Genomic DNA, 115343 nt, shown 5'->3' on the forward strand with positions numbered 1-115343 from the left:
TGTGGCGTTAGCTTCTGTGTTGTACTCAGGTTGGCAGTTAAGCCAAATGACATACTCATAAATATTTTAATGTCCTAAATGTCATAAAAAACCGACAAAAAATTATTATTTAGATGTTTTCCATTTTTACCAAAGAAGTCGCTCCAGCAATTTATTTATAAAAAGGAAACAAAATGAGCCATAGTAATCAACAAGTCGGACAGCATATCGTTGCAGACAACTTACCCGAAACCCTACCCGCTTTTAGCAAAAAAACCAATGTTGCCGATAGCCGTCTGGGTGCCAAAGCCCTGTTTGCCACCGATGACTTTTTTGCCCCCAAAGAGCGTATTTTAAGCCCTGATATTCCAACATTTATCGTTGGTAAATTTGATGATAACGGCAAATGGATGGACGGTTGGGAAACTCGCCGTAAACGTCATTTGGGTTATGATTATCTGGTCATCGAATTGGCACGCCCGACCCACATTGCAGGGCTAGATATTGATACCAGCCACTTTACGGGTAACTACCCTTCTTCTGCCAGTGTTGACGCCCTCTCTGCTCCAGAACTTCGTGGCAATAGCAAAGTGGACAGCTTTAATAAAGACGACTGGGACAGTCAGGATTGGCAAACGCTACTTGATATGACTGCCCTACAAGGCAATAGCCATCACTTTTTGCCTTGCCAATCTGAACAAATCATCACTCATCTACGCCTAAATATCTATCCTGATGGTGGTATCGCTCGCTTACGTGTTTATGGTGATATTGTCTTTGCTCAAGATGATGCCAATAACAATGGAGCTAATGACAAAGGTCAAATCGACCTAGTCGGTGCGTTAAATGGTGGACGAGCCATCGCTTGTAATGACGCTCACTTTGGGGCGGTAGAAAACCTATTGCTACCCAACAAAGCGCCAAACATGGGCGAAGGTTGGGAAACTCGCCGTCGTCGTGAACCCGGTAACGACTGGTGTATCATTGCTTTAGGTCAAGCAGGCATTGTCGAAAATATCGAAATTGATACCGCTTATTTTAAAGGCAATTTCCCTGATAAAGTATCTATCCAAGCGGTCTATGCTCCAAATACACCTGATGCCACCTTGGTCACTCAAAGTATGTTTTGGCAAACACTGCTAGAGCCACAATCACTATCAGCCGATAATGTTCATGAATTTGACCAAATCGCTGATTGGGCAAAAGACACCGCCATTACCCATATTCGAGTAAATATTTTCCCAGATGGTGGTATCAGCCGAGTGCGTTTATTTGGTAAAGTGGTTGGTGAAGCTAAGTGATAAAGTAAGCGGATAGCTTTCACTGTTACCGTGTTTTCACTTTCAACATTTTATATTATTAGTATTTTCTCTATCCTAACCCCCTCCTTATGTGAGGGGGAAAGTATATTTTTAACAACCCCAAATTTAAAAAATCAGCAAAACAAATCAGCAAGGTAATCTATGACCATAACACTAACTGCCCAGCCATTAACCAAACAAGCCTTTGCCCCTTATGGCACAGTGATTGAGCCTTATGATGACCACCAGCAAACAGATAAAAACACCTTTGTCATTAACAATGGCTATGCCACTCGTCATCATCGTATTGCCGAAGTGTTTACCGATGGTGGCAATGCAGGATTAAGTATTTTTGTTGCCAAACCTCGCACTGTACCGATTGCCTTATCAGTAATGGAGTATCACCCATTAGGCTCACAGGCGTTTTTTTCGATGAATGGCTTAGATTATGTGGTGGTGGTTGCCAAAGCAGGTGACGCTCCCAAATCTGCCGATGATTTGGCGGTATTTTATGCCAAGTCTTATCAAGGGGTACAATATGACGCAGGCGTCTGGCACCACCCATTATTAGCCCTAGAAAAAGAATGTGCGTTTTTGGTGGTTGACCGTGTTGGTGGTGAGGGTAATAATTGTATTGAGGTCAATATTAGCGACTGGAATGTGGTAATTGAAATATAACAGTCTGCCTACTATAAATAAAAAGGAAATTTGGTGAATAATTCAGGATTTGTTGCAGGAACGCTAGTACATACAGATAAGGGTTTAGTACCAATACAGGATATTAAAGTTGGTGACCTTGTGTTATCAAAGTCTGAGAACGGTAGTGGTCAGGTAGAATATAAGCCTGTACTTAGCACCTTTAAGTCCACTCACAAAGAAGAGATATATAAGGTTGAGTACCATAACGAGACTGCCGAAGAAGACAACGCATTTCACTTTTTGCTATGTAATCAAAATCATCCATTTTGGGTGACCAGAATGCCAAACGCCAATGAGGGCGAATGGTTACCTGCTTTTGCCCTGCCCGCAGGCTATTTGCAAGCTGTCAACGGTGATGTCTTGGCATTAAGTGACTACTCGTTTTTGCCCGTGCGTACCTTAGCCCACTTCCCGCAGGGGTGTGCTTATACCCAGTCGATTGAAGAGCACGACAGTTGGCAATACGAAGACTCAACTTACGATGTGATGTATCTGCAACTGACCGATACAGACTATCATTTTATCAGCCTAAGTGAAGATGCCAATGAGCGAAAGTCAATAAGAGAAGCTTTTTGTGAGTTGAGAGCCATAGACCCAGTGACACGGTTAAGTCAATACGAACCCATCAAAACAGCGCCTGAGCGCTTTCAAAAACTTGATGTGTTATTAGAGCAAGATATCAGTCCGTATTATCGCTCAAAAGAAATCTACCTCAACAAGATGTATTCGCCTTTTGTTATTGACGGCAAGGTTGTTAAAGACACGCACATTTTTGATGAAGCGGGCTTTAAAAAGGTAGTAAATAGGATGGAGAAGTATGGCATTGATTTGGGTGCCGATTATGGCGATAGTGTGCATTTGAGTATGCAACGCTATACTGATGACTGCCCCAACCCTTACGAGGATTATGTCTACAACATCGAGGTTGCTGACCATCATACCTACTTTGTCGGGCATGATGGGGTGTGGGTGCATGAGTAAAATCAATCAAGGAAAGAATATGAGTTTTGCTACAGGCACGCTAGTACATACGGATAAAGGCTTAATGCCCATTCAAGATATCAAAGTGGGCGATATGGTGCTGTCTAAGTCCGAGACAGGAGAGGGTGAGCTGGTTTATAGCCGTGTTATTCGCACCATGAAATCAGCAGACAAAAAACCCATTATGACACCAGTACAAGGCATCTACTGTACCCAAGACCATCCGTTTTGGACACACATTCATAGAGAGGGCAAACCTCGTTGGCTGGCAGCCCGACATATTACTTTTAATGACCATGTCGAATGCTTGTATCCTTTTATAGATGGTATAGGACATCCATGTAAAATACGTGGTAGATACGAAGAAAGAGTATTTGGCAAAGATCCATATGGGGTGGGTGGCGCTTATTTGATTGCAACCAGTGATCCCAATGTCGCCTTATATATGATAGATTCAGATGGCGACGAAGGTGGTCCAAACTATATACCAATGGGCGTTGTGGATTTTAGTAGTGAAGAGCCAGTAGAAATTTATAGCAATGATAAAAAGCATTACATTGGTTGGGATGGCTTTTTATCCAAAGCGCCTGATAAGCCGTGGGCTGCCTATAAATTTTTGGACAAAGACAATCCCGAACATCATGCAGACATTGTTAGGTACTCCAAGCTGTGGGACGACTACCTAACCCCAGATTGGGATACGGATATCACTGCAACGTCTACTGCCTTTACAGATTATGTCTATAACATCGAAGTTGAAGACACGCACACCTATTTTGTTGGATATAATGGAGTATGGGTGCATGAGTAAACCATAAAACTAGGAAAACCGATGACAAATAAAAACTTAAATAATCACGCTAAAAATATCCCACAAAAAAAACTACCCATCGGTATTCAAACCTTTGCCGATATTCGTAACGAAAATTTTTATTATGTTGATAAAACCAAACATATTCTACAACTAGTCGAATATCGCTATATCTTTTTATCTCGCCCCAGACGTTTTGGTAAAAGTCTAACCTTAGATACTATTGCTGAATTATTTACAGGTAATAAAGAGCTGTTCACAGGGCTTTATGCCGAAGCCAACTGGGATTGGGATACCACTTACCCTGTCATACGCCTCGGTTTTGCTGAAGGTATTATGGGCGATAAACAAGCGCTTTATAGCGAAATTCATAGCCAGCTATCCATTAATGAACAAAAATATGCTATTGCTAATACAGTTACTAATACAGTTACTAATACAACAGAAAAAGACTTATCCATATCTAACCGATTTCGTCAGCTTATTCGCACACTTTATGAAAAATACCACCAAAAAGTGGTCATCTTAATAGACGAGTATGACAAACCCATCTTAGACAATCTAACCAAGCCAGACATTGCTTTAATCATGCGAGATGGCTTACGAGATTTGTATTCAGTGATTAAAGGACAAGACGCTCATATCCGCTTTGCGATGCTCACTGGGGTGTCTAAATTTAGCAAAGTGAATTTGTTTTCGGGGCTTAATAACTTATTAGACATTACCATTGATGAAAAGTTTTCGGCATTATGTGGTTATACCCAACAAGAGCTAGAAACCGTCTTTGCACCCGAGTTGCAAGGGGTAGATTTGGCACAATTAAAAACATGGTATAACGGCTATAACTGGACAGGCGAATCGGTCTACAATCCGTTTGATATCCTGCTGTATCTGAATGCCAAAGTATTTCGCCCCTATTGGTTTGAAACTGGTACACCCACATTTTTGATTGATAAAATGGTCGATGATGGGGTAGCAAGTTATGAAATAAATCAACAAATTGCTAGTGAAAGTATTTTATCTAGCTTTGATGTCGGTGATATCTCACCGATTGCATTGATGTTTCAAACAGGCTATTTAACCATTAAGCAAATGCTACCCACCATGGCATTGCCCCGTTATCAGCTTGGCTATCCAAACTTAGAGGTTCAATATAGTTTAAATCAAGTATTACTACACCGTTATATTGGTCAGGCAGGACTGGCAGAAAAATACAGTCAAAAGTTAATTGATTTGTTATTTGTAAACGATTTTGATGGCATACATGAACTGATTAATGCCTTTTTTAGCTCTATTCCACATGATTGGCATAGAAATAATAATATCGCCCATTTTGAAGGCTATTGGGCAAGTGTGTTTTATGCTTATTTCGCCAGTCTTGGTTTGCAAGTAGTAGTGGAAGACAGTACCAATCGTGGGCGTATGGACATGACGGTGGACTTTAATGAGTGTATTTATATTTTTGAATTTAAAGTGATTGAACAAAGCAAAAAGCCTAATTCTGCCCTTGAGCAAATCAAAGATAAAGGCTATGCCGATAAATATCGTATGCAGGGCAAGGCTATTTATTTAATTGGCGTAGAGTTTAGCGAAACTAGCCGAGAAGTAGCGGATTTTGTAGTGGAAGAAGTGGTTTAATTAAATTGGATTATTTGAATAAGGATATGATATGAGCTTTGTCGCAGGAACATTAGTACATACAGAACAAGGCTTAGTGCCGATTCAGGATATTAAAGTCGGTGATATGGTGTTGTCAAAGTCTGTGCTGTCTCAGCCCAAAGACGGTAGTGGCGTAGCTGAATTCAAGACAGTGCTAAGTACCTTTAAATCACCCCACAAAGAAAAAATCTATAAAGTCCAATATTTTAATGACACTATTGGCGAACATAATGAAAAAGGGGTTAATTACATTTTCTGTAATGCATTGCACCCATTTTGGGTAAGTAAAAAGCCTATCACCAGCATTAACGCCAACTTACAAGGGGAGTGGTTGACAGCCAAAGACCTACCACCTGCTTACCTAGCTTCAGCACAGGGGAACTTACTATGGATGGATGACTATCAATTCATGCCAGTGCGTACCCTACCCAACTTCCCTCAGGGATGTGCCTATATACAAACCATTGACCATCATGACGAGGGTTGGAATGGTAGCAGTAATATCGAGTTTATTAAGTTTAGTGACGCAGGTTATCAGTTTGTTAGTCTTGCAACAGACCAAGCAGGGTTTGAAAGCGGAATTAAAACGCTAAACATCAAGACCAGCGATGCAATGTTCGAAGTTAATAGCAAAGAATCCTTTGTGGTAGACCCAGAACTATATAAAACCTTGAATGTAAGGCTACAACAGGATTTAGATCCCGATTCTCATAATATTGAGCGATTGAAGGCAGTTATGAATGAGCCATTAGTTGTTAATGGTAGAGTGGTAATGGCGTCCTGTATAGCTGATAATGATTTATATGAAAAAGCACTCCATAACATAGCGACATACGGCAATAGTAGTGGTTTGACCGAGGTCAGCCTGCACGCTAGTATGAAACAATATGACGATGACTGCCCCAACCCTTACGAAGACTACGTCTATAACATCGAAGTCGCCGACCATCACACCTATTTTGTCGGACATGATGGGGTTTGGGTGCATGAGTAAAACTTTAGTACCATCAATGATGAACAATCATAATTTAACTTACTAATATAAACTATCCCCAGCTTTAGGGGGCAGACGCAGAAAATATAACCCTGATAAGATGGTTACTACCCCCAATAATAAAAACGTATCATGAAACGCCACCAATGTTTCAACTTGCCAACGCCCACGTAGCATATTTAACACCGTTGCTCCAAAGGCAATACCAAAACCAATGGCTAATTGCTGATTGACTGCCATTAGACTATTACCACTGCTGATTTGCTGACCTTGTAAATCACTGATGGTAATGGTATTCATCGCACTAAATTGAATCGAATTACAAGCACCCAGCACCACCATTAATGGTGAAAATATCACCCATTGTGAACCGTCTTTAAACAAAGACAATGCCATAATCAATAGCCCCAATAATATGGTATTGACAATCAAAACGACTCGAAAGCTAAAACGGCGTATCGCAGGCGTTACCAAAGGTTTAACACCCATCGCACCAATGGCAATCGGGGCTAAAAACCAGCCTGCCTGAGAGGGACTAAAATCAAACACCACCTGTAGCAATAATGGCAACAAAAAAGGCACTGCACTGATACCAAGACGGGTAAACAAATTGCCTGCGATACCAATACGAAAAGTATCAACCTTAAATAGCGATAATGAAAACAACGGAGAAGCATGACGTTTGGCATGCCAAAAATAACCAACCAGTAAGACGATGGCAGTGATAGCCAACACAATAGCAAGATTAAGCTGTCCCACATGCGAGCCAAACTCAAGTGCCAACGTTAAGCCACTGACCGCAGTAGCAAATAGAAAAAATCCCAGCCAGTCTAAACGATTAATCTGCTCACGCAAATCAGGAATTAAGGAGCGTCCCAGAATTAATCCTATCAGCCCCATAGGAATATTAATCAAAAATATCCAATGCCAACTGGCGTATTCAACCAAATAACCACCCAATAAAGGCCCAAGTAGCGGTGCAATCAAAGCAGGAATCACCGCAAAATTCATCACACTTAGCAATTGATTGCGTGGAAATGACTTTACCAAAATGAGTCTGGCAACAGGGGTCATCATCGCCCCGCCAATGCCTTGAATGATACGTGAAGCAATTAATGCAGGCAAAGAGCCTGATAAAGCACACAGCAACGAGCCAACACAAAATATACTTACCGCTATCAAAAATACGTTACGACTGCCATACTTATCTGCCAAAAATCCACTGATGGGGATAAAAATAGCCAAGGTCAACGCATAGCTAATCACCGCCCACTGCATATTTAATGGCGACTCACCCAACGCTGTCGCCATTTTTGGCAGTGCCGTATTTAAAATGGTGGCATCGAGTATCTGCATAAATAAGGCAATCGCCATGACATAGGGCAGATATTTAGTTTGCGTTTTGCTTAATTGAATTTGCAATGTTTTACCCCTTATGTCATCGCCAATTTTATATAAACTGCTATAATCAATACCAAATAAGCTCTATTTTACAGACTCTAATAAGAGAGTTATATAGTCAATAGCTAATAGTCGCCATCTCATTTCACCACCTGCTCATTCTTTTAAAACCATATTTGGATAAATCATGAACGAATATCTTTCTAAAGAGCTAAAACTAGATGTTCACAAAAACCTAACTCCAGCAAAGCAGTTTAAGCAAAACTTTGCTAAGCCAGCATTGATAGAAAAAATGGAAAACATGGATTTTAACCAGTTTTTGGATTTTTTAATAGAAAAAGAGTTGATGATGGCGGTTGATTGGTCAGGGGAAGATAATGAAGGTGACCTTGCTTGTTATATTAACCAACAACTGAATTTTTTTGGCATTAACTTTGCCATTGATAACGAGCAAGTACAAAAACAGATTGCTTCTAAAATCAAAAAGAAGAAGCTACAGCGAGGTGATTATATTATTTTGCTGATTAAACAGTACCAAAAATTACTATCACCGCATAAAATGGTCATTGCAGAATTTGCTACTTATTCTGACACTTATCTATTGAGTATCACCAAAAAAACCTACTTGAGCAAGCTCAAACAAATGCAGTTTCCTCATGACTGTTATTTTCGCAAATTTGGTGAGCGTAAAAAACGCGAAATACTTTATTGTCTGCATTGTCCAGACCCAGACTGCCAATCTAATATGGCAGGTATTTGGGTATTAGATGTCAATGAACCCCCGCCGTCAGAAGGGCTTTGTGATAGCTGTGGCACCATGTTATTTGATGAAGCTGGCAAGCCCTATGCCACAATGGAGCAGGGTTTTGTTTAGTTATTGATATGTTATTAGGGACTCTTGAATGTTTATCTTAGTAGGAAAATCTATGCGCATCACCATGTTATTACTGGGTTATTAGTAGTATAATTTTAGTTTGCCATCACATAGATGGTTTAATAAATATACTGAAAAATAATCCTAAAACCTAAATAAGTAGAGGAAATCTTTAATATAGGATTTCCTCTACTCAATAACAACTAACCAGTAATTGCTTGCAACTCAAGCTCAACTGCACGTTGTACCGCAGGTCGCTCAGCGATTTGTTTTGCCCAACGTTGTAGATGCTGATAACTTGCTACATCCAAAAACTCACTGGCATTATACAGCTTACCCAAAGCCAACTGTCCATACCATGCCCAGATAATCATATCCGCAATCGTATAATACTCTTCACCTTGCTTATGCTCTGGCGAACACATATATTCATGTGTTGCCAAGTGTTTATCTAACACATCAAGCTGGCGTTTGGTCTCCATAGTAAAGCGATTAATCGGATATTCCATGGGATAAGGGGCATAAGCATAAAAATGCCCAAAGCCACCACCTACATAAGGTGCACTGCCCATTTGCCACATTACCCATGATAAGCAAGTTGCCCTTGCCTGCCCCTGATCCATCGGCACAAACTTAGCAAATTTTTCTGCTAGATATAGCAAAATCGCTCCAGATTCAAAGAGCGTCACAGGTGGATTTACAGAATAGTCGACCAATGCCGGAATTTTAGAGTTAGGATTGATATCTACAAAGTCTGAGCCAAATTGATCACCTGCCATAATATCAATTTTATAAGCATCATATTCTGCCTCCTGCACACCACATTCAGCCAATTCCTCTAATAAAATATTGACCTTAATACCATTCGGTGTATTTAGTGAATACAGTTGTAATGGCTTATCACCCACTGGCAAAGTTTGCTCATGCCTTGCCCCTGCGGTAGGTCGGTTTGTTCCTGCAAATTTACCACCATTTTTTTCATCAGTGGCATCTGTATTCATTTGCCATACTTTGGGTGGTGTATAGGTTTGTTTATCCATTATTTTTTCCTTATCTTAGTGTTTGTTTGGTTCATATCAAGCAAAGCCTACTAACTTACATAGCCTTGCTGTTGTAAAAACTTATGTAAATTTTCTGCAAATTGTCGATAGCCTGCCTCATTTGCATGGATTTGGTCAGATTTTAGGCTGTCATCTGACAATATCGCAGACCAGCCACCATCACTACTTGTCAATAATGGCACATCTTCACTATCCGCAACTTCTTGATAAACGGGATTATCGCTGGCTTTACCAAATAAAGCACTGGCACTAAAGTGTGGCTGTGCAATTAGTACCACAGGGATATTTGCCGACTTTAATCGTTGCACAATCTGGGTGATATTGGCTTTGGTGGTGGCTGGCTGTACTCGCCGTAGCACATCGTTACCACCAATCCCTAATAACACCAAATCAGGCTTTTGAGCAATGATACCATCAAGACGTGCCAATACATCAGCAGAGGTATTGCCATTCACCCCTTCGTTTTTGATTTGCCAACCTGTCAACCCTGCCAGCACCGTAGGATATGCTGTCTCTGTACTTGCCCCATAGCCGTAAGTTAAGGAATCACCCAATGCCACCACATTACTGCCTTTGGCGATATGTTGCCCCTGTGGTTTTGAGCCACAGCCACTGATACCAATCGCTAAACTACTGGCAACTGTCGCAATAATGGCAGTATTTCCCAAGTAAGCTAAAAACTGACGGCGAGTGGTCATACTATCCTCATGATTCATTTATAAATTTAAATGATAATTTTAATTTTTACAGTCATCATCAAACTGTCATCAGCTAGTCATTTCTCTGTCATTTTACAACCACACACTAGGGCGTATTAATGACAGCACTATAGTTCATTATTAATAACTGCAAATGTATCAGCTAGTTAGCTGATAGTCAAAATACTTAACCTACTAACTGTAATAGATAAACAATCATAGGATATTTTATGAAAATTTTTGCCAGTAGCCACTCAAACAAAAAACTATTAATGACCGCCATTGCTTGCGTGTTAGCCAGCACATTAACCGCTTGTAAAAACGACAATAAGAAAAACCAAACAACCACACCATCTCAGCCTAGCACGCCAACCTTTCAGCCAGTAAATCTATCCATTGCTCATATCAATGACCACCATTCACATCTTGAGCCTGATGGTGAGCAAACTTTTGTATTAAATGGCACAACCTATCGCTCGGCTCGGGGTGGTTTTTCTCGTGTCAAAACTGTTTTTGATGAATTGCAAAGTTTGTACGGCTCGGGCAACTTCTTAAAGCTACATGCAGGGGACGCCATCACAGGTACTAGCTACTTTAGCTTTTATAAAGGTGAGGCTGATGCTGATATGATGAATACCATCTGCTTTGATGCCTTTAGCTTGGGTAATCATGAGTTTGACGAAAGCGATGATGGGCTAAAACACTTTTTGGACAGATTAAAAACAACCAATTGTCAAACCCCTGTTCTAGGGGCAAACGTCAAACCTAAAGTCGGCACGCCCCTTGCCCCCGAAAAGGTTGATGATTACATCAACCCATATGTCATCAAAACCACAAAAGAGGGCGTGAAAGTCGGTATCATTGGGCTAGACATCGTCGGTAAAACCATGAATTCCTCACGTCCACTACCTAGCACTGAATTTTTAGATGAAACCACCACTGCCCAAAACTATATCAATGAGCTAAAAAATAAAGGCATTGAACACATCATCTTATTAACCCATTACACTTATGAAAATGACAAAAAATTAGCCAGTCAATTAACAGGTGTTGATGTGATTATCGGGGGTGATTCACATACATTACTTGGTGACTTTACTCGCTATGGTAAAGGCGGTCAGGGTGGTGAAGATAACTTTGGCTCACAAGGGGCATACCCCACCATTGTTAAAAATAAAGACGGAAACACCGTCTGTATTGGGCAGTCTTGGGAATATACCAAAGCAGTGGGTATTATGAATATAAACTTTGATGATAAGGGTAATGTCAAAGATTGTGGCGGTTCACAAATTATCCCTGTGGCGACCAACTTTACAAAATACAATGAGACCACCACTAAGTTTGAACCACTCAATAGCAACGACAATCAACAACTGGTTGACCAATTAAATAATGAGAAAAACAATCTGCTAAAACAAGATTTGATATTGCCATTTGTTGAAAATGTCAGTGCAAACGAAGTGTTAAAAGTCTATCGTGACAAACTGAGCGAAAATATGGCAAAAGGTATTGGGCAAAGTAGTGAAACCTTATGCCTAGTGCGTGTACCTGGGACGACTCGTTCAGGCGATAAAGCAGGCTGTGAGGACAGTGGCAGTTCAGCTCGTGGTAGTGATGGTGCTCAAGTGGTTGCCAAAGCCTTTTTAGATGGTGCATTGCGAGCCGACTTTGCCATCCAAAACGCAGGTGGCGTACGAGAAACCCTAGAAAAAGGCGACATCACTTACCAAACTGCCTACACTATCTTGCCGTTTAGCAATACTTTAGTCAATCTGGACATCACTGGTCAGCAGGTCATTGACACCTTAGAAGACGCTATTGACAACCATTTAACCAAAGGTGGCTCATCAGGCTCACACCCTTATGCTGATGGTCTGCGTTGGGATTTGGACTTAAGCCAGGCCAAAGGTAAACGAGTAAAAGCAGTCGAAGTACGTGACCGCAAAACTGGTCAATGGTCTGCCATTGATGTCAATAAAACTTATGTGGTGGTCACCAATGACTTTATCGCCGAAGGACGTGATGGTTACGATACCTTTGGCAAAATCTTTGCTGATAAATCTAAGGTTGAAGACACCAAATTGCTATATACACAATCATTTATCGACTATATCAGCAAAGTTAAAACCATCAGCCGACCCAATCGTGACGACTATTCACACAAAACTATGATTACTCAAGAAGGTAAGTTGTTAAATCCTTAATTCTCATGCTTAATCTAATATTTGATACAGTCTAAAAAAACATGCAATGATGAAAGAACTTGATTCTTTCACCATATTGCAGGTTATCATGATGCAGTTATACAATTATGTAATGGTGTATTATCATACTGTCATTTAGAACCAAAGATACTGAATACTTATGAAACCTGCCTCTTCCTTACCTACTTTTGATACCAGCCATGATAAAGATAACTTAGCTGAGCTATTGACTATTGTTGATGATATTATCAAACAATTCACCATCAAAAAACCTGCTATCAAAGACTCTACAAAAACAACCCAGCTTATCATGGATTTTTACTCATCACCATTAGGCACAATGTGTTTGATTGCTGATGAGCAGTTTTTATTTTTATTAGAATTTGTTGATAGAAAAAATGCAGGAAAACAATTACAAGATTTATTAAAACGCCTCAATGCCACATTAAAAACTGGTGAAAACTCAATTACCATTAAGACAAAAAAGCAATTACAACAATATTTTGCTGGCACATTACAACATTTTGATATCCCAATAAAACTATTAGGGACAGATTTTCAAATCAGCGTTTGGCAAACTTTACTCACCATCCCTTACGGTACAACCATCAGCTATGCCGAGCAAGCCAGTCAGATGAATAATCCCAAAGCTGTGCGAGCCGTTGCCAATGCCAACAGTCGCAATCGCTTATCTATTATTGTGCCATGCCATCGAGTGATTGGCAGTGATGGCTCATTAACTGGCTATGCAGGCAAAGTAGAAAGAAAGGCTTGGTTGCTTGGGTTTGAGGGAAATAACTTACCCTAAACCAAATCCAAAAAGTCCGCCACAAACTCACTAACTGGTTCATTAACCAACTGCTCTGGTGTGCCGATTTGTTCGATTTTACCATGATTCATTACCACAATCTCATCAGATACTTCCCTTGCCTCTTCTTGGTCATGAGTTACCATGATACTGGTCACGCCCAATTCATGATGGATATTTTTTAGCCATGTGCGTAATTCTTTACGCACCTTAGCGTCCAATGCCCCAAATGGCTCATCTAATAATAGCAATTTTGGTTTGACCGCCAATGCCCGAGCCAAAGCGATACGTTGTCGTTGACCACCTGAGAGTTGGTGCGGATAAGCATTGGCTACATGAGGCAGTTGCACCAATTCGAGCAGTTCATCAACACGTTTTTTAATATCTGCTTTGCTAGGACGCTGTGCTTTAGGCAATAAATTTAAGCCAAAAGCGACATTATCAAAGATGGTTTTATGGCGAAACAAAGCATAGTGCTGAAACATAAAGCCAATATGACGTTTTTGTACAGGGGTATGGGTGACATCAACACCATCAAACAATATCTGCCCACTATCACCATATTCTAGCCCTGCAATGATACGCAATAAGGTGGTTTTACCACAGCCAGAAGGCCCTAGCAATGTGACCAGTTTGCCAGTTGGAACAGTTAAGGTGATATCATCTAAAGCAGTAAAATCACCAAACTTTTTATAAACGTGTTGAATATCAATGCTCATATTATGCTCTTTATCAAATACAATTTATCTGGTTGCTAGATGGTGATGGTGGATTTATGCTGTTGGGTTATCTGCCACTTTGTCTAAACTGCCATTGTCTGTGCCATCTGTGGTGTTTTTTTCTGCCAATATGGTGGTGCTGACTGAAGTTGTGGCAGTTGTCACAATAGGGTCAACAAAGGCATCACGATTTTTGCTTTTTGCCATTTTACGGCTTTGAATTTTGGTCATTACTTGTTGTACCAATAAGGTCAACAGTGCCAACGCTGCCAGCAAACTTGAGATGGCAAAGGCAGCGGTAAAGTTATATTCGTTATACGCAATCTCCACCAATAACGGCATGGTGTTGGTTTCACCGCGGATATGCCCTGATACCACACTAACCGCCCCAAACTCACCCATTGCTCGAGCATTGGTCAAAATCAAGCCGTATAATAATGCCCATTTAATATTTGGTAAGGTGACGTGCCAAAATACTTGCCAGCCTGACGCACCCAACGTCAACGCTGCCTGCTCCTCACTATCGCCTTGCGTTTGCATCACAGGGATTAGCTCTCGGGCAATAAAGGGAAAGGTGACAAACAAAGTCGCCAATACAATCCCCGGTACAGCAAAAATCACTTGAAAGCCTATGGACTCAAGCCAGCCACCAAGCGTACTATTTAAGCCAAATAACAACACAAACATCAGACCTGCGACCACAGGTGACACCGAAAATGGCAAGTCTAATAAAGTGGTCACTAACTGCTTACCCTTAAAGTTGTAACGAGTGACCAACCACGCAATGGCAATCCCCATCACCGTATTAATCGGCAACACAATAGCAGCCGTTAATAAGGTCAACTTAATCGCCGCTACTGCCTCTGGCTCAACCAAAGCAGCAAGATACAAGTCCCAACCACTTTTAAACGCCTCATAAAACACTGCCAGTAGAGGAATCACCAACATCACCACCATAAACACAACGGCAATGACAATAAACAAACGGCGTACCCACGGGCTATCTTTGGTAGCAGCATTGCTTTGGTAATCGTAGCTATTGGCTATTTGCATGGCTTGGAATTCCTAACAGTTTTATCTTTATAAGTGAATACACTTTTAAATTTGTGTGGTGTTTCAAAAAGTATATTTTGGCTACTTTTAGTAAATCATCATAACTTCAGACCTCCCCCTAGCCCCCTCTTTTTAGGAATTTCTATTTAAAGAAATTCCCTTGCGAGGCTAAAATTGCAATGCAATTTTTTAACACCTCTCAGGGAGGAGGAATAGTTCCCTCCACCTTTGGGGGAGGGTTAGGGAGGGGGCTTTTTATAACAATACCTAAATGTAAATAAAGTGGTTAAATTTAAATAAACTACTTCGCACCCACTCGGCGAGACAGTCGCCATTGCAGCAGATTAATCGCCAATAAAATCACAAATGAGATAACGAGCATAAACAATGCCACCGCCGATGCCCCTTGAATATCAAATTGTTCTAATTTACTGATGATAATCAATGGCAAAATTTCTGACTGCATGGGAATATTACCCGCAATAAAAATCACCGAGCCATATTCCCCAGTGGCACGAGCGAACATCATACCCGCTCCCATCAGCAGTGCGGGTAATAACTCTGGCAAAATAACAGTGCGAAAAGTAGTCAATCGTCTTGCACCTAAGACGGCGGCAGCCTCTTCGTATTCAACCGATAATTCAGCCAATACAGGTTGCACCGCCCGCACAATAAAAGGAAAGCTAACCACCACCAATGCCAACCAAATACCGATTGGGGTAAATGCCACTTGTACACCAATTTTGGCAAACCATTGTCCGATTAAGCCATTGGGGGCATAGAGAGTTGCCAAAGAAATACCTGTCACCGCCGTTGGCAAGGCAAAAGGTAAATCCACCAAAGCATTAATCAATGACTTACCCCAAAATTCATAACGCACCAATACCCACGCCACCAATGTGCCAAACACCATATTGGTAAGCATGGCGTAAAAGGACATCTTTAATGACAAAATAATGGCAGCAGTGACTTGAGGTTGGGTAATGGTCTGCCAAAACCCTTGCCAACCCATTTGAGTACTGGTATAAGCCATCATGGCAAACGGCAAAACCACCAGCAATGATAGACTTAATACGGTAATACCCATTGATAAGCCAAACCCCGGCAAGACATTACGCTGACGCAATCGGGTCAGCCAATTTGCGGTTTTGACAGGGGGTCTTTGTGGGACTGATGAAGTTGATTGCGTCATAGATTCACTCAGATTTGGCTACTTTTGGCTGACTGATAAAAGAATATCAAAAACTATTATGGCAACAATTACTGTGGTGCATTGGTGGCTAATTGGTCAAACACGCCATTATCACCAAAATATTTGGGCATAATCTCATCCCAAGTACCAAACACATCATTGGGGCGGAAGGTATCTACTGGGGGCAGTTTATCGCTGTTTTTCTCAAGCACACTCTGCACACTTGGACGCAGATATAAGTCAGCGGCAAGTTGCTGGGCAGGCTCACTCCATAGATAGTCTAAATATTCTTTGGCAGGCTCAGTTGTGCCTTTTTTATCCGTTACCGCATTGACCACTGCCACTGGGCTTTCTGATTTAATAGAGTATTTTGGATAAACGATGTCAACTTGTCCTTGTCCAAATTTGCTAGCAGCAAGGTTTGCCTCATTTTCAAAGGTCACCAGCACATCACCAATGCCACGCTGGACATAAGTTGTGGTCGCTGCCCGCCCACCATTTTCATAGACTTTGACATTTTTTAGCATGTCTTTAACGTAGCCTTTGGCTTTGTCTTCATCATTATTAAATTCATGCAAGCCATAACCGTATGCTCCCAAAAAGGCATAGCGTCCATTACCTGTCACCTTTGGATTTGCCATCACAATTTCCACACCCGGTTTGGTCAAATCTTGCCAATCATGAATACCTTTGGGATTATCTTTGCGTACCAAAAACACAATGGTACTGGTAAACGGTACGGCATGGTCAGGGAACTGCTCGCTCCAATTATCAGCAACCAAACCTTTTTTCTGTAAAAGCTCAATATCAGAGCCTTGGTTCATGGTAGCAACATCTGCCTGCAAGCCATTAGCAACAGACAACGCCTGTTTACTGGAGCCACCATGTGACTGCTTAATATTGATATTGGTATCTGGATGTTCAGACTTGTAATGCTCAATAAACATGGGGTTATAGTCTTTATAAAAATCACGTGCCACATCATACGAGACATTTAATAGTTCAATATTTTGTCCGTTGCTTACACTGCTATTGTCTGCATTATTTGCAGTATCTGCCGTATCATTGGCAGATTGACTGCACGCCATTAAGCTAAGAGAGGCTGTAGCAATCACTGCACTGGCAAGCCACTTATAAGAAAAAGAAGTTTTAGAATAGTTAATGTTACGCATGATGTTCACCTTAAATTGGAACAAACTAAAAAGATTCTGGCGACCATGCTAACAGTGGTTTGTTATTATGTATAATGATGAATAAGCGTATCTTAATGAGCAAAAGGAATAAAGAAACAAAAAAACATTGCAAAATAAAAGAATCTTAAAGTCAATCTGGTATTTTTAAATAAAACTCATTACACTACAATAAATAATAATTAATGAGACAGAAAATGGACTTAAAGAAACCTAACACACCATCATATCAAAACCTCTACTCTGCCCCACAAGCAGACATTATTCCACCCCATCTACCATCACAAACCCAGCAGTTTTATGTAGTATCTCAGCGCAAGTTTTTAATTTTATTATTTAGCACTTTTAGTCTGTACTCCTTATATTGGTTTTGGAAAAATTGGAGCTTGTGGCGAGACCATACAGGTGAAAAAATTTGGCCAATTCCAAGGGCGTGGTTTGCTATATTTTTTATCCACAGTTTATTTAACAAAATTGAAGACAATGCCAATAAATTAGATGGCTACCAAGCCCCTAGTTTAGGCACTGCTGCCACAGTTTGTGTTATAGCAGAAATTGGACTTAATATAAGTGCTCGCCTACCTTTAGGCACAATTGCGTATATGATCTTAGCCATTGCTTTAATTGTTGCTTTAGCATGGAGTATATGGCAGGCACAAATACAAGTAAATCTAGCAGCAAATGACAACCAAGGACAACAAAATAGTAAGTTAACAGCACTCAACTATTTATGGATAGCACTTGGGAGTACGATTTGGATATTAAATATATGGATAACTATGGAAGTATATGGCTTTTAATTTGATATGCTATAAGAAATGAATAATATGATAAAACAAACCACGACGCTTTCTTGTGTGCTATTTGGATTGATAAGCTTAACTGCCTGTCAATCTACTGACTCTGCTATCGTCTCTTCATCTGACACGGTTAGGGTGAACACTCCCTCTCAAACAACTTATCCTCATCAACGTATCATCACCTCACCAGCATCAATACCAACGAGTCAAGCGCATACACATCTACATAAGCCCTATACCATGCCAAATCCAGCTATTAAAATGGTTGTCGGAGAATATATAAACTCAAGATATGATTGGATACAATTAACGATAACCGCCATTGATAATCAACATATCAATATTGCCATACAATCTCATGATGAGATAAAGCACACTGTCTGTAATTATCAAGGGCAAGCTCATTTTATTGGTCAAGATAGTGTACATGGTGCATTATTTGAAACGATTACAAATGAATCACCAACCTTTTTTCAGTTTAAAAACCATGTATTAACAATAGATACCCAAGATAGAAGTTCATTGCACCTTTTTTGCTCTGATGGGACAACATTGATAGGTAACTATACCAAAATTGCTTAGGCTCTGTTGTATAAGCTCTCAAATAAACCATAAAACTTATCTTTAACGAGCCTAACACCATACTATAAATACAGGCTCTAGTTTACTGGTTGCACTGTTGCCAATTTATCAAACTCTCCCCCTTCCACAAAAAAGCGTTGCATAATCTGTTGCCATGAACCAAATACTGCTGTTGGCTCAAAGGTATCAATGGCAGGCAAGGTATCGCTATGCTGTGCCAATATGTCAGGGTCACTGGGTCGCAGATAATATTGTGCCATCAGTTGTTGGGCTGGTTTGTCCCACAACTTTAGCAGATAATCATGAGCCACCGCCCCTGTGCCTTTTTTATCAGTGACACTTTTTACTTGGGCGACTGGGTTATTAATCTGAATAGAATAACTTGGATAGACAATATCCACTTGACCTTTGGCAAAGCCATTGACCGCTTGATGAGCCTCGTTTTCAGTGGTAATTAGTACATCACCAATACCACGTTGGCTAAAGGTGGTGGTGGCCGCCCGAGAACCATTATCATAAGTGGCGACATTTGCCAATAAGCGTTTCATATAGTCCCTAGTATTATCAGTGGCATTGCTAGCATTAGTCGCTTGGTTTGCGTCAGCGTTTGAGGCAGTGCTACCCTCACTATGACCATTATTATTTGCCTTAAAATGGTGCAACCCATAACCATATGCCCCCAAAAACGCATAACGAGCAGTGCCACTGGTTTTGGGATTGGGCATCACCACTTGTATGCCCTGTTTTGCCAAGTCGTCCCAATCTTGGATATGCTTGGGGTTACCAGTGCGTACCAAAAATACGATGGTGCTGGTATAAGGGATAGCGTTATTAGGCAGTTGTTGTTGCCAGTCGTCATCAACCAAGCCTTTATCCACCAACACATCAATGTCAGTTTGCTGATTCATGGTCACCACATCAGCTTGCAAGCCATTGGCAACCGATAACGCCTGTTTACTTGAGCCACCATGTGATTGACCAATTTGAACGCTACTGTTTGGGTGTTCACTTTGATATTGCTGAATAAATAGTGGGTTGTACTCTTTATAAAAATCTCGGGAGACATCATAAGAGACGTTTAACAGTTTGATATTCTGTCCACCACTGCCATTGTTATTGGCATTGTTATTAGCGTTGCTGTCAGCATTACTATTAGTACTACTGCCCGAGCTACAGGCAGTTATCATCATAGTCAACATAGTTAACATAGGCACTATAGATAATAGTGCCACAGTCAAGGTAGTAGATAGCCTGTTTGAAACAATCACGTTATCATCAGACGTTGTCATCATTATCTTATATCCTACTGATTTTATGATACTAAAGGCTATTTTATTGTGCTGACGCACCAGTAAGCTTGACCTCTGCTCTATCCTCTTTGGCAATGCCTGCATAATAGTTGCGTAAGATGGCAAGCACTTCTGGACGGCTAAAGTTATCAGGCACAGGCTCGTCCTCTGATAAGGCTTTACGTAATTTGGTACCAGATACTTTGACATGATTACTCGCATCGTGCGGGCAGGTTTTGCTTGACGCCATCGCTTGACAGGCATTGCACCAAAACGTCCAATCAATTTTTAATGGTTTGGTAATTAAGGCATCATCGGCAATCTCATCAAAAATCGCTTGGGCATCAAACGCCCCATAATAATCGCCCACCCCTGCATGGTCACGTCCGACAATCAAATGACTACAGCCATAATTTTGACGGAATAAGGCATGCAGTAATGCCTCTCTAGGTCCTGCATAACGCATATCTAATGGATAGCCTGCCTGAATAACGGTGTCCTTTTTAAAGTAATTATCAATCAAGGTTTTAATTGCCTCTTGACGCACTTCGGCAGGAATGTCACCAGGTTTTAATGCCCCAAGTAATGAATGCACCATCACACCATCACAGATTTCAATGGCAATTTTGGCTAAATATTCGTGTGAGCGGTGCATGGGGTTACGGGTTTGAAAGGCCGCTACGGTTTGCCAATTTTTTTGCTCAAATAAGGCTCGAGTTTCGGCAGGGGTTTTGTAAATCTCAGGATACAGCTTAGGAAATTCGCCTTCGCTTAAGACTTGCACTTTACCTGCAATATTGACTTCGCCTTGCTCCATGACTTGTTTTACACCTGGGTGGGCAGGGTCGGTGGTGGTAAAGACTTGTTGGCATTCGTGATTTTTGTCAATTTCGTAAGTTTCTTCAACGGTTAAAATCCCCATGATTTCACCATCTTGAGCAACCAGTGCCACTTTATCATCTTTGCTTAGGCTATTTGCAGTGGCTTTATCGGTAGATAGGGTGATGGGAATGGGCCAAAACAAGCCTGCATTGTCACCTGTTTGCAATGTCATTTCATCAACCACGCCTTGCCAATCTGCTTTATTCATAAAGCCATCAAGTGGAGTAAAGCCACCAATGCCAAGCATGATTAAGTCACCACGCTCACGTGAGCTTAGCTGGATTTGTGGTAGGGATTTGGCAAGCTCTAGGGCTTGTGTACGCTCATCACCTTGTAATAATAAAGGCTTAAGTTTGTCACTGCCATGCGGTGGCACTAATTTGCGAATACCTAATCGCTCAACGATTTTGTTATTTGGCTGTTGTGCGTTGCTGTCCTGTGAATGGCTAGATTGAGTTTTGGCTACCGACATAGTGGCTCCTTTTAATTTAATAATTGATAGTTAATAGTTAACAGTTATAAAAATTGGTTGTGCATAGGCTACCGAATTTAGCTTATTCAGTTCTATGCTGTGTTCGGATATGCATATGACTTAATTGAATTTATCAAGAGGGGCAACAGTGGGTACTATGCACTAAATTGTTTTAGTCACTTTTATTTTTCATTTTCTACTTTTTATTTTATAAGCCAGCAAAACGAGCCAATTATGTATCAATATACTTATGCCGACCAAGCGATGGTTGATGAACGGGTGGCACAGTTTCGTGACCAAACCCGTCGCTTTTTGGCAGGTGAGTTGCCAGAGGAGCAGTTTTTGCCACTGCGGTTGCAAAATGGGCTGTATATTCAGCGTCATGCTCCGATGTTACGCATTGCCATTCCGTATGGTTTGCTTGCCAGCCAACAGTTAAGAAAAATTGCCGATATTACCCGTCAATATGATAAGGGTTATGGGCATTTTACTACTCGTACCAATATTCAGCTGAATTGGGTACAGCTAGAGGACGTGCCAGATATTTTGGCAGAGCTTGCCTCGGTACAAATGCATGCCATTCAAACTTCAGGCAACTGTATCCGTAACACCACCACCGACCCTTATGCAGGTATTCACCGAGAGGAGGTCGAGGACCCTCGCCCCTATTGTGAAATCATTCGTCAATGGTCAACTTTTCACCCAGAATTTGCCTTCTTGCCACGTAAATTTAAGATTGCGGTGATTGGTACGGAGCAGGACAGGGCCGCCACACAGGTGCATGATATTGGTCTGCACGTTCGCAAAAATGAGGCAGGCGAGGTTGGCTTTGAGGTCATCGTTGGTGGTGGTTTGGGACGCACGCCTATTATCGGTAAGGTCATTTGTGAGTTTTTACCGCGTACGCATTTATTAAGTTATCTGGACGCTGTGTTGCGGGTGTATAACTTGCATGGCAGACGGGATAATAAATATAAAGCTCGCATTAAGATTTTGGTTGATAGCATGGGAGCTGAGCAATTTACCAAATTGGTTGAGGAGGAATGGCACGCTCACAGCAAAGATGGTGAACTGACCTTAACTGATGAGCATTTTGCCAAAGCTCAAAGTTATTTTACTGCTCCCAATTATCAGAGTTTTGATGAATTGGCGGTACAAGGTGAACTGCAAGCCAAACTGCAACAAGATAAAAACTTTGCCAACTGGTACGCTCATAATACGGTGGCTCACAAAGTCGCAGGCTATCGGGCGGTTATTATTTCGCTAAAAGCTGGGCTGGTCGATGGCAAATATGTGCCAGCAGGTGACGTTACCGCCGAGCAAATGGACGCTTTGGCAGATTTAGCTGATAAATATAGCTTTGGGGAAATTCGCTCCACCCACCAACAAAACTTGGTGTTTGCAGACATTGCCTTAACCGATATTTATGAGGTATGGCAACAGTTACAGCAATTAAACCTTGCCCGAGCCAATATCGGCACATTGACCGATATGATTGTCTGCCCCGGGTTTGATTATTGCTCATTGGCAAATGCCACCACCCATAACATCGCTGAACAAATCGAAAAACAATTTGATGATTTGGATTATCTGTATGATTTGGGTGAAATTCGCTTAAATATGTCAGGTTGTATGAATGCGTGTGCCCATCATCACGTTGGCGATATTGGCATTTTGGGCGTGGATAAAAAGGGCGAGCATTGGTATCAAATCAGCTTGGGCGGTAGCTCTGGTAATGACGCAAAACTGGGCAAAATCTTGGGTAAAGCCGTGCCTGCCGATGAAGTCGCCCAAACCCTACAAAGCATTTTGGACGTGTATGTCGATACCCGCCAGCAAAGTGGCGATGAGGTAGAAGGCTTTGGTGAATTAGTCGAACGGGTGGGCATTGACCCATTTAAGGAACGTGTCTATGGCTAATCATCATATCTTAGACCAGCAAGGGCAAGATATCAGTGCCAATGATACATGGCATGCTTTGGCTCACGAGCAACTGCCTGATGGCGTTGCCCTTGCCGAACTCAATCTTGGCGAAATACTGCACAAACAAGAAAAGCTGGATATTATCCTGCCCATTCAAGACTTACTAACTGCATTAAACGTCAACAGCCCCTTGCTACAAGAGGTATTGGCTTTGGTCAATCAACACAGTAGCCGACTGGCGACATGGCTAAGTACCGACACCACGCTAGAACAACTTGATGAGTTAGCCGAAGTGCTGGATATTGATGACAGCCTTGCTGAGGAAGTGGACGCTGATGGCGATAAAAGCAAAGCAAAAGCGAAACCTAAAAAACGCAAAAAAGACGCACCGCCGACCATCGACCCAGAAAGCCTACATAAAATCGAATTGGTGGTGATTTATGTGCCAGCCTTTGCTGATGGACGTGGCTTTAGCCTTGCCAAACACTTACGCCAAATCGGCTATCAAGGTGAAATCCGTATGGCAGGGGCATTTGGACGTGACCAAATCGCTTACTTACGCCGTTCGGGGGTGGATAGTTTTGTGATTGCCGAGCAGGATATGAGCGATGATATTGCCCAGTCTTTTAATGATTTAGCGTCCGCTTATGCAGGCACGCAAGTCAGCAAATTACCGATGTTTCGCTAAATTTAACCTTTCCCCTGACTCGCTTTAAAGGGGAAAGAAAACTATTTTAACAAGATTTTTCAACCTAACTTTTCAACCTAACTTTTCAACCTAACTTTTCAACCTAACTTTTCAACCTAACTTTTTAACCTAAAAGGAATAATTATGAGTAACACAAGCCACGCTATTAACGCAGATAATCTTGAGCAAGCCAACGCTGAATTACAAGGCAAAACGCCTGAGCAAATCGTCGAATGGGCATTGGCAAAAGCCGAAAATCCCATTATCACCACCAACTTTCGCCCTTATGAATCTGCCATCTTGCATTTGGTCGCCAAACAACGCCCTGATATCAAAGTATTATGGGTGGACTCTGGCTATAACACTGACGCCACCTATCAATTTGCGGTTAAACTTATCAAAGACTTAAACCTCAATGTGGTCACTTATATCCCACAGCAAACCCGAGCTTATCGTGATTCAGTGATGAACGGTATTCCTAGTATTGATAACCCACAGCATGATGAATTTACCGAACAAGTCAAACTTGAACCATTCCGCCGTGCATTGGCTGAGCTAAAACCTGATGTGTGGTTTAACGCCATTCGTAAAGAGCAAACCGAATTCCGTCAAAACCTAGATGTACTTAGCCTATCCAAAGATGGTGTGCTAAAAGTTGCCCCATTATTTTATAAAACGGATAAAGACTTAGACGCTTATCTGGAAGAAAACAGCCTTCCTAATGAATTTGACTACTTTGACCCCACCAAAGTAGAAGAAAATCGGGAATGTGGCTTACATACACAAATATAAACAAGCCATCATCAGCTACTAAAATCAATGTTATCATTAAGCCAAGTCATCGCACTTGGCTTTTTTGGTTTTATGATAAGAATTGATAAATTAAAAACCAATCTTGATTTATATCCTGATAACACAGAACAACAAACTTATATTGAATTGTGCCAACAAGCTAAAAATTTATGGAGTTAGGATAAACAAAAACAGCTCTTGACCTATAACCTGTAAGCTGTAAGCTGTAAGCTGTAAGCTGTAAGCTGTAAGCTGTAAGCTGTAAGCTGTAAGCTGTAAGCTGTAAGCTGTAAGCTGTAAGCTGTCTATTATCTACTTTTTTTGGCAACCTTTATGTCATTTGAGCAATTCACCCTATTTTTTTTAAGTACCTTTGTTATCTCCGCCACGCCCGGCCCTAATATGCTACTCGCCTTTCAACATGGGTTAAATCATGGAGTCAAACGTACCTTATGGACACTCGCAGGGTTAAGTTTTGGGCTATTTTTATTATTACTATCCGCACTACTTGGGCTGGATATTATCAGTCGCCAATTTCCGTGGCTGTTAACGCTCATTAAAGTTGTTGGGGCATTATATCTGCTATATTTAGGAGTGAAATCATGGCAAACGGATAAAAAAGATACCAAACTGCTTAATGCCACTGATACTACTAAAAATGAAAACACTAGCAATAATATAAATAAAATAAACCCCAAATTTTCACATACCCCGTTGTCACTATTTCGCACGGGAGTTTGGGTATCATTATCCAACCCCAAAGCGATATTATTTTTTGCGGCCTTTTTTCCTAAATTTATTAACTTTTCATCACCACTGTTGCCACAATATATATGGCTAACGGTTGGATTTTTTGTCAGTGAAACATTTTGGCAGTTAATTTACACCTTTGGTGGTAAAAAACTGGCAAGATGGCTGGCAACAGGACAACGACTGTTATGGCTTAATCGTATTTGTGGTCTGATTTTTGTAGGGATTGCATTGGCTTTACTTTGGGAAGTGGCACGTGGAATGGTTTAATAGCTTAAATACGTAAGTCTGCTTAGGCTATTTTTTAAATAACAAAATAACACCGCTCTTAACCTTTTTAATATCCAACTATTAAACCAATCATTTCTAAAGCTATTCCCTCATCTTAAAAAACCCAACCCCTTAATACCCAAAACGAATATAGTAATAACGTTTTGCTAAGTGAGAGTGTGCTTAAAATACCCGATAATAGCCCGACATAACATATAGCCAAAAAATGACTATCATTGTAGTTGTATTAATTGACAGGGTAATCATATGAACACATTCCCACTATTTTTTAAGCTTGAAAATCAACCTATTGCCATTATTGGTGGTGGTGAAGTAGCGTTGCGAAAAGCAGATTTGCTACGCCGAGCGGGGGCGTGTTTGACCATTGTCGCCCCTATAATTAGTGAGGATTTGCAAGCCCTGTTAAGCAATGACATCAATACCATCAATGACAAAGCGACAAACAATCAACCAAATCATCAGCTTATTTATGCCGATTATGATAAACAGTATTTAGTTGGCAAACGTATCATCATTGCAGCGACGGACGATAAGGCATTAAATCGACAAATTCATGCCGACGCACAAGCATTAAACATTCCAATTAATGTGGTCGACACCCCTGAGTTATGCGATTTTATTTTTCCTGCGATTGTTGATAGAAACCCCATCGTTATTGGTATCTCGTCCAATGGTAAAGCCCCTGTATTGGCACGTCTGCTAAGAGCTAGACTTGAATCATTAATACCACAAGGTTACGGTAAGCTGGCAAGTTTGGCAGGGGATTTTCGTCAGCAAGTCAAAGCTAAAATCCCAACTTTAACCGCTCGCCGACAGTTTTGGGAGCGAGCATTTGAGGGCAAGGTCAGTGAGCTGATTTTTGCAGGTAAAGAGAGCCAAGCCAAAGCTCAGCTTGAGGCTGATTTAGAGCATGCCAGCACTGCTTATGCCCAATCACATCAAGCCAAATCTGGACAAAAGCCCAAGCAAAAACCTAAACAACAAGATAAGCAACAATTCAAACAGCAAACTGTCGGTGAAGTTTATTTGGTTGGGGCTGGTGTTGGTGACCCTGAGCTACTCACCTTTAAGGCGTTGCGACTTATGCAACAAGCGGATATTGTATTTTATGATGCACTGGTATCGCCACAAGTGTTGGACTTGTGTCGCCGAGATGCTGATAAGGTATATGTCGGCAAAAAACGCAGTAATCATGCAGTAGCACAGCAAGGCATTAATGAGCTATTGATACAGCATGCCAAAGCAGGAAAACGAGTGGTGCGTCTAAAAGGTGGTGACCCGTTTATTTTTGGGCGAGGCGGTGAGGAAATTCAGGCATTGCGTCAGGCAAATGTTGCGTATCAGGTCGTTCCGGGGATTACTGCCGCCAATGCTGCCGCCAGTTATGCAGGGATTCCGTTGACCCATCGTGACCATGCTCAATCGGTGCGGTTTGTCACTGGGTTTTTAAAGGCAGGTAAAGAAAATAATGGCTTTGATAATCTGCTTGCCCCCAATGAAACGGTGGTGTTTTATATGGGATTAAATGCCCTTGAACGCTTGACCCAAGGGCTAATCAAAGCAGGCAAGCCAGCTGATACCCCGATTGCGATTATCTCGAATGCTAGCCTGCCCAATCAGCAAGTATTGACAGGCACACTAGAAAACATTGTACAAAAACAAACAGTTGCTAATCTGCCCACCCCTGCCCTATTGATTATGGGTGAGGTAGCATGTTTGCATGATGAGTTGGCATGGTTTGGTGAGTCGCCTGCCTCTCAAGATAACTTAGTTGATGAGCAAGATATGCTAATAGCTTATCCTAACGCCACGCCACAAGTTGCCCATGCGTTAAATATGGTGACAGTTATGGAGGAGTTGGCGGAGGGGTAACTCAAAAAATTGTTTAATTTTAACTGCTGATACTTCATAATTAAGTATGGTTAAAGCTAATCTAGTGCTATTATTGATGCAAACTTATATTGATATTATTGCTCATAACTTTATTTATAAAGTTATCATTATTGGTTAGCATAATGACATACTGGATAAAAAATAAAACTTCTACAAACAACCCACTTAAGCTTATTAAGAAGTTATCACGTATATTGATTGTCACAATCATGATACCTGCCTATGCCCACCAGCAAAACAATGACTATCAAAATCAAACCACACAAAGAGTACAACAATTTATTAATTACAAATATAATCATGACGAAAAAAAATCTGAAATGATATTTAATGAATGCCTTATACAGCCAAGTGATATGGATTTATATTATCAACTATCCAGTCAACGATATAATGAAAACAATGAACAGATGCTTAAAGACACCTTGGAGAAAACAACAAAAATTTTAAGAAATCAAGAATATTATCAGAGATTAACGCCTGCTCAGATTAAGCTAGCAATAGAGATGCATAATTATGCAAAAACATCACTATTGCGTTTAAAAGCGATTGCTCTTTTAAAATCAGGACCCAATAATAGCTCCCTTCCAAATTTTGAAGATAACAATCAGGAATCCGATTTTTACGAAAAATTAGAAGCTTTTCTAGCCAGCACAGAAAACACTCCAGAAAATAAACAGCCACCAACTAATACAGCTACTTCAAATTATCCCTATTTTCTCGAAGCAATGATTGAACCTAGTAATTTAACATATATAACTAAAAATCTTATTCATACTAAAAAACTTACCTATAATTTTGCCACTCAAGCAAACAGGGAGCTTAAAGACTGGCAACCCTTTAACTTACAGCAACAACAAGATATAAAACTGGCACTCGATAAGTATACTGATATCACAGGTATCAAGTTTGTTGAGGATAAAAACAATCCTAATTTAACTTTTTATTTGGATGATTTATCTATTCGAAATAATCCAAGTGTTGACGCATACGCTAATATTAGACCACCTGAAGTCCATTTCAAAACAAGTATGTATCATCAAGCCAATTCTTTTAATATAGGTACAAGAGGCTTTCATGTTGCATTACATGAAATTGGACATATTTTAGGTTTAAAGCACCCTGATGAAGAGCCTGCTCTACCCTTTCTCGAGCAAGAAGGCTCTGTCATGTTTCATACAAGCAATGACAATGACAAGGGCGAAAATCTAAAACTATTTGACATCATTGCTTTACACTACTTACATGGTATTAATCCAAATCTAAGAACAGATAATAACAGCTACAGCTTTGATGATACTTATATTTGGGATAGTTCAGGTATTGATACCTTTGATGCAAGCAACTCACCTGTCTTTAGTACCATTGACTTAAATCAGGGAGGTTGGTCATATCAAATGACCAAAGCCGATAATATAACCTCTGACGGTCAAAGCCTAATCGGTTATCATAGTCATATAGAAAATGCTAAAGGAGGGCGATGTAACGATACCTTAATTGCTAATGAGTTGCCTAATGCACTCATGGGTGGAGAGGGACAAGATACCTACATCATACATGATTATGATAATGGAAAAAGTAGGATATTTAAAACACCAGAGCCATCAGGTATTGATACCATCATTGATGATGATAGCGATAGTATTGTCGTCATTAATGGTATTATCCCAGACCATCTCACTTCAGTAAATGATACTTTATTTTTTAATGACAATGGAGCAGGTGTAAAGGTAAATTTTGATAAAGTTCAAACTTGGGAAATTAATAGCCAAAAATATTCCAGTAACGAATTAATCACTATGCTAAAAAATAAGCATAAATAATAAATGAACCAATAAAAATCAACAAAATCTATTGCTAAGTAATAAGAAAAATTAAAATAATTATTTTTTATATTCAACTATATATTGAACAATTACAAAATCATGACTGTTTTTATATATTAATAATTACTATACCTCTGTTTATATACTTTCCTTCATTAAATACCTTATCAAAAAACCCAACCAAACATTTATATTCACACGACAACTGTTGTCACTTAATTTAACTTTAAAGATGATTGATGTTTAGTTTTAGTTTATGATGGGCTTAATAAGCAACAGTAAACCCTATTATTAAATTAGGACAACATTAAATTAGGACGACATCAGCATGACTAATAATTTACATGACAATGAAACGAGCACACTATCTTATGCCACTCCTGACAACCAGTTTCATTGGTCAAAAAAACAGCAAAAGATTTTAGATGACTACCGAGCCAATCGCTTTGCTCAGGCATTGGCGTATCAACCTAAAGTGGATAATACACCCATTCAAGCCAGTGATATAAAAGCCACAACTTTACAACAAGAACAATGGCTTGCCCTTGCTAATGAGTGGATACAAGCAGACGATGACGCATTAATAGATTATCAAAACTGTGCCGAACAGTGGCAAACACATTTAAATTTAAATTCCTCAGATTATAGCTTTACTGTAAATATCATTGATTGTTTATTTGCTAAGTTATCTCTATCCAAACAAATCAGCTTTACGGCAATATTAGCCAGTTTACAAGACCCCATTTATATACGGCAACTTTGTGAAGGTCATCGACAAACGCTATTTTATATTCAAGCCCGCATTCATCAGCTAAAACAGCAGTCACCTAAAGAATATGAAATGTTATTTAACCGCCATCAGCAGTTGTTACCAGCTTTACGGGCGTTTTATTTTTTAGCTGATGTGCCTTATCCTCGGCAATCTTTTGAGCATATAAAGCGTCCATATTGGGAAGGTGCCCCCTCCATTCAGATTTTATTTATTCATCATACTTATAATTCAGCGGTATTTGTTCCTGCTTATAAGCAAGCAGTAAGTAGTAAAGCATTTAAAGACAGTGATACCCTACCACCCTTATTAGATTTTATTGCTCTATCGCTATCTGATGCTGAGGACAAGACTCAGACTGACACTAAAGAGAAGGACGAGCAAGCGTTTGCCTCTATTGCTACCTTACTAAATCATAAGTTCAATGATTACCGTTCCCCCAATCAAGACCATTCCTATAAAAATCTACGGCAAGTATTTAAGGTATTGCAAGATTATCATCATGAGCACTATCTAACATGGTTGCTTGAGCGTATCTATAATAATAATTTTAGTAAGCTAATAGCCGTTTGGGTTAATCACTATCCTATATTCACAAACCTAAAAATGCTTGAGTGTTTAAATACCCTATATACAGCAATCAATGACTGTCCTGACTTCTCACAAATGACTAAAAAGCTGATAAAGGCACAGTATTATAAGAAAAAACAAAAATATGATTTTCTCGTCTATCGTGCTGAGCACTTGTTACCAATTATCAAACATACCTTGACCGATATATTGATCAATAAGCCCACAGATTTTGAAAAAATTGAAATGCTATACATGAAGCAAGACAACAATAAACAAGTCACCAAACCAGATACACAGCAAACAACAGACACTCAAACATCTGCAAACTGTTATCATGTTGCCCCAATATTTGCTGAAGTTCGAGATATGATAGCCAGTACACAGTCAGCAACTACCTCGCCCAGTGATGACAATAATAGTAATGGCAGTGATACTAACAAAGCTGACGATACGAACGAAAAACAGGCACAAGAGCAACTACAAAATCAATCACAAATGCTATCAGAATGGCTGACCACCCCACCTTGGTCTTATAAAAAATATCGCCTACAAGCACCAAAATTACCTGAGCATTTATCCATTCATGGTTTTCCACGTCCGATTTTACAAGTTGATGGCAGTGAATTGGCATTGCCATTATTTGAAAATCTATTGGGTATCTTGATTAAATCCAATTTTAAAAAATGGATTAAACCACTCACTGATGCAGATATGCAGGCAATCTTATCGCCCTTTACTCGAACGTCATTAAATGACTTGGGGCAAGCATTGTGGGACGTAGGTATCCCTGAGCCGTGGGGGTGGCTGATGAATGCAGAGGCATTGCCGACTATTGAGTCCCTACGGAAACAAAAACACCGTGACTTAATCCGTATGATGAAAGCCAATATTGAGCTTTGGTATGAGATTGAGTTACAGAACAATCAACGTAAGCAAAATAATCCGTCATTAAAATTTGCCCATAGTGCGGATATCAGTGCAATAGTGAACGAATTGTTATATCAGTATGCTAAAAGTAAGTCACACTTTCGCACGCTGATTAAACAAGCATTGGCTGATATTTGTGAAATTACCTCACTGTCATTAATAGAATTGCGAGATTTGGCAGTGCCATGTTTGGGCTTTGATACTCAAGGCGAGCGTCATTTTGATTTAGATGAAGCGGGCAATCAGCGATTAACGCTACGTTTAGACGCTCATTTATCGCCATTATTATTTGATGAGCAGGGGCAGTTATTAGACAGTTTCCCTCGTGCCAAAAAAGGCGATGATAAAGAACGCTTTCGACAAGTCAATAATGAGATTAAACAGCTTAAAAAGCAGTTGGATAAATTATACAAAACATTAAATCAACGATTTGAGCAAGAGTTAGAAAAAGCCCATCACCGCCAGCCTTTATTTATGTATGAGTATTTTTGCCATCACCCAATATTACAAAAATATGCACAGAATTTGTTATGGACAGTCACTATTCGCCCTGATAAACCAAACAATGCTGATGAGGCGAAACAAAGTAGCGATGATGAGGACGAAGCAAAATCATTCTCCGCTGGCTTGTATGCTGATAATCCGCTCAACCATACGTTTATTATGGCAGAGGACGGCAGTTTTATTAATGCTGACTATGATGAGATTGCCCCTGAGCAGTTTGCAGAATGGCAGAAAAAGTGGCAACAAAATGAGAAGCAAATGCAATATTGTGTGATATTTACTTACCCCAGCTATATAAGCCAATCACAGTTAGATTCATGGGTAGAGCTATTGGCTGACCATGCCATCGCCCAACCGATTGAGCAGATAAATATACCCTGTCTGCGTGCCACCGATGAGGAAAAGAGTTTGGGTAAAATCACTCGCTTTGATGACTGTTATTTTCATATTAATGAGCTGGTTGCTCAGCTAAAAGAGGTTGCAGGTGGTGGTTATTATTTTAGAGAGATTAAAGATAACTCGTTGGAAATAAGCAGCGTAGTAGAATTTAGCAATGAGCCTGAATTATATGACGATCAACTTTATTCCAGAAAAAATAAGCGTTTTGGTGAAGATAATTATCTGTATATTCGCTTATCTGAGCCCTTTCCCGCCTACTCATATAGTGAGCAACACGGTAGAAATATGCCTTTTTCTATGCTTAGCCAAAAGGTGCAGATAAAACCTATTGATATTTGTGATAAAAATCCACTTATTATTAGTAAGGTATTGCTGGCATTGTCCTCTATCGCTAAATGCTAACACAATGAATCAGCATAACCATCATTTATTTATCATATAGTCAGCGAAGTTATAAACTGGTACAAGGCAGGCGAGTGCAGATAGTACGGTTGTACAGCAAGCGAGCCTAACACCGTAACAGTTATCAAGTTCGTTGACTATACAACTAAAAAAAGGACTAAAAATGGTCAATAACAATGAGATAAAAAGCAATACCACAGGTATTCCACAGGCACTATTATCAACCGACTGGCAAAAAACCACCCGTAAACGCAATATTATATTGAATGAAACGGTGTCACGCTGTGCCAGCAATCATACAACATCAGTTTCAACATCAGCCTCAACATCGGATAAGCAAGATAACACAGAGGATAAACAACAAGTTCCCCTAGTTGATGCACTCACTGCCCCCGTTATCGCCAGCACAGGTGAGCCACTGCCCAGTGATGCCTTTGAGCAGTTGTTATTAATGCTTAAATTCAGCTCGTTGGATAAGCCCATTATCACTTTATCCTCCGTATTACCTGCTTTTACACCCGAATCACTGGCGACACTTGCCAATGAGCTATGGGACGACTATGAGGACACCAGTGGCAGGGACAAAGACAGTTGGTTTGATAGTTTTGATAAAAATAAACGCTGGTTTATGACCGCCTCAGCATGGCTGGCAGATAAAAGTATTGCCGATAAGGTTTGGCAATTTATTAAAGACTATGAATCCATGCCTACCCAGCGTGGCTCCATCACCCACAGCTTTAAAGTATTGGCAACGCTTGCCAGCAACTATCCTGATAGTGAGCGTGCCGAAAAGTCATTGCAAATGCTGATAAAAATCAGCCAAAAAGCCCGCTCTACACTACGTCCACATGCCGACAAAGCATTGAGCCATTATGCCAAATGCTTAGGCTTAAGTACTGAGCAGTTGGCAGATAAATTGTTGCCCGATTTTGGCTTGGATAAATACGGCACATTGGTGGTTGATTATAATCCCCATCAGCCAGATTCACGCAAAATTACCGTCAGTCTAACCGATGATTTAACCTTTGCTTATCATGATGAAACAGGTAAAACGTTTAAAAATCCACCCAAAGCAGGGAAAAATGATGATGAAAATGCCGTCAAAGAATTTTTGGCTCAGCACAAACTGGATAAAAAACAGCTTAAAGAGTTGCGTAGCAATTTGCCCAAAAGACTAGAGCAAATGATGATAGAGCAACGGGCATTATCCTTATGCGATTTTATGGATTATTACGTCCATCACCCCATCATGGCACAGTTAAGCAAACGGCTACTATGGCAAGTACAGCTCACAGATAAGGATAAAAACAATAAACGCCAATTATTTTGGCTAAGTGAAAGCCTTGAGTTGCTTGATGCTGAGGATAATTTGCTTAGTGAAGGTATATTAAAAAATAGCTTAATGGCTAACAGTGATAACAAAAATAATGCTAAAGGTGCTAAAAAAGACACGCCTCAATCGGTAGCAACCCCAACAGTAACAATAACTCTCGTCCACCCCATTTTGTTAAGCAAAGAACAACTTGCAACTTGGTCAGAGCAGTTTAATGATTATCAAATCATACAGCCATTTGCACAGCTAGCCCGTCCTGTTTATTCTCTGAGTGATAAAGAAAAATCAACGGGTGAAATACACCGTTTTGATAATGATACCTTTGCCACAGGCAGTGTCATTGGTTTACGTTCTGGCTCTCAAAATTGGGAAGTCATACAGTATCGAGGTGGTTATTGTGGTGCTTATGACAAGGTGATAAATGGGCATAAATTGTCCATCACCTTGCAAGAGGGCTATCCTTTGTATGAAGGTGTACCAAAACCTGATAATGGGCAACAAATAGAGCCTTTATTAGTACCGCAAGATATTGATGATATCACTGCCAGTGAATTTTTATTGGCCGTTGATTCGATGGTCAGACTATAAGGACTATAAGCTAGTAGGCTAGCGATTTAATTGGCAATACTTGATTGGCTATATTGGCATAAATAAAAAAACTGACAATTAGGATTTACCATGTCTAGTAAAAAACACACATCAGAGCAAACAACAGCACAACTATCAGAGCAGACAGCACAGCAACAGCAACGCCCGCCTGCAGAAGTGCGTTATGCCAATGAATTGCAACGCCTGCAAGAATATGACCAGACACAACAAAAAACACAGCCCAGACCCACACCACAAGGGTGGCAAATGTCGATGTTGGCAGTGCGAGATTTTATTTTGGGCAATACCTCGCTTGATATTGAAAAAAAACTGGTCTGTCCACCGAGTATGATAGAGCGAATATTGGTAACGCTTGCCAGCCAGCGGGCATTATTGCTTATCGGTGAACCCGGTACTGCCAAATCCATGTTATCTGAGTTATTGGCAACTGCCATCAGTGGTAACAGCACCTTGACGGTACAAGGCAGTGCTGCCACCAGTGAAGACCAAATTCGCTATGGCTGGAATTATGGCTTGCTACTAAACGAAGGTCCTAGCACTAAGGCGTTGGTTGCCTCACCTGTCATGCGAGCCATGCAAGAGGGCAAAATTGTCCGCTTTGAGGAAATTACTCGTTGTCCGCCAGAAGTGCAAGATGGCTTGTTATCCATATTATCTGAGCGTCTATTAATGGTGCCAGAATTGGCAAATAATGATGAACACGCCACCATTTATGCAAAGGCTGGTTTTAACTTGATTGCCACTGCCAATACACGTGACAAAGGGGTCAATGAGATGTCTGCCGCCCTAAAACGGCGTTTTGCCTTTGAGACGGTGTTTCCCATTGCCCATATTGACGATGAAATGAGTTTGGTAAAACGTCAAGTCATGCAATTATTAACCGAGCAAGGCATTGATACTGCCCCCTCTGATGAGGTGATTCAGATTTTGGTTACCATGTGCCGAGAGCTACGCACAGGCATAAAAACCTCGGGCAATGCCATTGAAAAGCTATCGACTACGCTAAGTACTGCTGAGGTGGTCAATGTCGCACAAGCGGTATGTTTGCATGGTTATTTTTTACGTGGCGATGCAGGCTCACCTGCTGATATTTTAAATGCCATGCTTGGCTGTGCCATCAAAGATAACAATGATGACAAGCTTAAGTTACGCCGTTATCTTGACCACCACGCCAAACAACGCCCAGAATCTGGCTGGCAGGATTTATACCAATCCCGATTAGAGTTATTGGGATAATTGGCGATGACGACTGTGACTGAGCCAACCGCTACTCACCCAGCAAAAAACGCTATTCAAGCAGTACATTTTATTGGTATTCGCCATCATAGTCCTGTGTGTGCCACCTTGGTGCAACAATGGATATTGACGCATCGCCCTGCGGTGGTATTGATTGAAGCCCCCAGTGATATTAAGCCACAGTTGGCACAGTTTTTCTTGCCACACCAACTGCCCATTGCTTTATACAGCTATCGCCAAGAGCGAGTTTTAGCACAGCCGATTGCCGATTTGGATTTAGAGGACAATAATTTAGAAAACAACAATTTAGACGCTCAGGATAATATCCAAACAGCTCAAAGTTGGTTTCCCTTATTAGACTATTCACCAGAATGGCTCGCCATTCAGACAGCAGGTAAAATTAATGCTGAAATTGATTTTATTGACCTCCCCCATTGGAGCTATCGGGCAAGTATCCATCATAACTGGCAAGACAGTACAGACAATCAATCCCCCTTATCTGCTCAATCATTGGATAACGATAACCAAACAAGCAATCGTTATCATCATGTCCTTACCCAACTATTAGAACAAACAGGCTGTGATAATCAAGATGCTTTGTGGGAGCGATGGTTTGAACAAACCACTGACCTAAATCATTTTGACAACAAGCACTTTGACAACAAGCACTTTGACAACAAGAACTTTGACAATATTGAAACTCGGTTGGCTTATTATTTTGATGTGTTGCGAGGTGATGCCAAAGGCTCAATAGAAGACCGTTGCCGAGAAGGCTATATGGCACAATGGATTGCTTATCATCAAGCCAAACTAGCAATAGCAATGGCCAAGGGTCAACAAAATAAGCAAGGAGGCATTTTGGTGGTGTGTGGCGGTTGGCACATCAATGGTATCAAACAACAACTTAACCAACTACAACAACAATTAAAACAACAACCAATACAACATCAAACAGAGGAAACCTTATTACCCTCACCACCTGATATGCAACGTTATGTTAAGCAGTTTTTTCAATTGCAACATGGTCAATCACAAAATAGACAGTCAGAAGATAATAAAAATAATGCTGATATTAAAGGTGTTGAAAATAAGGATAGCAATGACTATAACGATGACGCTGAGTTTGATAATTTGTTACCACGTACACAAATTATCAGTCAAGGCAACTATCTAATACCGTTTAGCTTTAAGCAGGTCGAAAGTCTTATGGGTTATGGGGCGGGTATGCCCTCACCGCAGTATTACCAGTGGCTATTTGATGCCAAGATGAACCACCAAATCGCCCATGACACCGCCATGATTGCCATTTGCCAAGCCATACGGCAAGCAAAACAGCCCCTATCCACAGCGACACTAACGGCATGGCAACACAGCAGTGCCAGTTTGGCAGCTCTGCGTGGTTTGGCTACCCCGAGTCGGCAAGAACTGCTTGATGCCATGTTAAGCTGTGTGGTCAATGATACCTTGCCGACGGTCAGCCCTTGGAATGATTCCAAACTAAACCACGCCAGCAACGATGGCTGGCAATATCTGCGTTTATTACATAGCGATGACCACCCATTAATCCGCCTTGCTTTGACCACATTAACAGGACAACGCAGTGGCAAATTGGCACAGTTCACCCCCACACCACCCTTACTTATTGCCATTGAAACGTTGCTACAACGTTTTGACTTAATGCCCACTGACCAGCCACAAATGTTGAAATTAAGCTATCGTGACCCCGTTGAGCGAGAAAAATTACATATTTTATGGCAATTATCAGTACTTAATATTTCTAGTGTGCAATTAATTACCCCAAACACTAACCAACAGTCAAACAACAACTCAAATAGCAACCAAAAAGTAAATAGCCCTTTAGCCACTGAGCAGTGGCAACTACATAAAAATGTACATTGGCAAGTCGAGCTTATCCAAGCTTCACGCTATGGAGCAAGCCTTGCACAAGCCAGCCAAACAGCATTAAATGAACGCTTTTATCAAATCCAGCAACTGCCCGATGCTGACAGCCAAATTGATGCCATTACGCAAATTTTTAGTAGCGTTATTCATTGTGGCTTTGATACATGGTCAGCCCAACTGATTACTCAGCTTGAACGGCTATTGCCACATATCCAAAAACGCCAAGCCATCAGCAGATTGGGTAATCGGCTGATTAGTATGCAATTGCAAGGATTTTGGGGGCAAGATATTGAGCGTCTATTGGCGATACCCTTGATTTTGGTGATTCAGCGTTTGCTATGGTTGGTTGATGGTGATTATAGTCATAGTAACAGCCAACACCATCAAGACAAACAAGCCGACATCACCAGTATCCAAATCATCACGCATGGCATTGAGCAAGCAGACAGACTCAATGCCATGGCACAAATAACACTAAGCTCACTTAATCCACTTAACTCATTTAGCCCACTTAGCTTGCCCAGTTCTCAATCAGAAAATTTACCAACCACACAAGTAACACCGCTTGACCCTTTGAGTATGTGCCAAGTGCTACAACGTCTAAGCCTTGATAATCAAACCAGTGCAACATTAAGAGGCAGTGCCGTTGGCAGTTATCAACGCTTGATTCATCAGTTTGGTCAATCTACCCAGCTAGATTTAGTTGCCATAGATTTAATTGGTATTATCAAAAGCGTGCCTGTGGTCGATAAATTGGGTGATTTTTTATTGGGATTGTTTGCCACCGCCCGCCATGAAATCACTCGCCAAGCGAATTTATTAGACAGTTTGCACCAAATTTTTAGCCAAATAAATGATACAGAATTTTTAACCGCATTGCCCAGTTTACGCCAAGCATTTGGCTGGTTTCCACCACGAGAACGACAGCAACTTGCCAAACAACTTGCCTCTATTATGGGATTAAATAACGAGCAAGCACAACAATGGCAACGGTTAATCCAACAACCCCTTCCCCAAGACAGCCAAACATTGGCAAGACAAATAAGCCATGCCAGCTCCATTGAGCAACAAACCTTAGCCTATCTGCAACAAATTTATCCGCCATTTTGGCAACAAATTGGGGAGCCAGACTGATGACCCTACCAAAGCTAACACCAGCACTAATGCCAACTTCAAAACCACAAAACAGTGATAACGACCAGCCCCCATTATCTATTCAAGACCGCTGGCGACTGTTATTAGGCGAAGTATGTGACAGCAGTTTTGGACAAAATCAAAACCCTACCGTGAGCCAAATGAATCAACATCTCACTTGGCTATATGGTCGTGAGCAAGCAGGTTTGGGCTTGAATACTGGCAATGGCAATGGTGGTGGTAGTAGTAGCGACAGCAGTCAAGAACAACTGCAACGCCAAGCAGGGCAAGGTGCGTCCACCCTAAGCACGCCAGAGTGGATAAATAACATTGAAGTGCTATTTCCCAAACAAACCGTCGAACGCCTACAAAAAGACGCATTAGAACTCTATCAACTCGATGACTTAGTCACCTGCCCTGAAGTTTTGCAACGGGCAACACCCAATCCCACTTTATTATCGGCGGTATTGCGTACCAAACACCTGATGAATCCTGAAGTGCTGGCTATGGCTCGTAAATTAGTCAAGCAAGTGGTCGAGGAATTACTAAACAAATTAAAACTGGATATCGAGCGTAGTACTCTTGGTAAAAGAGAACCTGCACAGCTTAAAAAGCAAGGCAGTAGCAAACAACTGGCATTTAAAGCCACCATCAAACGCAACTTACAACATTATGACCCGAAACGCCGTCAGCTTATCTTAGCCCAGCCGTGGTTTTATAGTCACCACAGCCCCAGTCTAAAAGAGTGGCAACTGATTATCTTGGTTGACCAAAGTGGCAGTATGGTCGATTCGGTCATTCATTCTGCCATTGTTGCAGCAAGTTTTTGGGGCATACGTCGCTTGCGTACCCATCTGATTGCCTTTGATACCAATGTTGTTGATTTGACCGACGAGGTGCAAGACCCTGTCGAGCTACTTATGCAAGTACAGCTTGGCGGTGGTACTAATATCGCGAATGCAGTGCAGTATGCCAGTGAGCTTATCACTGTACCCAAACGCACCATGGTAGTGTTAATCAGTGACTTTTATGAAGGTGGTAATGAGGCGTGGCTTGTGCAGCAAATCGCCCAATTACATACTCAAGGCAGTAAAGTATTGGCACTGGCTGCCTTAGATGAAAATGCCAACCCAAGCTACTGCCATGATACTGCCCAACAGCTTGCCAAAGCAGGTGCCAGCGTCGCCGCCATGACCCCTGCCAAACTGGCAGATTGGGTGATTGAAGTGATGGGATAATATTAACTAGTCATTAAAATAACTAGCCATTCAAATATAGAAATAGAACTATGAGCCAATCTACACCCACACTTGCCAAACTACCAAACATTGCCAGCCTAAACCCTGACAAACTTAGCCATATTGCCAATAAAGGACTGGTCAAACGGGCACAAAAAGCCCTTGAAAAAGGTGATATTCCCAGTCTTAGTACCGATGATAGTCTAACCCTTACTGCCAGCTTTGATGATGGTAATCAAGTCACATGGCAACTTAAGCAAGCCATCAATGATAGCCAATGTGATTGTCCTGCCATTGCCCATAGCCTATGTCGCCACCAGCTACAAACTGCCCTTACCTACCGTCAATATTACCAAGAAAATTTTGGCAACCCTGATGACCAACAACCTGCCATTCATACCCTTACTGCTGAGGACATCTGCCAATATAGCAATGATATTTATCATAAAAACACCCGACAACGTGCCAGCAAACTGTGTCAACCCAATATCAGCATTATCCTATTCGATGGCGAACAAGAGCCTTGTGCCACTGCTCGCCTACCAATGGCAACAGTTAGATTTTGGGGTGGGGCTTTATTACAAGAATGTATTTGTGATTGCCATAAAAAACAAGGCTGTGAGCATATTTTGCTGGCGTCCATTGCCTTTATTAATGTTGGTGACACGCTACAGAACCAATCAGCCAATAGCTTATCAGTTACCCTAACCGCTGATGATATTAGCAACCTTAATAATAAAAACAGCCATCAACAAAGTTCAAATAAAAACCCTAATAACACTTCATCTGACAAAGACGAACCCAAGCAACAAGCTAACAACAAAGTTAATAAGCAAAATGAAGAACAAGACAATAAGCAAATTTATCAAAAGCTTACCCAACAGCTATTTTCACCACAGGCGATTCAGCATGTTTTCTCATTATTAAGCGATGAGGAGCAACAACTATTTTGCCAACTGTACCAATTTGGCATTAGCGGTAATAACATTGGTGATGGCATAAACGCCAACCAACAACGCCTTGCCAATATCCACCAAGACTGTCAAAAAAAGCACTATATCTGGCTGATGGACATCATCGATGACCTACAAGACTGGCTAACTGCCTATCAAATACGCCGTAGTGACTTCGACTTTGCACAAGGCAACCGTCTAATTGCAGATTACCTACTTAGACGGCTGGCAGGGCAACAACCTGCATTTTCCCAAGTTAGCCTTGGCGTCGGGCTTAAACACACCACCAACATTGCCACCACCCAACTGCTCAGCCTTGGTTGTCAAATCCAAGCCTACGCTGATACTTATCACGCCCAAACCATGCTCTTAGACATTCATAGTCATAGCTTATCTTTGCTGTATCACACTTGGTCAGCACCACAAACCCAATCTCAAACCTCGTCCTTATCTCAAACTCAACCACAACAAGCACCAATACAAGCAAATGACCCCGTAACCAACCAGCAAAAACAACAACAAATTCGCCAACAATCCCTTGCCCCACAGCTGACATTGGCTGAGCTACAACATGGACTATTAACCAGTCAACGAGGCAAACGCTACGCCAATCACCGCCTCACCCTAAACAAAACCCGCCGAGCTTATAACCAACGCTTACCTTATACTGTCACTGCCGAACAATTAAGCAACCTACCCACGCCCATTCGCTTTGCCACAATTGCACAGCTAAAAGCTCATTATCAAAAACGCACTCCCAGCTTTATCCAGCCTCGTTATCAGCACCCTGACTTTGTTATCTTGCCCATTGCCCAAATACACTATATCGGCTATGACCCTGCTGAACAAAGGGTGGCAATCTTAGTCACAGATACAGACATCTCTAGTAATCCCGATAGCACACCCAGCCATTTCTGGATACAACAACACTACCGTAAACATACCCCTTATGCCTTAGAAATGCTTTGCCAAGCCTTTTTAAATGACAGAAGTGATGATAGCAAAGACAATTTAAATGGCAACTTAAACAGTGATTCAAATAACAAAGATTTAAGCCCTCACTACAGCACCACTGTCCACCATGTCGCAGGTACGCTTTCATGGCAACGCTATCAAGGGCAGATGATGGCAGTTATCACCCCTTGGGCAATATTTCATGATGACCAGCACATCGTCCCCAGTATTGACCTGCCTGCCCATCTGTCACATTCAAATAACAAGCAACCTGCTAAAGAGTGGCTAAGCCAGTTGCCTTGTATTGACTTAAGCGAAATCAACACTAATGATACAAGCAGTCTATCTACCTTTCTGACCAATCCCTTAACCAATTCCCTAACTAACGCCTTCACCGATTCACAAACCCTATTATCTGCCTGCCAACGCTGGCTAGATGATGCTTTATTATGTGGAAGTGAGCGTTTATCCGAACGCTTTTGGTATGAGCATCAACAACTTGCCCAATATGCAGGGCAAATCGGACATCACACCCTAGCCACATGGTTAAACCAGCTACAGCCTAACACTGCCAACCCCAAAGACTTTATTATTATGCTGATGGCGATTACGGTGATGAGTGAAGTGGCATATATTGGCTGTGTTTAAAAAGAACAGTATTAAAAGGGACAGCATTTAAAATGAACGATGGTTAAAAACCACCCAAAACACTGATATACTGACATATTCATATCCGCCGAATGTTATCTCTATTCTATCTTTTATAAACGCAGTAGCCATCAGCCATGCCCAATACCCCAACTGATACCGCCCAAGCCATTAATACTCAGACCAGCAACACCCAAACTACTAACACCCCCAACCGCCCTGCCCTGACCATCTTACATACCTCTGACTGGCATCTAGGTAGACGGCTATATGGACAACAACGTTATGCAGAATTTGACGCTTTTTTGACATGGCTTACCGACACCATTGAGCAACAGCAAGTAGATGTGGTCATTGTCGCAGGCGACATCTTTGACACCATGACCCCAAGCAACAAAGCCCAAGCCTTATATTATGAATTTTTGGGTAAAATCTCCCAGTTACACTGTCAGCATGTGGTTATTGTTGCAGGCAACCACGATTCCCCCACCTTTTTGGACGCCCCCAAAACTGCCCTAAAATATCTAAACGTGCATATTATTGGTACAGCTTGCGAAGACCCTCGTGACGAAGTATTGACTTTAATGGACAATCAAGGCAATCCATATTGTATCGTTACTGCCGTCCCCTACCTACGTGACCGTGATGTGCGAGGCAGTATCGCTGGTGAGTCCAGTAGCGACAAAGACGCCAATGTCATTGCAGGTATTCAAGCACACTATCAACAAGTTGCAGAACATGCCAAAAGCATACAGAGCAAGCTTATTGCCAACCATCAGTGTCATATCCCCATCATCGCCACAGGTCATCTATTCACCGTAGGTGGAAAAACCACTGATGATGATGGCGTACGTGACTTATATGTCGGCACACTTGGGCAAGTGTCCGCCAGTATATTTGATGACTGCTTTGACTATGTGGCACTTGGGCATCTGCATGTACCACAAAAAGTTGGCGGTTGTGAGCATATCCGCTACAGTGGCTCACCCATTGCCATGGGCTTTGGTGAAGCTCGGCAACAAAAACAAGTATTACTCGTTCGTTTTACTCATATAGATAAGAAAAATCAAACGGATAAGCAAATAACGTCGATTGCCGTACCTTGCTTTCAGCCAATGGCACAAATATCAGGCACACTTGAGCAAATTGAGGAAAAAATCCATCACGCTGTCACCAGCTTATGCCAAGAAAACAACACACAAAATCGCACACTTTGGCTCGAGGTCATATATACTGGACAAGAGGTGGTCAGTGACCTACGTGAGCATATCCAAACCATCATCAGTGACCTACCATGTGAGGTATTAAAAATCAAAAATACCAGTACTTATAACAAAGTGCTACAACAACAAAGTGATGATGAAACCCTACAAGACTTAGATGAACGTGAGGTTTTTGAACGCTGTTTGGATACTTATCAAATTCCTGACAGTCAAAAACCCACCCTACGCCAAGCTTATGAGCAGATTTTATATAATATTGAACATAAAGATAAACAGGCGGAATAAAATATACAATGACCACTATACAGCAATTATTTTCACAAGATAAATCAACTGGTCTTTATCCTATATTTAATATCACTTTGACCATAATCCTACTAGCCTTATCAGGCTGTAGTAATGATGCTGACTGGTCACAAAAAGTGAATGATAGCATTAATAATGGCATAGAAACATTAGCAAATAACAGTCATCTAGGTAAAATTCAAACCATTGATATTGAAGGGGATTTTATTATTACAAAATCAGGACTGGTACTAGATAATCAGAAAATTGACGCTGATGTTGTCGGTAATTCAATCGGCGTTTGTTTGCGATTTGATAATAAAAAACTGCCTTACCAACATCTTAGTGAAGTGGACGATTGGACAAATCGTATTAACCTAAAAGCAATTGTAGTATTAGAAAATAACCCACATATTTTATTAACTAAATCAGCAAGAGGATTAATTGCCACTAGCACAGAAGATCGCATCAAACCTGACGATTATGTCAATATATGTCTAAGCAATCATCATATCAATCCCAGCTTAGTTGGACAAAAAGTAAAACAAATAACCATAACCGCTGATGAGAATTTATATATAGAAAATATTCAATGGGGTTCAAGTTAGGTTTGATTTTAAATTTTATTGATCCTTAACACTCAGCCAAATCCAAACTCTACCAAACCAAATTAACATCCAACCAAATCAAGACCCAACCATGCGCATCTTAGAACTACGCTTTAAAAACCTAAACTCACTTAAAGGCGAATGGCACATTGACTTTAGCCATGACAGCTTTATTAACGAAGGCATCTTTGCCATTACAGGGCAGACAGGGGCAGGCAAAACCACCATCTTAGACGCCATCTGCTTGGCACTATATGGCGAAACACCTCGTATTCCCACCATCAGCAAATCGACCAATGAAGTGATGACACGACAGACGGGCGAATGCTATGCTGAAGTGGTGATTGACTTAAATGGCACCTGCTATCGTTGCCGTTGGGGGCAACGCAGGGCTTATAACAAGCCTGACGGCAACCTACAAGATGCCACCCATGAAGTCGCCCTGATAACCCCAAAACCCGACCTAAACTCTGAGCAAAACGCCAACAATAAACACGCACAAAAAACAGGCGACAAAATAATCGAAAGCAAACTGTCGCGCACCAAAACAGCTATTATCGACTTGACGGGTATGGACTTTCAACAATTTACCCGCTCTATTTTATTGGCACAGGGCAGTTTTTCAGCGTTTTTAAATGCCAAATCTGACGAGCGTGCCGATATTCTAGAAAAAATCACTGGTACTGATATTTATGCCACCATCTCTGAAAGTGTTCATGAGAAAAAACGCCAAGAAGAAGAACTATTAAAACAATTAAAAGCCAAACTAGAAGGCATTGCCCTACTCAGTAGCGAAGAAGAACAACAGCTTAAAACCCAAGTACAACAGCTAAACGCAACGCAACATGAGCAACGCAACAAACTACAAGACATAAATAAAAAAATCACATGGCTAGAAGAAATTGAGCAACTTAAACACAACCTAAACACCTACCAAATCGAATATGATAAGGCACAACAAGCACAGCAAGCGTTTGCCAGTGAAGCAAAACGTCTGGCAATGGCAAATCAAGCATTAGAGATTGAAAGCCAATACAGTCAACTATGCCATCAGCGTCAACTGCTTACTCAGCGACAGCAAGAACAGCAACAACTACAAGTTCTTATCCCACAACAACAGCAGAAAACTCAGCAAAGTCAGCAAACACTGACTGAACACACACAAGCAGAAAAACAAGCAAATGCACAACTACAGCAACAACTGCCATTCATTAACAAAGCTCGCCAGCAAGACAATGAGCTATTGCACCAACGTCAAGGGCTAAATGAGCAACGTGAGCAACAAAACAACCTCACTGAGCAGATTGAGCGACTGCAACAACAGCTTAGCACCCAACAAACCACCCAAACACAAACGCAGGCACAGCTTAAAGACACACAGGCATTTTTAAGCAATCATCAACACCATCAAAACTTAACCCTTGATATTGAGCAAGTTGACCATCATGGCTCACAGCTTAAGCATTATTTACAGCAGACAATAACGCTTGCTCAACAACGACAGCAAAACCAGTCAGCCATGCAAGCATTAACCCTTAAACAACAGCACCTAACGCAACAACAAAGCCAAATCCACAGCCAAATTGGCGATAAAAAACAGCAGTTAAGCAACCTACAACAGCAACTAACCACTCTGACACAAGGGCAAGCCGTTAGCCAATTACGTCAGCAACAAGAAGAGCTTAATCAGCAAATTAGCCAACTCGATAAGCTCCATGCTCAACTTGAGCAAATGCAAAAAACCACACAACAACTAAATAGCACTCATCAGCAACTGCCAAACCTAAACGGGCAAGCACAACAACTGCATCAACAAATACTAGACTCACAAGCCAAGCTGAAACACGCCCAACAAAACCGACAGCAACAACAAGAAAAACTGTCGTTATTACAACAAGTTGCCAAACTTGAAGACTATATCGAGCTGTTACAAGACAATCAGCCCTGCCCACTATGTGGTGCAACCGAGCACCCCTACGCCCATCAGCACCCCCTACGCAGACAGACACAAACACAAAGTCAGAATAACAGCCAAAGCCAAAATGATGACGCGTCAGCTACCCCCTCACCCACTTCACCTATTGTCGAAGCACAAAATAAGCTATCGCAACTTGATGACAGCATCAGCAAGTACACTCAGCAAATTGCCGATTTTAACGTACAGTATGCCAATCATCAGGCACATATCAAACAACAACAGCAACAACTAAACGCCTTACATCATCAGCTCAACGAGCAACAACAAGGGATACAGCAACCATTACAAACGCTCAATCACTTAAAGACTGTAACCACAAGCAAAGCCTTAGAGAATTTAAATACCTCTACCGCATTACAGGCTATATTAAAAACCCAGCCATCACCGAGCAATGACGACTGGCAAACAGCCAACAACACCTTAACAAACCTCAATCAGCAAATAGCCAGTGCGATGACACAGGTGCAACAAGCTCAGCACAGCATCACACAGCTAAAGCAAACCCTACATGCACAGCTTGACCAGTACGATGAGCTATCACAGCAAATCAGCACACAAAATAGCGAGCTTGAATACACACTACAAAATGAACAAAATATCAAGGGTGAGCTTAACCAACTAAGTACTGACATTCAGCTAGGACAACAGCAGGACAACAACCAACAAACACAAATTGAAAATCACCATCAGCACCTTGAAAAACACATCACACAACTACGCACGCTGATACAAAAATATCATACCGATAATATCCAGTACGCCGAATTGTGTTTAGATGACCTAAATGCCTTAACTAAGCAATTAACCGAGCAGATAAATGAGCAAACAAGTGACAAAAACTTACTGGTAGAACAAGAGTTTGACACTTATCTAGAGCATTTACGTAACTACCGCAAAGCATTGACTGAGTGCAAACAGACCTACCAAAGCAAACAGCAAGCAGAGCATGAGTTAGAAAAAACGCTTGGCACACTTGAAGCACAAATTCAAAGTAAACAACAGCAACTTAACGAGCAAAAACAAGCACTGACCCATATCACAGAAAGCATACAGGCAAAACAACAACATATTGACGAGCTTGTGCAAGCACGCCATGAATTATTTGCTGATAAAAACCCTGATAATGAAGAGCAACGCCTACGCCAACACCTAGATGACAGCAAAGACAAACTGGCACAAAGCAAAACTGAATACGCCAGCCAGCAACAACGCTTACAACAGCTACAACAAGATGCAGAAAAACTGACGCAATTACTTAACCTTGCCAATCATAACTTAACCACTCAGCAGGCAAGTTTTGCCACCGCATTACAGCAACAACAATTTGCCGATGAGCAAGCCTTTTTGCAGGCACGGCTACCACAAAGTGAGCGGGAACAACTAAGCCAGCAACAAAGCCAACTCGCATCGCAATTACAGCAAGCCCATTTATTACTGACCCAAACTCAGCAAACGCTTAACGCCAAACAACAAAACCCCCTTACCGATGCTGATAAAGACAGCTTATTGCAAATCCAGCAAGACACCAGCCAACAAGCCGATAACATAGCTGAGCAGATTGGCGCAATTAACCAACAGCTTAATAGCAACTTGGCAAAAAAAGCCGATGTGCAGAGCCAAGTCGATGCCATCGAAGCCCAAAAGCAAGAATATCAAATATGGCAACAGCTTCATCATTTAATTGGCTCAGCCGATGGCAAAAAGTTTCGCACCTTTGCTCAAGGCTTAACCTTTGAAATCATGGTGAAACATGCCAATACGCAACTGCACAAAATGAGTGACCGTTATCTACTTATCCGTGATGACAGCAACCCACTTGAGCTCAACGTCATTGATAACTATCAAGGCGGTGAGATACGCAGTAGTAAAAACCTATCTGGGGGTGAAGGCTTTATCATCAGTCTGGCATTGGCTTTGGGACTATCACAAATGGCAAGCCAAAATATTCGCGTGGATTCGCTGTTTTTGGACGAAGGCTTTGGCACGCTTGATGAAGACTCACTCGATATTGCCTTAGAGACGCTGACCAACTTGCAACAAGAAGGCAAACTCATTGGCGTTATCTCGCATGTGCAAGCACTAAAAGAGCGTATCTTAACCCAAATCAAGGTGGAAAAAGGAGCAGGTGGCTACAGCCAGTTATCAGGGGTGGGTTGTCAAAAGGTGGGGTGATAAGACAAAATCGATATAAAAAGGGCAAATAACAAAACATATAGTATCTGTTTTATTATTTGCCCAGCTTTGTTATTTTACCCAACTCTTCCGACTATTATCAGGAAAAGATTGAAAAAATATCTATCCCATTATCCCATACCCAGCTCAATCAAACTGGCATTACCACCAATAGCTGTGGTATTAATGGTAATCACGCGTTCAGTGACATAACGTAATAAATACTCAGGAGCAAGTATTTCATGACAACCCTGCATATCTGTTACAGCAATCACTTGAGTCAAAATACCGTCAGTATTAGAGATAATGGCTGCCAGTTTGTCTACTTCTGACTGACTGCCAACCAGACCAACCGCAGCCAAGCGATCCATATGCAATAGGACTTCCGTTTGTGAGTCATTTGCGACACTGATGACATCTTCTACCACGCCAGCTTCACGTAAAGCGACCTGTATTTGCTCACACAATGTATATTCACTAGGATAGTGCAAGATAACTTCATTACCTGCCAGCAAAGCGGCTAATAACTGCCCAACCACAGGTAAAGGTGTCGCAGATTCAGTTCCAACAATCATGGTTTTACCACGTGCCGTAACGTATAGCTCATTAGACTCACCTGTTGCTCCTGTCAGCTCAGTCACCTCATCTAATGCTGGTGCTTGCGCTAAAATATGAGTAAACAAACGCAAGGCTTTTTCTGCATCACCAGTTAGTAATGCCAATGCCTCAGATGCTGACTGCAAATAGGTAGCGCGATTGCTTGCTTTTAACAATCGCCATTCCTCACAGCGCTGGGTATGTTGTGTTTTAAATGCGCTTGAGTTTGATTCAATCATTTGATTTGTCATCATACTTGTATCCTTATTATACTGCTTGATTATCTGTTTGCTCCCACTGCATTAAGCGAGCGAGATAATGAGGACCACCTGCCTTTGGACCTGTACCAGAAAGTCCACAGCCCCCAAATGGCTGCACATTCACCACCGCACCGATTTGGTTACGATTGATATAAGTATTACCCACCACAGTACGACGCTCAATGTGATGCGTAGTTGACTCAATACGGCTATGAATACCAAGTGTTAATCCATATCCTGACGCATTAATAGCATCAATCAAGCTATCAAGGTTCTGTGCCTTATAACGCAATACATGCAATATAGGACCAAAATGCTCACCACCGATTGTCTCAATGCTATTGACCTCAATCGCTGTTGGACAGACAAATGTAGCATCATCTAAAGACTCAACAGCATCTGCACTTACAGGTGTCTGTGCAATCATACGTGCGTTGCTATCTTTATCTAGATGCTCAATATGCTCAAGCAATCCAGATTGTGCTTCTTTATCAATTACAGGACCAACATCTGTACTGACATTAACAGGGTTACCAACGACCAGCTCAGCCATATTGCCTTGTAAAAGCTCAATAATGCCATCGGCAACTTCTTCTTGCACACATAAAATACGACAAGCTGAACAGCGCTGACCTGCTGAGCCAAAAGCAGACAAAACAGCATCTCGCACTACTTGCTCTGGCAATGCCGTTGAGTCAACAATCATGGCATTTTGACCGCCTGTCTCTGCGATTAATACTGGAAGCTGAGCATTACCCTCACTTTGCTCCGCACGGTGCTGATGTAGGCTTTGATTAATACGTTGAGCAGTCTGCGTTGAGCCAGTAAATATCACACCTGCAATACCCTTAGCAGCACTTAATGCACCACCAACATCTCCTGCCCCCAATACTAACTGTAACGCTTCTGCTGGTACGCCCGCCTCATACATCAGTTCAGTTGCAAAGCAGGCAATCAAGCTGGTCTGCTCAGCTGGTTTTGCCACGACCGTATTACCAGCAGCCAATGCTGCTACAACCTGTCCTGTATAAATGGCTAACGGAAAGTTCCACGGGCTAATACACACAAACGTACCACGAGGTTTGCGTTGATAGGTCACTGTCTGTCCCATCAGATCAGTCACTTGCTGAGTTTCACCCTCTAGACGCTCAGCTTCATCTGCATAAAAACGACAGAAGTCAACGGCTTCACGCACTTCATCAATGCTATCTTGCATCGTTTTCCCTGCCTCTTTATGACATAGGGCAATCAGTTGTGCATAGTTATCTTCATAGTACTCAGCAATACGACGCAAAATCTGTGCGCGCTCACTGGCACTGACCGCCTGCCATTTTTGTTCACCTTGTCGTGCCGCCTCAACGGCACAAGTTGCAAGCTCAGCATTTGCAAAATGTGCTTGTCCTGCAACAACTTTATGATTCCAAGGTGCAACCACTTCATAAATATTATCCGTGCTGATTTTTTCAGCATTAATAATAGAATATGCTGTCCATGTATTGCCCAGATAGTTATCAACAGCAGCCTTAAATGGCTTCCATTGTGACTGCACAAAAATATTGACCCCAAAGCTGGCTTTACGCTGTCCATAAATATCTAATGGCAATGGAATCAAAGGATTTTGCAATGTCTCATGCGACGTTAACTTGTCATAAGGATGCACAGTGAGTTTATCAATCGGATAAGACTTATCTAACAACTGATGCACAAATGAACTATTTGCACCATTTTCTAATAGACGACGCACTAAATATGGTAATAAATCTTTATGCGCACCCACAGGAGCATAAATGCGCACTGGAATTTCATAAGCCTGCAAGATATGATCATACAGCGCATCACCCATTCCATGTAAACGCTGGAACTCAAAGTCACGATGCTCACTCATGGTCATCACCGAAGCCAGCGTATGTGCATTATGCGTCGCAAACTGTGGCCATAATACCCCACGAATCTGCTCAGATAATAAAAAGCGAGCACAAGCAAGATATGCCACATCTGTGCCTTCTTTTCGTGTCCAGACAGGATAGCCAGACAAGCCTTTTTGTTGCGCCAGCTTCACCTCAGAGTCCCAATATGCCCCTTTAACAAGACGCACAGGAATTTTGTCACCCACTTCTTTTGCTAAGCTGGCAAGCCATGCCAATACAGCAATGGCACGCTTTGAATATGCCTGTACAACCAGCCCCAAACCTTGCCAGCCACTGGTTAATGGATCACGGTATAACGCCTCAAAAAGTTTTAATGAAATCTCAAGGCGGTCTGCCTCTTCAGCATCAATACTAATATCAACATTGACTTCACGCGCCGCTTCAATCAACAAACGGCAACGCTGGCACAGTAGCCCCAATACTTGCGCTTCTTGAGTCGCCTCATAACGTGGATGCAACGCAGACAGCTTGATAGACACCGACGGTGTTGGCATACCATCTACCACTTCAACACTGGCAGCAGACTTAATTGCATGTAGATAGTCATTAAAATACTTTTCTGCATCTTTATTAGTAATCGCCGCTTCACCTAGCATATCAAACGAATAGGTATAGCCTTTTTTACGATAAGACACACTGTTTTTCTTCGCATCTTCGATGGTCTCACCAAGCACAAACTGATGTCCCATGATTTTCATCGCACGTTGCATGGCACGACGAATCACTGGCTCACCCATCTTTTTGGTCATACGGTCTAAAAACCCAGCAGCCGTTGTATTGCTATCAATACTCACTACCCGACCGGTCATCATCAAGCCCCAAGTTGACGCATTGACCACAAAACCATTATCGTCTTTTAAATGTTTTTTCCAGTCGGCAACACTCATCTTGTCACGAATCAGGGCATCAGCTGTATGATTATCTGGCACACGAATCAACGCTTCTGCCAAACTCATCAGCAAAATACCTTCTTTTGTATCAAGGCTATACTCTAATAATAGTGAATCTACCATTTTGACCGCTTTGTCGTCATGGCGAACATGCTCAACCAAGCGCTGAGTCTGCTCAGCTATCGCTGTACGCTCTTGGTCACTTGGCTTTGCCAAAGGTAGTAACTGACTAAGCCATGAGGATTCATCGACACTGTATAAAGGAGAGACTTTTTCTATTAGTTCAGCAGGAGACTGCGTAATGTAACTAGGAGATAATAAATCTTGAGGAGAGAATAAAATTGGTTTTTCTGGGGTAAATTGTTTTATTGGGTTCATAGCAACTCCGTTGTGGAAACTCCATCACGTCATTGCACCCATATATTGACTAACTTACTTATATTACTACTAAAACCATACCTTGAAGATTGAATACTGCCAAATAATAATCAATATAATCGCAATATATAACCTCTTACCTTATTAATATCAACACATCCTATATGATATAAGGTAAGAATCATCAGTTTAAATAGATAAAAATCAGCCAACAAACAGGTATCAACAACGTGAAACCAGACCGACTATCCAGCCATCATCATAAAACAACAGCTTAACAAATCAGTCAGCGATAGAATATCGTCTCGGTAACAACCGAAATGACAATCATAAGTCCACTAGCGCCTTCTTCTTTGTTGGCTCTGATAACACAAATATACAATAGCCAGCAGTCATAAAAAAACCACACCTATCGCTAAGCTTATTGCATTCACTATCAGGTAAAGAAAAACCTCTACGGCGTTGATTGAGGTTATGGACTCATAAGCATAGAATAACACGGAATATGGTCAATCTAGTACCATTTTTTCTAATTTTATTGCAATGTATTACCAAGATATGACTATTTATTATCGTTATCTGTCTTTATATAATCACTCATCAGCTCTCTAGAATCAAAGCACTCTTAACCAATCATCACACCATTATTTAATACTTAATAAATCATCGAAAGATACTCCGATTAACTTCATATAACTACCACTCATATGCCGAACATGTCTATATAGCAATATCTGGCTTGTCTTGGGGTTTATTCTTCCGCTATCATCTAAATTAGCACATATAATCAGCCCAAGATACAAGATTCTTCGGTTTCTCAGAAAACGCATGATAGTGTCACTGTTCCTATAAAGTTCAGGTACTACAAGCGATTTTGACTTTTTAACTTTAGTGGCAGTTTTGTATTGAGCTGACTATAGCAATATACTCCTCTACCCATGTATTCATATTTATCTATAATGCACAAAGCTACTCTTGCAATATCCTAGTATAGATATACTAAAACATAGATAAGCATTTGTTTTATCTGACTCGGTTAGTATAATAGCTTAGACAAACTCTGCCTGTTGTCAACCTTATTGATAGATAATCATAATGGACATTCACACACTCTAGCAACATAATAACCCTATGATGCACCCAAAAACTATGGCACGATAGATGCATAAAATTTCAAGCAAACTTACCGCCTAATAGCTTATTTATGATACTCGTCATAGCTTCAAGGAAGAGGACACATGCCAAAAAATTTTTTATTCATGGATAAGTATCAGGTTCGTGTACATGTCCACCCACCACAAATATTTACTCAACCTGACCAACACTACGCTACATTTATTTTTTTAAATGCGTTAGGGTTGTCAATGCGCAGATATATCAAATTTTTTGATTTACTAACACAGCAAGGACATACCATCATTACCGCAGATTATCCTTGTTGTGGTGAAAACCAACCAAACGTCAGCCGGCAAGTCGACTATAACTATCAAGACCTGCTTGACGACTTTATTCCCAACTTACTTGCCTATGTTCCAAATAAAACCAATCATAGCACCTATCTAATGGGGCATGATTTAGGTGGACATTTGGCTACTTTTTATAGTGCTTTACATGATATCCCAATGATTGGTATTGCCACTGGCAACCTACACTACAAAAACTGGCAAGGTATGAAGCGACTCAATATGCTAAAAGTCATGTTTTTATTTCAAATCCTTGTCAAGATATATGGATACCTGCCTGGATATAAAGTAGGTCTGGGTGATCGTGAAACCAAGGGTTTGATAAGTAACTGGTGTCAAATGGTATTCACTGGGCGCTATGACTTCCTTAATCAAGCACCGATAAATGGTAAAGGCAAAGGACTGTATCTATGCTTGCAGGGAGATACCTATGCACCCTACCATACTAGCGAGCAACTCTCTAAACTCTGTGCAGAAGCAACTCTGACACCTATCACTCTGCCTAGTGATCTTAAAGGCAGCCCTCATAACGCATGGACACAAAACCCTGCCAGCATTGTTGATACTATTGAAGCTTACTTACAAAAACAAGCGTAGATACACAACCAAATACTGACTACTCTCATCCAATATATGTTTACATATACATACAAAAAGTTACTTTAATCAAACCAGTTTTAATTATCTTTCCAGTATAAACGCAAACTTTTGTTTATGAAAACCGCCTCTATATCATACAACCCCTTGAATTTATTAAGATTTTATTAAATGTTTTTATTTAAATAAAAGACAGTAGTTATCAGATACCCAAAAACAATATTTGTCTAATAAAATGTACTATTTCCTATTAAAACCCTATATTTTCAACATTTTTTTATAACATAAGTTTATACATATGTTTATAATATAGTGTTACCAGACTTATACTGCAACGTAACTGTATAGATTTTTTTCTTATTGCTTAATAACTGTTTGATTTTATAAATTCATACAAATTTTTTTTGACTGATTTTCTTGTTGTTAATAACAGTTCTTCTTATCAGTAAGTTAAATATTAGGCTATGATATCCGCCAAGTTACCATTGATATTGAGCCAACAGATGAAACACGCCAAGGTAAACCTCGGCTGATTGTCAATAAATCCAGACATTCATATGATGGTAAGTCACTGATTACTGGATATATCAGTGACTTAAAAGGCGCAGTTGATAGCGTTCAGGTAGGCTCAGAGCATGTGCCACTCACAGGTGGTGAGTTTGTCACCATTGTTGATACGGCAAAAATTCAACAAAAACGACACCAAAAAGTAGATACCAGCAAACCAACCGAAGTGCCAGTGAGCATCTCTCTACAGACCTCTAAAGGGCTGGAAATCCTAAAAACAGCTGTCACTGTAGAAGGAGAAATGCAGGCAGACCAGCTGGTCAACATTGAAGCCCCCGGTGAGACTCGCTATGCCAAAGATGATAATCAGCCAGAGACACTGACACTCAATGGTGCTAGTATCGACCTAACCGCCTCTGCTAAAAAAGACCGTGATATTTCAGTGACTGCCCTACGTCGAGTGGATATGCCTGCGCTTGATAACGGGATGGTTAACCTAACAGTTGGTGCGAGTAGCTATCGTTTTTTACCCCATGGCACTCAGTTTTCTGAAGCGCAAACAGTACAAATCCAGTACAATCCACAAGCTATCCCAGAGGGATTTAGCCCACATGATATCCAAACTTACTACTTTAATGAAAATGAAAATCGCTGGGTTGCATTAGATAAAATAGAGGTCGATGAGGCAAGTCATACGATTGTATCAACGACAGATCATTTTACCGATATGATCAATGCTGTTGCAAAAGCACCTGATATGCCCGAGACTTCTGCCATGACCCCAACCACTTTTAGTGGTATGTCAGCCGCAGATCCAAGTAGTCAAGTTAATTTAATGCCCGCACCAACGGCTAACTCTCAAGGTAGTGCTAATATCAGCTACCCACTACAGTTGCCTGCTGGGCGACATAATATGACTCCAAGCCTTGCACTAAATTACAATAGCATGGATAAAAACGGCATGCTAGGAATGGGTTGGCATTTATCACTACCCTCTGTGGGGATTGATACGCGCTGGGGTGTGCCTCGTTATGATACAGCTCTAGAGACTGAAACCTATACTTTTGCAGGTCAGCAGCTTGCACCTAAGGTGTAACCAGTGATCATGTCACTGCTCGTATTATTGCCACTAACCGCCAAGGGCACGTGCGTGTACTATATAACCAAGACCTTGGCTTAGCTGCCAGCAACCATGAGATAACACTATCTAGCGATGTACAAGTCGGTGAGACTTTGAAGTTTGAGCTCACTTCTGATAGCCGTATAGACTGGACACAAGTGGTATGGAAACCCATTGTCACTTATCAACATACAGATAACAACACCATCAACCAAGCACTCAATGACGCAGAAAGTCGTGAAGCTTTCCGCTTTCATGCTGTGCCTAGTATGAGTTTATATCAACACGTCGTGACCCCTAGTCAAGTACAGCCTTTGGCGACATCTGGTCACGTCACCATTACCCCTCATATTCAGATTGCTGGCAATGTCTCTGGGACACTGACCCTTTCACTAAAAGCTGGCTCAAACCAAATAGGACAAGTCGCTACTCTACTCAGTAAACAAACTGTCAGTGTGACTCATGGTGCATTATCACAGCCTATCTCAGCACTCACTGCAACTGTGCCAACAGGACAGCTACTATACGTTGAAGCAAGCGCAGACAACCTAGCATTAGGGCAGGCTCTTGCCAATAGTCGCTTTACATTAAGTCGCCTTGGCATCAGTGAACAAAGCTTACCTCTGAGCATATTTGCTGGTGATGATGGCTGGATACTTGGAGCAGGTTATCGAGGCTGGGGACAGTTTGTCTATAACGGAAATGCACCATGGGGCAGTCAACCTATCGACCCTAGTGTGATAGGTATAACGACTAATCAAGCACAGGATATCGGCCAGATTGATGGTGGTAGTGAAGCAGGTATTGATGCTGCCAATGAGCACTATAACCCCGCTCATGAACGCTATATTACTATGCTACCCGATGGAGAGCGTCAAGCATTTGTTGGTCTTGACCCTGATAATATGGTCAATGCCTTTAGTGTTCGTAGTACTCGCTTTGGGCAAAAATCTGCCAGTGATGCCAGCCCCATTCCCAGTGCTGGAGCAGCAGCCGTTGTCAAAGTTACCAAATCAAAAACGACAACATATCGTCTCAGTGGTGGTAGTGGTGTCGGTGCAGGTCTGACTCGTAGCAAATCTAGCAGTCATACAGTTAGTGACTTTGTAGATATGAATGGGGATGGTTATCCCGATGTCATCGGTGAAAGTAGTATTCAATTTACCGATATGCTAGGACGACTCAGTGAGCAGATGCTCACAGGCATCAATAGTCACACAAAAGATCAAAGTCGCTCTGAGAGCATCAATGTGAGTGGTGGCTATATACTACATGAACAACAGCCTATCACTGTTGATGGGCGTGTATTTGTCATCACGACACCACAAGTTCATAGTAGTGCTGGTGTCAATGGTTCATCTGGTGATGGAACCACTCAAAGCGTCTGGGCAACCGTAGACATCAATGGTGATGGATTGGCAGATCGCGTCTATCAAGATGGGCAAGTTGAGCTTAATCTAGGCTATCGTTTTGCTCCAAAAGAAAACTGGGCATACCCGAGTGCTAGACAACAAAATAACGAAACCCAGAGCCTTGGTGGCAATATCAATCTTGGTGCTTATAGTCTGGCTGCAGGTATCAGCCTTTCAGATACAGAAAATACAGATCAACAAGGGCTATATGATGTCAATGGCGATGGGCTACCCGATGTTGTCAGTAGTGGTAACCCTCTCATGGTACGGCTCAATACAGGTAATGGCTTTGCCGATGCCATTGCATGGGGTAGTATCAACAAAAAAAATGCCTCTCACTCCCTCTCTGAAAGTGCAGATGTGGCACTGGCAGCATGTATTTTAGTACCACCACCGGTGAACATCAAAACGTGTATTAATGGTGGTAAAAATTGGACAAAAGGACTTACTCGACCTACAGGCGCACTACAAGACATCAACGGTGATGGCTATCCTGATATTACTGAATCTAACAGTAGCCATGAGCTAACCATACGTCCAAGCCAAGTCGGACGTAGTAATCTTTTGGCAGAAATTCATCGTCCGATGGGTAGTCAAATCAAGCTTGACTATCATCGTGAAGGTAATACTTATGCCATGCCCCCTAGTCGCTGGGTACTTGACCGAATAGAGACCATTGATCGTGTTGCCAAAAATGGTGGGTATCGTAGCCTCAATACCATTGACTATCAAGATGGCTACTATGACCGCCGCGAGCGAGAATTCTTTGGCTTTGCCACACTTAACATCCATCAACACGATACACTCAATCACGATGCAGTCTATCGCACACAGAGCCAAGCCTTTAACAACACGCATTATTACTTCAAAGCTCTACCTGTGCGTACGACACTTAGTGACGCCAAAGGTAAACTATGGACACAAACAGACAATGACTATCAGCTGCAGCAAGTATGGCATGAGCCAAATCCAAATAATAGCAGTCAGTTTATTAGCGATAAAGATGCCGCCTTCCCTGCTTTAGTACGTCAAGAAACACGATACTACGAAGGCAGTACACAAGCACAAAAAAACCATGTGCAAACATATCAATATGACCACTATGGCAACATCACTAAATATCAAGACTTAGGCGATAACTTGGGTGAAGCAGGCAGTAATGCACTACAAGCTGACATCAGCTACCATGACCCCAGTCAATTTAACACCTACATAGCCGGTGTACCCAGCCACATTGTCGTTACAGATATCGACCGTGGTCAGAGCTTACGAGAGCGTAGCACCCAAGTCAATGCTCAAGGTGATATTACACAAATTACTGCACAGACAGGCGCAGGAAACCCTGCTATTACTAACATCCGCTATAATGACTATGGAAATGTAGCCGCCTTAATCTCACCAAAGAATGAGCGTGGCGAACGACTAATCCACGGCTATGGTTATGATGACAATACACACAGCTATGTCACCAGTATCGCCGATAGCTATGGCTATAGCTCAACCAGCCAGTATGACTATAAATGGGGGGCTATTACCCAAAATACAGACATCAACGGTAACACTACGACCTATACTTATGACAGCGTCGGACGCACAGCAACCGTCACTGGACCTAACGAACTACATGACAATGCCCCCTACACCATCGCCATGACTTATGCACCAATGGCGGATGTACCATGGGCAAAAACCCAGCACTATGATGCCGCAGGCAAAGTCTCTGGCAGTGATGGCACCCTAGACACCTATACCTTTAGCGACTCACTAGGGCGAGTCATCCAAACCAAAAAAGATGGCAGTCTCTACACAGGTAAAAACCAAGCCGACACCCCCGTCATGATCATCTCAGGCTATCAATACTTTGATGGACTTGGACGAGTAGACAAAACTTACTACCCAACCACAGAGGGCAAAGGTAATGGCAATAATGTCTATAACCCACAACAAGACAGCATTGCGCCTACCACACAACAATATGATGTATTAGACAGAGTCACTACCAGCACCTTGCCGGATGGTGCCAGTACCAGCATGAATTATGGCTTTGGCACAGATGGCAATGGTGCTACTCAGTTTGTCACCCAAATGACAGATGCCAATGGCATCCAAACCCAAAGCTATAGCGACATTGACGGACGCACCACCACTGTCACTGATGCTAAAGGTAACCAAACCCGCTACAACTATGACGCCCTAGGACAAATCCGCCTCGTCGTTGATGCTGCTGGCAACCAAACCAGCAGTGACTACGACATGATGGGACGTCGCACCAGCATCGACAACCCAGACACCGGACTGACCAACTATGGCTATGACCCAGCGGGCAACCTCATCTATGAGCAAACCGCTGAGCTTGCGCCAGAAGGACTATTTATCCGCTACGTCTATGACCATAATCGTCTTATCCGTATCACTGACCCCTATAACTCAGGTAAAGAGCGACGCTACCACTATGGCAAACCCGGAGCCGCCTATAACCGAGCAGGACGCCTCGTACTCGTCGAAGACAGTGCAGGTAGCAGCGAATACTTCTATGACTTTATGGGTAATATCAGCCGAGAGATACGCACCCTAGTCGATACGAATTCACAAGTACGCACCTACACCCAAGACACTAACACTGATACATGGGGGCGTGTCCTCTCCATCACCTACCCAGATGGAGAAATCGTCAGCTACCACTACAACGCAGGTGGCAAACTTAACAACATGGTCGGCTACAAAAAAGGACATAACTACGACTACATCAAACAGCTTGGCTACGATAAATTTGAACAGCGAGTATTCCAGTGGCACGGTAACAACACCACCAGCTACTATGACTACGACACCCGTAGAAGACTATCACGGCTTAAAGTCAACGCCTATGACGTCTACTTTGGCACCAAACGTACCCGTAATCTCATGGATAACCACTATGACTATGACAACACCAATAACATCCTAGCAATACAAAACCAAGCTCCCCTGCCCTCTCGATTCTCACAGCTAGGTGGCAGTGTAAAACAAACCTTTGATTACAATGATTTGTATCAGTTAACTGGGGCTTATGCTGAGTTTGAATCTAAAAATCGTAAAGACCGCTATATGGTTAATATGCAGTATGATGAGATTCATAATATTACTCGTAAAGAGCAAAGCCACCAAACTACTGGAAAAATCATCAATAATTGGCGCAATGTGAATGCGACTACTTATAGTCATTTATATGATTATAGTGATAAGCAACCACATGCTGTCAGTAGTATCACAAGCGACAACGAAGCAACGCAACAATATATCTATGATGCTAATGGACGCCATAGCGACACCGTACGTGAAGGCAAATGGGGCGTACAAACCCCAACTCGCAAACTACACTGGGATGCTTATGGTAATCTAACTAAGATTAGTCAGGGGTTGGTCAGTCAGCATTATTATTATGATGCTAAGGGTAATCGTAGTATCAAAAATAATAAGCTTTATCCGTTTGCTTCAACTGTCATCAGTGGTACTGGCTTTAGTAAACACTACTTTGCTGATGGTCAACGGATTGCTAGTAAGATTGGTAATGCTTTAGAAACACCAATGTTTGGTAGTCAGCCACAGCAACAAGAGCCTGCTGGTATCAGTGCCCTACCCGATATTAATATGGATCAGGCTCAAGTTAACAGCCATTATGATAAGTTAGTCAAAGAGCGCAGTCATGGTATTCTAAGCTACCGCCCTAACAAAATTAAAATAGATTTAGGCGATCATAGCAATGCCGAAGACCCAAGAGGCATCGACTATGAAGGACAACAATACTTCTATCATAAAGACCATATCGGTAGCTCAAGTTATCTGACCGATGACAATGGTGAGGTACATGAGTTCTTTGCATATTTCCCAAGTGGTGAGACGTGGATAGAGCAATCAGGGGCATTTGGCACTGATTATAAGTTTACTGGTAAGGAGCTGGATAAAGAGACTGGCTTATACTACTTTGGGGCTAGATACTATGACCCAAGAACGCAAGTTTGGCAGAGTCCTGATCCTATTTTAGGCAGTTATTTGGATGGTCAGGGTAGCCAAGGTGGAGTATTTAATCCTGTTAATCTCAATCTGTATGGTTATGTAGGTAATAATCCGGTTAATTTGGTTGATCCGGATGGGAAATGTGCAACTAACAATGGCCAGATAAATTGTTTAAATACAACCCTGCAAAACCAAAGATCTATTACTGAAGGAATGACTAGTTCATACGAAAATGGCGATTATATAGGTGTTGCTACAGGTTTTGCTTTAGGCACTGCTAATACAGCCAATATTGTAATGGCGTTTGTATTTGATGGAGTCATATCTGCACCTTATAATGCTGGTAACAGAATTGGAACAGGTGTTTATGAAAGAGATGCGAGTAAGTATTATGACGGCTTGGCTGATCTTGGTATACAGCTCTCATTTGCTAAACTGAGTTCGCCATCTTCTAATACTACAAGATCGGCTGGTAGTATTAGGAATGTTAATCCTACTAACGGTACACAAAACTGCGTAAATTGTGCTCTTGCAACTGATAGTACCTTAGCCGGTCGTCCCGCTTCAGCTATGCCAGGTAGTAGCACCCCTATAAGAGAATTAGAGAAATATTATGGCAGACATTTCAGCTCAGCTATGGCAAAGTCTAGAATTATTGATAGGATGACAAGAGCAGGAAATGGTTCAAGAGCAATTATATATGGATATAGGGGTAATAATACATCGGGTCATGTTTTCAATGCTGTGAATCAAAATGGAACAATAAGATTCTTAGATGGGCAGACAGGTAAAGAAGCGGTTTTTGAAGGGCAAGGTTATGTTAGTCTACATATGATGTACACAAATTAGACTATAGCTAACACACAATCAAAATGGTACAGTTATAGCTTCAAATGACTTGATTCATTTGAACTGTACTAATTATATTTGGATTTGGCTATAGATGTTAATTGATAGTTGTATTAGGGCTTTATTCAAGGAGTTTATATATGTTGAGTAAAAATGAAGCATGGGATATCGCAAGAAACCATCTATTGGAAATTGAAAAAGAAATAAAAATTGACTTAGAATTTAGTTCAGATAGTCCAATGAAAGTTAATTATGGTTACATATTCTCATATAATTCAGCCGAATTTTTTAAGACTAATGATTTTCGAGAAGCTTTAGCAGGAAATGCACCTTTTCTAGTTGATATTTTTGATAATAAAATTGTGACGTTTGGCACTGCAGATACTATTGACAATTATTTAAAAGAATACGAAAAGTGCAAGCAAGCGTAGTCTGCGCATTTTACCTAGCCAACATATCAAACAGAACTTACCCCTCAAACCCAACCCGCCTTAAATCAGCCAACCAATGTTGCTGATTATCAGGGTTGATGAGTTCCTGCTTAATACGTCGCTCAAACTTTGTTCTATTGTTGACTGTGTTAGCATATTAACTGCATTAATAGCACCTAAGACTTATATGCCCATTACACTACCCTAACCCAAGAGCGAAGTAATGGCATCCTTGAGTAACGTCCCAGAAAGCTGATAGTCACCCTACCTGACTTGAGCAATGCCGAAGACCCAAGAGGCATTGATTATGAAGGGCAACAATACTTCTATCATCTGAGCGAGGAAAAAGTGAGTGTGTGGGAGACAGTCGCCCCGACGCAAGACGAGAGCTGTGCTCGAGTAATCATATCGGTAGTTCAAGCTATTTGACTAATGCAAATGGTGAGGTACATGAGTTCTTTGCTTATTTCCCAAGTGTGAGCGAGGAAAAGCAACCGTTTGGGGAACGGTTGCCCGAAGCGCAAGGCACAGGGCTATGCCCGAGCAACATGGGTAGACCAATCAGGGGCATTTGGTACTGATTATAAGTTTACTGGTAAGGAGCTGGATAAAGAGACTGGTTTATACTACTTCGGCGCTAGATACTACGATCCAAGAACGCAGGTGTGGCAGAGTCCTGATCCTATTTTGAGTGACTATTTAGGTGGTATTAATGCTGACCCAAGTAAGCTACCGGGAATGGGAGGGGTTTATAATCCACCTAATTTGAATTTATACGCTTATAGTCATAATAATCCTGTTAATTTGGTTGATCCGGATGGATTATGTATTGCTTGTGTGGACTTAGGTGATTCGATAGCAGAAATTCGCAATAATACCAACTCTGATCCTTTTAAGGGTGAAAATCAAATTTTCTTTATTGAGGCAGGGGTGGGTTTAAATGTTGATATAAACGTGATCAATGACATAAAATTGAGTGCATCCCAAAAAGGTTTTAATCTTTCTAAAATTAATATTGGAGGTGATATAGCAAAAGGTTTAGAATCTGCCGGAGAAATTGAAGGAGTTGCTAGTATTATGATTGCATATTATTTTAAAGAAGGGAGAATACATTCTAGTGCAATATATGGAAATAGTGAAATTGGATATGGAGCAGATGTTGATGCCTCAATGAATACTAGTAATTTAAATATATCAGGTTATGTAGATTTCAGGTATGGTTCAGATGCAAATTTAGAGCTTGATGATATGAAAGGACAGTCTTTACAAAAAAACCTATCAATCAATTATGGACTATATAATGGTCAGGGTTCAAAAATCACTCCTATAGGAGCAGATTTTAGTTTATATTCTTTAGGTGTTGGTATCAATTCAAGCCAGTCAATAGGTGTTAGTGCTAGCCAAACTTATGCCTATACTATTCAATTAACTGATACCACATTTTATGGGCAATAGAAATAACTATATGGAGGATTTTTTGTCTAACTTAAATAAAAACAAAGGACTTGACTTTATTTTAAAACCAATAATGATATTATCATTAATTTTAATAATTATATTAATTTATCTTAAACAATACCTTCTTTTAACCAACAGATTGATAACAATTGGTTGCCTTAGTTTATTTGTTTTGTATTTTTATAAAACCCACTCAAAATTAAAAACAAACTTATTTACTCATGAGGGTGATTTTATAAAAAAAAATATAATATTGAATAAGTGGAAATCAGTTATAACAAGCACTCTTTTTTTAATATTAATTATCTTGTATCTTACCATACCTACAATGATTAATAACATAATACTTAATAAGTACGAAAGAGTGAGAGTGCTTAACTGGTCGTCTAATAGTAATTATAAACTAGGTAAAGAAGAAGAGTTTATAATAAATTTGAAAAAAAATAGATATAAAATAGCTTTTTTGTGTCAGGAGGTTTTAGATTCTGCTGGCTATAATAGTGCAACGTTTGAACTAACTTCAAGTTCAGGGGATGTTATATCCTCACAGTTAGTTCATCCTAAAAATCCAGATAGGTATTTTTTGAGACAGGATTTAAAAAAATATGGTATTTCATTTGACGAAAGGTTTGATAGACTACATGATTTTAACAATCGAAAAAAATATATTTGGATTTTTGGGCCTTTTACAATAAAAGAGGATGGAGAATATCTTCTCAACTATCACTCCAAAGAAATGATTGAGAAAACAAACAAAATAAAAGAAAAAGAATATTGCAAAATATCTGGACTCTTGTTGATAAGCAACATCCCAGATAACCAGTGGTATATTTATTATAAAAATACGGTTTTATTCTCAATATTCATTGTTATAATTAATGGATTTTATATTTTCTATAACATTCTTCAGATAGTTAAAATTTATAGGGAAGTGTTTGGGAATAATATATATAATTAATATAGGAAAATTAATCTGGAAATTATTTCTTATATAAATAAAGAAGTACTATACCTGTAATTTACAGAAAACAAATTTATTATTACCAGATGGAGAAATCGTCAGCTACCACTACAACGCAGGTGGCAAACTTAACAACATGGTCGGCTACAAAAAAGGACATAACTACGACTACATCAAACAGCTCGGCTACGACAAATTTGAACAGCGAGTATTCCAGTGGCACGGTAACAACACCACCAGCTACTATGACTACCAACATCCTAGCAATACAAAACCAAGCACCACTGCCCACACGCCTAAACCAACTGGGCGGCAGAGTTAGCCAAACCTTTGACTACGATGAGATATACCAACTTATCGGAGCATCAGGAGACTATGAGGCCAAAAACCGTAAAGACCGCTACATGGTTAATATGCAGTATGATGATATCCATAACATGAGCGAGGATAAGCGAGTGTGTGGGGCACACTCGCCCGAAGCGCAAGACGGAAAGCTATGCTTGAGTAAAGCAAAGAGCAAAGCCACCAAACTACTGGAAAAATCATCAATAATTGGCGCAATGTGAATGCGACCACTTATAGTCATTTATATGATTATAGTGATAAGCAACCACATGCCGTTAGCAGCATCACAAGCGATAACGAAGCAACTCAGCAATACATTTATGACGCCAACGGACGCCATAGCGACACCGTACGTGAAGGCAAATGGGGCGTACAAACTCCAACTCGCAAACTACACTGGGATGCTTATGGTAATCTAACTAAGATTAGTCAGGGGTTGGTCAGTCAGCATTATTATTATGATGCTAAGGGTAATCGTAGTATCAAAAATAATAAGCTTTATCCTGAGGAGCGTTAAGAAAAGGTCTGGGAGACCTTTTTAGCGACGCAAGACGAAGGGCTATGCCCGTAGTGGGACTCAACTGTCATCAGTGGTACTGGCTTTAGTAAACATTACTTTGCTGATGGTCAACGGATTGCTAGTAAGATTGGTAATGCTTTAGAAACACCAATGTTTGGTAGTCAGCCTGAGCGAGGATAAGCAAAGGTCTGGGAGACCTTTTTAGCGACGCAAGACGAAGGGCTATGCCCGTAGTGGGACTCAACTGTCATCAGTGGTACTGGCTTTAGTAAACATTACTTTGCTGATGGTCAACGGATTGCTAGTAAGATTGGTAATGCTTTAGAAACACCAATGTTTGGTAGTCAGCCTGAGCGAGGATAAGCAAAGGTCTGGGAGACCTTTGCCCGAAGCGCAAGACGAGAGCTATGCTCGAGTGCAAAACAAGAGCCTGCTGGTATCAGTGCCCTACCCGATATTGATATGGATCAGGCTCAAGTTAACAACCATTATGATAAGTTAGTCAAAGAGCGCAGTCATGGTATTTTAAGCTACCAACCTAACAAAATTAAAATAGACTTAGGTGATCATAGCGATACCGAAGACCCAAGAGGCATTGATTATGAAGGACAACAATACTTCTATCATCTGAGCGAGGAAGAAGTGAGTGTGTGGGGCACACTCACCCGAGCACAAGGGGAGAGCTATGCTCGAGTAATCATATCGGTAGTTCAAGCTATTTGACTAATGCAAATGGTGAGGTACATGAGTTCTTTGCTTATTTCCCAAGTGTGAGCGAGGAAAAGCAACCGTTTGGGGAACGGTTGCCCGAAGCGCAAGGCACAGGGCTATGCTCGAGCAACATGGGTAGACCAATCAGGGGCATTTGGTACTGATTATAAGTTTACTGGTAAGGAGCTGGATAAAGAGACTGGTTTATACTACTTCGGCGCTAGATACTATGACCCAAGAACGCAAGTTTGGCAGAGTCCTGATCCTATTTTAGGCAGTTATTTGGATGGCGAGCGGGGTATGGGAGGAGTTTATAATCCGCCTAATCTGAACCTGTATGCATATACGCATAATAATCCGGTTAATTTGGTTGATCCGGATGGAGAAGATGTATTTGAAAGTAGTAGGGTAGATTTAGGTGATGGATTGAAAAGAATGTCACTAAATAATACTGAACTAGCTAAAATGGCTCTTGCTGCTGGTAACAGTTCATTGTCCTCATGGTATATAACTAAAGCTGCAGCACAAAATGCATTAACTTTTGGAACAGATACTGCTAATACCCCTTTTGAAAGCTATAATATGGCAGCGGGACTAAGGGATGGTAATTATGAGCAAGCACGTAATAGTGGTATTTCATTATTAATGCTAGGTTTAGGTGCTAAAGCTTCCCCACCTAGAGCTAGGGCTGTCAGTATTTCTGGTGCTTCAATTTACTCTGGAACTGCTGGGAATCTTGCTAGAGCTTTTGCTAATAATCTTAGAAACTCTAGTTTTAGAGGTAAAGGTAAATCACAACCTAGGGCTGCTAGTGTAGCAGTGGACTTAACAACTGGACAAAGCTACTATGGTATTAGTGGTTGGTCTGTAAGGTCACAAAATATTCATCCTTTATTACGAAGTAGAATGCCTAATAAAAGTTTAACTGGATGCCCGAATGTCGATAACTGTGCTGAATTTAATGCAGTAAATAATGCACTGAATAATGGTTCGATTATAAGCAATCTAGAGGTACATACTGTGATTGTTAAAACTGATGAGCCTTTTCCAAGATGTGCTAATTGTCGAGTAACTACAGATGGGGGGAGGGCAACTAGTGATTAAGTAACTATATATAGCTAATGATATCTAAAGAAATCGTTAGCAGTACAATTTCTATATCTTTGCTTATTTAGTGCGTATTTTGTTTTAAGTCATTCATATAATTTTTTTATAAAGTATATATTTCTGCATACATATTTTTATTATTTGTTATACATGAGAATTATTAATGTTGAGTAAAGTTACAGAAGAAATTCTAACTAAGATGGGTTGGTTTCCATCTAGAGAGATCAAAATTGATAAAATCAGAGCTACTCTTAATCAAGAAAAATTTATATTGAATGATAAAGCAGAGTTGTTTCTGAAAGAGTTTGGAGGTTTATCATTCGAATCTAAAGATGAAAAATATTGTTACGTATCCTTCGACATTGATTATATTGCAAAAACAGTATACTCAGGCTGGGCAAATGATGTTTATGCTTTAACTATTGGTGAGCAGATGTGCCTTGTAGGTGCTTATGATAATTATCTTTTAGAAGTGATGATTTCTGAGAGTGGAAGAATGTATGGAGCTTATGATGGCTACTTAACTAAGTTGGGTGAAACTGCTTACGAAGGATTGAATGCCATATTTGAAAAAAAGGATACACCAAATATTGATTTAATTCTAGAGTGATAGCCTTTATTGTGGATATACAATATCGATATTGATTAAATTTTGGTGGTGTTTCAAAAAGTATGCTGAAGGGATGAAGGAGTGGTGACAGCCGAAGCAGATGTTATATTTGAGGTTATGAAGACACAAATAGAACTAAACTGCCCCGACTGTCACAGTACAAGTCTAAAGAAAAATGGTAAAAAAAGCTATGGTAAGCAAAACTACCAGTGTAAAGACTGTAAACGACAATTCATTGGAGACCATGCTTTAAGCTACCAAGGCTGTCATTCAACTGTTGAAAGTAGAATACGGCTCATGCTAGTCAGAGGCTGTGGAATTAGAGATATTGCTGAAACAACTTCGGTTAGCATTGGTAAAGTACTCAGCACTATACAAGGCTGGGCTTATCAGCTAGAACCCAAACATCAATATTACCAAAGACTAGAAGTTGATGAGTTTTGGACCTATGTTGGTAAGAAGAAACGTAAAGTCTGGCTTATCTATGCCTATGACCGTCATACAGGTGAAATAGTTGCTTATGTGTGGGGTAAACGTGACCTAAAGACTGCGAAGAAGTTAAGAGAACGTCTTAAACGGCTTAAAGTTAGTTATGAGTCTATTGCTATGGATAACTGGGATAGTTTTATTACTGCATTCAAGGCTGATAATAAAAGAATTGGTAAGCAGCATACCGTAGGTATCGAAGGTAATAACTGTCGAATAAGACAAAGATTACGACGAGCTTTCAGAAAAACTTGTGGCTTCTCTAAAAAGCTCGATAATCATTTTAAAACTTTTGATATGCTGTTCTTTTATATTAACGATGGTCATGTTCATCAGCATACTTTTTGAAACACCACCAAATAGGTAAATCTCTTGAGACCCCAATGTTTGGTAATCAGCCCAAACAACAAGAGCCTGCTGGTATCAGTGCCCTACCAGACATTGACACAGAGCAAGCACAAATTAACAACCACTACAATGCCTTAGCCAAAGAGCGCAGTCATGGTATTTTAAGCTACCAACCTAACAAAATTAAAATAGACTTAGGTGATCATAGCAATGCCGAAGACCCAAGAGGCATTGATTATGAAGGGCAACAATACTTCTATCATCTGAGCGAGGAAGAAGTGAGTGTGTGGGGCACACTCACCCGAGCGCAAGGGGAGAGCTATGCTCGAGTAATCATATTGGTAGCTCAAGCTATCTCACCGATGATAATGGAGAAGCACATGAGTTCTTTGCTTATTTCCCAAGTGTGAGCGAGGAAAAGCAACCGTTTGGGAAACGGTTGCCCGAAGCGCAAGGCACAGGGCTATGCTCGAGCAACATGGGTAGACCAATCAGGGGCATTTGGTACTGATTATAAGTTTACTGGTAAGGAGCTGGATAAAGAGACTGGCTTATACTACTTCGATGCACGTTACTATGACCCAAGAACGCAGGTTTGGCAGAGTCCTGATCCTATTTTGAGTGATTATTTAGGTGGTATTAAGACTAACCCAAGTAAGCTACCGGGAATGGGAGGGGTTTATAATCCACCTAATTTGAATTTATACGCTTATAGTCATAATAATCCTGTTAATGTGGTTGATTTGGATGGGAAAGAGTCAACATATTATGACTCTAGTATAGAAAGAGCTGAAAGAGCTGCTGGTTTATCGTATGCTTCCCTAAGCAATACACCAAGAAATAATAACAACGGTATGTCAAATAAGCAGTGTGTATTGAATGGAGGGGGCTGTAACTTCATAGTATCTCAAGGTGCTGGTTATCGAGGATTAGAACCTTGGTATGAGATTGCTTCATTCTCACCAGTACTTGATTATAATAGTACTATTGAGCAAGCTGCCAGTGTCTATAAATTAGACCCTGATCTTATTCGAGCAATTATGTACATGGAAACTACACATGGGTATTATGATAAAGTTACAGGTTTAATACGTCCGAACAAATCCATTCTACCTATGAATATTAATGTAAGCTATTGGGGAGATTCTTTCGGTAGTCGAGAATATTTAGAAAACCCACATCACAATATTTTTGCAGGGACAAAAATGCTAGCCTCAATTAAAGCTAATATCCCTGATGGAAACATAGCTCAAATTGCTACTCTATATAATAATGTTAATGCTACACAAGTTAGTGAATATGGTGCTAGAGTAGCCAGAATTTACTCCAATAGAGTTTGGGAGAAGGAAGATGAATAGAAATATTATATTAGGCTTGGTATCAATGAGTTTTATTATATCTCTAACTTTTCTATATATAGGTATTAAAAATAATAATCAAGGAGAGTTTTACAACTTTGAGACAGGAAATATAGATTTTGGCTATATATTATTTTTTATATCTTCTAGTTTTATTGTTTCTTTTATAGTTTTTTTATTTATTTATTTACTACTTAAATATATATATAGTATAGTGAAATTTAGAAAATGAAACTTATTAGAATGCTCTTAAAAATACAGTCTCAGGAATGACAAAGTGAGTATCTGAGACACTACCCTTATTTCAATACAAACAATCTCCTCATTTAAGCCCAACCCGCCTTAAATCGGCCATCGTTGTTGATTTCCGGTTGACCAATTCCTGCCTAATACGCTACTCAAAAGTAGCATCCATCTTGTGCTAGCTTTATATAGTCAGCTACCACTACAACGCAGGTGGCAAACTTAACAACATGGTCGGCTACAAAAAAGGACATAACTACGACTACATCAAACAGCTTGGCTACGATAAATTTGAACAGCGAGTATTCCAGTGGCATGGTAACAACACCACCTGAGCGGGGAATTAGCAAAGTACTGCTTTGCCCGAGCAACATGGGTAGACCAATCAGGGGCATTTGGTACTGATTATAAGTTTACTGGTAAGGAGCTGGATAAAGAGACTGGCTTATACTACTTCAGTGCTAGATATTATGTGAGGAGGGGTAAAGCGAGTGTCTGGGAGACAGTCGCCCCGACGCAAGACAAGAGCTATGCTCGAGTGAAAGAACGCAGGTGTGGCAGAGTCCTGATCCTATTTTGAGTGATTATTTAGGTGGTATTAATGCTGACCCAAGTAAGCTACCGGGAATGGGAGGGGTTTATGCTCCAGTAAATCTGAATTTGTATAGCTATACTGGTAACAATCCTGTTAATTTGGTTGATCCAGACGGAAACTCTAGAAGACCGCCAAATCGAATTGGCAATTCTCCCTCATCGAACTCTATAGTGCACAGTGCTCGAGTTCAAGGAATACAAAATAGGATAAGAAGATATGATCCAAACTATACCTATTCAAATGTTTCACCGATAAATGGACCTAGATATACTCATCGTGATGTGACATTTATAGAAAGAGATTTAAAGAGATACCAAAGGGAAATAGGCAATAGAATAAGCTATAATTTGAACCCTGGAGGGTTAAATACCATTAACTATTACCGAAACTCTTTAAATATTGGACGGACTAAAAATATCGCCTATGCTAATGTAAGAATCGGTGGAGCTAGAGGTACCTATGTAGCAGCCAGCGGAGAACATCAACATCCTGGTACTATACCAAACCCAGTAAATAGGAGGTTCGGAACCTTTCCTACAAACCCAAATAGTAAAAATACAAGGCGCTTTGATTCAGAAGTGAAACTATTAGAACATATTTCGTCTAGAATTAATCGTAATAGTTCTGGGAGTATATATTCAGAACGAACACCATGCCAATCGTGTGTAAATGTAGTTAGGCAATTCAGTGAAAGGCATCCCAATGTTCAATTAAAGATAGAATATGGTGTTCCGCCAAGAAATTAACTATAGTCCATCCTAACTAAAAATAGTTAAGGTAGACTATTTTTTAAGTATAAGCTTTTAAAGCTCAAGCTTTAAAGTTATTTATTATTCTTTATAGGAAATTAATTTAATTAATAAGGTCGATCGTATGTTTATAGAGATTCTTGCTCAATATCCAAGATGTTTTGATACACGCAATATATCAGGATGTAATGAAAAACAAATTAATGATCTTCAAAAAAAGTTTAATGTCGAATTTCCAGAAGATTATAAAAATTTTCTTAGAGAAATGGGAACAAATCCTGGAAATTTTATGGCTGGTACGGACTTGACTTATTATGAGCTTGATGATATTCAAGAAGGATTAATAGATATTTTTAAATATAATAAAATTGATATAGATGAGAAAAACGTTTTTTGTGTTATGTTACATCAAGGTTATGTAGCTGATTTCTTTTTCAAATCAGGAAATGGGACGACAATGTTTTATATTACCGAAGGTGAAGATAATTATTTTAAGACCGCCGATAACTTTATGAAACTATTTCTTGGAAAGGTGCAATTTGAGTTAGATATGCGGAAGCAGTATAATAACTTCAAAAGTAAATAGAATAAACCTGTTATAAAAGTCCTTTTTTATTTATTTTTATAAGCAATATGTGAAAGTTTGTAGAATACCTATGCAAGTATAAGTATTCTAATATAGTTAACGTATTTAATAACAATTAAACGTGGGTATAGCATTTCACCCAAACCCCACCCTTGCCAAATCCCCAGCCCACTTACTTTGCGTAGCTGGGCTGTTTAATTCTTGCCTAATACGTTGCTCAAAAGCGGCGGCGTTTTCGCCTGCTTTAGCGTATTTACTACCAAAAGCGGCATCTTGTGCCAATTTTTCACTACTTTGCTGACGGACAACGCATCGCTAGTAAAATAGGTAAATCTCTTGAGACCCCAATGTTTGGTAATCAGTCCAAACAACAAGAGCCTGCTGGTATCAGTGCCTTACCAGACATTGACACAGAGCAAGCACAAATTAACAACCACTACAATGCCTTAGTCAAAGAGCGCAGTCATGGTATTTTAAGCTACCGACCTAACAAAATTAAAATAGACTTAGGTGATCATAGCAATGCCGAAGACCCAAGAGGCATTGATTATGAAGGACAACAATACTTCTATCATCTGAGCGAGGAAGAAGTGAGTGTGTGGGGCACACTCACCCGAGCGCAAGGGGAGAGCTATGCTCGAGTAATCATATCGGTAGTTCAAGCTATTTGACTAATGCAAATGGTGAGGTACATGAGTTCTTTGCTTATTTCCCAAGTGTGAGCGAGGAAAAGCAACCGTTTGGGGAACGGTTGCCCGAAGCGCAAGGCACAGGGCTATGCTCGAGCAACATGGGTAGACCAATCAGGGGCATTTGGCACTGATTATAAGTTTACTGGTAAGGAGACAGGCTTATACTACTTCGGTGCTAGATATTATGTGAGGAGGGGTAAAGCGAGTGTCTGGGAGACAGTCGCCCCGACGCAAGACGAGAGCTATGCTCAAGTGAAAGAACACAGGTTTGGCAGAGTCCTGATCCTATCCTAGGCAGTTATTTGGATGGAGAGGGTAGCCAAGGCGGAGTATTCAATCCGGTTAATCTCAATCTGTATGGTTATGTAGGTAATAATCCGGTTAATTTGGTTGATCCGGATGGGAAATGTACAGCTTCCACTGAATCTGGAGTTGATTGTGTCTCTGATCAGTTAGCAAACCAAAGAATGATTGCCGAGCAGACAAGCTCAGATTGGGAGCAAGGTAATTATCCAATGGCGACAGTAGGTGTTGCTCTATATGTAGGAATTCGAGTTAGGTTATAATGATAACTTTTCTTATTATCTATTTGGCTTATCAGGTTGTTTTATTATTGGGATATAACTATGGTTTTTAGCGAAAATTATTTAAAACAGTGGTTTTTAGATAATATAATATCATTATTTGGCAAAACTATGGAAATAGATTATGTTGATGGATATGATGATAACTTTGGCAATTTAATAGGATTTCAATTTAATAGTGATGAATTTGGTGGCTATATTTATTTCTGGAGTAATGGACTCTCAAGTTACCACTTAGTGAATTATTTTGTAGGAAGTGAAGTCATTCCGGAGAAAATAGTTAATATATCAAATACTGAAAGTATATTTGAAATAGCAAGTGATTTTAAAAAAGTAAGTATGAAATAATTATTCAGATAACTATCGTTCGAGTATTGATTATACCGTTACAAATGTTTTTCCTTCTATACCCAATGGAAATACTTCAAGGATTCTACACTATTACAAATATCCCATAGCAATATGTATACTGCCATTGGTATATCGACAATTACTAATATTCATAATATTGATGAGAAAGCAAGCGTAGGCTGGGTATTCTGCTCAGCTATTTAACAACTACCTCACTTACTTGTATTGCTAACGACACATCTATCTTTAGTTTCCTTTCCATCTCTAAAGAGTAATTGGACAGGCAAACCCCTGCTTTACATGTGCCATGAAAGGTAATCGCAGTCATGGTATTCTAAGCTACCAACCTAACAAAATTAAAATAGATTTAGGCGATCATAGCAATGCCGAAGACCCAAGAGGCATCGACTATGAAGGGCAACAATACTTCTATCATCTGAGCGAGGAAGAAGTGAGTGTGTGGGGCACACTCACCCGAGCGCAAGACAAGAGCTATGCTCGAGTAATCATATCGGTAGCTCAAGCTATCTGACCGATGACAATGGTGAGGTACATGAGTTCTTTGCTTATTTCCCAAGTGTGAGCGAGGAAAAGCAACCGTTTGGGGAACGGTTGCCCGAAGCGCAAAGCACAGGGCTATGCCCGAGCAACATGGGTAGACCAATCAGGGGCATTTGGTACTGATTATAAGTTTACTGGTAAGGAGCTGGATAAAGAGACTGGCTTATACTACTTCAGTGCTAGATATTATGTGAGGAGGGATAAAGCGAGTGTCTGGGAGACAGTCGCCCCGACGCAAGACGAGAGCTATGCTCGAGTGAAAGAACGCAGGTTTGGCAGAGTCCTGATCCTATCCTAGGCAGTTATTTGGATGGAGAGGGTAGCCAAGTGAGGGATAATGAAACGAAGAATTTCTCTGAGTACTTTACAGCATCTATTAAACCCAGTAGGTTTGTTAACCCAAACCTTTATTTTGGTTCAGGCGGTAGTTCGCTAACAACAACTGGTAATTTTGTGGCTACTAGGATTGGACGCTATACTAATGTATCAGGAACAATAATTCACACTTGGGAGGACTTGTATAATTGGGATGAAGGCAAAAGTACTCCCATTGGTGTGTTTAATCCTGATTATTTTAGAGATGATGAAGCTAGGTATTTAGTGGAGCAGGGATTCGCATCAGATTTTAATATAAAATCTCAGTGGAGTGGAAGTTTTAAGGGAATATATGATAATGAAAAAGGGACATGGAAAAATGCTGATTTTAAATAGAAATTTATTTATAGCCTGTGTTTTAACTTTATTAGTTGCAATAGCTTTATTTTATTTATACGATAAAAAAATTTAGTTATGTTCCTCTTATGTCAGTTAAATTTTCTTCCAATTATGACCGGCAAGTTTATGAAAAAATTGATCCAAAGTATAAAATATGTTTTTTAATAACTTATGCTAAATTACATACAGATTTTAAAATCGACGAAAATGGTGATTATTTTATACGTAAGAGTTTAAGTGACGATGTAGATTTGATGTTAAAAAATACTCAAGAAGCATATAAGCTTGCAAATAAATCTAAATTGAAAGAGATTCCCTATAAGGGAAGTTATTATTGTGCTGATTTTAGTACAGAGGAGTTTATAATTAATTAGGTGGTGTTCTAAAAAGTATGCTGGCAATAAAAGTCAATAAGGAGTCTATGCTACGTTATCTGTTCCTACAGGGCGTTCAAGGCTTCAAGGATTGTTTAAATTTTAATCAACAGACTTTTTTATACACCACCAAAAAGTTGAGGATACCAGAACATATAATTTTACTGTTGATGATAAGCATACCTACTTTATTATAGATAATAACGTATCAGTATTAGTACACAATGTTAATCCTAATGATATTCTTTATACACAAGACTCTATTAGCCCAAACTTCCAAAATACAACAGACGTTCCAGAAAAATGGAGAGGTAGACCAATTAGTGAGGCAGTCGATGAGGCACGACGACTGGGGAGGCTCCCTGATGGACTGCATATTTCTGTACATGAAATGAATGGAAGTTATGTGACGTTAAACAATAGAACCTTATATGTGGCTAGACAGGCAGGTTTATCTAATGTCACTCCAACGATTACTGGAGCTTCAGGCTATAATCAAGCACAAAAATTACTAAGGAATTCAGGAATGATTATGGCTAGCGATACGATTACAGTCAGGTGTCCATAATGAAAGTTAAAAGATGGTTGGGTTCGTACACAGTAACAGATTATGCAATAAACCATAGTGATAACCTTAGTTTGATAGCGATTGTTGCTGGGTTTGTATATGAAGATAATACAAGTTTTATATCAATACTTCCTACTGGAATTATGAATGAAAGATTTAGATACAATATTCAATCAAATCTCTTAGAAGTTGAACTGGATTATCTTTGCTTACACAACATTTTAAGTGTTGTTTTACTTATAAATTATAATTTAGTTAATATATTTACTAATCCCATCATCAACCAGATTAAAAATTATGAATTTTACTATGAGTATCGGGGTAAAATTATATTTCTTCAATTTCAATTTGATGACTTTTTTCGTATAGAAGAGTTTTTTGAGGAAGATATATCTGGTACAAGTTCTGAAAAGTATAATTGCTTGATTATTCAAAGAGATGTATCTAAATATATTGTTGAGAGCTTAATGCAGATTATTAGCAAACTTTCAATAAAGCTATCACAAGATAAAAAGAATCCTTGGGTTGAATTTATCTCTGATTGAAAAACAAGAGACTAGGTTTATCCTTGGTTAACATTATGGAAGTAAAAAAGGACATAACTACGACTACATCAAACAGCTCGGCTACGATAAATTTGAACAGAGAGTATTCCAGTGGCATGGTAACAACACCACCTAAGCGAGGAATTAGCAAAGTACTGCTTTGCCCGAGTGCAAGGCGAGAGTTGTTCTCGAGTGAACTATGACTACGACACCCGCAGAAGACTGTCACAGCTTAAAGTCAACGCCTATGACGTCTACTTTAATACTAAACGTACCCGTAACCTCATGGATAACCCCAATGTTTGGTAGTCAGCCTGAGCGAGGATAAGCAAAGGTCTGGGAGACAGTCGCCCCGACGCAAGACAAGAGCTGTGCTCGAGTGAAAGAACGCAGGTTTGGCAGAGTCCTGATCCTATTTTAGGCAGTTATTTGGATGGCGAAGGTAGCCAAGGTGGAGTATTTAATCTGGTTAATCTGAATTTGTATGCGTATAGTCATAATAATCCGACAACTATTGAGAAAATGAGAAATTATGAACAATATATATGCAAGTATGACTGATTGGGAAACCATCAAATCTGCCTTTACTTTAAAAACACAACAAGATACTTACGAACAAGGCATCAGGCTTTTTTATTATGCATCTTCAGGGAGATTAGGTAACGAAAGAAGCATCAATCTAGCAATAAAAATCAAAGGTATGAGCATAAGATAGCAATGATTAAATTTTTACTATTAACCATAACTGTAACTGGTTTATTTTGTAATTATTGTTTATTAGACTATATTTTTTTATGGTCAATAACAAATGTAGTGCAATGAGCTTCGAATTATTATACCCAATATTGTTTCTTATTTTTTTTATAGTATCTATACTCTCTATAATACTTGCTCCTAAAAAAATCATCTTAATATTTGTTTTTATTTTTTGGATAACCCAGTTTTTCTCTTTTATATTTTTACACCTGATTTGCCAATATATAATTTAAGTTATTTAAAAATAAAAGCACTGGCTGACTAAATTTGTATGGTTGTACAGCAAACCAGCGCTATAAATACCCGTTCTAATACTGATGTAACGAAACTCCCAAACAGGTTCAATACAAAACTGGCACAAAATCCAACTCACTCGCAGTACCTGCTTTTATAAGAGTAGTTACACCTTCACACATCTTCCATGTAACAGTACTATCTTAAATTTAACAAAGCATTAAAAACCATCAAATCCAAACAACCCTCCACCTCAAACCCAATACGCCCGTATCCGATTAATCTTACCCTTTAGTCCATGTTCTTCACGTAGATATGCCTTGATTGGCTTGAAATCAGCCTTACCAATCGCTCCCCAAGCACAGTCAATCTGTTTATCTTGAGCTTTGATTTGCTCAATCACCGCTTGTGCCAAGTTATCAGTCTCGCTAGTATTGATATAGATAATATTTAGCTTATCCTGCAATACTTCAGGTAATAACATCTCATCAAAATAACTAAAGTCAGCATCATCATTAGTAATGCTAATCACAATAGGGATTACATCACTATGCCAACGCTCTAACACCGCAGTCACAGAAGGCATTGACGTTTCATCACAGATAAGTAGTGGCTGACCGATGGTCATATTCTTGATGGTCTCTGTGTAATCATTATCAGCATAGATAATATCACCTGCTTTGAGTGATTTTGCCCACTCACTACCCGGGCTGCCTTCATGAATATAAATATCTACTTCACCTAAATAGGCATCTGTATTCGCCTTAAGCTGACGCAGTGTGTAATAACGTCCTTCATCACCACCTGTGGCTGTTGATTCAAGTTTTTCTCGCTGTGCCTCTGGCAGACGCTTTAATACTTCAAAGAATAAGATTGAGCCTTGCTTTTTGGCAGTATTAATCAGCCGTGTACCAAAAGGCAGTTGTTTAACTTTAGGCTCTAGCTGTTGCCAGACTTGCATGGGTAACTTGCGAATATTAAAGTCAATCTTTTGTTCATCACCTTTTTTATTTAATGTGGTCAATATAAAGCGGTAAGCAAATCCTGCATCATCATCTGGTAGTGTCACGTCACTTTTTAGATATAGACGTAGCATGTTTGGGGTGACAAACTGAGTATCAGTGACTGCAAAATAATGCCGTGTGGCTTTATCTGGTCGTACTTCCTCTATTTTTCCAAGTCTAATCAGTGCTTCATAATATAAATAATAAAAGCGTTCATCAATTGAGGCATCTTGGATACGAAACGGCACAAAAACCGTTTGACTGCTTGGGTGTTGTTTGATGTTCTCTACTGATACGCTGTTATCTTTATTAATAGCCTCATTGTTATCTTGTACTGATTTTGAACTTGCTTTAAATATGGCATCATCGAGAACCACATCAGCAGGAATATATTGTATTAATAGCCCTTGTTGATAGATTTCTGCAACCACAGGTAAGGCTTGCTTATGGCTACGCACATCAGTAAAGACTTGCAGGATATTATCCAAATCACGACGGCAGTAAGTATGGATAAAGTCGAACAGATCTGCTTTAGATAGGGCATCATCACCTGTCAGTGGTGTACGCTGCTGACCATCAAAGCTGGTAAAAAAGACTCTGTTACCAGCCTCTACTGCAAGTTTCTTAGCCTTACTAATGCTTGCTAAAATATCCATTGCTTGCCTCCTTTATTAATTGTTTCTGATTACCAAATTAACTTTAATAAACCATCTACCTAAACTTACGCATCATCACCAAGAAATACGCCCCACCAAGTACCGATGCCAAGATACCTGCGGGTATCTCATAAGGAAATATCGCATAACGCCCTACCCAATCCGCTACCAGCATAATCATCGCCCCAAGCAAGGCGGCTAATGGCAACTGCTTTTCTATCTGTACTGCCCCAAACGAACGAGCCAGTTGCGGTGTCATCAAACCAATAAAGCTTAAAGGCCCAACGGTGACTGTACTAATGGTGCTGAGTACAGCGACAAATATTAATAGTCCTGCTTGCGCTGATTTAATGGGCAGTCCCAATCCACGTGCCACAGGTTCAGTTAGGCTAAGTAGCTTAATCGGCTTGATGGTGATTAAGCTGACCAGATAAGAGATAATGGCTAATGCCAGTAAGATATAAGCAATCTGTGGCAAGATATGATAAGTCGTACCTGATAACCAACTTAATATGGCTTGTAGTCTTGGGTCTTGGCTAAAGCCAATAATGACATTAAAGGCAGTGGTAAATGCACCGATGGCAATACCAATTAAGAGTAGATAGCTACTATGTACTTTGCTTGATAGCCAAAGAATAATCATCAAGGTAACAGCACTACCCAACACCCCAAATCCCAACACACCTAAAGTAGGTAGATTAGGGATAAACATAAATGCTAGTACCATGGTAATAGACGCAGTTGAGCTAATACCGAGTACGTCAGGGCTTGCCATTGGGTTACGGGTCATCTGCTGTAAGATAACGCCTGCAATGGCTAAGATAACACCCGTTGCCGCAGCACCTAGGCTACGTCCAAAGCGAAACTGCATGATATAGTCAAGATTAAATGAGAACTGCCAACCTTGAGCGGTTTGCACAAAGACTAAAAAGTAACCAAATAAAAACACCAACGGCACAATATATAACCACCAGTCAATATCTTGGCGTTTTAATTCAATGTTATAGGCATCATCACCTGCTGGTTGTTTGCGTTGTTTCAGGATAAGCCAGATAATCAGTGGCGCACCAAGCATACCAGTAAATGTACCAGCAGGTAGTGGAAATGGCAGGGTGACATAATGGGTTAAGATGTTAATTAGGTTGTTAGTCAGCCATAGTAGTAAGCCACCAAGTAAAAACCCTAGCAAAAGACGCTGACGGATATGACGTACTTGCATGGCGTTGACCATGGTGGCAGCACCCAAGCCAACAAAGCCAATTAGTCCGACATTACTCACCACCAATGCCGTAAGGACAGCACATAGGATAAATACGCCAATGCGTAGCCACTGCACAGGCAATCCCAGTCGGGTGGCTTGTTCATCGTCAAGTGACATCAGCATTAAGGGTTTATGCAGTAGCATTAATACTGGCAAAGCAATTAGGCTTGCGATAGTCAAGTGTTGTAGAGGTTGCCAGCGGATTTGATACAGTAAGCCACTACTCCATAGGGTTAATCTAGCAAAATACTCAGTATCAAATAGCATGAGTACGTTAATAACGGCATTTGCTAAGATACTGACCACAAAGCCTGCTAGGATTAATACTAAGGGGTCGAGTTTGCTTGGCAGGGCAATGAGCAATACTAATCCAAGCGATAACATAGCACCAACAAAGGCGACCCAAAAGCTACCATAGATGGCTAGGCTTGGGAAAAATAGCATCGCCATAACCATGGTGACTAAAGCACCACTACCCACGGCAAGGGTACTATCAGATGCTAGGTTATTTCTCACCACTTGTTGCAGTAGGATACTGACTACAGCAAGCAGTCCACCACAAAAAAATGCCATGCCTGATTGTGCTAATAAAATCAGCTGAGTAATCATAGCCTCAGGGCTTAGTTTACTTGGAGATAATAAAAGCTCACTTAAAGGAAGTTGCCATTTTATTTGGATTAGATAAGCAAATGAGATAAGGGTCGCCAGTGTAAAGAATGCAACTGGTAAGCTATGTTTGAGTAGACGTGTATTCATTACTCGCCTCCTTTTTTGCTACTGCTGTTGCTACTATTTTGGGTGGCGTACTTATTGCTAAACTCATTTTGCTGTTGGCTGGTGACAGCTTTTTCTAGGTTTTCGGCAAAGGTGACTAAAACCTCAATCCCACCATTTGACCATACTGGGTCAATGGTATAAACACAGGCATCAGGGCGAAAAAATGGTGTATGTTGCCATAGTGGGCTATGAGCAAAGTCATATTTAACCATTTCAGGTATTGGCTCCTCAATGATTAAACAAATATCATCAGGTAATTCAAACAAAATGTGCATGGGTACGGAAGTCACACCCCAACGAGTACCACCATCAATATCAAGTATATTTAACCCCATTGTTTTAAGCGCTAAGGTGGTATGACTATTTTTAGTTTTTATATCTAGTTGTCGGGCATCCCAAAAGCTGACCACTAAGACTTTTTTATTACCAATATGCTGACGTACTATTTTTCCTGCCTTAATAATACGCTGTTTACTATTATCAATATAATGTTGGGCTTGCTGTGGATTATTTAGTAGCATGCCAATTTTTTGGGTGGCTTTGATAAAAGGTGTCCATGTTTTTTCTTGCCCTGCTTTGTTGTCTTCAATACCAAAATCAATATCATAAACAGGAATACTAGGATCATAGACAGCACGATTTTCTTTATAATAAAAAGTATCTAGAATTAAATTGGGGTGCAGCTGTGCTAATAGCTCTACATTGGGTTGTCCTCGAGTACCTAAATCCACCATCTGCTTAGGTAGCTTAGGATTATCTACCCAAGTAGGGTATTTTTTCTTATCACCAATAGCAATGGGTGGATGTGACATTGCAACCAAAGTAGCACCCACTCCCCAATCAGGTGTAAATACCTTTAGCTGCTTAGTGTTGTCTAGTTGTTCCACTTTTTGATAATGTGACCAATGTAAATAAATGCTAATGACCATAATAAATGCGATGGACAGTAGCATAACGCCCCGTTTTCTATGTTTAGCAAATTTCATAACAAACTATCCAGATGCCAATAAAAGCTGCATAAAAAAGGCAAATAGAACCGTTCTATTTGCCTTTTTTACTTTATCTACATGTATTTAATACTTACCACTTATAAGTGACTTTACCAACGATATTACGTGGCTCACCATAAAAGCAGTCATACGTACAAGTCACATATTCTTTATCTAGTAAATTCTTAACATTTAGTGACAATAGCCAGTTATCATTAACTTTATAGTTTGCCATCGCATCAACTAAAGTATAGCTAGGTAGATCAGCCTTTCCTCTTTGCCCCAACGTACTGCCTATATAACGCACACCAGCCCCAACTTTTAGCTGTGGCAGTCCAAAGTCCGCAAAGCGATAATCGCCCCATAAAGAGAACTTGTTATATGGTACATTATCGGTTCTTTTACCTTCTAGCTGAGGTGTGCTAGGGCTACTTTTAATGGTTCGGGCATCGGTATACGCATAAGCAGCGATTAAGTTAAGATTATCATTAACTGCTGTTTTTGCTTCTAGCTCAATCCCTTGCGAACGTACCTCACCTAACTGTGCCCGAAATCTTTCTCCTGCTTTATTATTGGGGTCTGCTACTAATACATTAGTTTGGTCAATACGATATACAGACCCTGTTAACAAGGTATCACTGCCTTGTGGTTGATAGCGAACGCCAGCTTCATATTGAATGCCTCTAGTGGGTTTAAATAGGTCACCATTTCTATCTGTACCAAGCTGTACTTCAAAAGACTGGTTAATACCAGCATAAGGAGCAATGCCATTATCCATCAGATATGCCACACCTACTCGACCTGTGGTAGCATTATAGTCACCTTCTTGTTTTTGACTGGGATTAAAGAAGGCTCTTTTCTCTAAGCTAGCTTTGTCATGACGAAGCCCTAACACCCCTACCCATTTATCATTCACTGTCGCCTGATTTTGTACAAAAACGCCAGTTTGTGCAGCTTCTTGTATATGAGACCAAGCAAATGGGGTGAATTTATCACCAACCATATCTTTACTATGGTCAGGGTTAAAAAAGTCTATACTACTTGCTGTACCATTGTAACGCTCCGTTGAGTGATTTTGTTTGGCATAATCAATACCAAATAAAGAGACATTGTGGATATTTTTATTCATATCCCACTCATACACGGCTGATAAATTTGCTGTTAATTGCTTGGACTTATCATGCCTTTTTTGAGCAGATCGTGTATATGTTGTATTAGAGCCATTGACCAATTCATCATAAGATGCAGAAGGGAAATCTCTATCTGCTTTCATATAACTTAAATTATTCCTCACCTCAAGATTTGGATTGATTTGATGTCTAAGGTTATAACCTAAGGTATAGCGTTTATTATCATATTTATTAAAACCCTTAACCCCTTGGTTAAAATCACGGGCAATTTTTTTACCATTGGCAGCAGGACGTAGCGTACCATCAGCAGGTAAGCCATAAACATAAGCCGTCAAATCATGCTGATAATCTGCTTGTAGAGTTAATTTTGTATCCTCACTGAGTTGCCAAGTCAATGAGGGAGCGATATAAGTTCTATCATCAGGTACAAAGTCAACAAAGGTATCACTGTCACGATAAACTCCAACCAGACGTACCGCTACATCATCGTTGACTTTATGGTTTAAATCAGTAGAGACTTGTTTTCGGTTAAAGCTACCCACTTCAGCATTGACTTCATAAGCATTATCAAAAAAAGGCTTTTTACTAACAGCATTAATCACTCCACCAGGGGGTAATGTACCACTCAGTACAGAATCTGCACCTTTTACGGCTTCAATACGCTCTAACCCATAAATTTCTTGCTGTCCATCAAATCCATTAGCCTGATATTTTTGTCCATCTTTATAAGTACCAATAGTCATAAACCCTCTTGATATATAATACGAACTAGTTCTATCTGCCGTTGCTCTTTCGTTAATTCCTGCAGAATATCCTAATGCATCAATAAGATTATTAGCACCAATCGTCTCTATCTCCTGCTGACCAACCACAGAAACCGACTGGGTAGATTTTAGAATGGATTCATCTGTGCCTGTGGTAGAGCTGACACGACTAGCAGCCAGTCCTTTTACTGGACCGTCGGCATATTCTGACTGAGCAACGATAACAACGGCAGGTAGTGTGACCGTAGGCAGATCATCACTATCAGTGGTAATAGTAGTCGTATTGAGTTGTGAGGAAGGTACTTGAGCATAAGCCATGCTGGTGGTAGCTAAAGCCATCAATGCTGAGGCTTGCATGACATGCTTGACAAGTTTATTGAGTAAAGTTAGCTGTGCTGTGCTGTGCTGTGCTGTGCTGTGCTGTGCTGTGCTGTGCTGTGCTGTGCTGTGCATAAGAATAGTCCTTGTTTAACTAAATATTAAGTGACTTTTTGTAACATAGCGTAATAAAAAAGAATTTGATTATGATAATTATTCGTATTTGTTAAGTCAAGTAAATAAAGTTGTATGCTATTGAATTTGTTACATTAAATTACATTTAAATAAAATTTAAAACAAATTTAATTCAACTATAAATTACTTTTAACCTAACTGAGCAATGGCATCACGACTTGCTGCCAGTCTCTCATCTCCCGTTAGCTCTATCAGCTTGCCGTCTTTCATTTGTAGCAATCTATCTGCCTGCTCAAAGTAATGATCATCATGACTGATGACTATCAAAGTTTTACCCATCGCTTTTAAGCGCGGGATAATCTGATGATAAAAGATACGCCGAAACTGTGGGTCTTGGTCAGCCGCCCATTCATCTAATAACAACAACTCCCGCTGCTCGACCACTGCTAGCAGTAGAGCCAAGCGTTTGCGTTGCCCTTGTGACAGCTCTTTGTTTAGCACTTTGTGATTATCATCAAGCTGGATTTTATCCTGCATTTGTAGTATCTCTAGCCACTCTTGGGTTAATGCCTGCTCGTCTTCGCTGAGCGTATCTGCTTTACCCACCAAAGATTTAAACAGGTGCAAGTCGGTATACACGGCTGAGAAGTGTTGCCGATAGTGGGCATATTGGGTGGGGTCATTAGCATCTATTAACTGTCCATCTAGTGTTATTTCACCTGATGCCGGACGATAAAGACCCGTTAACAACTTAGCAAAGGTAGATTTACCACTGCCATTGCCTCCGATTAAAAACACCACCTCCCCTCTTTGTAGGCGGAAGTCTATCGGTCCAATAGCAAAGCTGATGTTGCCTGCCTCATCTTGATAGTGATAACAGATGTTGTTAAATGCAAGCGTTTGCCAAGGCTGGAAGGTGGGGAGTACAGCAAAGTCTGGCTGTGGCTCATTAAGCCCAAGCTGTTTAATTTTATTAAAGCTAACATGCGCTTCTAGAAAGGTTGGAATACTGCTAAAGCTTTGTACCAAAGGTGATTTTAAAAACAGTATGGTGACGGCAAAGGTGGTGGCGGTGGTATTGGTTGCCCAACCCATGACATTGGCTAAAAAAAACACCACCCCAATACTAGCCAGTAACATGGTATCAACCCAGTTTAAGGCAGTAAAATGCAGGGTATCGCCAATAACGATGTGCTTGCGGATATAAAACGCATTGGTTTTAAACTCTTGGTTATATAACAGCTTGGCTCGCTGACGGTTGAGTGACAGCTCTTTGCGACCCTGAATAATCGACTCAAAGTCTTGATATAGGTTGTCCTCTAGGTTTCTCACCTTGCGGTAGTGTTGATACACTCGTTTGACCAGTTGTCTGCCAACAATGATCATCGTTGCTATCATCACGACCACCACCAAAAACAAATCCCATGCCAAATAGCAAAGGTATGCTGATGCACCCAAAGCTAAAATAGCGCCTTGTATCGACCCCGGCAGATTCATAAAGGCACGTTGGATACTGTCAATGTCTTTTGACAAACTGGCTAATAAGCGAGAACTGCCAATACGCTCAATCACTGCAATGTCGGTATCCATGATGCGTTTTATCAAGGTATTGCGAAACTCATAGACAAATTTATGTCCGATATAACTTAAGCTATACTGGGCAATAAAGCGTAATACAAATAAAGCCAGTAATAGCCCGATCAACTGCATTAATACTTGCCATGGATTGTCACTAATCTGGGTTAAGGTGTCATTAATATAAGCAATCACCCCTACCCCAGCAAAGGCGCTGGCAATACTAATCAGGGTGAGCCAAATGAGTACAGAACGATATTGTTTAAAGATAAGTCGCCATAATTGCATTGGTAAAATCCTGTAGATTGAAGTAGAAGAAAGAACCAAAATGCGATAATATCACAAAAAAATTAATGATAATCATTACCATAACTTGTATTTCATTGTTTATATTATGATTATTTATTCAATACTTTTATTAGACACTGCAAGGAATACCCATGCTAACAATTGATTCAGCAAACTTAACGATTGATGATAAAGCGTTGCTTACTGATATTTCTTTATCCTTTGATAAGGGGAGGCTTTATGGTCTTATCGGACACAATGGCTCAGGTAAGTCAACTTTGATTAAAACGCTGGCAGGTGAGTTACAACTGACATCAGGCAGTGTCAATTATGAAGGTGAGGCCATTGCCAAAATACCCACCAAGCAACTAGCGAGACAAATTGCTTATCTGCCACAAAAGCTGCCTGATGCACATGCGTTTACGGTAGAAGAGCTGGTAATGTTAGGGCGGTATCCTTGGCAAAAATGGCTACAAAAACCCAGTAGTGAGGATTATGCGATTGTCAAACAGGCGATGCAGCAGACTCGCATCATTGATAAGGCAAAGCAGAATGTGTCAACGCTGTCGGGTGGTGAGCGCGCTCGGGTGTGGCTGTCGATGTGTTTGGCACAGCAGACAGATTATTTGTTACTAGATGAGCCGTTAGCATCTTTGGATATTGTGTATCAGGTGGAAATATTGCAGTTAATTCGTAAGCTGGCTCATGAACAAAATCTTGGGGTGATTATTATCATCCATGATATCAATCTGGCAGCACAGTTTTGTGATGATATCATTGCGCTAAAAGGTGGCAAGATATGCCATGAAGGCAGTGTTAATGAGACACTAGACCCTGATGTGTTGATGGAGATATTTGGGATTAATCTGCATGTGCTTAATCATCCTGTAGATGGACATAAGATTGCGGTGGTTTGAGGTGGGTTGTTAAGGTGAAGGTGAGAAATTATGGGTAAATTAAAAGTCTTTTCTATCGTTCACCTTTCCTATCTACCCCCTAAAGACATAACACCTGCGTCGGCTTCCAAATTTCAGCATCACCATGCGTGGTAAAAATTACTGTTGCTGATAATTCACAGATAACCTTAACAATTTCTTGTTCTGTGGTTTTATCGAGTGCCGATGTTGCTTCATCTAAAATCAAAATAGGGGCATTTTTAATTTGACCCTACCCCAGCATTCGCATTTGTGTATATACCTAATCATTTTGGAACGGGTGATGGGAAAGTAGATATGCTAGATTTAAACAGCCGTATAAAGTATGGATGCAAATTAATGGGTTACAGTTATACAAATGGAACGTGTCAATAGTGGTCAATCAACAAAGAAGCAAAATAGGTGAATCTAATATAAATAATATTAGGTTTTATACTTATTATCTATCTTGTTTAGCTGTTTCAGCATTTGTTCTAGTAGGTATTGGTAGTTATATATTAACTTTCTTTGAGTTTATTGATGTTGCCCACTTAATATTACCTTGTGTTGGTCTGATTTATTATATTAATCTTATTTTTATTGGATCGCTATATCCTGGGAAAAGTGTCAAAAAACATACTAAAGAATTTTTCATTCTAATTTTAATTTTAATTTTTTTACATAAATCTATTTTGTCACTTATGGGAGGTATTGGGGGATTTGTTGTTAATGGTATGTATTACTCCATCGCTATTTCATGCCTATTTAGGAGTAAAAGTAGCGATATTACTAATAATGTTTGCTTAACTTTTATACTTAAAAATTTACTTTAAAGGTGTATTCATGAACTATTTAAAAATATTAATTCTTGCCTCTACTTTTTGCTGTATCAGTAGTTATGCAAACTGCCAACGACCCATTATAGAAGAGTCGGTAGTGAAGTCGTTACCAGAAAAAGTCAGTACCAGCGAGTTAACCAAAAAGTTTGGTGAAGGGTGTCTATCAGGCATGACAGCAATGACTTATCAATATCAAAATCAAAACGGTGAGCCTATTTGGTTTTGGTTAGAGAACAAACCAGTAAAAGCGTTTGATGCATTACAGCTATCAACCTATAGCAAAACCCCATTCGATATCCAAGTTTCTTTTGCAACTAAGACTTTGAACAATGGTGATCATATAGTTGTCTATCCAGAAAAATTTACCGATAAAAAAATGGAAGATATGATAGAGCAAACTTACTTTTCTACACCTTAGTACCTTAATTGAGCTACAAGGCACTAAATTTGAATACCTAGAAGGTGGCTAACATCAAAGCAGGCGTTGGCAGATTGGGTTGTTGGGTACATAATGCAAGCTGTGCCGAACTAACAGTAGGTTCTCCAGACCATAAAGTAGCTAGGTGGGAAAAATATCAGCAAAATCCAAATAATTCAGGGTGGGACTATGAGAGATAGTCTTCACAATATGAACGTAATATACAACAGGTAAAACTTTCAAATGCAAAAAGAGATAAATATTTTCATACGTTGGGTTGGGGTCAAACAGAAGTAACTGTTAAAGTAAAAATAGATGGTAAAGTATACAATAGAAGACTGGATATAGCTGATATCAATACTCAAAGAGCTGTTGAGTATAAATCTGGCTCTTATGTTACTAGGGTCTGTTGAACATTCATCTTCATAGGAAAAATTGAGAAGAATTTGACTTAGTCAAGGCAATGAATGCAGGTAATATCGAGATATTAACAAGTTCATTAACGCAGAATAAGACAAATTTAGCCAATTTTTACATGAAAGTAAAAAATAGCTGTATGCCTTGTAGGTATTAGCCTAACGGGGTGAATTTTCAACAGACCCTAGGTCAGATGGCATAAAAGATATTAATTGGGAATTTGAAAGAGATGCTGCTTTAGTAAAAGAAGGTTGGCAGATTGAGTGGGTGTTTGAAGGAACAATCTCAGAGCCTTTAAAGGATGAGTTAAAAAAAGCTGATATATCTTTAAATTGTTAAACAAAGGACAACAGTAATGAGGAATAATAATGAAAGTGTTAAAGATAGCCTCATAGGCTTTAATGCATGGTTAGAAGACATGCCAAATGCGATGCAGCGTTTTAGAAACAGTCTACCTATAGAGGTCGAGAAAGATTTGGATTTTAGTTTACAGTCATTAAATACTTTAGAAAAACACCTGATAGCAACTTATGAAAATATACAACAGCTAAGAGCTTTGCCCAATGCGTCACGTATAGCGGACGGTTATGCGATTTATATCGGCGAAACCTTTAGAAATGTTTTAAAGGATTATCAACCAAATTTATGGAAATTAATGTTGGAAGAAGATAATGTTTTTTATAACTTACCAGTAATTGAAATTAATGGTTATACAGGATGCCCTTTATCTTTAACTACAGCTTGCATAGATAGACAAAAAGGGGACTATTGGTCGAATATTTTATTGTACGTTAAGAAAAATATATAACTTTGCTAAGCAAAAAACCATCAATGCTAATAAAATAAAAGCGGTCGGTAAAAGTATTGAATTTGCTGGAGAGCAACTCAAGGACATACCCAGTGGCACTAAAAGAACGGTACAAATAGACTGGGATCATAACATCTCTCTCACTAAAATAAATGATACTAATTTTAGAAATGAGGTAATTAGGCTAAAAAATAAACACAGTATTAACTCAGTCGTCATTAGATTTTCTAATGGTCAAATAAGGACATATTGATATGCAGCTACAGAAATATATTTTTGCCACATGGGAGTGTAAAAAGCAATTTACCACCCCACTCTCTAAACGAGATGATCGCTTTATTGAAGAGTTGGTATCTATTCTTAAGTTATTAAAAGAGACTGATTTTTTTCATCCAACAGAGGTGCAGCTTTGGTTGAATAAAACTCATAAAATTGATGAAAATAGTGATGAATATTTAACACCAGACTATTGGCAGCCAGTCTTATCTGGCTTATTGAATGAGATCGCCGTATTAGAAGTCATAGGTAAAACTAAAATCATCAATAATGTTGGAGAAAGTGTTTATACAGAGAATAGTATTAAAATTGAATTTATGGGATATCCATTTGAACCAGAAGCAAATGATATCGATATTTTAATTATAGTCAATGATGATGTTTTTCTACCTTATTTTGTTGTAGAAACCGTTAAAAAGAACCCTTATTATGAAGTGAATAGTGAAAATCTTGCAAATGTGCTTACCAAGATTCAAAAGCTTGGTTATGAAGTTAGTGATTATAAAGACGGCAATGCAGTGGCAGTTATCGATGGATTCTATGTCAAAGAGAGGCGTTGCTCTGATGGAGAAATCGTTGAATATGATGTCAGAGGGTATGTTGCTTAAAATAGCTTCTATTATTTAAGAGTTTTACCAGCACGTAGGTTGGGTGTCGCAAGCTCCACCCAACCTACGTGCTGGTATATTCAAAGTGGGTTATTACCTGCCCTATACTTGCTGTTAAAAAGTACAGTAATTCCCATATTGATCAGTCTTATTAGCCATCTCCTTTGCTTTACTTGAATAGTTCCAAAGCAACTCTAATTTTTCAGGATAAATAAACTCTTTATTTTGAATTAAAATTTCATTATTTTCGTTAATCAAAAACTTAACCTTTGATTGATATAGTGATTTTATATAGCAGAATGTCTTTTTTTTATCTAAATCACTCAATATATACTTATTTTTACTTAAAGAGTAATTTACATCTTTCAATTTAACAAATCGGTAGTGACTCCAATATATACCAACAGAACATATTATTACTAATAAAAGCATGATTTTTGGTAATTTACCCTTTTCCATTCCTTAGAACCCAAAACTTTCGTCAAGATTTTATATAACCCTTTAAACTCATATTTCCAGCTTAATTTTAATTTAAAATCAGATGTTACATCACTGTCATGAAGAAGTCTAAACTCTCTGTCATACACATAACATCTTTCTAGTATATATGATCTCTCTTTATCCCAGTCATATATCTCTCCAGTTTACATTATGTATCCAAGTACCAAAATCACCGACATGATAAGTTTGGCATACTACAAGAAACATATAAAAATTACCCTATAACTAAAACAAACTCTTCTTCAGGCATACATTTTCTTACTATCAATAATTTCTCTAAGGATTTAAACGCTTCAAATTGCTCTGGTATTACTGAGTATTTAATATTCAATAGCTCTTTATCAACTATCATCTCATACTGAACTGCAACCTCATTAGGGATGCAACTATTATTTGGTAAAACATTTGCTAACAATGCTGATTCTAGGGTAAAAACATTAACAAGCCACTTTAAATGACTCAAAAAATATTCCATTTTATCTATTACACAGTTATAATTTTTGTCATACACTCAAATAAAGTATTTCTTTATTTTATCTTTACTAAGAATTTAAATAATGACTATAAGCTACTAAAAGGTGCTTGAATAAAAATCATACCATCTTATAGAGTTTTAAGTAATTTTTTCAAAAGCCTAATAAAAAAGTCATGAACTCTCTCTATCTCTTATGCATTGAGACACTGCCTTTTAATAAGCTGAGTTTTAGAATCTTAGTTAGAGCAATAAATATAGGTAATTTATTTATGAAAGCAGAAGATAGTTGCACCCCTTGTAAGTATGAACTTAACATTTAAGTGTTCAACCAACCCTCATACTTATAAGGGGTAATACAACAGAAGGTAGCATTGGGTCGATTATAAATAGATATCATACTCAATCTATTAAGCATAGATATATCTAACTCAAAAGCCATAGCTAGTATAATGGATTACCATCAAAGCATATTTTTTCAATGATTTCTAAACAATCTCAATACTTCTTCATTTAATAAAGCCTGTTCCTCTTCACTCAAACCTTCCACATTTGGGAATATCTGTGGATGATCTGGTGGCAGTGCTGGTGATTGAAGTTGGGGTTGGGGTTGAATAAACCTCTCATTTTGACTAGGTCGTTCTGCCAGAGTAATATCAATATCCATATCCCTGTGTCCACGTAATACTTGTGTTTGTAGCACTGTATTTGGAGATTTACGGGCTACATATTGAATCAAACGATTTGCATCTGTCATCTCAATACCATCAATAGACAATATAATATCACCAACCTCTAAACCACTAACCGCAGCTGGACTTTCTGGGATAATTTTCAGAACCTCAACACCTGTACTACTATCAATCTTCGTAGGATCTCTTAATTGAGACTTCACTTCAATGCCTAGCCAACCTCGACTCACCTTCCCGTCTTGAATAATGGCATTCATAACCTGCTCTACCAACGCAGTAGGTATCGCAAATCCAATCCCCATTGAACCACCTGAACGTGAGAATATTGCCGTATTGATTCCTACCAACTCACCATACGCATCAACCAAAGCACCACCTGAGTTTCCAGGGTTAATTGCTGCATCTGTCTGAATAAAGTCCTCAAAAGTATTAATACCCAACCCTGTACGCCCTGTAGCAGAGATAATACCTTGTGTAACCGTCTGTCCAACACCGAATGGATTACCTATTGCTAATGCCACATCACCAACTTCAATAGGTTTTTCTCGAAAGGCTAACGGTGTTAAACCCGACATATCTACCTTAATTACGGCCAAATCACTATCAGGATCAACCCCTACCACATTCGCAATACTTTTTCTTCCATCACTAAAAGCGACCACTATCTCATCTGCTTTAGAAATCACATGAGCATTAGTCACAATATAGCCATCCGGAGATACTATGACTCCTGAACCTAGGTTAGTTGAACCATGATCTTGCTGAGGCAAACCACCATTGAACTCAAAATACCGACGTAAAATTGGGTCATCTAAATAAGGATTCCGCCTGACTTTTTGTGTCGTATAAATATTCACTACCGAATGTGATGCTTTTGCAACTGCATCATGATAACTACTAATAGGTTCTGGCTTATCTCGACTTGAGCTTATGGATAAATTGGCAGATGTCTGTTCATTTCTAGGTGGTTGCCAAATTGGCTGTTGTTGTGCTTTTTGTCCCATATACACCCACCCAAAAGCTACCAAAACTATCACTAAAAGTAACCAAGGTAATAGCTTCCAAAAAAAACTACTTTGGGATGATGAAGATGGCATAGAATAACCTCTGCTGTAACAGCAATAAACACACAATATGGAATAGATTCAAATACAAGAAAGACTTGAAAAAACAAGACTAATACGATATAAACCCAGCAAGCTCTAAGTATACAGTGACTCTCAATCTTTATGGGAACACTACACCATATCTATATATAGTTAATTAAGAGTAACGGGCTAACTTAACGACTACTGTAAATTGCCTATAGTGTAACACTTGTTGAACGCTTATAAATCTCTAAACTCAATGAAACACCTCATTTTTTATAGCTATTTGTTAACAAAAACTCTCTGAAGTTACCTATATATAGATAAAAATTATTTTTTATATTACACATCCGTAAAACAAGGTATTTACTCTTATGTCAAATAACTCAATACACGCACCAATGCCAACCGAACTTAGCCAATGGTGTAGCGACTACTTATGTACTACTGAGTTTAAAGACTACTGCCCCAATGGACTACAAGTTGATGCAAATACCCCCATCAAAAAGCTCATTACAGGAGTTACAGCCAGCCAAAATCTTATAGATGCCGCCATAGCTGCTAATGCCGATGCCATATTGGTTCATCATGGATATTTTTGGAAAGGTGAAGACGCAACACTAACAGGAATAAAAGGTAAACGCATACGAAGCTTATTACAAAATAACATCTCTTTACTTGCCTATCATCTTCCTTTAGATGCGCATCCCCTTGTTGGTAATAATGCACAGCTTGCACAACACTTAGGATTAAAGATAACTGGTGCATTATTTCCCCATGAATCACATCCTGTGGGAAACATAACAACCTGTACTGAGCAGCCCATCGAACAATTAATTGCAAAAATTACAGATACTCTCCAACGCTCTCCCCTACATATCAGTGGTAGTCAAAAATACATTACTGATGTCGCTATCTGTACAGGGGCTGCACAGGATATGATTGAACAAGCAGCCCTACAAGGTTGTCAAGTTTTTATCTCAGGGGAAATATCTGAACGTACCACACATGCAGCTAGAGAGCTTGGTATTGACTACCTAGCTTGTGGACACCATGCAACTGAAATGTATGGCGTTCAAGCACTTGGAGAACTAATTAAAAAGCAATTTCCACAAATTGAAGTGATGTTTATTGATGACCATAACCCCGTCTAAGAACTATTAAATATTTATCTTTATCAAAAAAGCTAAGACACTGACGTTAATACGTCGTGTCTTAATCCAATACAATACACTTAAACACAGTAGCTTTGTAGATGAAAACGAAATATTAGAGTTAAGGTTTTGAACTTTTACACCATCAGAGCTAATACCCACATGGGAGATGGGATACAACTGTTTTTTACTTTCATGTAAAAACTGGCTAAACTTACCTTTACGTTATTGCCTTATCTAAATAACCATCTGTTAAAATCAATATCTCAATTTTTCCTATGAAGATAAATCCTCAACAAACCCTAAGCTTACTTATATAAAATAAGACAAGTGATATCTACAAATATCAACATCAATAGGAATGTGTAAAAATAACACTAAAAGCATCTCTCCATCTCCAAATATACGAATAAAATAATATATATTAATCAATAGTTTATAAAAAAGTATCTCTAAAAACCTGATAAAAAACTCTAAGACTAAAAAAAACACTTTACTTTTATAATTTTTTGTTACATCTCCACAATCCAATCCATACAAAATAAAACCAAACATAAGTTCTTGTTTTATTAATATATTTAAACCATTTGTCTATATTTTTGCACACTCTATCTTTTTTGCACATGCAAAGCTTGAATGTAGATTAGGCAAACTGCATAGTTACAACAAGCGATATTATTACTTAGATGTTTGTCAGTGATAAGTTTTATTTATCAATCTTAGTGTTAAAGTCACTAATCATGATAATACTTATTCTCATTTGCAAAGCACTTGTTTTTATGCACACAGCCCATATCATGTGTCATTGATATACACGTGTTTCATTAGACAAAGCATCTAACCAATACAACATTAAGTCCAGTATTATTTGTATATATCTTATACATCCTAATTATCTAGCATAGAAACATCTTGATAAATGGCTTGTATCTTGCATATATATAATGGCTTGTATCTTGCATATATATAATAGAAGTTACATCTGGCTTATGACTCATATCTCAACCCATATTCTCCAATAATACTTGATGAATATGATAAAAAACTGACTTTAGATGATACAAATTTATTGTCATCATCATTCAGTGCATGATATGGATGATAGAATAAAGGAGGCCACCATGCATCGCATGTCCCATCGCTTTAACCGTCGTCTAAAACAGAAACTAAAACCAACTAATTTACCAACACAAAGGTACACAAAGATTTGGGCGAATATCTGTGAACAAAATAAAAGCCGAACATCACGCTTTAACAAAACAAAAAAGCTAGTACAAATATCCAGCATTGCTTTACTCTCATTACCGGCTAAAAGCTTAACAACACTGTCTGAACAAATACCAACTTATAGCTATGATCAAGTGATGCAAACAAATACCCTCACTGTAGCAGCTGTCAAAGGAGACAGCACTTTTTTTGCTACGGACGGTTTTCAACATGGCTTTGGCTATGATCTAACTCGTGCATATGCAAATAGTTTAGGTGTTAAGCTAGAACTCAGAACTTTTGACAATGACGCACAAGCATTAACAGCTGTCAAACTAGGGCAAGCTGATATGGCATTGACCACTGCTAGTACAGCTAATATGGAAGCCCAATCCTTAGCCAGCATGAACCTGAGCTGTGGACAAGATAAAAAGCTAACCAGTAATGGGCTACACCCCAAAGTCAATTGGAGCTTTAAATACTCCCACGACCCATTAGCAATCACAGCAAGCCATTATTTATGTGACAATCATGGTATGCAGGAAACTGCCAAGCTGGCTAACTTTTATAACCAAAACCTACTGAAAGACGCCTATAATCAACAGCACTTTGAAGCAGCCTTAGACGAGCAGTTGCCAAACTACATACACTCTTTCCAAGAGCAAGCAAAAAACTATGATCATGACTGGGAGCTATTAGTAGCTATGGGATATCAGGAGTCGCATTTAAACCCAAATGCTGTCTCTCCTACTGGTGTACAGGGTCTAATGATGCTGACAAATAGCACTGCAGAAGCAATGGGGGTTTCTAATCGTATTGACCCATTTGAAAGTATTGGCGGTGGCGCTCGATATTTAAATCAAATGAAAGAAAAATTTGCAGATGTACCAAACCCAGATCGCTTATGGTTTGCTCTAGCTTCTTATAATATGGGTCCTAATGCCATTAAGAAAATTCAACAAGAGCTAGAAAGTCAAGGTGAAGATGGTAATAGCTGGGCAAATGTATATGCTTATATGCTAGATAATGCCTCAAACAACTCACGTTATGTCCAATGTATGCACTATGTCAAGAATATACGCAGCTATCTTGAATCTATTAAATTAGAAGAAAATGAGACGCAAAGTGTTTAGCATTTCAATAACCTACTAAATGCTAAACAATAGCAATTAAGCTCTCAATAACTAAATTTATAATAGATACGATCTATGTTTAGCTTTATATATCCTATTTACCAAACCTAAATATAGATACGTATCTGTTCTATTTATATTTTTCTTTCTTAGTCCTACTGTAGATATCCTAATTAATAAAATACATCCACCCTACACTCTCCTTTACAAAATCCAAAGCCTAAAATGAACTACGGTACCAGTTTATACACTAAACAGAAATAAAATAACAAACACTATAGCTGTCTAGGGTCTGTAACTATGGTAAATACAAAATACTGTATTTATTTTTTACCTATCCCTAAAAATAACAAAGCCACTTTATAGAAAGTGGCTTTATCAATACTTAGTGTATAACGACTTGAAACAAAAAGTATTAACGATTTGGTACGGTTAGAATCTGTCCAATTTTTAATTGTGCATTATCTGCCAAATCATTCATTTTTGCTAGCTCACTCACAGCTATACCATAACGACCAGCTAAGCCTATCAAACTATCCCCAGACTTCACTTTATAACTAACTGTCAACTTAGGTACTTTGAGTCGCTGACCACGTTGCAACATTGCAGAAGAACTTAATCCATTTGCAGAAGCAAGCTCTGTTGCACTGACACCATATCGACGTGCCAGTCCAATCAAAGTATCTCCCGCTGTCACTGTATACTCTTCTGTACTCTTAAAGGTATTCATACTATTAGATGTAGACGCTGAAGAGGTGGACGATGATGCACTACTACTTTGTCTTGCTTGCTCAGGAACTTTTAAAGTTTGTCCAATTTGTAACTGTGCATTAGTTGCTAAATCATTAGTTTTCGCTAAATCTGAAACACTGACACCATACTGATTAGCCAAACCAATAAGTGTGTCACCAGATTTTACTTTATAGTTTGTTGTATTGCTCAATAGCTGCGCTGTATCACGACTTGTAGTTGCAGAAGAGGCTCTACCACCATCCTGACTGGCAGAAGATACTTGACCTTTTGCAGGGATTGTAATAGTGCGCCCTAAAATCAACTGTGCATTTGTTGATAAATTATTCGCCGCAGCTAAGTCACTAACCGAAACATTAAATCGACGAGCCACACCAATTAATGTATCACCTGAGGCTACTTTATAAGAAACTGATTGATTATTTAGATTTAGATCTACAGTCTCACGACTGGCAGGCACTTTAATATTGCTACCACGTAATAGCTGAGCATTTGCTCCAAAGCTATTTAAACTTGCAATATCTTCACGACTCACACCTAAGTCATTTGCTATACCAATTAAGGTATCGCCTGACTTCACACGGTACGTTGAAACAGGACCTGTATATTTGCTTGTTGATGCAGCACTTGCTGAGCCACTTGAAGTGGGTGCAGATGTTCTTGTACCAGCTGGCACTGTCAAAACTTGACCTGTATATAATCCAGCACTACTAGACAATCCATTCATACCTGCCAATGTAGATACAGATATGCCATATTGCCCAGCTAATACAGTTAAATTATCACCAGGACGTACTTTGTAATTGGTTGTACGTCCAGTATAACTATTATTGATTACTGAACTACTTGATGAAGCAGTCTCTTTTGGTGCTGCCACTGGCTCAACTTGTCCAGGTATCAGCCATAACTTTTCTCCATAGCGTAACTGTGCATTTGTAGGTAAATTATTATAACTCGCTAATTCACTGGTTGACAGACCAAACCGTGTTGCAGTTTCAATCAGTGTATCACCCCTTTGTACCACATAACTCGTTGGACGAGCAGATGATGCAGTAGAAGTACGACCTGTATCCGAACTTAAAGGAGCAATGGGGCGAGCATTATATAAATACAAGGTCGAACCTGCCATTAACGTACCATTTGGCTTAATTTGGTTCCACTCTGCAATATCTTGCACAGTAACATTAGCACGAGAAGCAATATTAGACAGTGTATCTCCCGGTACAACTCGATACGTTGTTCTAGTCCCTTGTGGTCTTGGACGAGTACTACTAGTAGCTACTGTGCTACTTTCATACTCCAGCTTTTTCTCTTTACCTTGTGCTTCTAATATAGACTGCTGAGTTTGCACTGCAGATAGCTTAATATTACCATCTGAGGGATTTACTACTTCTGCTACTTGAGGTGTTTGTTGTTGAATTTGTGCTGAGATAAAATCTTTTTCAGCTTGTGATAAAGGTGGCTCTTGGATAATAGTTCTATTTGGAGTCACTGTTGCTGATGTAGATGCAACAATACTCTGCTCTGCTTTTTGAGTTTTTATTTGCTCTTGTGCTGGACTTAGAGGCTGGCTACTACTTTGATTTAATACTCGTGCATTTTGAGCAAACTCTGCCAACTCGCTAGATGAACCAGACAATGCTGGTCTATTAGGATCATAAGTCTCAGAAATGATGGCTTCATCAATTGTTACATTTCGACCGCTATCAGCGGATAATGCAGAAATTTTATCATCTATAGAAAAATTCACTTCATTAGGAATGATAACTCGATTAGCACCAGAAGCATCTATACGACCCGTTTTTAAGGCTGGATTTAGCTTAGTTAGCTCATCATAGCTAACACCAGTGATACGTGATACATCAGCCAGACTAACACCATAGTTTGTCGGTACACTTCTAAAGTGAGCTCTGTTTGCTATAGGTGGCAAGGAGACACCATAACGACTAGGATTTTGTACCACTTGTGCTACTGCTAAAAAGCGCGGTACATAATTTCTAGTTTCTGTTGGTAAGTTCAATGACCAAAAATCAGTAGGAAGACCACGCTCTTCATTTGCTTTAATCGCTCTTTCAATACGAGCAGGACCTGCATTATATGCAGCTAATGCTAACTCCCAGCTACCAAACTGATTATGTAAGGCTGTCAAAAAGTCATAGGCAGCTCTTGTTGACTCCACAACATCACGTCGCCCATCATAACTACTGCTTTGTGCCAGCCCATAAATTCGTCCAGTACTTGGAATAAACTGCCACAATCCTGCAGCAGCCGCATTACTGGTTGCCGTTGGATCATAAGAGCTTTCAATAACTGGTAATAATGCTAATTCAGTTGGGATATTACGTCGCTCTGCTTCTCGAACCGTATGATATAAATAACGACTAGCACGAGCAGTTAAACGATTGAGATAATCTTGTCGACTAATAAACCATCCCCTTTGCGCTTCAATACGAGGATTACTAGTATACTGATCTTGATTTAAACGGAAACCGCCTCGAACTCTATCCCACAAGTCACCAACACGCTGAATAACTAGCTTATTATCTTCTACCATACTCATGTCAGTAGCTTCAAGTAAGCTTTCTAATTCATCAAGACTGTCCTCATCTAACAGCGCTGTACTATATGCAGATGTTGGCGCTATTGCTGGCTGTTGGGTTGGTGCTTGATAAGTCACATCTGGTGCACTAGCAGGCTGTCTTGTAGACTGTTGAGATGACGAAACTGGCACTTGCGTTGCAGTTGGTGCTCTTTGAACAGTTGGAGTATTACTGCAGGCAGTCAACAATAATGATGTTACTGCTAAACACAAAGGTAGCTTAATAAATGAATATGTTGTGGGGACTTTTTGAGACATGATATCGCTCAGTTCCTAGTTTGTGATTTGATGAAATTCAAAGGTTAGTATGAACAAAAAAACAGTAGCTAATTTGCCCTTCATCATACTAAATATGTACTTAACTTACCATCAAAGCCTATTATTAATCAATAAGAATTATTCAATCGTTACTTGTGCTACAGCACGTAGTAACACTGCATTGTTATCAGTAGAAACCAGCGTCGCACGTGATGAGGTCGTTAATGTCGTTGGTTGACCATTTTTCACCCATGACTCTACTGTTTTTACATCTGCTTTTGCCTGATTACCACTAGTCACAATATTTGAGACACTGATGTCATAATGGTAATTACTGGTTTGATCCCAGCTGTCCTGTAGCAATTTCAGATAGGCATTTTTATTAAGGCTGGTTGTTTTTCCTCGACGAGACATAGAGATTAATGCATCATCAGAAACCAGTTTATCAACCATAGCAATATTTTTACTGTTAGCAGCTTGTTTCATTGCTGAAGCATAGCTATAAACCTGTGATTCATCCATTGCCGCAGAAGCACTCATCATTGTAGCAAGGGTTAGTGGTGCTGCCAAGGCAACACTGACAATGCTATGACGTAATAACTGAGTGAATAAAAATTTCTTCATCTTTCTTGCTCCTATATTAAAGCAAAGAGTATTTTTCGAAGATTATGGCTCAAAACCTCAGCTCACAATCTCACCATAATTGCCATCATACAGGATAGCAACCCTATAATACTCAACATACTGTAATATTTAGTTACATCTATAAGGTAGAGTGTCACGAATACTACTGACTATCCTAAAAGGTTATACTAATGAGAGCAATAAATAATTATTATAAGATTATCTTATAGAGCTTTCTGAAAACATAAAAAATTATCACTGACCATCATTTTTCGTACCATCATGATCATCTTCTTGTACAGACATTCCCAATCTAACAGCCCGACGATTCATCATCTGTCTTGCCAGCACCTGCATATCTTCCACCCTATCAATTTCATCTACAATCTCTAAACCTAGCAAAGTTTCCAACACATCTTCTAGTGTAACTAATCCTTTAACTTCACCATACTCACCAACAGTAATGGCAATATGAATACGGTTTTTTAACATTAAATCCAGTAAATCAAACAGTTTCATCTTTGAGAATACAAAACTAACTTCACGTTGATAACTAGATAATGGCTGGTTCATTTCTTGATTGGCTTTTGCAAGTAGTAGATCAGACTTCAGTACAAAGCCAGTGATATTGTCCAAATCTTCATCATAAATAGGTAATCGTGAAAATGAAAGTTTTGGACGGTTTGCCATCAACTCCCCCACTGTCATATTTTCTTCAAAAGCTAAAATAACAGAACGTGGGGTCATAATATCTTCTACCTTTATGGCACCAAATGCCAATAAGTTACGAATGATACGTGACTCAAGTGGGTCAATATGTCCTGACTCTTCTCCAACACTTGCCAATGCAGCAAATTCATTGCGACTAAAAGAGTGCAACTCTTTACCACGTGTCAATAACTTAGTAATCTTTTCAGACATCCAAATTAAAGGGAATAGTAAGAAAATAATACCTTTAACAAAATATGCAACTGGTCCTGATAACTGCCTCCAATACGCTGTCCCAAGTGTTTTTGGGATAATCTCAGTTCCAATCAGAATAATAAGAGTCATTACAGCAGAGAATACACCAAACCAAGTACTACCAAACACGATGGTTGCCTGTGCACCAGAGCCTAATGAGCCAATTGTATGTGCAACAGTATTGAGTGTTAGAATAGCAGCAATGGATTGGTCAATATTATCCACTTTAACCTTTTGTAAAAGCTCAGCTTTTTTAGGTTCTTTTTCTTGAATAGAGGCGATAAACGAGGGTGTCATAGATAAGATAGTTGCTTCAGAGACAGAGCAGATAAATGACACAACTACGGATAGTAAAACAAATAATATCAGCAAGGTCACATGTACGCCATAAGCCGATGTTTGTACCGCACCAACACTAGAAGCAGCTGCTAGACATAAACTGGGTACAACAACAAGTAACAATGGTACTAAATAACGTGCTGATTTTATCTGTATCAACGGTTGCAATCTCTTAGGAATCAAAGCTATAAACCTTAGTAATGAATATATTATATTTTTGGCAAAATAGGTAAGTAATATACAAAGTCAAACACCACCTAATATAAAGCTAGATTAACAGTTCTTTGTTAAAATTTATATAGATAATGAATATATTCAATATATTTTAGTATAAACCCATCACCTTCCATGAGATTATCTATCTCTACTTAATCTCTCTAGACTTCCTATCAAGCTCAAACTTATCTGATTTACAGTAAGGGTAGAAACAAATCTTTGTTAGTTAGAATGTTTAACATACCCTACTATCAATCAAACAATGAGAGTATGATATACCAAAGTATCATCGCAATAAACAATTGCGTCTAGATATTGCTGTTAAATTCATACAGTCTAGTCAAGATTTTACCGCTCTGATACAAGTAGCGGTTATCATTACGCCATTTTTTTGGTACTATGCCACTTATTTTTTCATAGTAAGGATTTATTATATGGGTTTATTCATTCAAGCAGCACACGCAGCGCCAGAAGCAGCAAGTACAACTTCAATTATCGGACAATTATTACTACCCATTGCTTTTTTTGCTATTTTCTATTTTTTGGTCATCCGACCTCAGCAAAAACGTAGTAAAGAACACCGCAATATGGTGAACTCACTAAGCGAAGGGGATGAAGTTATCTTTGCTGGTGGTTTAATGGGTTGTATCAAAAAACTAGATGGTGATTATGCTGTGGTTCGCTTGAACGATCGTACTGAGGTGATGGTACAACGTGCATCTGTTATTTCAGTCTTACCTGTTGGCACTATGGATGGGTTAAAGTAGCCTTTTAAATACTTAAAGATATACATAAATACATACACGGCTATTGTGACTGCATCTTTGTATCCTATCCAATAGCCATCTTTTAATTTTGCAGTTATTATTATGGCTGGCTTGACTTTCTATTTACAATTATAGTTTATATTTAGATAATTTAAACCTAAAAGCTAAGTATAAGACTGTCAAACCAACATTATTTATATGAAGAAGTGATTATGCACTATCCTGCTTGGAAATATTTTTTAATCCTCGTTGTCTTAACCATATCAGGATTATACGCCCTTCCCAACCTTTACCCTGATGAACCTGCTGTCCAGATTACTAGCTCTTCAGCGGGAACTCAGCTAACACAAGGTATCCTCGAACAATCAGAGTCTTTATTAGATGAAGCAGGTATTGCTTATCATGATGGTGACTTTGAAGGTAACAGCGCGCTACTACGCTTTGATACTCCTGATGAACAGCTACAGGCACAAGACGTCTTGAGGCAGCAACTTGGAGAAAATTATGTTGTGGCGTTAAACCTTGCGCAAACAACACCTGAATGGCTACGTTCTATTGGTGCAAAACCAGCAAAACTGGGGCTGGACTTACGTGGTGGTGTTCGCTTTGTTTTAGAAGTTGATGTAGACAAAGCATTAGAGCAACGTCTCAAAAATGTCAGCCGTGAAGTTCGACAAGAATTACGTCGCGAAAAAGTACCTGTTACTAGCATGAAGCTTTTAACCGATGGCATGTCGTTACATTTTAGTGATACTGACATCCGTGATAAAGCGCAACGCATTATCCAATCTAGTAATGGCACGCAGTTTAATTTACAAGCAGGAATAGACGACCAAGGACCTGAGCTAACTATAACCTATAATGAAGCAACTATTACAGAAATTACTCAGTATGCTGTTGGACAAAACTTAACAACTCTGCGTAATCGTATTAGTGAGCTTGGTGTATCTGAAGCTCTGGTACAGTCTCAAGGCTCAAATCGTATTGTTGTTGAGCTACCAGGTGTCCAAGATACCGCTGAAGCAAAACGTGTCTTAGGGCGTACAGCAAACCTAGAATTCCGTTTAGTCGCTGATGAAAATAGTACTTATAATGGCGGTATTCCACCAGCAGGTACAGAGGCCTTCCCATTTGGCAGCCTTGATGGTCCTCCAACACTGTTACAACGTCAAGCCATTGTTACCGGTGATAAAGTCCAAAATGCCCAAACTGGGCTAGATGAAAGTGGTCGCCCAGAAGTAAATATCACACTTGATACTGCTGGCGGTAAGCTGATGCAAAATGCCACAAAAACTTCTGTTGGTAAACAAATGGCTGTATTATTTATTGAAAATAAACAGCGTGTTAGCTATAGCAAAGACCCTGAAACCGGTGAGACAATTGAAACTCGTACACCCTATGCTGATATTAAAATCATCAATCAGGCAAATATTCAAGCTGTCCTTGGCTCATCATTCCGTATCACAGGCTTAGACAGTAATGCTGAGGCTGCTGAGCTTGCCTTGCTACTACGCTCTGGTGCATTGGCTGCACCAATGTACTTTGTCGAAGAGCGCACCATTGGTCCATCTTTGGGTAAAGAGAATATTGAAAAAGGCTTGTATTCAACACAGGTTGGTTATTTCTTAGTCTTCCTATTTATGATTGTCTTTTACCGTGTCTTTGGGTTAATTGCCAATGTTGCCTTAGCATTTAACCTGATGATTATTGTTGCTGTTTTATCTATTTTAGGTGCAGCACTTACACTACCGGGTATCGCTGGTATTGTCTTAACCATTGGTATGGCAGTTGATGCAAACGTACTTATCTTTGAACGTATTCGAGAAGAGCTACAAGAGGGTGCAAGACCAAAGTCTGCTATCGTTGCAGGTTTCGACCGAGCTTTTAGTAGTATTTTTGATGGAAACATCACCACACTGCTAGTCGCCATTATCTTATTCTCTATTGGCTCAGGACCTATCAAAGGCTTTGCTATTACATTAGCTATCGGTATTTTAAGCTCGCTATTCACCGCCATTATTGTCACCCGTGCTTTAGTACAACTGACATATGGTAAACGTAAAAACATTAAAAAATTAAGCATTGGTTAGGAGGCGACATGACAGATTCGCAAAACAATTCAGGTGATAATCTGCCTGCATCTGAGCAACAGCCCGCCTCCGAACGTCGCCGTAGAAAGCCTCGTCGTGATGGTAAAGGTAGCAACTCAGCACGAGCAATGAAAAAAACAGCATCACAAGCTGAAGTAGCAACAACAGAATCATTTGTTGAAGATGAAGCTGCATTGGCTGAAGGTGGTGTAAAAGCTGTTGGGAATAAGCGTATTATTCCTTTTATGAAAATTGAAAAGCCGATGGCAATTTTTTCAGCTTTGATTGTTATCATCAGCATTGTAGCAATTATTATCAAAGGTTTAAATCTTGGTTTAGACTTTACTGGTGGTGTTTCTGCTGATGTCACCTATGCTCAGCCTGTTCAGCAAGCTGAAGTAGTCCAAGCACTTGAGAGCAATGGCTTTGCTGATCCAGTGGTACAGTATCTTGGTAATACTAGAGAGATGCTGATACGCCTACCTCCACAATCTGATAATGTTGATGGGTTAAATACTAAGCTTAATGAAGCGTTAGATCTGGTAGATAATGATGCTACCATTAGTAATGTTAATATCATTGGTAGTCAGGTTGGTAGTGAAGTTTACTTAAACTCTTTAATTGCGATTGCAACTGCTTTAGGCTGTATGTTGCTGTATGTTGCTGTACGCTTCCAATTCAAGCTAGCTATTGGTGCATTATTAGCACTCTTTCATGATGCGATTGTTACCATTGGTGTTTTTGCCCTCTTTGGCTTCCCATTTGACTTAACTGTTTTAGCGGCTATTTTAGCACTGATTGGTTATTCATTAAATGATACCATTGTTGTTTATGACCGTATTCGTGAAAACTTCCGCCGAGTTCGTGGAGCATCACCACGACAAATTATTGATTTATCGTTAACTGAAACATTACGTCGTACCATTATGACAGTTACCACTGTACTATTGGTTGTCTTAGCAATGATGTTCTTAGGTGGTGATGGATTATATTGGTTCTCAGTGGCTCTATTTATTGGCTTGATAGCAGGTACTTATTCTTCAATTTACATCTCAAGCTCTATTCCTTTATCTATGGGATTATCGCGTGATGACTTTATTGTCAAAGTTAAGCCTGAGTTTGAAGAAGAAGTCGTTACCTTTAATGACCCTAAAGCCTTCAATAATGAGTCATAGTCAAACTTATCGGGCTCTATAAAGCACCGCTTGCGGTGCTTTTTTTATGTCTGCTTTGATATCTTAAATGCCAGTGTCAGTATAAATATCACTATCACTGTTATTTACTTTTAGTCTTGATTTTTGGTCTTAATTTATGGATAACGTAAACAATTCTAGCCACCAAACCAATCCACACTTAGATTTAAGCTATCCTCGTATTATCAAGTTGGCTGTTCCTGTTTTATTAGCCAATCTTGCCATGCCCATACAAAGCGCCATTGATGTTGCAGTTGTGGGGCATTTTGAACAGGCAAGCAGCTTAGCTGGGCTTGGGCTGGCAACACAGCTACTAGCCTTAATTTTAGTCAGCCTTAACTTCTTACAATATTCTGCATCAGGACTGTCTGCTCAAGCTATGGGTGAAGCCATATCCTGCCAGCAAAAAAACAAAAAGTTATTGCAAATTCTACAACGCAGTTTGGTTTTGGCACTGGGATTAGGTACTGTGATTTTTATCTGTCAATCACCCTTAATCAGTTTTGGTTTATCATTACTTGGCGCAGTGGATGCAAACAAGGTAGCTGCGAGTACCTATCTACACACTCGCCTATTAGGTGTCATCTTTGAGCTTATGAATTTTGCATTTTTAGGCTGGTTTGCAGGACAAGGTAAAACCAAATATATGCTATATCAACAGTCAGCCATTGCCTTACTAAATATTTTTATAACACTTGCACTGGTTTATATTTTTAATATGGGTATGGTGGGTGTGGCATTAGGCACAGTATTAGCCTATACCTGTGGCATTATTTTTGGCTCTTTATTGGTTGCTCGGCATCTAAATATCAAATGGTACAGCATTTTGCAATTAGGTACAGAGACATTACAACGTCAAAAAATGCTTAGGCTATTTTCTTTGAATAAAGATATTTTTATCCGAACAATGGTACTCACACTCAGCTTTACATGGATTACTCGCCTATCTGCCCTACAAGGAGATGTTGTCTTAGCTACCAATGCAGTGCTATTACAAGTACTGACTATCTCCGCCTTTGCATTAGATGGTGTTGCTGTTGCTGCAGAGAGTCTTTCTGGACAGTCAGCGGGTAAAAATCAACTGTCATTATTACAAACAACCATTCAGCGCACAGGGATTGTGATTTTTATTTTAGCTGCCTTGTTATCTATACTTTGGTACATCTTAATTCCATTATTTCTATCAGTTATGACCAGTCTACCAAGTGTACATCAGCTTGCAACAGACTATCATCTGATGGCAGCATTATTACCTTTGGTAGGTGCAGGGGCATACTGGCTTGATGGCGTATTATTTGGACTCACAGCAGGCGCAACCATACGCCGTATTGCACTGGGTGTCGCTATGTTATTCTTTCCTGTCAGTTGGGGCTTATATCATTATTACCAACCTTTAGGCGAGGCAATGTGGGCAATTTGGCTGAGTATTTACTGGTTACTCATTGCTAGATTTATTTTATTATCCATTGTATTATGGCAAAAAAGTGGACAATTGTTACATAATGTACATCACTAATAAATATTATCTCAGGAAAATATAATGACAATCTCCCACTCCATCACTTCAGACTCTACCCACCAATGGCGTAAAGGACTGCAACTGAGTCTGCCTGTGGCAATGGGTTATATTCCTGCGGGCATCGCTTTTGGTGTATTGGCACAAGTTGCTGGCTTGCCAGTGTGGGCTTGTCTTTTTATGAGCATACTCTTATATGCTGGTGCAGCACAGTATGCCTGCCTCCCCATGTTATCGGCTGGCTTACCCATTCTCAATATCACAACCAATATTGGTGCTATTAATATGCGCCATATTTTTTATGCACTACCCCTGCTCTCATCTTTACCTACGTCAAAGTTGGCGCGCTTATATTGCCTATTTGCTTTGACAGATGAAACCTTTTCCGTAATGACCAGTTTAAGTGCAGAGCAAAGGCAGGCTGTGTTTGTACCTGTGAGCTTTTTTAATCAATGCTGGTGGGTCATCGCTACTTTAATTGGTGCTTTGATGGGTGGTGTGTTAAATGAATGGATTCCACACCTAGACTTTGCGCTGGTCTGTTTATTTGCTGTATTGGCCTATGAACAGCTTAAAAATGTAAAGAGTGTATTACCTATTGTCATTGCTATCATCTCATTACTGATTGCCATGCAACTGACAGCAGATTGGTTATTACTAACAGCCATTGTGATTTGTATTGTCTTTATTCTATTAAGTGGTTTATTCACAGTACCAACAAAGCGAACTCAGGGATAATTAGCAAATGTATACCATGACACCCACTTATTTAATCATCGCTATTTTAGCAATGGCAGGGATTACATTTACCATTCGTGCCATGCCAGCACTGCTTCCCAAAGCCTATTTAGACACACCTTGGTTGCATCGTCTCAATAGCAACTTACCTTTATGTGTTTTGGTTCTGCTAATACTAACCAGCCTGCACTACTCACCCAGTGACTTTCATTTTCAGATGAACGCAGATACTGCATTATTACTATCACAAATCATTGCTCTAATTGCTGTTTTATTCAGCTATCATTTTTTTAAGCAACTGTTTATCAGTATGATTGTTGGCATTGCAATGTTAAATGGCTGTTTGTGGTTATTTGGCTATTGAGAATTATTGTTGAAATTGTTGCATACTTTAATTTCTAATTTATTTTAGCAATTCAATTATGCCAATACTGAGTTTAATCCCATATCTTGCAGACCTTTCCATTCATGCGCTTTAAATGGAAAGCGCTCAGCCAATCGATACCATTGTGATTGACCAACAAACTGTAATGCAAGCAAATCAATATCCAGTGTTACTAATTTAATAGCAGATGACTGTACATTCTGTGATTGCAGATATTCGTTATTGGCTAAGCCAGTGCGTTGACGTTGACACTGCAATTCTATCTGCTTAATTGTATGGATAAATTCTTTTAACGTTATGATTGAAGTTGGCTGTAAGCTAACACACTGATTGGTATAGTCTGGTTTTGGTTGTGATACAGTCGCTGTAAAATCAGGGTTTTTGAATAGTGGTGAATATACAGTATGCCCCAATAGATATAATGCTTGTTGTGCATATGCCAGATGTTGGGTTGCTTGATGATTGCTTCCCAATGATAAAACCACTTCTGCAATGGGTACTTGATGGGGCAATAACTTTGCTAATGGCAGTTCACACAACGGCAAGAAACACTGAGGACGAGAGCCTATAAGCTCTACAATGGGTGAATACGATGTATAATTTGACATGGCAAGATAATTAGGCCTTTCCAGACAACGTGAGGATAACAAAGATGCTGGCAAATATGGAGAATTAATAACCATATTTGTCTAGCTCTCTATACTGCTGTTTCCAGCCATATGCTCATCACTATTATCTACACTATTCTCAGTGCCATTATGATTTCCAACTGCTTGCTCACGTCTACGTGTTATCTGCACACCCACAGATTTTGCTTCTGTAATGGCGGTTGGTTTGGCAATCTTAACTGTAACTTGGCTAATGGGATATTGTGTTAATAGCTTTTCTGCTATCATCACTGCCAATCGCTCTAATAAGCCTGCTTGTTCTTGTTGACACCACAAAGTAACATCATCACAGACTGATTTATAACTCACTGTATCTGCAACATCATCACTGTATGCAGCACGATTCATATCTACCGCCATCGTTAAATCAATAAACAAAGGCTGGGTAATATGCCTCTCCCACTCTAGCACACCAATGACAGTCTCTACTTTTAATCCTTCAATAAAAACTGTATCAGCGACTGGCTGGCTTACGTGCTTGCTCATAGAAAACTACCTTTTATTTATCCGTTGATGACATTAATCAATAACAGCAGAACAGTCTGTCTAGCTCACTGCTTGAGAAGATGATTTTGTTAATTGTTTACTAGGGCGGTGTCGCCATAAATCAATGCTAAAAATTAGCAAACCAATCCAAATTAGACCAAATACTAACAAACGCTGAGTATCAAAGGGCTCTTTATAATAAAACACCGCCAAACAAAAAATAAGGCTGGGTGTCATGTAATTCATAAAACTTAAAATACTATATGCCACTTGTTTGGTCGATTGGTTAAACAACAATAAAGGAACCAATGTAATTGGTCCTGCCAACATTAACAACCATATTTCAGAGCTAAACCAAAAACCAAGCTGGCTACTACTCACACCTGCCTGCCAAAACCACCAAATAAAAAATGGCACAAGCAAAATTGTCTCAATAAATAGTCCATCCAGCGCTTTTAATGGTGTACGCCGTTGCATGATGCCATAAATACTAAATGTACCTGCTATTACTAATGACACCCAAGGTAAACTACCCAGTAGAATAATTTGAATCAACACTGAAATAATCGCTAAAGAAACAGCCAGCCACTGCATTGGGCGTAAACGCTCTTTTAGTAGTAACATAGACATTAAAATACCAATTAATGGGCTAATAAAATAACCCAAACTGGCAGCCAAAATTTGGTCAGCACTCACTGCCCAAACATAGGTCAGCCAATTAGTTGCAATTAAAATCCCTGAAGCGAAAGTAACCACTAATATTGCAGGCTTTTCTCGTATTGTCTGTACCCACTCCCAACGCCGTGTCACAGCTAAGACCATCAAAATACAGATAAATGTCCATACCACCCGATGCCCAATAATCTCAATCGGCTGATAAGCAGACAACTGCTTAAAATATAAAGGAAATGCACTCCAGATAGCAAACGCCATAAAGGCAGTCATAATGCCTTTACTGGTCGTCTGAATCACAGGCTTAGTAGATGTCTGCTGGGCAGCTTCCACCACAGGAATTTGTGGCTGAGTTGGGCGAGTAGATGGCATGTATATCGTTCTTATGCACTAATTATTGTTGCTTGGTAGCAATAGACAGCCCCACCTGATTTGCCAACTCTGCAAATCCTGGAAAACTGGTATTAACTGTTTCAACACCATGAATGGTGATGGTTTGTTTTGCACGCACGCTGGCAACCGCAAAGCTCATTGCAATACGATGGTCATGATGCGCATAAATTTCACCACCATCAAAAATTGGCTGCCATTCTGCTTCGCTGTCTGTCACTCCACCTTCGATAATAATGCCATCTTCTGTCACTTGACACTGCACCCCTAGAGACTGTAGCCCCTCTGCCATTACTGCAATACGGTCAGACTCTTTGACTCTCAGCTCTTTAGCACCTGTTAATACAGTTTGTCCACTGGCACAACTGGCAGCAACAAATAAAACTGGAAACTCATCAATCGCTAACGGTACTAGCTCTTCAGGAATACGAATACCTTGTAGTGGTGCAGATTCAATAGTGATATCTGCAACTGGCTCTTGCCCTACATAGGTCTCATTACTAATCTCAATACGTGCGCCCATTAGTCTTAAAATATCAATGACCCCTGTTCGAGTTGGATTCATACCAACTTGCTTAATTATCAGCTTACTATCACGGGCAATGCTTACCATCACCATAAAAAAGGCAGCAGAAGAAATATCAGCCGGTACAGCAATATCACATGCTGTAAGTTTACCACCACCTTCTAGACTAATTTCATTACCATTCACTTCCACCTCATAACCAAAGGCAGAGAGCATACGCTCTGTATGGTCACGAGTAACCTCAGGCTCTATCACGGTTGTTTTGCCTGAAGCCCAAAGCCCTGCTAATAATACACAAGACTTCACCTGAGCTGATGGTACTGGCAAATCATAGGTAATACCCGTTAGTCCATGTCCCATCGCCGCACTGCCCGAAATACTCATTGGCGCACAACCTTTTTCACCAGTTGTCTGAATCACTGCTCCCATCTGACGCAATGGTGTTGCCACTCGCTCCATCGGACGTTTTGACAAACTGCTATCACCTGTTAACACACTATCAAATGACTGTGCTGCTAGTATCCCTGATAACAAGCGCATACTGGTACCAGAGTTACCCATATATAGCGGTGTACGGCTAGGTTTGAGTCCTTGCATCCCCACACCATGTATTACCACATTACCATTATCAGGACCTTCGATGGTAACGCCCATATCACGGAAAGCTTGTAAGGTGGCCAGTGCATCTTCTCCTTCTAAAAACCCAGTAACACGAGTCACACCTTCTGCCAAACTACCAAACATAATACTACGATGAGAGATAGACTTGTCACCTGGCACACGGATGCTACCTTGGATATGTTGACTAGGAGTAATGATATATGACGCTGTCATGCTGTTGTCCATTTTTGAATTTGTGTAAGGGGTGCTGGTCAACATATGACCAAAATGACGGCGGGCAGCTTGCGCCCTACCAAGTAAACCAAGTAATGCTGTTGAGTCTTCTGACTCTATTATTGTGCGTAAACGCTGTAAATAATCGCTATATTCATCTAAAGCACGGATAACTGCCTGCCGATTGGCAAAGAAAATATCGTGCCACATAATTGGGTCACTGGCAGCAATGCGTGTAAAGTCTCTAAACCCACCAGCCGCATAACGAAAAATATCCATATTATCATCATGACTTGCCAGTTGTTCAACCAAATTAAACGCCAATAAATGTGGTAAGTGGCTGGTATAAGCCAAAACTGTATC

92 protein-coding genes and 1 pseudogene (1 of these 93 running past the window's edge) are annotated in these 115343 nt (G+C 39.9%); 65 read left to right on the top strand and 28 right to left on the bottom strand.

Going from position 1 to position 115343, the window contains the following annotated elements; all coding sequences use genetic code 11:
- Nucleotides 1–173 precede the first annotated feature (173 nt).
- The 6 genes from alc (at nucleotide 174) to FHK88_RS04070 (ending at nucleotide 6424) form a co-directional block, all read left to right on the top strand.
- A complete protein-coding gene (gene alc, locus FHK88_RS04045; RefSeq protein WP_227429487.1) occupies nucleotides 174–1280 on the top strand; it encodes an allantoicase in 1107 nt (368 codons plus the stop codon).
- 162 nt (nucleotides 1281–1442) lie between these two features.
- A complete protein-coding gene (locus tag FHK88_RS04050) occupies nucleotides 1443–1958 on the top strand; it encodes an ureidoglycolate lyase (protein ID WP_227429488.1) in 516 nt (171 codons plus the stop codon).
- Nucleotides 1959–1991: 33 nt separating this feature from the next.
- On the top strand, nucleotides 1992–2960 hold the full coding sequence (locus FHK88_RS04055) for a polymorphic toxin-type HINT domain-containing protein (protein WP_227429489.1): 969 nt from the start codon (nucleotides 1992–1994) through the stop codon (nucleotides 2958–2960).
- Entirely contained in the window at nucleotides 2953–3771 is an 819-nt protein-coding gene (locus FHK88_RS04060) for a hypothetical protein (RefSeq protein WP_227429490.1), read from the top strand. Before FHK88_RS04055 ends, FHK88_RS04060 begins: the two co-directional genes overlap by 8 nt.
- Nucleotides 3772–3792: 21 nt before the next feature.
- Nucleotides 3793–5409, top strand: a complete 1617-nt coding sequence (locus tag FHK88_RS04065) for an ATP-binding protein (protein ID WP_227429491.1) — start codon at nucleotides 3793–3795, stop codon at nucleotides 5407–5409.
- A gap of 31 nt (nucleotides 5410–5440) precedes the next feature.
- Entirely contained in the window at nucleotides 5441–6424 is a 984-nt protein-coding gene (locus tag FHK88_RS04070) for a hypothetical protein (protein ID WP_227429492.1), read from the top strand.
- Nucleotides 6425–6466: 42 nt separating this feature from the next.
- On the opposite strand, the gene FHK88_RS04075 is transcribed toward FHK88_RS04070, so the two are convergent.
- Entirely contained in the window at nucleotides 6467–7846 is a 1380-nt protein-coding gene (locus FHK88_RS04075) for a DHA2 family efflux MFS transporter permease subunit (RefSeq protein ID WP_264480604.1), read from the bottom strand.
- 166 nt (nucleotides 7847–8012) lie between these two features.
- Between FHK88_RS04075 and FHK88_RS04080 the strand changes: the two genes are divergently transcribed.
- A complete protein-coding gene (locus FHK88_RS04080) occupies nucleotides 8013–8699 on the top strand; it encodes a hypothetical protein (protein ID WP_227429493.1) in 687 nt (228 codons plus the stop codon).
- A 203-nt stretch (nucleotides 8700–8902) separates the two neighbouring features.
- Here the strand turns inward: FHK88_RS04080 and yghU are convergent, their stop codons facing one another.
- Entirely contained in the window at nucleotides 8903–9739 is an 837-nt protein-coding gene (gene yghU / locus FHK88_RS04085; RefSeq protein WP_227429494.1) for a glutathione-dependent disulfide-bond oxidoreductase, read from the bottom strand.
- 50 nt (nucleotides 9740–9789) lie between these two features.
- Complete coding sequence (locus FHK88_RS04090) at nucleotides 9790–10458, bottom strand: GDSL-type esterase/lipase family protein (RefSeq protein ID WP_227429495.1); 669 nt, start codon at nucleotides 10456–10458, stop codon at nucleotides 9790–9792.
- A 230-nt stretch (nucleotides 10459–10688) separates the two neighbouring features.
- Between FHK88_RS04090 and FHK88_RS04095 the strand changes: the two genes are divergently transcribed.
- On the top strand, nucleotides 10689–12662 hold the full coding sequence (locus FHK88_RS04095; protein WP_227429496.1) for a bifunctional metallophosphatase/5'-nucleotidase: 1974 nt from the start codon (nucleotides 10689–10691) through the stop codon (nucleotides 12660–12662).
- A gap of 160 nt (nucleotides 12663–12822) precedes the next feature.
- On the top strand, nucleotides 12823–13470 hold the full coding sequence (locus FHK88_RS04100; RefSeq protein ID WP_227429497.1) for a methylated-DNA--[protein]-cysteine S-methyltransferase: 648 nt from the start codon (nucleotides 12823–12825) through the stop codon (nucleotides 13468–13470).
- Here FHK88_RS04100 and FHK88_RS04105 read toward each other — a convergent pair.
- The 4 genes from FHK88_RS04105 to FHK88_RS04120 all read right to left on the bottom strand — a co-directional run bounded on the left by FHK88_RS04105 (nucleotide 13467) and on the right by FHK88_RS04120 (nucleotide 17606).
- On the bottom strand, nucleotides 13467–14189 hold the full coding sequence (locus FHK88_RS04105; RefSeq protein WP_319800149.1) for a sulfate ABC transporter ATP-binding protein: 723 nt from the start codon (nucleotides 14187–14189) through the stop codon (nucleotides 13467–13469). The two genes, FHK88_RS04100 and FHK88_RS04105, sit on opposite strands and share 4 nt — an antisense overlap.
- Before the next feature lie 54 nt (nucleotides 14190–14243).
- Entirely contained in the window at nucleotides 14244–15242 is a 999-nt protein-coding gene (gene cysW / locus FHK88_RS04110; RefSeq protein WP_227429498.1) for a sulfate ABC transporter permease subunit CysW, read from the bottom strand.
- 301 nt (nucleotides 15243–15543) lie between these two features.
- Nucleotides 15544–16434: a sulfate ABC transporter permease subunit CysT gene (cysT, locus tag FHK88_RS04115; protein ID WP_227429499.1), complete on the bottom strand. Its 891-nt coding sequence runs from the start codon at nucleotides 16432–16434 to the stop codon at nucleotides 15544–15546.
- A 68-nt stretch (nucleotides 16435–16502) separates the two neighbouring features.
- Nucleotides 16503–17606, bottom strand: a complete 1104-nt coding sequence (locus FHK88_RS04120) for a sulfate ABC transporter substrate-binding protein (protein WP_227429500.1) — start codon at nucleotides 17604–17606, stop codon at nucleotides 16503–16505.
- A gap of 215 nt (nucleotides 17607–17821) precedes the next feature.
- On the opposite strand from FHK88_RS04120, the gene FHK88_RS04125 reads away from it, so the two are divergent.
- Together FHK88_RS04125 and FHK88_RS04130 are read left to right on the top strand one after the other, a co-directional pair.
- Complete coding sequence (locus FHK88_RS04125) at nucleotides 17822–18424, top strand: hypothetical protein (RefSeq protein WP_227429501.1); 603 nt, start codon at nucleotides 17822–17824, stop codon at nucleotides 18422–18424.
- A gap of 27 nt (nucleotides 18425–18451) precedes the next feature.
- Nucleotides 18452–19006: a hypothetical protein gene (locus tag FHK88_RS04130; protein WP_227429502.1), complete on the top strand. Its 555-nt coding sequence runs from the start codon at nucleotides 18452–18454 to the stop codon at nucleotides 19004–19006.
- 77 nt (nucleotides 19007–19083) lie between these two features.
- On the opposite strand, the gene FHK88_RS04135 is transcribed toward FHK88_RS04130, so the two are convergent.
- The gene (locus FHK88_RS04135; RefSeq protein ID WP_413680441.1) at nucleotides 19084–20295 is read right to left on the bottom strand and encodes a sulfate ABC transporter substrate-binding protein; all 1212 of its coding nucleotides are present in this window, start codon (nucleotides 20293–20295) and stop codon (nucleotides 19084–19086) included.
- A 43-nt stretch (nucleotides 20296–20338) separates the two neighbouring features.
- Nucleotides 20339–21649, bottom strand: coding sequence for a sulfate adenylyltransferase (gene sat, locus FHK88_RS04140; RefSeq protein ID WP_227429504.1), 1311 nt, complete (start codon nucleotides 21647–21649; stop codon nucleotides 20339–20341).
- Between the two features lie 234 nt (nucleotides 21650–21883).
- Between sat and FHK88_RS04145 the strand changes: the two genes are divergently transcribed.
- The 15 genes from FHK88_RS04145 to FHK88_RS04215 all read left to right on the top strand — a co-directional run bounded on the left by FHK88_RS04145 (nucleotide 21884) and on the right by FHK88_RS04215 (nucleotide 49659).
- On the top strand, nucleotides 21884–23569 hold the full coding sequence (locus FHK88_RS04145; protein ID WP_227429505.1) for a nitrite/sulfite reductase: 1686 nt from the start codon (nucleotides 21884–21886) through the stop codon (nucleotides 23567–23569).
- On the top strand, nucleotides 23562–24260 hold the full coding sequence (locus FHK88_RS04150; protein ID WP_227429506.1) for a DUF934 domain-containing protein: 699 nt from the start codon (nucleotides 23562–23564) through the stop codon (nucleotides 24258–24260). The genes FHK88_RS04145 and FHK88_RS04150 overlap by 8 nt, the downstream gene beginning before the upstream one ends.
- Nucleotides 24261–24404: 144 nt before the next feature.
- Nucleotides 24405–25052, top strand: a complete 648-nt coding sequence (locus FHK88_RS04155; protein ID WP_227429507.1) for a phosphoadenosine phosphosulfate reductase family protein — start codon at nucleotides 24405–24407, stop codon at nucleotides 25050–25052.
- Between the two features lie 333 nt (nucleotides 25053–25385).
- On the top strand, nucleotides 25386–26072 hold the full coding sequence (locus FHK88_RS04160; protein ID WP_227429508.1) for a LysE family translocator: 687 nt from the start codon (nucleotides 25386–25388) through the stop codon (nucleotides 26070–26072).
- A gap of 267 nt (nucleotides 26073–26339) precedes the next feature.
- Entirely contained in the window at nucleotides 26340–27965 is a 1626-nt protein-coding gene (gene cobA / locus FHK88_RS04165) for a uroporphyrinogen-III C-methyltransferase (protein WP_227429509.1), read from the top strand.
- 143 nt (nucleotides 27966–28108) lie between these two features.
- Nucleotides 28109–29809, top strand: a complete 1701-nt coding sequence (locus FHK88_RS04170; RefSeq protein ID WP_227429510.1) for a matrixin family metalloprotease — start codon at nucleotides 28109–28111, stop codon at nucleotides 29807–29809.
- A gap of 331 nt (nucleotides 29810–30140) precedes the next feature.
- Nucleotides 30141–33386: a DUF4132 domain-containing protein gene (locus tag FHK88_RS04175; protein WP_227429511.1), complete on the top strand. Its 3246-nt coding sequence runs from the start codon at nucleotides 30141–30143 to the stop codon at nucleotides 33384–33386.
- A gap of 163 nt (nucleotides 33387–33549) precedes the next feature.
- The gene (locus FHK88_RS04180; RefSeq protein ID WP_227429512.1) at nucleotides 33550–35307 is read left to right on the top strand and encodes a DUF4132 domain-containing protein; all 1758 of its coding nucleotides are present in this window, start codon (nucleotides 33550–33552) and stop codon (nucleotides 35305–35307) included.
- A 90-nt stretch (nucleotides 35308–35397) separates the two neighbouring features.
- Entirely contained in the window at nucleotides 35398–36564 is a 1167-nt protein-coding gene (locus FHK88_RS04185) for an AAA family ATPase (RefSeq protein ID WP_227429513.1), read from the top strand.
- A gap of 6 nt (nucleotides 36565–36570) precedes the next feature.
- Entirely contained in the window at nucleotides 36571–39600 is a 3030-nt protein-coding gene (locus tag FHK88_RS04190) for a DUF5682 family protein (protein ID WP_227429514.1), read from the top strand.
- Nucleotides 39600–40838, top strand: a complete 1239-nt coding sequence (locus FHK88_RS04195) for a VWA domain-containing protein (RefSeq protein ID WP_264480605.1) — start codon at nucleotides 39600–39602, stop codon at nucleotides 40836–40838. Before FHK88_RS04190 ends, FHK88_RS04195 begins: the two co-directional genes overlap by 1 nt.
- Before the next feature lie 50 nt (nucleotides 40839–40888).
- Nucleotides 40889–43393, top strand: a complete 2505-nt coding sequence (locus FHK88_RS04200; RefSeq protein WP_227429515.1) for a hypothetical protein — start codon at nucleotides 40889–40891, stop codon at nucleotides 43391–43393.
- A gap of 137 nt (nucleotides 43394–43530) precedes the next feature.
- Entirely contained in the window at nucleotides 43531–44901 is a 1371-nt protein-coding gene (locus FHK88_RS04205; protein WP_264480606.1) for an exonuclease SbcCD subunit D C-terminal domain-containing protein, read from the top strand.
- An 8-nt stretch (nucleotides 44902–44909) separates the two neighbouring features.
- Complete coding sequence (locus FHK88_RS04210; protein ID WP_227429516.1) at nucleotides 44910–45509, top strand: hypothetical protein; 600 nt, start codon at nucleotides 44910–44912, stop codon at nucleotides 45507–45509.
- A gap of 91 nt (nucleotides 45510–45600) precedes the next feature.
- Nucleotides 45601–49659 (top strand): SbcC/MukB-like Walker B domain-containing protein, encoded by a 4059-nt coding sequence (locus FHK88_RS04215; protein ID WP_227429517.1) that lies wholly within the window; start codon nucleotides 45601–45603, stop codon nucleotides 49657–49659.
- A 131-nt stretch (nucleotides 49660–49790) separates the two neighbouring features.
- Here the strand turns inward: FHK88_RS04215 and FHK88_RS04220 are convergent, their stop codons facing one another.
- Entirely contained in the window at nucleotides 49791–50510 is a 720-nt protein-coding gene (locus FHK88_RS04220) for a 1-pyrroline-5-carboxylate dehydrogenase (protein ID WP_227429518.1), read from the bottom strand.
- A 13-nt stretch (nucleotides 50511–50523) separates the two neighbouring features.
- Entirely contained in the window at nucleotides 50524–53712 is a 3189-nt protein-coding gene (putA, locus tag FHK88_RS04225) for a bifunctional proline dehydrogenase/L-glutamate gamma-semialdehyde dehydrogenase PutA (protein ID WP_227429519.1), read from the bottom strand.
- A gap of 1238 nt (nucleotides 53713–54950) precedes the next feature.
- Here putA and FHK88_RS04230 point away from each other — a divergent pair.
- From FHK88_RS04230 to FHK88_RS04305, 16 genes are all read left to right on the top strand, one after another.
- The gene (locus tag FHK88_RS04230; protein WP_227429520.1) at nucleotides 54951–55772 is read left to right on the top strand and encodes an alpha/beta fold hydrolase; all 822 of its coding nucleotides are present in this window, start codon (nucleotides 54951–54953) and stop codon (nucleotides 55770–55772) included.
- Between the two features lie 637 nt (nucleotides 55773–56409).
- Nucleotides 56410–57375: a SpvB/TcaC N-terminal domain-containing protein gene (locus tag FHK88_RS14340; RefSeq protein ID WP_227429521.1), complete on the top strand. Its 966-nt coding sequence runs from the start codon at nucleotides 56410–56412 to the stop codon at nucleotides 57373–57375.
- Nucleotides 57376–57425: 50 nt separating this feature from the next.
- Nucleotides 57426–63656, top strand: a complete 6231-nt coding sequence (locus tag FHK88_RS04240) for an RHS repeat-associated core domain-containing protein (protein WP_227429522.1) — start codon at nucleotides 57426–57428, stop codon at nucleotides 63654–63656.
- A gap of 140 nt (nucleotides 63657–63796) precedes the next feature.
- Nucleotides 63797–64087 (top strand): YrhB domain-containing protein, encoded by a 291-nt coding sequence (locus FHK88_RS04245; protein WP_227429523.1) that lies wholly within the window; start codon nucleotides 63797–63799, stop codon nucleotides 64085–64087.
- Nucleotides 64088–64585: 498 nt separating this feature from the next.
- On the top strand, nucleotides 64586–65542 hold the full coding sequence (locus FHK88_RS04250) for an RHS repeat-associated core domain-containing protein (protein WP_227429524.1): 957 nt from the start codon (nucleotides 64586–64588) through the stop codon (nucleotides 65540–65542).
- 22 nt (nucleotides 65543–65564) lie between these two features.
- Entirely contained in the window at nucleotides 65565–66503 is a 939-nt protein-coding gene (locus tag FHK88_RS04255; RefSeq protein WP_227429525.1) for a hypothetical protein, read from the top strand.
- A gap of 89 nt (nucleotides 66504–66592) precedes the next feature.
- Nucleotides 66593–67072, top strand: coding sequence for a hypothetical protein (locus tag FHK88_RS04260; protein WP_227429526.1), 480 nt, complete (start codon nucleotides 66593–66595; stop codon nucleotides 67070–67072).
- The gene (locus FHK88_RS04265; protein WP_227429527.1) at nucleotides 67069–67368 is read left to right on the top strand and encodes a hypothetical protein; all 300 of its coding nucleotides are present in this window, start codon (nucleotides 67069–67071) and stop codon (nucleotides 67366–67368) included. Before FHK88_RS04260 ends, FHK88_RS04265 begins: the two co-directional genes overlap by 4 nt.
- A 465-nt stretch (nucleotides 67369–67833) precedes the next feature.
- Nucleotides 67834–68094 carry a hypothetical protein gene (locus FHK88_RS04270; RefSeq protein ID WP_227429528.1) on the top strand — a complete coding sequence of 87 codons (261 nt, stop codon included), beginning with the start codon at nucleotides 67834–67836 and terminating at the stop codon, nucleotides 68092–68094.
- Between the two features lie 69 nt (nucleotides 68095–68163).
- Nucleotides 68164–69186 (top strand): RHS repeat-associated core domain-containing protein, encoded by a 1023-nt coding sequence (locus tag FHK88_RS04275; RefSeq protein WP_227429529.1) that lies wholly within the window; start codon nucleotides 68164–68166, stop codon nucleotides 69184–69186.
- A 166-nt stretch (nucleotides 69187–69352) separates the two neighbouring features.
- Entirely contained in the window at nucleotides 69353–69799 is a 447-nt protein-coding gene (locus FHK88_RS04280; protein ID WP_227429530.1) for an SUKH-3 domain-containing protein, read from the top strand.
- Nucleotides 69800–69916: 117 nt separating this feature from the next.
- On the top strand, nucleotides 69917–70633 hold the full coding sequence (locus tag FHK88_RS04285) for an IS1 family transposase (RefSeq protein WP_227429678.1): 717 nt from the start codon (nucleotides 69917–69919) through the stop codon (nucleotides 70631–70633).
- Nucleotides 70630–71043 carry a hypothetical protein gene (locus tag FHK88_RS04290; RefSeq protein ID WP_227429531.1) on the top strand — a complete coding sequence of 138 codons (414 nt, stop codon included), beginning with the start codon at nucleotides 70630–70632 and terminating at the stop codon, nucleotides 71041–71043. The genes FHK88_RS04285 and FHK88_RS04290 overlap by 4 nt, the downstream gene beginning before the upstream one ends.
- Before the next feature lie 18 nt (nucleotides 71044–71061).
- Nucleotides 71062–71991, top strand: coding sequence for an RHS repeat-associated core domain-containing protein (locus FHK88_RS04295; RefSeq protein ID WP_227429532.1), 930 nt, complete (start codon nucleotides 71062–71064; stop codon nucleotides 71989–71991).
- A 795-nt stretch (nucleotides 71992–72786) separates the two neighbouring features.
- Nucleotides 72787–73575 carry a deaminase domain-containing protein gene (locus tag FHK88_RS04300; RefSeq protein WP_227429533.1) on the top strand — a complete coding sequence of 263 codons (789 nt, stop codon included), beginning with the start codon at nucleotides 72787–72789 and terminating at the stop codon, nucleotides 73573–73575.
- A gap of 127 nt (nucleotides 73576–73702) precedes the next feature.
- Nucleotides 73703–74164 carry an SMI1/KNR4 family protein gene (locus FHK88_RS04305; RefSeq protein ID WP_227429534.1) on the top strand — a complete coding sequence of 154 codons (462 nt, stop codon included), beginning with the start codon at nucleotides 73703–73705 and terminating at the stop codon, nucleotides 74162–74164.
- A gap of 135 nt (nucleotides 74165–74299) precedes the next feature.
- Here FHK88_RS04305 and FHK88_RS04310 read toward each other — a convergent pair whose 3' ends face one another.
- Entirely contained in the window at nucleotides 74300–74446 is a 147-nt protein-coding gene (locus FHK88_RS04310; protein ID WP_227429535.1) for a hypothetical protein, read from the bottom strand.
- On the opposite strand from FHK88_RS04310, the gene FHK88_RS04315 reads away from it, so the two are divergent.
- The 10 genes from FHK88_RS04315 to FHK88_RS04355 all read left to right on the top strand — a co-directional run bounded on the left by FHK88_RS04315 (nucleotide 74440) and on the right by FHK88_RS04355 (nucleotide 79268).
- Nucleotides 74440–74835, top strand: coding sequence for a hypothetical protein (locus FHK88_RS04315; protein ID WP_227429536.1), 396 nt, complete (start codon nucleotides 74440–74442; stop codon nucleotides 74833–74835). The two genes, FHK88_RS04310 and FHK88_RS04315, sit on opposite strands and share 7 nt — an antisense overlap.
- A gap of 323 nt (nucleotides 74836–75158) precedes the next feature.
- The gene (locus FHK88_RS04320; protein ID WP_227429537.1) at nucleotides 75159–75422 is read left to right on the top strand and encodes a hypothetical protein; all 264 of its coding nucleotides are present in this window, start codon (nucleotides 75159–75161) and stop codon (nucleotides 75420–75422) included.
- Nucleotides 75423–75482: 60 nt separating this feature from the next.
- Nucleotides 75483–75788 carry a hypothetical protein gene (locus tag FHK88_RS04325; protein ID WP_227429538.1) on the top strand — a complete coding sequence of 102 codons (306 nt, stop codon included), beginning with the start codon at nucleotides 75483–75485 and terminating at the stop codon, nucleotides 75786–75788.
- Nucleotides 75789–76098: 310 nt separating this feature from the next.
- Nucleotides 76099–76323 (top strand): hypothetical protein, encoded by a 225-nt coding sequence (locus FHK88_RS04330; protein WP_227429539.1) that lies wholly within the window; start codon nucleotides 76099–76101, stop codon nucleotides 76321–76323.
- A 69-nt stretch (nucleotides 76324–76392) separates the two neighbouring features.
- Complete coding sequence (locus tag FHK88_RS04335; RefSeq protein ID WP_227429540.1) at nucleotides 76393–76650, top strand: hypothetical protein; 258 nt, start codon at nucleotides 76393–76395, stop codon at nucleotides 76648–76650.
- Between the two features lie 8 nt (nucleotides 76651–76658).
- Nucleotides 76659–77063: a hypothetical protein gene (locus FHK88_RS04340; RefSeq protein WP_227429541.1), complete on the top strand. Its 405-nt coding sequence runs from the start codon at nucleotides 76659–76661 to the stop codon at nucleotides 77061–77063.
- An 89-nt stretch (nucleotides 77064–77152) separates the two neighbouring features.
- On the top strand, nucleotides 77153–77440 hold the full coding sequence (locus FHK88_RS04345) for a hypothetical protein (RefSeq protein ID WP_227429542.1): 288 nt from the start codon (nucleotides 77153–77155) through the stop codon (nucleotides 77438–77440).
- A gap of 567 nt (nucleotides 77441–78007) precedes the next feature.
- Entirely contained in the window at nucleotides 78008–78553 is a 546-nt protein-coding gene (locus FHK88_RS04350) for a hypothetical protein (protein WP_227429543.1), read from the top strand.
- 199 nt (nucleotides 78554–78752) lie between these two features.
- Nucleotides 78753–78881 (top strand): hypothetical protein, encoded by a 129-nt coding sequence (locus tag FHK88_RS14150; RefSeq protein ID WP_264480607.1) that lies wholly within the window; start codon nucleotides 78753–78755, stop codon nucleotides 78879–78881.
- A 204-nt stretch (nucleotides 78882–79085) separates the two neighbouring features.
- Nucleotides 79086–79268 carry a hypothetical protein gene (locus FHK88_RS04355; RefSeq protein WP_227429544.1) on the top strand — a complete coding sequence of 61 codons (183 nt, stop codon included), beginning with the start codon at nucleotides 79086–79088 and terminating at the stop codon, nucleotides 79266–79268.
- 528 nt (nucleotides 79269–79796) lie between these two features.
- Here the strand turns inward: FHK88_RS04355 and FHK88_RS04360 are convergent.
- The 5 genes from FHK88_RS04360 to FHK88_RS04380 all read right to left on the bottom strand — a co-directional run bounded on the left by FHK88_RS04360 (nucleotide 79797) and on the right by FHK88_RS04380 (nucleotide 88440).
- Nucleotides 79797–81203: an SIP domain-containing protein gene (locus FHK88_RS04360; protein WP_227429545.1), complete on the bottom strand. Its 1407-nt coding sequence runs from the start codon at nucleotides 81201–81203 to the stop codon at nucleotides 79797–79799.
- 55 nt (nucleotides 81204–81258) lie between these two features.
- On the bottom strand, nucleotides 81259–83220 hold the full coding sequence (gene fhuB / locus FHK88_RS04365; RefSeq protein WP_227429546.1) for a Fe(3+)-hydroxamate ABC transporter permease FhuB: 1962 nt from the start codon (nucleotides 83218–83220) through the stop codon (nucleotides 81259–81261).
- Nucleotides 83220–84227, bottom strand: a complete 1008-nt coding sequence (locus FHK88_RS04370; protein ID WP_227429547.1) for an ABC transporter substrate-binding protein — start codon at nucleotides 84225–84227, stop codon at nucleotides 83220–83222. The genes fhuB and FHK88_RS04370 overlap by 1 nt, the downstream gene beginning before the upstream one ends.
- Before the next feature lie 94 nt (nucleotides 84228–84321).
- Nucleotides 84322–86577 carry a TonB-dependent siderophore receptor gene (locus FHK88_RS04375; protein WP_227429548.1) on the bottom strand — a complete coding sequence of 752 codons (2256 nt, stop codon included), beginning with the start codon at nucleotides 86575–86577 and terminating at the stop codon, nucleotides 84322–84324.
- A gap of 189 nt (nucleotides 86578–86766) precedes the next feature.
- Nucleotides 86767–88440, bottom strand: a complete 1674-nt coding sequence (locus FHK88_RS04380) for a multidrug ABC transporter permease/ATP-binding protein (protein ID WP_227429549.1) — start codon at nucleotides 88438–88440, stop codon at nucleotides 86767–86769.
- Nucleotides 88441–88592: 152 nt separating this feature from the next.
- Between FHK88_RS04380 and FHK88_RS04385 the strand changes: the two genes are divergently transcribed.
- Nucleotides 88593–89357, top strand: coding sequence for an ABC transporter ATP-binding protein (locus tag FHK88_RS04385; protein ID WP_227429550.1), 765 nt, complete (start codon nucleotides 88593–88595; stop codon nucleotides 89355–89357).
- Between the two features lie 79 nt (nucleotides 89358–89436).
- On the opposite strand, the pseudogene FHK88_RS04390 reads toward FHK88_RS04385, so the two are convergent.
- Nucleotides 89437–89601, bottom strand: a pseudogene (locus tag FHK88_RS04390) (ABC transporter); the annotation flags it as partial.
- A gap of 148 nt (nucleotides 89602–89749) precedes the next feature.
- Here FHK88_RS04390 and FHK88_RS04395 point away from each other — a divergent pair.
- The 4 genes from FHK88_RS04395 (at nucleotide 89750) to FHK88_RS04410 (ending at nucleotide 92720) form a co-directional block, all read left to right on the top strand.
- A complete protein-coding gene (locus tag FHK88_RS04395) occupies nucleotides 89750–90187 on the top strand; it encodes a hypothetical protein (RefSeq protein ID WP_227429551.1) in 438 nt (145 codons plus the stop codon).
- Nucleotides 90188–90197: 10 nt separating this feature from the next.
- Entirely contained in the window at nucleotides 90198–90611 is a 414-nt protein-coding gene (locus FHK88_RS04400) for a hypothetical protein (protein WP_227429552.1), read from the top strand.
- 772 nt (nucleotides 90612–91383) lie between these two features.
- Nucleotides 91384–91836 carry a hypothetical protein gene (locus FHK88_RS04405; RefSeq protein ID WP_227429553.1) on the top strand — a complete coding sequence of 151 codons (453 nt, stop codon included), beginning with the start codon at nucleotides 91384–91386 and terminating at the stop codon, nucleotides 91834–91836.
- Nucleotides 91837–92090: 254 nt separating this feature from the next.
- Entirely contained in the window at nucleotides 92091–92720 is a 630-nt protein-coding gene (locus FHK88_RS04410) for a hypothetical protein (RefSeq protein ID WP_227429554.1), read from the top strand.
- A 114-nt stretch (nucleotides 92721–92834) separates the two neighbouring features.
- Here FHK88_RS04410 and FHK88_RS04415 read toward each other — a convergent pair whose 3' ends face one another.
- The 3 genes from FHK88_RS04415 to FHK88_RS04425 all read right to left on the bottom strand — a co-directional run bounded on the left by FHK88_RS04415 (nucleotide 92835) and on the right by FHK88_RS04425 (nucleotide 95482).
- On the bottom strand, nucleotides 92835–93179 hold the full coding sequence (locus FHK88_RS04415) for a hypothetical protein (protein ID WP_227429555.1): 345 nt from the start codon (nucleotides 93177–93179) through the stop codon (nucleotides 92835–92837).
- 256 nt (nucleotides 93180–93435) lie between these two features.
- Nucleotides 93436–93684 (bottom strand): hypothetical protein, encoded by a 249-nt coding sequence (locus FHK88_RS04420; protein ID WP_227429556.1) that lies wholly within the window; start codon nucleotides 93682–93684, stop codon nucleotides 93436–93438.
- Between the two features lie 487 nt (nucleotides 93685–94171).
- Nucleotides 94172–95482, bottom strand: coding sequence for a S1C family serine protease (locus FHK88_RS04425; RefSeq protein WP_227429557.1), 1311 nt, complete (start codon nucleotides 95480–95482; stop codon nucleotides 94172–94174).
- Nucleotides 95483–95847: 365 nt separating this feature from the next.
- On the opposite strand from FHK88_RS04425, the gene FHK88_RS04430 reads away from it, so the two are divergent.
- Entirely contained in the window at nucleotides 95848–96627 is a 780-nt protein-coding gene (locus FHK88_RS04430; protein ID WP_227429558.1) for a Nif3-like dinuclear metal center hexameric protein, read from the top strand.
- 1121 nt (nucleotides 96628–97748) lie between these two features.
- On the top strand, nucleotides 97749–98966 hold the full coding sequence (locus FHK88_RS04435) for a transglycosylase SLT domain-containing protein (RefSeq protein ID WP_227429559.1): 1218 nt from the start codon (nucleotides 97749–97751) through the stop codon (nucleotides 98964–98966).
- 415 nt (nucleotides 98967–99381) lie between these two features.
- Here the strand turns inward: FHK88_RS04435 and FHK88_RS04440 are convergent, their stop codons facing one another.
- The 3 genes from FHK88_RS04440 to FHK88_RS04450 form a co-directional block, all read right to left on the bottom strand.
- On the bottom strand, nucleotides 99382–102573 hold the full coding sequence (locus FHK88_RS04440) for a LysM peptidoglycan-binding domain-containing protein (RefSeq protein WP_227429560.1): 3192 nt from the start codon (nucleotides 102571–102573) through the stop codon (nucleotides 99382–99384).
- 138 nt (nucleotides 102574–102711) lie between these two features.
- On the bottom strand, nucleotides 102712–103197 hold the full coding sequence (locus tag FHK88_RS04445; RefSeq protein WP_227429561.1) for a hypothetical protein: 486 nt from the start codon (nucleotides 103195–103197) through the stop codon (nucleotides 102712–102714).
- Between the two features lie 255 nt (nucleotides 103198–103452).
- Nucleotides 103453–104682 carry a CNNM domain-containing protein gene (locus FHK88_RS04450; RefSeq protein WP_264480608.1) on the bottom strand — a complete coding sequence of 410 codons (1230 nt, stop codon included), beginning with the start codon at nucleotides 104680–104682 and terminating at the stop codon, nucleotides 103453–103455.
- A gap of 467 nt (nucleotides 104683–105149) precedes the next feature.
- Here FHK88_RS04450 and yajC point away from each other — a divergent pair, with 467 nt between their 5' ends.
- From yajC to FHK88_RS04480, 6 genes are all read left to right on the top strand, one after another.
- Complete coding sequence (gene yajC / locus FHK88_RS04455) at nucleotides 105150–105482, top strand: preprotein translocase subunit YajC (RefSeq protein ID WP_227429562.1); 333 nt, start codon at nucleotides 105150–105152, stop codon at nucleotides 105480–105482.
- Nucleotides 105483–105694: 212 nt separating this feature from the next.
- Nucleotides 105695–107572, top strand: a complete 1878-nt coding sequence (gene secD, locus FHK88_RS04460; RefSeq protein ID WP_227429563.1) for a protein translocase subunit SecD — start codon at nucleotides 105695–105697, stop codon at nucleotides 107570–107572.
- Between the two features lie 8 nt (nucleotides 107573–107580).
- Nucleotides 107581–108747 (top strand): protein translocase subunit SecF, encoded by a 1167-nt coding sequence (secF, locus tag FHK88_RS04465; RefSeq protein ID WP_413680433.1) that lies wholly within the window; start codon nucleotides 107581–107583, stop codon nucleotides 108745–108747.
- Nucleotides 108748–108883: 136 nt separating this feature from the next.
- Entirely contained in the window at nucleotides 108884–110281 is a 1398-nt protein-coding gene (locus FHK88_RS04470; RefSeq protein ID WP_227429564.1) for an MATE family efflux transporter, read from the top strand.
- A 21-nt stretch (nucleotides 110282–110302) separates the two neighbouring features.
- Nucleotides 110303–111019, top strand: a complete 717-nt coding sequence (locus FHK88_RS04475) for an AzlC family ABC transporter permease (protein ID WP_413680442.1) — start codon at nucleotides 110303–110305, stop codon at nucleotides 111017–111019.
- Between the two features lie 7 nt (nucleotides 111020–111026).
- Entirely contained in the window at nucleotides 111027–111383 is a 357-nt protein-coding gene (locus tag FHK88_RS04480) for an AzlD domain-containing protein (protein ID WP_319800150.1), read from the top strand.
- Nucleotides 111384–111439: 56 nt separating this feature from the next.
- On the opposite strand, the gene FHK88_RS04485 is transcribed toward FHK88_RS04480, so the two are convergent.
- From FHK88_RS04485 to FHK88_RS04500, 4 genes are all read right to left on the bottom strand, one after another.
- Complete coding sequence (locus FHK88_RS04485) at nucleotides 111440–112012, bottom strand: 2-amino-4-hydroxy-6-hydroxymethyldihydropteridine diphosphokinase (RefSeq protein WP_227429566.1); 573 nt, start codon at nucleotides 112010–112012, stop codon at nucleotides 111440–111442.
- 81 nt (nucleotides 112013–112093) lie between these two features.
- Nucleotides 112094–112558 carry a dihydroneopterin aldolase gene (gene folB, locus FHK88_RS04490; RefSeq protein ID WP_227429567.1) on the bottom strand — a complete coding sequence of 155 codons (465 nt, stop codon included), beginning with the start codon at nucleotides 112556–112558 and terminating at the stop codon, nucleotides 112094–112096.
- A 60-nt stretch (nucleotides 112559–112618) separates the two neighbouring features.
- Complete coding sequence (gene rarD / locus FHK88_RS04495) at nucleotides 112619–113503, bottom strand: EamA family transporter RarD (protein ID WP_227429682.1); 885 nt, start codon at nucleotides 113501–113503, stop codon at nucleotides 112619–112621.
- Between the two features lie 121 nt (nucleotides 113504–113624).
- Nucleotides 113625–115343: the 3' portion of a bifunctional prephenate dehydrogenase/3-phosphoshikimate 1-carboxyvinyltransferase gene (locus FHK88_RS04500; protein WP_227429568.1), read on the bottom strand. The gene runs 591 nt beyond the window's last position; only the last 1719 of its 2310 coding nucleotides appear in the window; its start codon lies beyond the right edge, outside the window — the gene reads right to left on this strand; its stop codon occupies nucleotides 113625–113627.

Source organism: Psychrobacter sp. I-STPA6b (assembly GCF_020662265.1).
Classification (GTDB): Bacteria; Pseudomonadota; Gammaproteobacteria; order Pseudomonadales; family Moraxellaceae; genus Psychrobacter.

What these genes read in the sequence shown, in the direction of transcription:
- alc (WP_227429487.1), top strand. Translation starts at nt 174, where the DNA reads ATGAGCCATAGTAATCAACAAGTCGGACAGCATATCGTTGCAGACAAC.
- FHK88_RS04050 (WP_227429488.1), top strand. Translation starts at nt 1,443, where the DNA reads ATGACCATAACACTAACTGCCCAGCCATTAACCAAACAAGCCTTTGCC.
- FHK88_RS04060 (WP_227429490.1), top strand. Translation starts at nt 2,953, where the DNA reads ATGAGTAAAATCAATCAAGGAAAGAATATGAGTTTTGCTACAGGCACG.
- FHK88_RS04065 (WP_227429491.1), top strand. Translation starts at nt 3,793, where the DNA reads ATGACAAATAAAAACTTAAATAATCACGCTAAAAATATCCCACAAAAA.
- FHK88_RS04070 (WP_227429492.1), top strand. Translation starts at nt 5,441, where the DNA reads ATGAGCTTTGTCGCAGGAACATTAGTACATACAGAACAAGGCTTAGTG.
- FHK88_RS04080 (WP_227429493.1), top strand. Translation starts at nt 8,013, where the DNA reads ATGAACGAATATCTTTCTAAAGAGCTAAAACTAGATGTTCACAAAAAC.
- yghU (WP_227429494.1), bottom strand. Translation starts at nt 9,739, where the DNA reads ATGGATAAACAAACCTATACACCACCCAAAGTATGGCAAATGAATACA.
- FHK88_RS04090 (WP_227429495.1), bottom strand. Translation starts at nt 10,458, where the DNA reads ATGACCACTCGCCGTCAGTTTTTAGCTTACTTGGGAAATACTGCCATT.
- FHK88_RS04095 (WP_227429496.1), top strand. Translation starts at nt 10,689, where the DNA reads ATGAAAATTTTTGCCAGTAGCCACTCAAACAAAAAACTATTAATGACC.
- FHK88_RS04100 (WP_227429497.1), top strand. Translation starts at nt 12,823, where the DNA reads ATGAAACCTGCCTCTTCCTTACCTACTTTTGATACCAGCCATGATAAA.
- FHK88_RS04105 (WP_319800149.1), bottom strand. Translation starts at nt 14,189, where the DNA reads ATGAGCATTGATATTCAACACGTTTATAAAAAGTTTGGTGATTTTACT.
- cysW (WP_227429498.1), bottom strand. Translation starts at nt 15,242, where the DNA reads ATGCAAATAGCCAATAGCTACGATTACCAAAGCAATGCTGCTACCAAA.
- cysT (WP_227429499.1), bottom strand. Translation starts at nt 16,434, where the DNA reads ATGACGCAATCAACTTCATCAGTCCCACAAAGACCCCCTGTCAAAACC.
- FHK88_RS04120 (WP_227429500.1), bottom strand. Translation starts at nt 17,606, where the DNA reads ATGCGTAACATTAACTATTCTAAAACTTCTTTTTCTTATAAGTGGCTT.
- FHK88_RS04125 (WP_227429501.1), top strand. Translation starts at nt 17,822, where the DNA reads ATGGACTTAAAGAAACCTAACACACCATCATATCAAAACCTCTACTCT.
- FHK88_RS04130 (WP_227429502.1), top strand. Translation starts at nt 18,452, where the DNA reads ATGATAAAACAAACCACGACGCTTTCTTGTGTGCTATTTGGATTGATA.
- FHK88_RS04135 (WP_413680441.1), bottom strand. Translation starts at nt 20,295, where the DNA reads ATGACAACGTCTGATGATAACGTGATTGTTTCAAACAGGCTATCTACT.
- sat (WP_227429504.1), bottom strand. Translation starts at nt 21,649, where the DNA reads ATGTCGGTAGCCAAAACTCAATCTAGCCATTCACAGGACAGCAACGCA.
- FHK88_RS04145 (WP_227429505.1), top strand. Translation starts at nt 21,884, where the DNA reads ATGTATCAATATACTTATGCCGACCAAGCGATGGTTGATGAACGGGTG.
- FHK88_RS04150 (WP_227429506.1), top strand. Translation starts at nt 23,562, where the DNA reads ATGGCTAATCATCATATCTTAGACCAGCAAGGGCAAGATATCAGTGCC.
- FHK88_RS04155 (WP_227429507.1), top strand. Translation starts at nt 24,405, where the DNA reads ATGAGTAACACAAGCCACGCTATTAACGCAGATAATCTTGAGCAAGCC.
- FHK88_RS04160 (WP_227429508.1), top strand. Translation starts at nt 25,386, where the DNA reads ATGTCATTTGAGCAATTCACCCTATTTTTTTTAAGTACCTTTGTTATC.
- cobA (WP_227429509.1), top strand. Translation starts at nt 26,340, where the DNA reads ATGAACACATTCCCACTATTTTTTAAGCTTGAAAATCAACCTATTGCC.
- FHK88_RS04170 (WP_227429510.1), top strand. Translation starts at nt 28,109, where the DNA reads ATGACATACTGGATAAAAAATAAAACTTCTACAAACAACCCACTTAAG.
- FHK88_RS04175 (WP_227429511.1), top strand. Translation starts at nt 30,141, where the DNA reads ATGACTAATAATTTACATGACAATGAAACGAGCACACTATCTTATGCC.
- FHK88_RS04180 (WP_227429512.1), top strand. Translation starts at nt 33,550, where the DNA reads ATGGTCAATAACAATGAGATAAAAAGCAATACCACAGGTATTCCACAG.
- FHK88_RS04185 (WP_227429513.1), top strand. Translation starts at nt 35,398, where the DNA reads ATGTCTAGTAAAAAACACACATCAGAGCAAACAACAGCACAACTATCA.
- FHK88_RS04190 (WP_227429514.1), top strand. Translation starts at nt 36,571, where the DNA reads ATGACGACTGTGACTGAGCCAACCGCTACTCACCCAGCAAAAAACGCT.
- FHK88_RS04195 (WP_264480605.1), top strand. Translation starts at nt 39,600, where the DNA reads ATGACCCTACCAAAGCTAACACCAGCACTAATGCCAACTTCAAAACCA.
- FHK88_RS04200 (WP_227429515.1), top strand. Translation starts at nt 40,889, where the DNA reads ATGAGCCAATCTACACCCACACTTGCCAAACTACCAAACATTGCCAGC.
- FHK88_RS04205 (WP_264480606.1), top strand. Translation starts at nt 43,531, where the DNA reads ATGCCCAATACCCCAACTGATACCGCCCAAGCCATTAATACTCAGACC.
- FHK88_RS04210 (WP_227429516.1), top strand. Translation starts at nt 44,910, where the DNA reads ATGACCACTATACAGCAATTATTTTCACAAGATAAATCAACTGGTCTT.
- FHK88_RS04215 (WP_227429517.1), top strand. Translation starts at nt 45,601, where the DNA reads ATGCGCATCTTAGAACTACGCTTTAAAAACCTAAACTCACTTAAAGGC.
- FHK88_RS04220 (WP_227429518.1), bottom strand. Translation starts at nt 50,510, where the DNA reads ATGATGACAAATCAAATGATTGAATCAAACTCAAGCGCATTTAAAACA.
- putA (WP_227429519.1), bottom strand. Translation starts at nt 53,712, where the DNA reads ATGAACCCAATAAAACAATTTACCCCAGAAAAACCAATTTTATTCTCT.
- FHK88_RS04230 (WP_227429520.1), top strand. Translation starts at nt 54,951, where the DNA reads ATGCCAAAAAATTTTTTATTCATGGATAAGTATCAGGTTCGTGTACAT.
- FHK88_RS04245 (WP_227429523.1), top strand. Translation starts at nt 63,797, where the DNA reads ATGTTGAGTAAAAATGAAGCATGGGATATCGCAAGAAACCATCTATTG.
- FHK88_RS04260 (WP_227429526.1), top strand. Translation starts at nt 66,593, where the DNA reads ATGGAGAAATCGTCAGCTACCACTACAACGCAGGTGGCAAACTTAACA.
- FHK88_RS04270 (WP_227429528.1), top strand. Translation starts at nt 67,834, where the DNA reads ATGGATCAGGCTCAAGTTAACAACCATTATGATAAGTTAGTCAAAGAG.
- FHK88_RS04280 (WP_227429530.1), top strand. Translation starts at nt 69,353, where the DNA reads ATGTTGAGTAAAGTTACAGAAGAAATTCTAACTAAGATGGGTTGGTTT.
- FHK88_RS04285 (WP_227429678.1), top strand. Translation starts at nt 69,917, where the DNA reads ATGAAGACACAAATAGAACTAAACTGCCCCGACTGTCACAGTACAAGT.
- FHK88_RS04305 (WP_227429534.1), top strand. Translation starts at nt 73,703, where the DNA reads ATGTTTATAGAGATTCTTGCTCAATATCCAAGATGTTTTGATACACGC.
- FHK88_RS04325 (WP_227429538.1), top strand. Translation starts at nt 75,483, where the DNA reads ATGGTTTTTAGCGAAAATTATTTAAAACAGTGGTTTTTAGATAATATA.
- FHK88_RS04330 (WP_227429539.1), top strand. Translation starts at nt 76,099, where the DNA reads ATGAAAGGTAATCGCAGTCATGGTATTCTAAGCTACCAACCTAACAAA.
- FHK88_RS04345 (WP_227429542.1), top strand. Translation starts at nt 77,153, where the DNA reads ATGTCAGTTAAATTTTCTTCCAATTATGACCGGCAAGTTTATGAAAAA.
- FHK88_RS04350 (WP_227429543.1), top strand. Translation starts at nt 78,008, where the DNA reads ATGAAAGTTAAAAGATGGTTGGGTTCGTACACAGTAACAGATTATGCA.
- FHK88_RS14150 (WP_264480607.1), top strand. Translation starts at nt 78,753, where the DNA reads ATGACTACGACACCCGCAGAAGACTGTCACAGCTTAAAGTCAACGCCT.
- FHK88_RS04355 (WP_227429544.1), top strand. Translation starts at nt 79,086, where the DNA reads ATGAACAATATATATGCAAGTATGACTGATTGGGAAACCATCAAATCT.
- FHK88_RS04360 (WP_227429545.1), bottom strand. Translation starts at nt 81,203, where the DNA reads ATGGATATTTTAGCAAGCATTAGTAAGGCTAAGAAACTTGCAGTAGAG.
- fhuB (WP_227429546.1), bottom strand. Translation starts at nt 83,220, where the DNA reads ATGAATACACGTCTACTCAAACATAGCTTACCAGTTGCATTCTTTACA.
- FHK88_RS04370 (WP_227429547.1), bottom strand. Translation starts at nt 84,227, where the DNA reads ATGAAATTTGCTAAACATAGAAAACGGGGCGTTATGCTACTGTCCATC.
- FHK88_RS04375 (WP_227429548.1), bottom strand. Translation starts at nt 86,577, where the DNA reads ATGCACAGCACAGCACAGCACAGCACAGCACAGCACAGCACAGCACAG.
- FHK88_RS04380 (WP_227429549.1), bottom strand. Translation starts at nt 88,440, where the DNA reads ATGCAATTATGGCGACTTATCTTTAAACAATATCGTTCTGTACTCATT.
- FHK88_RS04385 (WP_227429550.1), top strand. Translation starts at nt 88,593, where the DNA reads ATGCTAACAATTGATTCAGCAAACTTAACGATTGATGATAAAGCGTTG.
- FHK88_RS04400 (WP_227429552.1), top strand. Translation starts at nt 90,198, where the DNA reads ATGAACTATTTAAAAATATTAATTCTTGCCTCTACTTTTTGCTGTATC.
- FHK88_RS04405 (WP_227429553.1), top strand. Translation starts at nt 91,384, where the DNA reads ATGAGGAATAATAATGAAAGTGTTAAAGATAGCCTCATAGGCTTTAAT.
- FHK88_RS04410 (WP_227429554.1), top strand. Translation starts at nt 92,091, where the DNA reads ATGCAGCTACAGAAATATATTTTTGCCACATGGGAGTGTAAAAAGCAA.
- FHK88_RS04415 (WP_227429555.1), bottom strand. Translation starts at nt 93,179, where the DNA reads ATGGAAAAGGGTAAATTACCAAAAATCATGCTTTTATTAGTAATAATA.
- FHK88_RS04425 (WP_227429557.1), bottom strand. Translation starts at nt 95,482, where the DNA reads ATGCCATCTTCATCATCCCAAAGTAGTTTTTTTTGGAAGCTATTACCT.
- FHK88_RS04430 (WP_227429558.1), top strand. Translation starts at nt 95,848, where the DNA reads ATGTCAAATAACTCAATACACGCACCAATGCCAACCGAACTTAGCCAA.
- FHK88_RS04435 (WP_227429559.1), top strand. Translation starts at nt 97,749, where the DNA reads ATGCATCGCATGTCCCATCGCTTTAACCGTCGTCTAAAACAGAAACTA.
- FHK88_RS04440 (WP_227429560.1), bottom strand. Translation starts at nt 102,573, where the DNA reads ATGTCTCAAAAAGTCCCCACAACATATTCATTTATTAAGCTACCTTTG.
- FHK88_RS04445 (WP_227429561.1), bottom strand. Translation starts at nt 103,197, where the DNA reads ATGAAGAAATTTTTATTCACTCAGTTATTACGTCATAGCATTGTCAGT.
- yajC (WP_227429562.1), top strand. Translation starts at nt 105,150, where the DNA reads ATGGGTTTATTCATTCAAGCAGCACACGCAGCGCCAGAAGCAGCAAGT.
- secD (WP_227429563.1), top strand. Translation starts at nt 105,695, where the DNA reads ATGCACTATCCTGCTTGGAAATATTTTTTAATCCTCGTTGTCTTAACC.
- secF (WP_413680433.1), top strand. Translation starts at nt 107,581, where the DNA reads ATGACAGATTCGCAAAACAATTCAGGTGATAATCTGCCTGCATCTGAG.
- FHK88_RS04470 (WP_227429564.1), top strand. Translation starts at nt 108,884, where the DNA reads ATGGATAACGTAAACAATTCTAGCCACCAAACCAATCCACACTTAGAT.
- FHK88_RS04480 (WP_319800150.1), top strand. Translation starts at nt 111,027, where the DNA reads ATGTATACCATGACACCCACTTATTTAATCATCGCTATTTTAGCAATG.
- FHK88_RS04485 (WP_227429566.1), bottom strand. Translation starts at nt 112,012, where the DNA reads ATGTCAAATTATACATCGTATTCACCCATTGTAGAGCTTATAGGCTCT.
- folB (WP_227429567.1), bottom strand. Translation starts at nt 112,558, where the DNA reads ATGAGCAAGCACGTAAGCCAGCCAGTCGCTGATACAGTTTTTATTGAA.
- rarD (WP_227429682.1), bottom strand. Translation starts at nt 113,503, where the DNA reads ATGACTGCCTTTATGGCGTTTGCTATCTGGAGTGCATTTCCTTTATAT.